We start from the raw sequence: 112,322 nt of genomic DNA on the forward strand, positions 1-112,322 counted from the left end.
TACCGTCGCGGCCCTGCTTGCTCATCGTGATCGCGCGTGTGCGGGCCCGTTCGGTGTCGTCGGGTTCGGGACCGTCCTGATCGAGCAGGAACAACCGCAACTCGGCGGTGTCTTTGAGTTCTTTGGGACCGACCCCGACCGCGACCCGGACCAGGTCGGCTTCGAACTGCTCACGAGTCGAGACGTCGACGAAGCCCGGTAGTCGGTGCACCGCATCGCGCAGCACCTTGATGTGATCCCCGTTGATCAACCCCGCGCCTTGGGCGGCAGCGACCACGGGCAGCTCCGCAGGCAACGGGTCCCCGGTCAACGAACGCCGTGGCCCCAACTCGGCGGCCTCACCGAGGCGGCGGCTGGCTTCGGTGGTCGAGAGCCGCCAGCGGATGCGCAGCACCTCGTTCCAGGTTTTGGCGCCCAACTCCTGCGCAGTGGATCCGGCTTGCAGGTGAGCCAGCAGCCGATGCGCCACCGAAGGCAGCTGGCACGTCAGGGTTTCGTACTCGTCGAGCACCGCGACCAGCTCAGCGCGGGTCAACGAACCGAAATCACACCCGGCGAACGCGTCGTACGCGGCGCGTAACCCCGCTACCGCCTGGACCGCACCCGCCACCATGAATCGAACATACATTCGACCACCGACAAGTTTCTGCGGCGCTGTGTCAGGGCGTATCGCGGTTGGGTAGCAGCGTCTCGTGTGCCGAGGACGTCGCGGCCCGGAACAGCACCGCGATCAGGGCCAACGCCCCGATTGCGGCGATTGGGATGGTCCACAGCCTGCGGGTCAGCACCGCCGACCCGCATTTGTCCACGTAGTCCTGGCCGGCGGCGTTGGCCTGCACGAGGTGGCTCGAATACCCGGAGCCGCAGGGGATCTGCATTCCGAACTGATCGAAGTCGTCGAGGTAGACCGGCAGGCTCAGTAGATACAGGCCGATGCCCAACACCACGGCCCCGGCGATGCCGATGTAGACGGCGCGAAAACTCACTACTCTTCCCCCTTCAGGTCATGCAGACGTCGGTGAACAACAACACCGGCCACGAGACGATCGACCCGAGAAAAGACACCACGGCGTCGAGGCCGCCCATCGACGGCAGGTGATCGGTGTGCGTGCCGGACCAGACCGTGCCGATCAACAGATACGGCACTCCCAGCACGACAGCGACGACGATGAGTTCGCCGAGTGCGACGCGGTAGGCCAGCAACCTCCGCAACTTGGCAAACACGCGACCCCCATCCGGCCTCAACCCGGTCTATGTTAACGCCTATTCTCTGCCGGATTACCATTTTGACCCGGCACTTCGGTCCGTTATGGTGACGGAATGGCGCGCATCTCGCCCCGGTCGATCGACAGTGGTGCCAGTGTTGTGCGGCGTCGACCCAAAGACCGAAAGGCGCAGATAGCGCGGGCCTCGGCGGAGTCTTTCAGCGCGCTGGGCTATCACGGCGTCAGCATGGAGGCCATTGCTTCGCGGGTCGGGATCTCCGCGGCCGCGTTGTACCGGCACTATTCCAGCAAGTACGAATTGTTCCGCGATGCCGTGCTCAACCTCAGCCAGCAACTGGTCGACGGTACGGCGTTCGCGGACGAGGCCGACGGGGACCCGCGGGAGCGGTTGCGTCTCATCGTCGCTGCGCTCAGTGACACCGCGTTGGTTAATCGCGAATCCGGCGGGTTGTACCGCTGGGAGGCGCGTTATCTGCGCGGCGACGACCAGAGCACCCTGGACGCCCAGGTGCGCACCGTGCACCGACGGATTCACCGGCCGCTGATGGAATTGCGACCCGAACTGAGTTCGCACGCCCGCTGGACCCTGTCGACTGCGGTGCTCGGCGTGATCGGCAGCGTCGTCGACCACCGGTCCAAGCTGCCCGCCGGTCAGATCCGCACGCTGCTCGCCGATATCTGCGACACCGTGCTGGCCGCCGAGTTGCCGGAGTTCCCCAACGCGACGGGTCCGGCGGTGACGCCGACACCCGTCGTGAGCACGACGAAATACGAAGCGCTGCTGACCGAATCGATGCGGCTGTTCAATCAGAACGGCTACCGCGACACCACCATGGAGGACATCGCCGCCGCGGTCGGCATGCCCGCCTCGGGGATCTACCGGTACTTCTCCGGCAAGTCCGACATCCTGGCGGCCGGGTTCCGACGCGCCGCCGACCGGTTGTCTTCCGACATGGCCGAGGTGCTCGGCGCGGCAACGGATCCCGAGCAGGCTCTGGGCGCGCTCATCGACGACTATGTGGCCCGCTCGTTCGACCACCCCGAACTCGACTACGTCTACTACACCGAACGCCTCAACATGACGCCCGCCGACCAGAAGATCCTGCGCGACCTTCAGCGGGCGGCGGTGGAATCGTGGGTCGAAGTGGTCATGCCGGTGCGCCCGCGGTGGAGTGCCGGTCAGGCGCGCTTCGCCGTTCATGCGGCGATGGCGTTGGTGATCGACTTGGGCCGGCTCATGAATTATCAGAATTCGGAGCAGGCCCGAGCCGTCGTCGCGGTCATGGTCGATATGACGCTGCTGGGCCGTTACCGGTTACGCACGGCGTTGCCGGCCAGGTAGGCCACGTAGCCGAGCGTGCCGATGGTGGCCAGCTTGCGCGTCTTGGGGAGCAGGAGGCCCAGGCCGATCGCGGTCTCGATACCACCGTTGGTGTAGATGTGCTTCTGCGTGTCCTTGGGGAACGCCGGCTTGGTGATCGACTCGAACAGCTGCGGCTTCACAAAATGTGAGACGCCGGCGCCGGCCACGCTGAGGCCGACGAGCTTGACCAGCTTGGAGTTCTTGCCCTCTGCCATGTGTGATCCTCTCTGATCAGGCAAATGTGTAGTCGCTCAACGGGAATCGTGAAGCTTCCGTGACGGCCCGGCGGGTCGTCATCGGTCGGAGCAGCGTTGCCTCGCCGCTCGGATTGAAATAGTACGACCGTGCCGATGCGCAGTTACCGAGGGTGAACAATGAGTCACCCAGCAACTCCGTCATCCGGTCCAGATAGCGGGCGTTGGCCTGTTCGGTGACCTCGAACGTCGTCGCCTTCCGGCGCGAGAGTTCACCGAACAACCGGTCCATCAGATGCATCTGGTACTCCATGGTGTTGAAGAAGTTCAGCCCCAGGAACGCGTACGGACTGGCCAGGCTCAGATAGTTCGGGAAGTACGGCATCGAGACACCCTGGTAGGCCTGGAACCGGGTCTCCCGCCACCACTTGCCGAGGTTGCGGCCATCACGCCCGATCACCTCGATCGCCGGGAAGTTGGCCTCCCACAGATCGAACCCCGTCGCCAGCACCAGGGTGTCGATATCGGTCCTGCTGCCGTCGGCGTTGACGATGCCCTGGGCATCGATGCGTTCGATGCCGTCGGCCTGCAGGTGCACATTCGGCTTGGTGAAAGCGCGGTAGTAGCCGTTGGAGAACGTCGGGCGCTTGCAACCGAAGTCGTAGTCAGGGGTCAGCTTGCGGCGCAGTTCGGGGTCGCGGATCGAGGCGAACCGGTGCAGCTTGGCCAGGTCGGCCGCGGCGATGTTGAACCGGCGGAAGTACCGGTGCTTGAGCACGGCGGTGTCGACCATGAACGCGTAGATGGCGTCGGTGACGGCGCGCACGGCCCGCTGGGTCAGCGGGACCTTGGCGAACAGGGCCTTGACCCCGGCGGAGAACTTCAGGTCGATCTTGGGCACGACCCAGATCGGGGTGCGCTGGTACACCGTCAGGTCAGCGGCCTTGCGAGCCAGCTCCGGAATGAGCTGAACGGCAGTGGCGCCGGTGCCGATGATCGCGATACGACGGCCGTCGGGCCGGTAGTCGTCGTCCCAGTCGGTGGTGTGGATGACCTTGCCGGTGAAGTCGGCGATGCCGGGGATGTCAGGTGTGTGAGGTTGCGACAGGAAGCCGGTGGCGGTGAGCAGGAAGCGCGCGCTCAAGGTCTCGCCACCGGCGACGGTTACTCGCCAGAGCGAAGCCTCGTCATCCCAGTGGGCGCCGTCGACGGTCGTGTTGAACCGGATGTGGCGGCGCACGTCGTACTTGTCGGCGACGTCGTCGGCGTACCGCTTGATCTCGGTGCCGGTGGAGAACAGCCTCGACCAGTTCGGGTTCGGTTCGAAGAAGTACGAGTAGGTCGTGGTCGGCACATCGACGGCCAGGCCGGGGTAGTGGTTGACGTACCAGGTGCCGCCGAGATCGTCCTCGCGATCCAGGATCACGAAGTTCTCGATGTCCAGCCGTTTGAGCTGGATGGCGGCGCCGATGCCGGCGAACCCCGCGCCGACGATCACTGCCTCGAATTCCCCCGGGCTCATGCTGCAAACAGTACCGCAGGTACCGGGTACTTTGTCGAGGGCTCAGTTGTCGTCGATGCGCGTCGGCGGGTCGGCGAACGGGGTGTCCCACGGAGCGATCTCGTGGCCGGGCCCCATCACGTCGCAGCGCTTGACCGGAACCAGGTGGGAGCTGAAGCCGCTCGGCACATAGCCCCAGGTCCCCATGCACCGCTCCCAGGTGCCGTCGGGTTGGACGGGCCCGTCGCACTTACTGATCACCGGCCCGCCGTACTGGCAGCCGGCGGCAGCCGGTGGCGCTGAGGTGATCAACCCGCCGGCTATCAGCGCAACAGCCACGCTGCCGACGATGCAGAGCTTCATGGGGTTCTCCGTCTCCGTGTGGGTGTCACCAGCGCTGTGGATCGCATTCCAGACCTGCCCGGTCCCAGCCGGCCAGATCGGCTGCGGCGGAGTAGGTCGATTGCAGGAAATCTAGCAGGGCACGGTCGGGATCGGAGGCAGTCCGCACCGCTTCGTACGGCAGAAGGAACTGCCGAAAGTCCGCGCTGTAGAACGCTGCGTCCGGGCCGACGCGATAGTCGGCGAAGCCTTCCGGTTCCGGATAGGCGTAGGCGTAGAACGCGCCCTCCTCGCCACCGCCCGGCCAGAAACCGCAACTGCTCAACTCGTGCGAATACCCTTCCACCATCACCCAATCCGCGCAGTTGGGTGCCCCGCCGGGGTGCTCGGGCGCGGGTCGACCGGAGAATCTGGTGCAGGCCATGTCGAACGAGCCCCAGAAGAAGTGCACGGGGCTGACCTTGCCGATGAAATGCGAACGGAAATCGTTGATCACCCGGTGCGACTGGACCAGTTGACGCCAGAACAAGTTGGCGGCTTCGGGGTCATACGAGGCGTGCTGGTGATCTTCGGCAAAGGGTATGGCCGGATCGACCTCATTGGGGCTTGCCGAGATTCGCGTTTGAATGTCCAGTTGCTGCAGAGCGGTCAAGGTTTCGTCGTAGAACTCGGCGACCGATTTCGGCTTCAACGCAACGGTGCGGGATCCGCCGTCGCTGGTACGGATCGTCAGCACATGGTCGATGAAGTCGAACTCCATGTCGAACAACCGGTTTCGATACGGGATCGACGACGTGGTCAGACCGCGCGGGCTCACGTAGAAGGTCACCTGCCACCAATGGTTGATCAGTGGTGAGTGTGTCAGCCGGATCTTCCCGACGATCTGAGTCCACATGTGCAGGGTGTCGCGGGTGGGTTCCCAATCGGACACCCGCAACGCGGGCCAAGGGTTGCCTGGACCAGCGTTCATGAGACTGATGCCACCTTCCGCCGTCGACGACTCGTGGTGACGCCAGCCTAGCTTTGCGTCACCGAGGTTAGAGGCGGAACGACGGCACCGCGTCGGGGATCAGAACAGCTTTGCGATCACCTCCCCTGCCTCGGCGTCTTCCACACAGGGCGTGATGTCGAAGGTGAGGAACTCGCTCCACTCCGCGACCGACTCGAACATGGTCTTGGCGTCGTCCATTTCGACGATGGCGAAGCCCTGGCCGTTCATGCCCCACCAACGGTGAAGCATCGTCGCGCCTTCCGGGACGGCGCCGGCGGTCTGCTTGAACTTCTCCACCGCATCCCGGTAGTTCGCCTGTGACTGAGTCCAGTGCACGATGAATTTCATGGCGTACTCCTTCTGGTGATCCGGGCCGGGATCGGCTCGGCGGCGATGACGGTGAAGGGGGTGTCCACCGGGAAGTCGTCGCGCAGGGACGTCACCGCGACCGCGCGCACGATGGTCGCCAGCGCCAGGGTGGCCTCCAGCATGGCGAAGTGATCGCCGACGCAGGACCGCGGTCCGCCGCCGAAAGGCAGATACTGCCAACGGTTTCTACCTGCTGAACGTTCCGGGCTGAAGCGGTCGGGGTCGAAGGTCAGCGGGTCGTCCCACAGTGCCGGGTCGCGGTGCATGACGTAGAAATTGACCATCGCCATCGTGCCGGCCTCGGCGCGGTAGCCGTCGACGATCACCTCCTCGTTGAGCGTCCGTGGGGTGCCGGCACCGGGTGGGCAGAGCCGCAGAGCTTCGTGCAGCACCCGGACCGTGTGTTCGAGGTGCGGCACATCCTCGGGCGTCAGAGTGCGATCGCCCAGCGCCGCGACTTCGTCGTACAGGCGGGACTGCAGCTCGGGATCGCGGCCCAGCGCCCACAGCGAATAACACAGCGTCGTCGAGGTGGTGTCATGCCCGGCGAGCATGAAAAGCACCAATTCATCGCAGATCTCGTCGTCGGCCAGCTCCCGTCCGGTGTCGGGGTCACGGGCCTCGATGAGCGCGCGCACCAGCGGTGCATCGCGGTCGGGATCAGCCCGCACCGCGGCGAGGATCTCGGCGGCCAGTTCATGCAGGCGGGCGTTGGCCGCCCTGGCCCGGCGTTGGCCGCCGGTGGGCACCCACTGCGGGAAGTTGACCGGACGGACCGCCCGGTCGGAAATCCAGGACAACGCGGTACGCAGTGCGGGGCCCACGTCGTCGGCGTTCTCGTCGAGATCCACGCCGAATACCGAGCGGCCCAGCGCCCGCAGCGTGAGCGTCCGGCACGCGACATCGAGATCGACCGTCGTACCGTCGCGCCAGCCGCCGGCGATCGAATCCGCCGCGGCGGCCATGTGCCCCGCATACCGTGGCACGTTCTGCTTGGTGAACATCGGCTGCAGCGTTCGCCGTCGCGGCAGCCAGCGCTCGTGTGGCAGGTTCAACAGGTTGCCGCCCATCAGCCGGCGCAGCTCGACCATGTTGAGGGCGGTGCCGCGATCGGCGATCGAATCGCGGCGGCCCAGGACATCCCGCGCGCCCTGCGGCGACGTGACCAACAGGACCGGGGGGACCAGCCATCGTGGGCCCAGCACCATCCGGCTGACCGGGCCTCCGGCGTCGCGCAGCCGCTGATGCCCCTCGATGAAGGACCGCATCGCCTTGATCGTCTGTCGGTAGGACAGCGGATTGCGTGGTGCGAGCGGCAGGGTGGCTGCGGCCCGGGTATCGATCTCGACCATGGATCGAGTGTCTGACCACGCGGTCCGGGCGGCCTAGAGTAGCGCGTTACCCTATTTTGCCGGTGCGGGAGTTTTTGCTGGTGGCGATGCACGTCACGCTACGGTCCCCGCGTTGCCAGGAGTCGGCCGTCGGGTACAGGACGAACAGCTGGACCCCGGATTCCGAGTTGGCCTCGGGGGCGTATTCGGCCAGTGCCGGGGCGCACTTGTCGGCGTACTTCACGACTGCGGCGTCGCCCGGGAAATCTCCGTCGGGCAGCGGCAGCACCGCGAACACCTCGCCCTTGTGCGGCTGATCGCATCCCACCGACTTGACGTACAACACCCGGCTGCTGTCGGGGATGTCGGCCAGACAATCGCCCGACCGAACCTGGCTGGCCTCGGTGGCGCCCCGGTCCCGAGCCAGATAGAACACCGCGCCGGCCGCCACCACGAGCGCGACCAGCACCACGACACCCAGCAGCACCCATTTGAGCGCAGGGGATTTCTTCGGCGTCGCCGAGAACTGGTCGGGGCCGGTGGAATACGGCTGCGGCGGCGGTGGCGGGTAGTTGTGGCCCTGCGGTCCGGGGCGACCAGTGGGGCCGGGCGGGTAGGTCATGGCTCGACGATATCGAGTGCCCGCAGCGCCGCATCCACCGCGAGGGCGGGCACGTCCAGGCGCTTGGATCCGAGGTCGTGGCGGGCGCCCTCGATGACTACGAGCTCGGTCGGTCCGCTTACGAGGCCCGCGGCGGCGGTGAGCTCCTCGATGGTGCCGAACGGATCGGACGTGCCGTGGGTGAACACCGTGGGCACCGTGATGTCGGGCAGATGCTCGGTGCGCGCGCGTTCCGGCTTACCCGGCGGATGCAGCGGGTAGGAAAAGAGCGTCAGCACGTCCGGACCTGCCCCGTTCGCCGCGACCATCGACGTCATCCGCCCGCCGTAGGAATGCCCGCCGGCGATCACCGGGCCATCGGTCAGACTGCGGGCCAGTGCGATCGCCTCCGCGATGCCCTCCTGATCGCCTGCCGCCGATCCCGACGGCGGTCCCTTGGGCCTGCGGCGGCGGTAGGGCAGGTTGTAGCGCACGGCCAGCCAGCCCCGCGACGCCCATTCGTCGCAGACCTTGACCAGCATCGCCGAATCCCGGTTGCCCCCGGCACCATGCGTGAGCACCACGACGCCCGTCGGGGTTGCCTCGGGTTCGTGAGCGACGCCGGCGATCGCGTCGAGGTTCACGGCTGCAACCGGAACAAGGCATTCACCGGGCCGTGGCCGTGGCCCAGCGGATAGTTGGCCCGAATACATTCGGTCACCCAGGCCTTGCCGAACTCCACTGCCTGCGGAACCGAATAGCCATGTGCCAGAGCGCAAGCCGTCGCCGCAGCCAAGGTGTCGCCGGCCCCGTGATCGTTGCCGGTATCGATCCGCGGCGCCGCGAATTCGTGGAATTCCGTGCCGTCGAACAGCAGATCCGGGCTGGCCGACGACGAGCGCAGGTGCCCGCCCTTGACCAGTGCCCACCGCGGACCGAGCGCGTGTAGTGCGCGAGCCGCGTCACGCTGCGAGGCCTCGTCGACGACCTCGATGTCGACGAGCAACCGGACCTCGTCGAGGTTCGGGGTGACCAGCGTGGCCAGCGGGAACAGCTCGGTGCGCAGTGCGTCGAGGGCGCTGTGGTGCAACAGCGGATCACCGTGCATCGAGGCGCACACCGGGTCGACGACCAGGGGCACTGCTCCCAGCCCCTCTGCCCGCCAGGTCTCGGCGATGGTGGTGATGATCTCCGACGACGCCAACATGCCGGTCTTGGCGGCCTGGATCCCGATATCAGTGACGACCGCCCGCATCTGGTCCGAAACTATGTCGAGCGGCACCTCGTGAAAACCTTTGACGCCCACCGAGTTCTGCACCGTCACAGCCGTCAGCGCGACACAGCCATGCAGGCCGAGCATGGCGAAGGTCCGCATGTCGGCCTGGATCCCGGCACCACCGCCGGAATCGGACCCGGCGATGGTCATCACCCGCAGCGGGGTCTCACCCGCAGGGGTCAACGGCAAGAAGTTCACTTGAGCCTCACGTGGTCAAGGGTAGATAGACGCGGTTGCCGTGGTCGGCGAACTCCTGCGATTTCTCCGCCATGCCGCGCTCGATATCCTCCGGGGCCACCCCGTCCGGGTAGGCATCGCGGATGTCCTGCGTGATGCGCATCGAGCAGAACTTGGGGCCACACATCGAGCAGAAGTGCGCGGTCTTGGCCGGTTCGGCGGGCAGTGTCTCGTCGTGGAACTCGCGCGCGGTGTCGGGATCCAACGACAATGCGAACTGGTCGTGCCAGCGGAACTCGAAGCGCGCCTTGGAGAGTGCGTCGTCGCGCTGCTGGGCGCGGGGGTGTCCCTTGGCGAGGTCGCCGGCGTGCGCGGCGATCTTGTAGGCGATGACGCCGTCCTTGACGTCCTTGCGGTCCGGGAGGCCCAGGTGCTCCTTGGGCGTGACGTAACACAGCATCGCGGTGCCGGCCTGGGCGATGATGGCCGCGCCGATCGCCGAGGTGATGTGGTCATAGGCCGGAGCGATATCGGTGGCCAGCGGGCCGAGTGTGTAGAACGGCGCTTCCTCGCACCACTCCTCTTCGAGTCGCACGTTCTCGACGATCTTGTGCATGGGAACGTGGCCCGGCCCCTCGATCATCACCTGCACGCCATGGGATTTCGCGATCTTGGTGAGCTCGCCCAGCGTGCGCAGCTCGGCGAACTGGGCCTCGTCGTTGGCGTCGGCGATCGACCCGGGTCGCAGCCCGTCGCCCAGGGAGAACGTCACGTCGTAGCGGGCCAGGATCTCGCACAGTTCCTCGAAGTGGGTGTACAGGAACGACTCGGTGTGGTGCGCCAGGCACCAGGCCGCCATGATCGACCCGCCCCTCGACACGATGCCGGTGACGCGCTTGACCGTCAGCGGGATGTAGCGCAACAGCACGCCGGCATGGACGGTCATGTAGTCGACACCCTGCTCGCACTGCTCGATCACGGTGTCGCGGTACATCTCCCACGTCAACTTGGTCGGGTCCCCGTTGACCTTCTCCAGCGCCTGGTAGATCGGCACGGTGCCGACCGGAACGGGGGAGTTACGCAGAATCCACTCCCGCGTCTGGTGGATGTCCTTGCCGGTCGACAGGTCCATGATCGTGTCGGCACCCCACCGGGTGGCCCACACCATCTTGTCGACCTCCTCGCCGATCGAGGACGTGACGGCCGAATTACCGATATTGGCATTGACTTTCACACCGAACGCCTTGCCGATGATCATCGGCTCGGCCTCGGGGTGGTTGTGGTTGGCCGGGATGACCGCCCGGCCCCGAGCTACCTCGTCACGCACCAGCTCTGGTGAAACGCCTTCGCGTTCAGCGATATACGCCATCTCGGCAGTGATCTCGCCGGCGCGGGCCCGCTGCAACTGGGTGCCGCGGTCTTTGTGTATCCCGGGCCGTGACGGCAGGCCGGAGTTCAGGTCGATCACCGCGCCGTCGTCGGTGTACGGGCCCGAGGTGTCGTACAGGTCCAGATGGTCCCCGTTGGTCAGGTTCACCCGGCGAAACGGCACACGCATCGTCGTGTCGTCATGATTGATCTCGCGATAGACCTTGGTGCTTCCGGTGATCGGACCGGTGGTCACTGATGCGTCGACAGTGCCGTCAACAAAAACGCTACTACTCATTTTCATCTCCCTACGCCGGCATTACCCGGTCAGGTTCTTACGGTCGACGGGCGTACCCGTCCTCTCAGTGCGCTCGTGCGCACTCCCGCGTGTGTGGTTTGCAGGGCCCAACCTAGCGCAGATGTACTCCGCTGGGTAGTAACGGTCATGTTTGGTGTGGGCAGGCCTTCGCGGCACTTACGCCGCGGATTGCAGTCACCAGGTGGCTGCAACCCGACACTTAGAGCATGTCTAATGAATGTGAATAGTGTTGCGGCACAAAGGGAGCCCTGACTTGGAGCGGAGAATCTACCGGGTCTCGGAACTGTCTAGGCCAGGGCTGCTATTTGCGGGCGTACAGCTGCGCCCGTGTCGAGTCGCGCAAATAGGGCCTGTCGGGCGTTCACGGAGCCATCGCCGGCCCACGGTTTCTGTGGGGTTCGAGCTGCGTTGGGAAATGCCGCCGTTTTCGACTCCAGGGTTGGCCGATCGCGTGGTTTGGCGACCCTCGGGTCGAAAACGGCGAGATTCGAGGCCCGCTCAGATTGCCCACACATGATTTGTATAGCTAATATATGTGTTTTACACGTATTGGGCCCAGCGCCCCTCGATTGCCACTAGAGCGAAGACGGAATGACGACTGAGATGACGAACGCGGCCGGAGGCGTCGACGCCGCCGAGGCCGAGACCGCCGACCGGCGCAAACGGATGGATCACGACCACCCCTTCTACAAGTGGGTGGTGCTGTCCAACACGACGTTGGGCATCTTGCTGGCCTCCATCAACGCCTCGATCGTGTTGATCTCGCTGCCGGCGATCTTCCGCGGCATCGGGTTGAACCCGCTCGCCCCCGGCAACGTCAGCTACCTGCTGTGGATGCTGATGGGCTACCTGGTGGTGACCGCGGTGCTCGTCGTGCCGTTCGGGCGTCTCGGCGACATGTACGGCCGGGTGCGCATCTACAACCTCGGTTTCGTGGTCTTCACCGTGGCCGCGATCGCGCTGTCCTTCGACCCCTTCCAGCTCGGTGGCGGTGCGGTGTGGCTGATCGCTTGGCGCGTAGTGCAGGGTGTCGGCGGCGCCATGCTGATGGCGTCGTCGTCGGCCATCCTCACGGATGCCTTCCCCGCCAACCAGCGCGGCATGGCACTGGGCACCAACATGGTGGCCGCCGTCGCCGGGTCATTCCTCGGACTGCTGATCGGTGGCTTCCTGTCCGAATGGCACTGGAAGGCCGTGTTCTGGGTGGGTGTGCCGATCGGGATCCTCGGCACGATCTGGAGTTACCGCTCGCTCAAGGAACTCGGTGTCCGCACCGCCGGGCGGCTCGACTGGGCCGGCACGCTGACCTTCGGGCTGGGCCTGACGGTCCTGTTGATCGGCATCACCTACGGCATCCAGCCCTACGGCGACTCGACCACCGGTTGGACCAGCCCGTGGGTGCTGGGCTCCATCGCGATCGGCCTGCTGCTGCTCGTGGCGTTCTGCACCGTCGAGTTGAAGGTGTCGTCACCGATGGTCGACATCCGACTGTTCAAATCGGCGGCGTTCGGTATGGGCAACCTCGCCGGGCTGATGTCCTCGGTCGGACGCGGCGGGCTGCAGTTCATGCTCATCATCTGGCTGCAGGGCATCTGGTTGCCGCTGCACGGCTACAGCTTCGAATCCACCCCGCTGTGGGCCGGCATCTACCTGCTGCCGGTCACCGTCGGGTTCCTGGTCGCCGCGCCGATCGCCGGGTCGCTCTCCGACCGCATCGGTGCGCGGCCGCTGACCGTCGGCGGCATGCTGCTGATGGCGGCCACCTTCGTGGCGCTCCTGATGATCCCGGTCAACTTCGACTACTGGGTGTTCGCGATCCTGGTGTTCCTCAACGGCCTCGGCGGCGGCATCTTCACGGCCCCCAACACCGCGGCCATCATGTCGAGCGTGCCGGCCGGTCAGCGTGGGGCGGCCTCCGGCGTGCGGTCCACGTTCTTCAACGCGGGCAACTCGCTGTCGATCGGCATCTTCTTCTCCCTGATGATCGTCGGGCTGGCCAACACGCTGCCGGCGGCGTTGACCAGCGGACTGACCCAGCAGGGTGTCTCGGCCTCGGTGGCCAACGACGTGGCGAACCTGCCCCCGGTCGGCAGCCTCTTCGCGGCCTTCCTCGGCTACAACCCGATGGCCGAGTTGCTCGCGCCGTACGACGCGCTGCACCAGCCGGGAGTGAACGCGGACGTCATCACGGGCCAGACGTTCTTCCCGCAGCTGATCACCGAGCCCTTCCACTCCGGTCTGACGGTGGTGTTCACCGCCGCGGCCGTGATGATGGTGATCGGTGCGGTGGCGTCGATGTTCAGCGCGGGCCGCTATGGGACGGAGGCGGGAGCCGACAACGAGGCCTGAGCGGCCGGCGACGGGGCACTGAGCAGCCGGTCAGCAAACCGATTTCCGGTCGCCTCGTGGGATACTCGCCGCCATGGTCGTTCAGACACTGGCCGCCGCCGGAAGCGCTGCAGAATCCGCGGGCTACGTCATCGGCACGCTGTTCATACCGGGGTTGGGGCTGCTCCTGCTCATCCTCGGCCTGGTTCGGCGTTCGTCGTCTAAGTCGAAGCCGAGCGGCCAGCCCGGATACCCGCCGAGCTATCCGCAGCCCGGGTACCCCCAGAGTTACTCGCAGGGTTACCAGCAGCCGGGTTATCCGCCGACCTATCCGCAGCAGGGGTACCCGCAGGAGGGTTACCAGCCCGGCTATCCGCAGCAGCCCGGGTATCCGCCGGTCCCGCCACAGCCATACGGCGCGCCACCGAGGAAGTCGGGCACGGCGATGATCGTGATCGGTGCAATTCTGCTCGTGCTCGGCCTGTTGGGGTTGGCCGGGCGGATGGCGTCACGCGCGGCGGAGTCGAGCTCGAGCTCAGGTTCCGGGGCCTCGAGCTCGGGCGGCTCTGGTGGCCTGGCGGTGGGAGATTGCATCACCGGCGACCAGTACGACAAGGCAGATATGAACCTCACCGCGGTCAGCTGCAGCGGCGCGGAGGCGATCTACGAGTTGGCGTCGAAAGGTGGCGGATCCGCGCCATGCCCGGACGGCAAACGGGACGACTCGAACTACGCCGTGCTCGTCAACGAGTCCATCACCTACTGCTTCATCTTGAACGTCGAGGAGGGTGATTGCTTCGACGTCAGCGAGGCGAGCAAGCGCGTCACTCCAGTGGAATGTTCCGACCCAGACGCAGTCACAAAAGTCGTAAAGCGGGTCGACGGATCAACAGACACCGCCGTATGTGGTTCTGGCGCGACGACGGTGACCTTCCCCAGGCCGGCAAGGGTCTACTGCGTGGAGGCGCCGTAGTAGCCCACCTACACTCGGGCTCGTGACCACCACACAGCGCCGCGGATTCAACGACGCCATCACGCGCTTCTGGAGTTTTGCCGCACCGGCCTACGACCAGGGCTGCCTCCAGCGGTGGGTGTACCGGCCCGCCCAGGACGAGGTGATCGCCCAACTGCAGGAGCGCGGGGCCCGTGCGATTGCCGACATCGCCTGCGGTACCGGCATCCTGGCCGACCGCATCCAGCGTGAACTACTCCCCGACGAGGTCTACGGCCTGGACATGTCCGACGGCATGCTCGCCCAGGCGCGCAAGCGGTCCGATCAGGTGCGGTGGAAGTCGGCCCCGGCCGAGGAACTGCCGTTCCAGGACGGCTTCCTGGACGCGGTGGTGACCACCTCGGCTTTTCATTTCTTCGACCAGCCCGCCGCGCTCGCGGAGTTCTACCGGGTGCTGGCGCTGGGGGGAATGGTGGCGGTGACGACGATGAGCCCGCGCCGCACCTTCCTGCCGTTGCATGCGCTGTCGGCTGACTTGGGTGCACCCGCGCACAGTCCCACCGAGCCGGAGATGCGCGCGCTGTTCGAGGCGGCCGGATTCACCGTCGCCGAACAACATCGGGTACGCCGGCCGGTATGGACGCCGATCTCCGACGCCATCACTGTGGGCGTGAAGCCCGCATGACCGAGAACGACGACAGCCAGCCTCAGATCAGCGGTTCGGTGCAACTGCGCCGCGACCGCTGTGCCACCACGACCGCCGATCAGCGGCTGCTGGACCGGCGCGGCCCCACCGACTGGGTGCACACCGATCCGTGGCGGGTGATGCGCATTCAGGGCGAGTTCATCGACGGTTTCGATGCTCTCGCCGAAATGCCGAGGGCTGTCACCGTTTTCGGGTCGGCCCGCACGGAACCGCACTCACCCGAGTACCGGTTGGGCGAGGAACTGGGTATCGCGCTGGTGCAGGCGGGCTACGCGGTGATCACCGGCGGCGGTCCTGGCTCGATGGAGGCGGCCAACCGCGGCGCCAGCGAGTCCGGCGGCTACTCCGTCGGACTCGGTATCGAACTGCCCTTCGAGCAGCGCCTCAACCACTGGGTGGACCTCGGCATCAACTTCCGCTACTTCTTCGTCCGCAAGACCATGTTCGTCAAATATGCCCAGGCCTTCGTGTGCCTGCCGGGCGGATTCGGCACGCTCGACGAACTGTTCGAGGCGTTGACCCTGGTGCAGACCCACAAGGTCACCCAGTTTCCGATCATCCTGCTGGGTGTCGACTACTGGTCGGGTCTGATCGACTGGATCCGGAACACCGTTCTGCCCGGCGGAAAGATCTCAGAATCCGATCTGGCCCTGCTTCATTGCACCGACAGCGTGGCCGAAGCCGTCGAACTCATCACTGCGTCGGCGCGCTAGCCGAGGAATAGCGGCGCGGCTTGCCGGGCCCCAGCTCGGCCAGCGTCGCCACGTGGGTCACCTCGATGGGCTGTCCCAGCAGCAGAACCAGCGCCTCGGCCACCCGGTGCCTGTCACCGGACGCGATCACCGCCGAGACGCGACCCTGCGCATCCTGGTCGACGCGCCACCCGCGGGCACCCGCGGCCTGCAGCTGCTGGGTGAGGTCGACGCACGGCACCGCGATTCCCGAGGCCGACACGAAAACCGTTGCCTCCCTGCCCTCCAGATCGGCAAGAGCGGGCCGGCCACGATGGGTGACCAGCCGCGCATGGTCACCGGTGCGGTAGCGCACCAGCGGCAGAAACTGGTTCTCGCCGCACGTCACCACGACCTCACCGCCCAGCACCTCGACATGCACGCGGCGCTCAGCCAGCACGAATGGTCCGCCGTCGTCGCTCACCGCGATGGGTCGGGTCTCGTGCAGGCCGTAGACGTCGAGGACCGGGCAGTCGTAGGCCGCCTCGAGTGCCCGGCGCAACGGCGCCGTCAGTGTCATCGCCCCGGAGATCAGGGCCAGCGGCCGCAATACGGCGGCGAGACCGGGCTCGAGCAGTGCCTCCAACGACGTGGGAGTGCCGCTGATCACCTGCGGATCGGTGTCCCGCAGATACGCATCGCGCTGTGTGGACCCACCTGCCCAGGCGGCCGGATGCAGGTTAAGCCGGGCCATCAACGCCTCATCGAAGCCCGGGATCACCGAGGTATAGGTGAAGGCCTGCCGCTGAAACACCGTCTGCACCAAGGCCACCCGATGGTCCGTCGGCTCCCACTCGGCTCCCACCAGCCCGCGCAGCCAGTGAAATCCGCGAGCCAACTCGTCCGGGTCGTCGGGCATCACCAGGGCGGCGCCGGTACTGCCCGAGCTCGTGCCGTGCAGCATCCGGCTGAGGTCGGCGCCGGGCGGGACGAACGCGGCGATGTCGTCGACCAGGTCTTCACGCCCGATCAGCGGAAAGTCGGTGAGACTGTCCAGCGGACCCGCGTGGCGGCGATAGGCGGGCAAGGTGCGGGCCAGTGTGAGATGTTGCGGCAGCCAATCATCAAGGGGCAGTTGCCGGGTGGCGGCTTGTTGTTCGGCGGGGGTGAGCCGGTGCCCGACCCGGTGGCGCCAGGCCGGTGCGTGCGGGTGCTGTTCCAGGGCTGCCAGCCGCTTCCGCCCGGCCACCGACAGACCGGGCCAGCGCTGCTCATCGGTCAGCGCTACCTGGCCGAACGGAACATAATCCTCCAGCCCCAGCGGATCGTCACTCACTGTTGTACCGTGCCGCAGCTTCTTTCGCCTTGGCGTCGGCCAGGCGGCGTTGTACGGCCATGCGATGTTCGTGATCGGCCAATGCCTGCGCCAATGCGCCTTCGCGTCGCACCGAATCGCGCATCTCGAACAGCGAACGGGCCTGCTGAACGTCCTCTCCGTACGGCAGCAGGCCGTTCCACAGCAGGAAGGTGCGCACCGCCTCGTCGCGGCGGTCCGCATCGCTGAGCCACCGGCCCGGATCGACCAGCGGTGCCACCCGAAATGCCAACGCCAACAACGCCGTCGCAGCCTTACGGTCGTCGAGTGGTGCGGTGAACGGACCGATCATCTCCGCGCTGGCGAACAACCACAACCCGATGGCGGCGCCCCGCCGGGACGCCGGAGAGCCCCTCTCGGCGATGCGCTGGGCGGCCGCGGCGCAACCGGTGTGGTTGAACACATCGCACGCCAGCGCCACCACATCGACGGTGTCGGCGAGAAACGGCTGCGGCGTGCTCGCCATCCGCGCCGCAACCTCGTCGACTCCTGCGCCGGGCTTCAGTGTCGACCACACCGCCTGCTCGTCCAATTCCTCGGCGAACCAGTTCGCCAATTGTTCAGCCACGCAGCACCTCCCGCCGGTACCCGGCGATGTGCGCGGCCAGCCTCGCGCACACGGCCGGCGCATCGGACATGTTGTGCAGGTAATCGACGTCGTACCCCGCCTCGGCGGCCGGCCCGGCCACGGAACGGGACCGGTTCTGTACCAGCAGCGTGGCGGTGTCGAGTTGCCGCCGCACCGCCGCCGCCACCCCGGCGTACTCCTCCTGGCCGGCGCCGAACAGCGACATCAAACCGTCGTCGGACAGCACCACCAAGTGGCGCAGTTCATGAGGATCGTGGTCACCGGGTGGATACCGGTGCGCCAGCAGATCGAGGGGAAACACGGTGCCGCCGCTGAAGAACGTCGTCAGCTGGCGCATGATCTCCGACCGGTCCCGGGTGTACACGCTGTCCCCGGCGACCTGGCCCCGGCCCGACCATGACGTGACCCGAACCCGCCCACCGCCTTTGAGTACCGACAGCACCAGGATCATCCCGGCCAGCACGGCAGAGGAACCACGCTGGGGGCTCGGCATCGAGCCGGACGAGTCGATATAGAGATCCAGCGTCACCGCCTCGGTGGCGGGGGCAGGATCGTCGGGAAGTTGGGTGCGACGACGCGTCGTCACCCCGGGCACCACCACCGGGTTCACCGCGAGGGTCGCCGGCCAGTCCAGCTCTGTGGCATCGTCGCCGAGCTCCCACGTCTCCAACGGCCCGGGGATCCCTTCGTCGGCGACGCCGCGCCCGGATTGCAGCAGCGGGCGGATCCAAGGCCGGGCCTGCGCCTCGTACCAGGCCAGCATCACGGCGTTGGGATCGGACCCATCGAACAAGGCCAAGGTCTCTGCGACACCGTAACTTTGGCCCGGAGACTGGACCGTCGGAGGGGCGCCGACCGCGGCCGCCGCGGGGTGAACCGGCGGCTCGTCGAGTCGTGGGTCGGCCAGCACCTGCGCGAGTTCGGCTGCCGTCGCAGGTGCTCCGCCCTGTTCGGCGCATCCGCCGGCGGGCAGAGCGGCACCGTCGGCGATCATGGACTCCAGCACCAGGTAGGGCACCAGGACCATGCCGAAGGTAAGCGCACCGCCCACCGGGTCCGCCCCGAAGGTCCGGATCGCCTGTGCCACGTACTCGGCGTCGGCGACCGGTTGTACTGGCTGGCTCAGCAATAGTTCGTCCTGGATGGCGCGCACCCGCATGGCGGCTACCCGGTGGGCACGTTCCTTCTCCTGAAGGTCCTCGCGGACCATCGACACGTCGAGCGTGGCCGGGTCGACGTGCTGGCGGGCCCGCACGTCTTCTCGAACTGCCTTCGGTACAGAAGGGGGATCGTTGGGGCACAGCGTGTTCGACGGCAGCGACCACAGCAACTCGTAGGCGCGCATGAGTACCCACCAGGCTGCATTCGACACCGGCTCGCGGGCGGTCAGCGTGCGCCACAACGTGATCATGTCCGGCTCGGTGCCTGGATGCTGCCTGCGCTGCATGCGGACCACCCGGTCGTTGATGAGCAGATCCGACCACAGATTGGACAGATGCCGGGCCGTGCGGGTGACGGGGATGGCGCGCCGCGGGTCGCTCGCCACGATCGCCCGGGCCATCTGTTGCATGAGCTTGAACGACACGATGCGGGTGCTCGGAGACAGCACGTGATGGCCGATCTCATGGGCGAAGACGCTGACCAGGTGATCTTCGGCGCCGTGACGGGCCAGCTCGTCGACGTCGATCGAGATCGACGGCGGAAACGAGAACCAGGCGAATGTCCCGGTCGCGCTGTCGCGCACCATGTTCGGCGGATGGAGTTGCACGCCCCACAGGTCGAGTGCGGCCCGCCAGGCCACCAGTTCGGGATCGGTCGGCGCCCGTCCGGTCATGCCGGCCAGATCTCGGCCAGGTACGAGGTCGGGCGCACCACCAGCTGCGCCGTGGCGGGTCCGTCGGTCGGCGGGCCGGGTGCGGCTGCGTCGGAAATGAGGTGGCCGAACACGTCGGCATCGATCTGCCGCTGCTGCGCGCCGACATTCACCGTCCACCTGCCGGGCCCACGCGGGGAGGGATCGGTCGGCGGCTGGTCCCACCTGCCGCCGAGGCCGGTGAAACCGCCGATCCGCGCGATCAATTGACCGGGTGGGCGCAACGGCCAGTAGAACCGGTCGACTGCCTGCCCATCGGTGAACGGGACGACCGCGTCGACCGGAAGGCCCAGGACCGACGCCGCGAGGTTGACGGGGAGCAGCTGCAGACGGGACAATGCATCGTCGCGGATCCCCAGCACCCCGGCCCGCCAGGCGGCCACCGCGGCGACGTTGAACATCACGTCCCGCGCGGCCGAAATGCCGCGCAGGGCATGGCGGTACCGCTGCGGATCACCGCCGAAGCGGGCCACGTTGTCGGCCGAGATGGCCAGATCGAGACCGGGCACCGCGGGCAGCTCGGCGGGCGTGGGCAGGTCCAGGTTGACCTGGTGGTACGCCCGGGCAATCACCGGCCGCTCTCCAGCCAGTGCAGATAGTTCGAATACCGTTGGTAGAGATACTTCAACGCGACCAGATCGTCGAAATCCCGGCCGTAGATCTTGCCGACGCCGGAGACCGCCAGGATGCGAGCCTCGATCGTGGTGAGGCGCCGCGACACCTCGAGAGCGTCCAAACCGTCGAGGCCGCGGCCGAACTCGTCGAGCAGCTCGGCCACCGGATCATCGCCGTCGCGCTCCAGTGCGACGAACTCCCGGCATGAGGTGTCGAACAGATCGGTCAGCCAACTCGCCGGATCCGATGCCAGTTCCCGGTCCGCGCCGGTGTCGAAGCGGGGATGGGCCGTGTTCGGTAACAGCTTGCCGCGCAGGGCGAACGGAACCATCGCCCGCACGTCCTCGAGGGTGACGGTGTCGTTGCCCCGGAACCAGGCCAGCGCCTTGGCGTAGAGCACCAGGTTCTGCAGGGAGCGCACCGACACCCCGTTGACGGTCTGCGCGCCGAGATCGATCTGCAGATCGGCGCCCGAGTTGGCGTCGATGATCTGCTCGACCTCGAGACCGGCGGTGGCCACCACATCCTTGGTCCGGTACTCGAAGCGGCGGCCACCGTGCTGGACGAACTCGAAGTGGCTCACGAAGAACTCCAACCGGCGGCGTACGTCGGTGGGCACCGGAATCGCCCGGATCGCCCGGACCATCTCCGCCTGCTCGGCTGCACCGAACACCAGCTCGGCGGGCACGTTGTCCTCCGGCCGGTCCCCGGCCTCCACCCGGCTCACCAGCTCGTCGAGGAACCGGCTGTTGAAACCGAACGCCTGCACGGTCACGTCGATACGGTCGCGCAGCGCCTGGATCACGGGGAAGGTGCCGCCACCGCCGTCGTCGTTGGCGGTGAAAAACCAGCTCTCCACCCCGTGTTCCGGTGCGGTGACGTGCATCTGGTCGTGGCTTTCCACATAACCCTCGGCGACCATGGTCAGCAGCGCCGACTGGGTCTTGGTCGGAATCCGGTTGTACTCGTCGAGGATCTTGACCGGCGCGGTCAACCAGCTCTTCCAGGCGATGGTGATCTCGTCCAGGCTGCCGGCCTGCACCAGATCACGGGGCAACGGGATCCCGACCAGATCACCCACCGTCAGCTGCGGCTGGCCCTGCTGGACGTGGCGGCGCACGTCGGCGGGGGTGGACCCCGCCAGCACTCCCATCAGGACCGCCAGGGTGGTCTTGCCGCGGCCCGGTCCGCCGATCAGCAGGCAGCGTCCGCCGACCGCGAAAGTCAGCAGCGGGACAAGGACATTGGAGGAGTAGGCAGGTTGCCTGGGCAGGCTCAGGGACGCACCCGCGTCACCGAGCGGGTAGTTGACGGTCGTGTCCGAGCCGAATTCGACGTCGTAGAACGGGGAGATGACGGCCTTGTTGATCAGCCAGAAGTAGGCGCGGCGCAGCTTCTCGTCGAGAGTGACCGTCGGCTCCGTCGGTGGCGTGAACAGATCGGCGGCGGTGAGGCCGGCGGCCGGCGCGTGGCCCACGGGCAGGGTCGGCGATTTGGATACCGCGCTCCACCTAGTCGTCATCCGGCCCCCTCCCGTCGCGCCAATGCTAACCGTCCCGCCCTGGCAGAGAGGGTCAGCCGAGCTCGACCACGACCGGGGCATGGTCGCTGGGCGCTGTGGTGCCCTTCTTGGGGCGGCGTTCGTCCTTCACGATCTCGGCGCCGGTGACCCGCGAGGCCAGACCGGGGGAGCCGAGGATGAAGTCGATGCGCATGCCGCGGCGCTTCTGGAACGCCAGCTGGGTGTAGTCCCAGTAGGTGTAGATCCCCGGCCCTTCGGTGAAAGGTCGCACCACGTCGGTGAATTGGGCGTCGTGCATGGCCTGGAAGGCGGCCCGCTCGGGCTCGGACACATGGGTGCGGCCGTCAAAGACAGCCATGTCCCAGACGTCCTCATCCTTGGGGGCGATGTTCCAGTCGCCGACCAGCGCGATGGGCTTCTCCGGATCGTCCTTCAACCAGCCGGCAGCAGTATCCCGCAGGGCGGCAAGCCAATCCAGCTTGTACGCGTAGTGCGGATCGGCCAGGGTGCGGCCGTTCGGCACATAGAGGCTCCACACCCGCACCCCACCGCAGGTCGCGCCCAACGCGCGGGCCTCAGCGGTGGCCTCCACTGGTTCTTTTCCGGGGCTACCGCCCCATACCGGCTGACCCGAGAACCCGATCTCCACGTCATCCAGGCCGACCCGAGACGCGATGGCCACGCCGTTCCACTGGTTGAGCCCGACGTGGGCCACCTCGTAGCCCAAGGCCGCGAACGGCATCATCGGGAACTGCGCGTCGGTGCACTTGGTTTCCTGCATGGCCAGTACGTCGACGTCAGCGCGCTCCAGCCAGTCGACCACGCGGTCCACTCGGGTTCGGATCGAATTGACGTTCCAGGTGGCCAGGCGCATGAAGTAAGAGGGTAGAGGGTTCGGGTCGGCGTCAGCCGAGGACGTCGTCGGCCGCGACGTACCGGGTCTGGTGGTGCAGCCGGAAACCCAGCGAGGTGTACAGCACGATCGCCGCGTGGTTGTCGACCTCCACCTGGACGTAGGCCCGCCGGGCACCTGCCTCGGCACCCCAGGTCGCCAGCGCCGCGCACACCGACCGGGCGTGGCCCTGCCCGCGTTGGGCGGGGGAGACCCGGACCGACGAGATACCCAGCCAGGGCGTCCCGTCCGGAGCCGTCGTCACCGCACCCCGGCCCACCGCGCAACCGGGGACCGTCGCGAAGGTCAGCTGCCCGTCGACCACGGCCGTCAGGACATCGACGGGGACCTCGCGTTCGTAGATCTCGAGCCACTGTGCGTCCGGTTGCTGCGCCAGCGTGACACTCGACGGCGAGGGTTGCGCCGGCGTGACATTCGGGGAGGAAGAGGGAGGGGCCGGCAGCTCACGCACCATGACCCGGGCCGGCTTGATGCCAGGGGTGCGAAGCGGCAGGAGCCGCTCGGGCAGGGCCAGCCAGGCCGGCAGGCCACGTTCGCGGTACCAGTCGCGCACCGCGGCGAGATCGGCGATCTGGGCCGACATGTCCAACGGGATCGCCGAATTGGCGCGGCTGGTGACTCCGTGTCCAGCACGCAGCAGCCAACCGCCCAACCATTGCTGCTCGACGCCCGGCCAGGCCAGCGCCGCAGCATGTTCGAGCGCGCGGATCTCCGATGCCCGCACCGGGGCGTGCGACAGCTCGCGCACGCTGACGATGTCGGCCGGCGCGACGTCGACGAGCTCGCCGTCCTTGGTCCGGATCAGCACCGTCGGCTCGAGCTGCTCCAGGTGCCCGATGACGTCGGTGAGCGGCTTGGCCGACCCGGCGGGCAGCTGGTACCGAAGGCTGACCCGCGACCCGAGCGCGGGTAATGCCGGCATCAGTGCCCGAACGGGTCCGGGACCTCGCCGGGCATCCAGGACAGGCCGGGTACACCCCAGCCGTTGCGCTTGACGGTCTTCTTGGCAGCCCGCGCGTAGCGGCCCACGAGGCGGTCGATGTAGAGGAATCCGTCGAGATGCCCGGTCTCGTGCTGCAGCATCCGGGCAAACAAGTCGGTGCCCTCGAGAGTGACCGGCGAGCCGTCGGCGTCCAGGCCCGTGACCCGTGCCCAGTCGGCCCGGCCGGTCGGGAAATTCTCGCCCGGCACGGACAGGCAGCCTTCCTCGTCATCGTCGGGGTCGGGCATCGTCTCGGGAACCTCGGAGGTTTCCAGCACCGGGTTGATGACGACCCCGCGGCGGCGTGTGACCTGTCCACGGGTCGGGGCGCAGTCGTAGACGAACAACCGCTTGGCCACACCGATCTGGTTGGCGGCCAAGCCAACCCCGTTCGCGGCGTCCATGGTGTCGAACATGGTCTGGATGAGTTCGGGTAGATCCGCGGGCAGCGAGCCGTCCGGGCCGACAGGCACCGGCTCGGTCGGTGTGTGCAGAACGGGATCCCCGACGATGCAAATCGGTGCGACGGCCATGGGGGAAGCTTAAGGTGGCAATCCTTCTCACCCGACTCGCGGGTTTATGTGTCAGCTCAAGCCAGCAAGCCGTGGTTGAATAATCGCCGAACCACAGCGATGTTATTTCTCACGTGTCGGAAGGGTCCAGGGAGCAATATGGACGGCGCCATGGCGCGGGCTGAGCAATCCGGGGACGACTCTGACCTGAGCGATGGGCTCACCCGGCGCGAGCACGATATTTTGGCCTTCGAACGCCAATGGTGGAAGTACGCCGGCAGCAAGGAAGACGCGATCAAAGAGCTCTTCTCGATGTCGGCTACCCGGTATTACCAGGTGCTCAACGCACTGGTGGACCGCCCCGAAGCGCTGGCCGCCGACCCGATGCTGGTCAAGCGGCTACGGCGGCTGCGGGCAAGCCGTCAGAAGGCGCGCGCCGCGCGGCGGCTCGGCTTCGATATCACTACCTAAAGGTCACGCAATGAGGGATCGGGCGGTTCGCTCGATACAGTGGTGGCGATGAATCAGCGAGACTCCTCCGGGCTGCCCCTGCGCGCCATGGTGATGGTGCTGTTGTTCCTCGGGGTCGTGTTCCTGCTGGTCGGTTTCCAGGCGCTCGGCTCCGACGACGACTCAGCGGATCAATCGTCGTCCGTGGCCACCACGACGGCGACGACCACCACAAAGACATCGGCAAAGGCTGCGCCCGCACCCGACGTCAAGGCCGACGTGCGCGTGTACAACATCTCCGACGTTCCTGGTGCGGCCGAAACCGCGGCCAACCAGTTGCGTGAGGCGCACTGGAATGTCACCGAGACCGGCAACCTGACACTGGAAGGTGTTGCCGGCACCACGGTGTTCTTCGGTGAGACCCCCGATGAGAAGGAAGCCGCCGAAAATGCGGGCAAGGTGTTGCATGCGCCCGTCGAACCCCGACGCCCCGAACTTCTCGAGCAACCACCGGGCGTGATCGTGGTCGTCACCGGCTAGGCTTTGGACCATGCTTAAGTCCGTCGGTGTTGCCGTCCTGTTCGCCGCCCCTGTCGTCGCACTGAGCGCCTGCAGCCCTCCCGGTCAGGTCCCGTCCGACACGCCCGGGACCACCCCGGCGATCTGGACCGGATCGCCGTCGCCCTCGGCCGCTCCCGGTGAGCACGGTGCACCGGCCACCAGCGGCGGCGAGACCCTGACCGCGGAACTCAAGACCGCCGACGGCACGTCCGTGGCAACCGCCGACTTCCAGTTCGCCGACGGCTTCGCCACCGTGACCGTCGAGACGACCGCCCCGGGCAAGCTGGCTCCGGGATTCCACGGCCTGCACATCCACTCCGTCGGCAAGTGCGAGGCCAACTCGGTGGCCCCCACCGGCGGTGCACCCGGCGACTTCAACTCGGCCGGCGGCCACTTCCAGGTGTCCGGGCACAGCGGTCACCCCTCCAGCGGTGACCTGAGCTCGCTGCAGGTCCGCGCCGACGGCTCGGGCAAGCTGGTGACCACCACCGACGCATTCACCGCACAGGATCTGCTGGGCGGCGCCAAGACCGCGATCATCATCCACGAGAAGGCGGACAACTTCGCCAACATCCCGCCGGAGAAGTACCAGCAGGTTGTCGGCGGCGCGCCGGGTCCCGATCAGGCGACCATGGCCACCGGCGACGCCGGTAGTCGGGTGGCGTGCGGTGTCATCGGCGCAGGCTGACAGCCGCATCGACTTCGCCGGGTCGCCCCGGCCTACTGTCGGCGTCGAATGGGAGTTCGCTCTCGTCGACGCCGACAGTCGTGATTTGAGCAACGGTGCCGCCGAGGTGATCGCCGAGGTCGGCGAGAGCCCGCACGTGCACAAGGAATTGCTGCGCAACACCATCGAGATCGTCACCGGAATCTGCGAGAACACCGGTGAGGCGATGGACGACCTGCGCGGCACGCTCGGCTCGGTGCGCAAGATCGTGCACGACCGCGGCATGGAGCTGTTCTGCGCAGGCACTCACCCGTTCGCGAAATGGTCGGCGCAACAGCTCACCGACGCGCCGCGATACGCCGAGCTGATCAAACGCACCCAGTGGTGGGGCCGGCAGATGACGATCTGGGGCGTGCACGTGCACGTCGGGATCTCCTCGGCGCACAAGGTGATGCCCATCATCTCCTCACTGCTCAACCAGTACCCGCACCTGCTGGCGCTCTCGGCGTCGTCCCCGTTCTGGGAAGGCGAGGACACCGGATACGCGAGCAACCGCGCGATGATGTTCCAGCAGTTGCCCACCGCCGGCCTGCCGTTCCAGTTCCAGACCTGGTCGGAATTCGAGGGCTTCGTCCACGACCAGAAGAAGACCGGCATCATCGACCACCTCAACGAGATCCGTTGGGACATCAGGCCGTCACCGCATCTCGGCACGATCGAGGTGCGGGTCTTCGACGGAGTGTCCAATGTCCGGGAACTCGGTGCGCTGGTCGCACTGACCCACTGCCTGATCGTCGATCTCGACCGCAGGCTCGACGCGGGCGAGCAGTTGCCGACCATGCCGCCGTGGCATGTGCAGGAGAACAAGTGGCGCGCCGCCCGCTACGGGCTGGACGCGGTGATCATCCTGGATGCCGACAGCAATGAGCGGCTGGTCACCGAAGACCTCGACGAACTGCTGAATCACCTTGAGCCGGTCGCCAAGTCACTGGGGTGCGCTGACGAGCTGGCCTCGGTCACCGACATCTACCACGGCGGCGGCTCGTATCAACGACAGCGTCGCGTGGCCGAGGAGAACGACGGCGACCTGCGCGAAGTCGTCGACGCGCTGGTCGGTGAACTCCAACTGTGAGGATGAGGGCTATGCGGCTGCGGATCTTGGCGGGGATTGTGGTGGCGGGCTTTGCCCTCTCGGGCTGCAGCACAGTCACAGTCGGCACACCGATGGCCGATCCCGATCAGACCGGAATCTCCACCCCGACCACCACCAAACGCCGCCCCAGTAGTACGGCGTCGCCGTCGACTCCCGTTTTCCCGTCCCCCGGGACCAGCGGAAAGGCCAGCACCCCACCACCCAACGGCATGTCGACCACCTGCCGGGAGTACTCCACGATGGATGAGGCGACCCAACTCGGCATGGTCGAGCTGCTGGCGAAGAACGGCTATACCGGGATGAAGAGAAATCCGTACATCTGGACCTCGTTCATCGGAGCCATGTGCGTGCTGGCCGACCGGGATGCGACGGTCGTCGACGCGATCAACAAAAAGGTGCCTGGCTGAGTTCGCCGGCATCCCTGGGGTGAATTGCCTTGTAATGCACTGAGATATACGGCCAGGCCTGCATCGCGGTGACCCCGTCCAGTCCGCGGATGCTCTCGTCGAGCACGTCGAGCAGATCCTCGCCGCGGGTGGTCAGCACCTCCGCCAGGACATCCCAGCGGCCGGCCGTCAGCGCGACGTAGGAGACCGCGTCCACCCGCGTCAGCGCCTCGGCCACCTTCTGCGCGCCGGCCCGGCCGTCGGTGCGGATCGCGACCCAGCTGCTGTGGCGGTAACCGAGGCGCAGCGGGTTGGCGATGCACATCACCCGAGCCGCGCCGGTCTCCACGATCCGGCTGTAGCGGGACCGGATGGTGGTCTCGGACAAGCCGAGGGCCGAAGCGAAGTCGCGGAAAGCGGCCCGGCCGTCGACGGCGAGCCGGGTGAGGATCGCCCGGTCGATGTCGTCGAGTGGGCGTGGCCGCACCGCGCCGTCAGCCAGCGCACCCGACAGCCGGGCCTGCTGATAGTGCAGCCGCAGATAGGGGAGCAGCTCCACCGAGCCCACGCCCGGCAGTGTCGCGATCCGGCCGAACGCCACATCGTGAAGTTCGCGGGCGTCGGTGCAGACCAACTCGAGCACCACCCCGTACGGTCCCGTCGTCGCCGTCACGTAATCGGCCTCGGGCAGGTGGGCGATCTCCGCGGCGAGCTCCACCGGGGTGCGCGAGCCGTCGACGGTCAGCAGGGCCAGACCCAGCGCGCGGAACCCGAGGACGGCCGGATCGGTAACGGCGGCGATGGATATATACCCCTCGCTCAACAACCGCGAAACACGGCGGCGCGCAGTCTTTTCCGTGATGTCCGCACGACGGCCCAGCTCGGCGTAGGGAATGCGGCCGTCAGCCTGCAGCAGTTCGATGAGCTGGCGATCGACCGCGTCGAGGTCGGTGTAGCCCGGATCGGACAGCAGCGTGCGGGCTGTCGCAAGCTCCGCTGACGGTGGCATCACCCGAGGTTACCGGCTCGTGCGCATTGACCAAACCGGAGGCGAAGACGATCCTGGCCCCATGACGGTCTCACCGATGTTTCCTCTCGAAGTGGCGATGCTGCCCGGCCAGGAACTGCCGCTGCGGATCTTCGAACCGCGCTACGTGGCGATGGTGGGCGACTGTATGGCCATGTCGGAGCCGTCTTTCGGGGTGGTGCTGATCTCGGCCGGCCGCGAGGTGGGAGGCGGTGACCGCCGGTGTGAGGTGGGGGCGCGGGCCTTGATCGTGGACTGCCAGGAGTTCGGTGTCGGCAAGTACCGGCTGCTGTGCGTGATGGGTGAGCGAATTCGCGTGCAGCGCTGGCTCGACGACGATCCGTACCCGCGTGCCGAGATCGAACTGTGGCCCGACGAACCGGACGACCCGGCCGATGCCGCCCGAATCGGAGACGTCGAAGATCGGATGGTGGCGCTGCTCGACCGGATCGGGGAGGCCCGCGGCACGCCGATCCGCAGCCGCGAGATCGTCGAATCCGCCGGCGTCGACCCGGAGAACCATTTGTACGCCTTGGCGTCTCGGCTGCCGATGGGACAGGCCGACCGCTATTCCATGCTGGCCGCGCCGTCGGAGGCGGCACGCGTCGAGGTGCTCAGCGAGGCCGTGGATTCGGTCGCCGCGATGGTGGAGTTCCAGCTTTCGGAGTAGCAGAGGAATGCTCGGATCATGGCATCTGTCCTGACAACCTCGGACGGCACCGACCTCGCGTTGGAGATGACGGGAACCGGCCCGCCGGTGATCTTCGTGCACGGCTCCAACGGCGGTCTCGACTCCTGGGTCGATGTCGCTCGACGCCTCGGCGCATTCCAGATCGTGCGTTATGCGCGCCGGAACCACCCACCGAGTGCAGTTGGTATGTCTCCCAACAGTTTTGCCGTGGAGGCCGCGGATCTGGCGTGCGTGCTGAGGTCGGTGACGGACTCGTCAGGAACGGACGCGCACGTCGTCGGCGGTTCCTACGGGGCGACCGTTGCGCTTCACGCCGCGCTCGTCGACCCGGACCGCATTGCCTCGCTGGCGCTGTTCGAGCCGCCCTTGCTGTTGTCCGGTGGACACCTCCTGCCGGTCCTGGACCGCTACCGGCGATTGTGCGCCGATGCCCGCTACGGCGACGCGGTGGAGCTTTTCGCCCGCGAGGTGGCCTGCGTTCCTTCCGAACTGGTGGAGGCGGCGTCGTTCGAGGTGGAAAGCGAAGAAATCGGCCGGGCCACCACGTTGTCTGCCGGTGCCGACCTCGAAGCGATGGCCCATGACGGGCGTGACGTCGACCGGTGGGCGGCCATCGCCGTGCCGGTGTTGCTCATGCAGGGCGGACTGAGTTGGCCGCCGCTGCCCGAGGGGATGGACCGCCTGGCGGAGGTGCTCCCACACGCTCGGCGAGTCGTCTGGCCCGACCAATCCCACTTCGCCACCGCGACGGTGCCCGAACGTGTTGCCGAGGAGCTTCAGCGCTTCTTCGCCACAGTGTGATGCGTCCCGTTCGTGACGCCACGGCGGCGTGAAGCCGAATCCCGGTCACCCAGAGTATTTGTCGGTCAGAACACCTTCGACGAATTCGGTGGCCATGGTGCCCTCGGTGGTGTCGGCGGGCAGGGACCGGTGGTACCGCGCCATCACATCGTCGGCACGCAACGTCGACACATCCCAGCAGTGTTCACCGAGCCACTCGGGAACATAGGGGCGGTCCTCGATGAACCACAGCTGCGCGGGATCGGGCATGTCCTCGGTATCCTCGCCCGCTTCAGCGGCCTCGGTGCGCATCTTCTCGATGAGCTCGCGGCGACGCGCCAGGTGGTCCTCGGAGAAGAAGTCGGCACTGAACGACTCGACCCCGATCCGGCTGTCCCGTGCAGACAGTTCGGTGATGCGCTCGAAGAGCAGGTCCTGCGCCTCGGCGGGCAGGTACGGCAGCAGCCCCTCGACCGACCAGGCCGTGGGTTGGGTGGCGTCGAAACCCGCGTCCCGCAAGGCTTTCGGCCAATCCTGACGCAGATCGATGGGCACCGCGACATGCCGGGCCTTCGGTACCGCCCCACGGGCCGCCAGGACTTCCTCCTTGAACTGCAGTACCTGCGGTTGGTCGATCTCGAACACCACGCTCTCGTGGATCCAAGGCAACCGCCAGGCCCGGGCATCCAGACCGGCTGCCAGGATCACCGACTGACGGATACCCGCCGCACCTGCGGCGACGAAGAACTCGTCGAACCACTTGGTCCGGGAAGCGGCGTAATTGCCGATGGCGCGGATTCGTTGAGCCATCACCCCGGTGGGCGGCCGCCAGCCCCGCGCGGCCGCGCCGTCGAGAAACATCTGTGCATACGGGTCGGTGAACAACGGAGAGTCTGCGGTGGTCTCGTGGGCACGAGCCATCGCCACCCCGAGCGCGGTGGCACCCACGCTCTCGGTGATATCCCAGCTGTCGTCGTCAGTTCTGGCCATCGCTCCCAGTCTCCCCGAATTCGGCCATCTCGTCGCGGGTCAGGAGGTCATCGCGGATGTTCTGCTCGCGGTAGGCCAACTGACCGACGCGGTTGGCCACCACAGGCGCAGTGATCAAGGTGAACAACCCGGTGAGGATCACCATGCCGATATCGGCGTGCCCACGCAGGCGGATGGCCGCACCCGCCAGCACCAGCAGCAGGCCGAGCACCTGCGGCTTGGTGGCGGCGTGCATGCGCGACAGCGTGTCGGGAAACCGGACGACGCCGATGGCCGCCGTCAACGCCAGCGTCGACCCACTCAGGATCAGGAACGCGGTCAGGATGTCGAGAACATTCATCGCTGCCCCCGCCGTGGTCGGAGTCGCCGTCGATCGTCGGTGTCGGGCACGCGGAACCGGGCCACACTCACCGAGCCGACAAAGCTGATCAACGCCAGCGCCGTCAGGCTGTAGGTGACTGTGGTGTCGAGGCTGAACGCCGCCCACGTGCCGATTCCGCACATCGTCACCGCGATCAGGGTGTCCAGGGAAACCAGCCGGTCCAGGGTGCTCGGCCCGGCCAGCACCCGGAACATGGTGATCGTGGCGGCCGCGGTCAGCATGACTGCCGAGATGATCCAGACGATCGTCATGCGCGCCCCGCCTCCCGCTCAGCTGACGGCTGCCAGTCGCTCTCCCGCTCGAAGGCCGCCACCAGCATCCGCTGAACCTGCTCGACCTGGCGGTAGAACCGCTGCACCGTGGCCTCCGAGCCGACGTCGATCAGGTGGACGTAGAGAATGCGGCGGGCCTGGTCGATCTCCAGCACGATCGATCCGGGGATCAGGTTGAAGATGTTGACCGCCAGGGCGAGCACCAGATCTGATTTCAGCGCGGGCAGATTGGCGCGCAGCACGGCCACCAGCGGCGGCGGGCCCGGCCGGATCGCCATCCAGGCCACCTGGACCGACGACAACACCAGGTAATAGCCCACCAGCAGAACAAGTTTCAGCAGCGACAGCGGATGCAGCCTGCCCTCGACGGGCACCGACGGCAACGGCAGCAGCACTGTGATGACGGCCGCGACGATCAGCCCGCTCGCCACGTTGGCCATCGTGAAGTGACCCCACAGCAGAACCCAGACCAGCATCAGAAAGCACAGCAGCCAGATCCGCAGCGCGAGGTGTCGCATCTGCAGTCTCTTCTTCGCGCGGGCGCTCATCGCGGCCCTCCCAGCACCGCCGAGATGTACTGCCCACGGTCGAGCACCTCGGTGGCCGAGCGTTCGGTGTAGGCGAAGATCGGTGTGGCCGCCACGGTCAACGCCAGTCCCACGGCGATCAGCGCAGCCGTCGGCACCAGCATGCCCGCAGGCATCCGTCCCACGCTGTCGCGGTCGGCGAACTCGATGTCCTCGATGTCGTCGAGCAGTACCGCAGGCGCCGCCCCGGCCAGATGTCCTTCAGGGGCGTCGGCCCGGGCCCGCCAGAACGCCTTCGTCCACACCCGCGCCACCACGTACAGGGTGAGCAGACTGGTGACGACGCCACCGCCGACCAGTATCCAGGCCAGCGCCGACCCGTTCGCCGCCCCGGCCTCCATCAGCGCCACCTTCCCGATGAAGCCCGAGAACGGCGGGATGCCACCCAGATTCAATGCGGGGACGACGAACACGAACGCCAGCACCGGACTGGCCGTGGCCAGTCCACCGAGCCGGTTCAGGGTGGATGCCCCGGCCTGCCGCTCGATCAGCCCGACCACCAGGAACAGCGTGGTCTGCACGACGATGTGGTGGGCGACGTAGTAGATGGCACCGGACATGCCGAGCTGGTTGCCCAGCGCGACGCCGAACACCATGTAGCCGATATGGCTGACCAGGGTGAAGGACAGCAACCGCTTGATGTCGCTCTGCGCGATCGCACCGAGGATGCCGATGACCATCGTGAGCAGTCCGGCCACCAGCAGCACCGAATCGAGGCTGCCGCCGGGGAACAGCAAGGCGTGGGCCCGGATGATCGCGTACACACCGACTTTCGTCAGCAACCCGGCGAACACCGCGGTCACCGGTGCCGGCGCGGTCGGGTAGGAGTCGGGCAGCCATGTCGACAGCGGGAACACCGCGGCCTTGATGCCGAAGGCGACCAGCAGGACGGAGAACAGTGCGTTGCGGGTACCGGCGGGCACATCGTCGAGGCGCACGGCCAGCTCGGCCAGGTTCAGCGTGCCGGTGGCGGCGTACACCAGGGCGATGCCGATCAGGAAGATCAGCGACGACACCATCGACACCATCACGTACGAGATGCCGGCCCGGACCCGTTCCTCACTGGCGCCGATGGTCAGCAGCACGAAGCTCGCGGACAACAGCACCTCGAAACCCACGAACAGGTTGAACAGGTCGCCCGCCAGGAACGCCGTGCAGACCCCGGCCGAGAGCACCAGATACGTGGGCATGAAGATCGACACCGGCTGGCGTTCGTCGCCGTCGCGGATACCCTGCCCGATGGCGTAGGCGACCACCGCCAGCAGGACGATGGCCGAGACCAGCAGCATCAGGGCCGAGAGCCGGTCGACCACGAGGGTGATGCCCAGCGGGCCCATGCCGGGCACGCTCTGTCCCCAACCGCCGACGTGCAGCACCAGGGTGCCGTCGCGGTCGGCCAGGTAGACCAGCGCCGCGCACACCGCGACCACCGCCACCAATGCGATCTGGGTGATGAGACGCTGCAACTGCGGACGCCGCCCTGCGACGAGCGTGAGCGCCGCGGCCAGTGCCGGGATGAGCACGGGCAGCGGGATCAGGGCCTGGGGCGTCATTTCGATCCCTCGAATCCGGGCAGTGCGTCGAGTTCGTCGGGTGCATCGGTGTCGCGGGCAGTGTCGGGTTGGGGAATCTCCTCGTCGGTGCCGATTTCATCGAGCCCGGAGGTGGACTTCTGCGAGACGCGGGTGTCCTCGGGGTCGTTGCTGACCTCTTCGACGGTGGTCAGGCGGTAGGACCGGTAGGCCAGGGCCAGGACGAACGCTGCGATGCCCATGCTGATGACGATCGCGGTCAGGATCATGCCCTGCGCCAACGGATCCGCCGTGGTGGTGGAACCGTTGCTGGTGCGCCCGCGGATCGGGGGATTGCCGCCCGCTCCACCGACCGTCAGGATCAGCAGGTTGACGGCGTTGCCGATCAGCAGCAGGCCCAACAGCATTCGGGTCAGGTTGCGCTCGAGCAGTAGGTACACCCCGGCGCTGGTCAGGCCGCCGATGAGGATCAACGGAATCAGGAAGGTCGTCATCGCGCCACCGCCTTCGAGGTTGCGGGAGCTCCGACCGTTTCCACGTCCACCCGCGCACCGAGGCTGCGCAGCACGTCGAGCACCAGGCCGACAACGATGAGATACACACCGAGGTCGAAGAACAGCGCGGTCACGAGCTTGACGTGACCGAACACCGGAATGTCGAACTGCAGCACCGCCGAGGACAGGGCGGGCGCGCCCAGCAGGATCGAGGCGACGGCCGTCCCGGCGGAGAACCCCAGCCCGGTGCCCAGGATCTTGCCCGCATCCAACGGCAGCGTCTCGCCGAGTTCGTAACGGCCCCCGGCGAGGTACCGCAGCACCAGGGCCAGCCCCGCGGTGAGCCCGCCGGCGAAGCCGCCGCCGGGGGTGTTGTGCCCGGCGAAGAAGAAGTAGGCCGACAGCACCATGATGAGCGGGAAGATGATCCTGGTCGCCACTTCCAGGACCAGCGAGCGGTGCCGCGGGTCACGCGCTTCCGAGCCGCGCAGCCACGTGACGTCGCCGATGGCCGGGGTATAGGCGCCGACGGGCCCGATGTCGGGTTGCCCGGCCGCCGTACTGAGCCGCGGCGCCGCGCCGAACCGGCGGTGCCGGAACACCAGCGAGGCAACCCCGGTCGCGGCCACCAGCAGCACCATGATCTCGCCCATGGTGTCCCAGGCGCGGATGTCGACCAGCAGCACGTTGACGGTGTTGGCGCCCTGCCCGCGGTAGTAGGCGGCATCCGGCAACAACTCGGCGATACCGGCGCCGGTGCGGGCTGCCATCGCGTACACCGCCAGGGAGGTGACGGCCGCGCCGACGGCCAGGGCCAGCAGGATCCGCGGAATGCGGTGGCTCTTGATGTTGGTGGCGTCGGCCTCGGCCGGCAGCGTCCGCAGCACCAGCACGAAGATCACCAGAACCAGTGTCTCGACCAGGAATTGGGTCAACGCCAGATCCGGTGCGCCGTTGAAGGCGAAGATCGCGCCACACCCGTATCCGGTCACGCCGACCAGCAGCACCGCGGCCAGGCGGTTGCGCATCATCGTCGCCCCGACCGCGGCAGCCAGCATCAGCAACCCGACCACCACGACCAGCGGCGAGTCCCACAGTGCGAACGCCGGTTGGTCGCGGGGCCCGAGGACCAGCGTCGCGACGGGCAACGCGACGAGCGTGCACAAGATCACCGACTGGGTGGCCGGCAGCGAACCGCGCTGGGTGGAACCCGTCAGTCGCAGGGACAGGACATCCAGGCCACGGATGGTGGCGTCGTACATGCGGTCGGCGTTGCCCAGCGGCAGGTAGGCGAACCGGGTGCGGGGCAGACGCCGGCGGACCAGGAACGCCGCGATACCGACCGCGAGCACCAGCGCCGAGAGGTACAGCGGAAGGCCCAGGCCATGCCACAGCGCCAAGTGGTAGCCCGACCCGCCGGGAATGGTGTTGGCGTATTCGTCGAGCACCGCGTCCATTCCGGCGGGCCACAACCCGAAGGCCAGGCCGGCGGTGGCCAGAATCGCCGGTGCCGCCAGGAAAGTCACTGAGGGACGGTGCATTTCGGCCACGCGAGCGCTGGGCTCCGACTCTCCCTTGCCGCCGAACGCGCCCCAGAGGAAGCGCAGGCTGTAGATCGTGGTGAACACCGAGCCGATCACGATGCACGCCAGCACGTAGGGTGCGGCGGTGCCGAGGGCCGGGCTGTGCAGCACCGTCTCCAGGTCGGCTTCCTTGGCGACGAACCCGAAGAACGGCGGTAGCGCCGCCATGCTCGCGGTGGCACCGACGGCGATGAGGAACAGGGGTCGGTGGTGACGGCCCAACCCGGCCAGTCGCCGGATGTCGCGGGTGCCGGTGGCGTGGTCGATCACGCCGACGACCATGAACAGCGCCGCCTTGAACATCGCGTGCGCGCACAACATGGCCAGCCCGGCCAGCATCATGTCGCTGCCGCCTGCGCCGACCATCACGGTGATCAGACCCAACTGGCTCACGGTGCCGAACGCCAGGATCAGTTTCAGGTCGTATTCACGCACCGCACGCCAGCCGGCCAGCAACATGGTCACCAGCCCCAGGCCGACCACCATGGGACGCCAGAACGACGTGTCGGCAAACCCGGGCGTCATCCGGGCCACCAGGTAGACACCGGCCTTCACCATGGCCGCGGCGTGCAGGTAGGCGCTCACCGGGGTGGGAGCGGCCATCGCGCCGGGCAACCAGAAGTGCAGGGGCACGATGGCCGATTTGGACAGGGCGCCGACGAGGATCAACGCCACCCCGACCGCGGCGGCCGTGCCGGTGGGCGGCGCGGCAATCAGCTCGGACAGCAGGTAGGTGCCGGCCATGTTGCCCAGCACCACGATGCCGACCAGCATGGCCAGGCCGCCGAACGTGGTCACCAACAGGGCCTGGGTGGCCGCCCGGCGGCTGGTGGCCCGCTCGGCGTAATGGCCCACCAGCAGGAATGACAGGACTGTGGTGGTTTCCCAGAAGATGTAGAGGATCAGCATGTTGTCGCTGACCACCAGGCCGAACATGGCGCCCGAGAAGGCGACCAACTCGGCGGCGAAGCTGGGCAGCCGTTTCTCGATGCGGCCGTCGTGGTGGTGGAAGTACTCGCCGCAGTAGAAGAGGACGAGCGCCCCGATGGCCAGCACCAGCACGCTCATGATCGCCGCGAGGGAGTCGAAGCGCAGCGTGATGTCCATCGACAGCTCGTGGACCCACGGAATGTTCAGGGTGGGAACGTGGTCATCGGTGGGCCAGTTGAGCGCGACCCAGACCAGGGAGCCCAGCGGAACCAGGGCAAGGGGATAGAACGCCATCCGACCCCATTTGGCCACCAGAAGCGGCGCCAGCGCGGTAGCGACCGCGTGGGCGAGTAGAACGGCGAGCATGGCACTCCGATCGGGTTGGGGTCGGGGTGTCGGCTACCGATGCGCACGCGCGCGCAAAGCATCGGCATGAGTGGTTATGGCTTTTCACCCATTCTACGTGGGCCGTTGTGGCCACCTTCAGCCTGCAGAGGCTCGTGCGCACAGCGAGGCCTGGATGCCGACGGCCGGGTAGGTGTTTCAGAAATACCGCAACCAGACGTACACCCAGGCCAACGCCGTACTGAGCGCGGTGACCACGATTCCGTAGCGGGTGAACCGCCAGAAGCTGATCGGATGGCCGGCCCGCTTGGCGATGCCGATGGCCACCACGTTGGCGCTCGCCGCGATGGCGGTGCCGTTGCCGCTGAAACAGGCGCCCAGGGCGAACGCCCACCACAACGCCTGACCGGTCTCCGCGTCGGGGGCCTGGGCGACCATGTCCTCCACGACCGGCGTCATCGTCGCGGTGTACGGGATGTTGTCGACGAACGCACCGACCACCGACGAGCCGAACAGCAGCGCGGTGGCCGCTCCGAACCAGTTGTCGCCGAAAGCCGATTCCGCGACCGACCCGAGCGCACCGATCACGCCGGTGTGGACCAGCCCCGCGACCATCACGAACAGCCCCATGAAGAACACCAGCGTCGGCCACTCCACCTCGGGCAGCACCTCGGCCACGTCGATGTCGGTGACCAGCAGCATCGCCCCGGCGCCCAGCAGGGCCACGATCGACGGCGCCACATGCAGCACCGAGTGCAGCGCGAACCCGACTATCACCACGTTGAGCACCAGCAGGGACCGGATCAGCAGGCGGGTGTCCTTGATGGCACGGCGTTCCTGCAGGGCCATCACCTCGTCGATGTGTACCCGGTCGGCCCGCAGGTCCGAGCGGAACAGCACCCGGGTGAACAGCACGAACAGCGCGAAGATGATGATCACGATCGGTGCCATGTGAACCAGGAAGTCGTTGAAGGTCAGGCCGGCGCGGCTGCCGATGATGATGTTCGGCGGGTCTCCGATCAGGGTGGCGGCGCCGCCGATGTTGGAGGCCAGTACCTCGGCGATCAGATAGGGCTGCGGTGCGATACGCAACCGGTCGCAGATCACCAGGGTCACCGGGGCGATCAGCAGGATGATGGTCACGTTGTCGAGCACCGGTGACGCGAAGGCGGTGATCGCCATCAGCATGACCATCAGCCGGAACGGGTTGCCGCGCGAACGCTTGGCGGCCCAGATCGCCAGGAAGTCGAAGAGCCCGGTCTGTTTGATGACGCCGACGATCACCATCATCCCGAGCAGCAGGAAGATGACGTTCCAGTCGATGCCCTGGTGCTCGGAGTGGAACACCTCGGCGCCGGGGATCAGCCCCAGCAGGGCCATCAGGCCCGCGGCGACCAGGACGGTCTTGACCTTGTCGGCTCGCTCGGTGGCGATGAACCAGAAGGCGACGACGAAGATCGTCAGCGCCAGAACCGGAGCCAGCACGAGCTGAGGGGGTCAGTCGCCCGGCCCGGCGACGGCGAGGCTGGTGAGCAGGCGCTCGAGCGTCACGGCCCCGGTGAGTCGTCCACTGCGGTCGACGACGGCGATCAGCGGGCTGCGCTTGTTGGCCATCACCGTCGCGATCTCCAAAAGGGTGGCATCGGGCGTGACGGTCGCCGGCTTGGTGGCGGGGCCGGGCAGGCAGTCACCGACGGTGAGTTTTCCCGGGCCGTGCCAGAACAGGTCCGCGTGGATCTCGTCGACGGTGCGGACCAGTGCCGGATCATCTTGGTAGGACTCGGGAATCGCCAGACGCAGCACCTGGGTTCCGGGCAGCACCGCCACCGGGCGATCGTCGTCGTCGACCACCACCAGGCCGGGTAGCCGGTTGACCACCATGAGCTGGACGGCCTTCGAAACCGGGTCGTCGATCCGCACGGTCGGCAGGTGGGCTGCGATTTCATGTGCCTGCATGAGCTCGTTCCAATGCGTCGCTAGTGTCATCGTCCTCGTTCTCCGATCACTTCGGGACGGCTCGGCTTCGGCGGTGGCTGTCAGTGTGTGCGATCCGGTGGCCGGGGACCATCGGGGCTGACACCCATTCAGCGGGGGGAATTGCCTGTATGGACAACAGTGCTGGTCTCGGGTCACGCTGGTGGGGTGAAACCGGCGCGCACCCCCGCGGCCGCGTTGTTCCGGCGGGTGTTCCTGATCAACGGGTTGATCTTCACGCTGGGCACACTGATCCTGGCGGTGTCGCCGGCCTCGGTGTCAGCGCGCATCAAGGTCACCGAGATCCCGGTCCTGGCCGTGGGTTTGGTGATCATCCTGGCCGCCAACGCCGTGTTGTTGCGGTCCAGTCTTGCCCCACTGGATCGGCTCGCCGCGTCAATGCGGCGGGTCGATCCGCCCAAGCGCAGCGATCGGGTGGACGGCCGTGGCAGCGGCGATCTGCAGCACCTGATCGAGTCGTTCAACGCGATGCTGGACCGGCTGGAGACCGAACGGACCACCGCGAGCGCGTCGGCACTGGCGGCCCAGGAGAACGAGCGGCAACGCATCGCACGGGAACTGCACGACGAGATCGGCCAGACCCTGACGGTTGCACTGCTGCGGCTCAAGCGGGTTGTCGACCGGGCGCCCGAGTCGATCCGGGACGAACTGGCCGACGCTCAGGAGATCGTGCGGTCCAGCCTCGACGAGGTACGGGAGATCGCCCGGCGGCTGCGTCCCGATGCGCTGGAGGACCTCGGGCTGCACAGCGCGCTCAATGCGCTGTGCACCGACTTCGGTCAGGCTTCCGGGATCGCGGTGGTCAAACATATTGCGCCGCAATCAGGTCGGTTGAAACCGGATGTCGAGCTTGTGTGCTATCGAATCGCTCAGGAGAGCCTGACGAATGTGGCGCGGCATGCCGAGGCCGGCAAGGTATGGCTTGATCTGCACACCGGCGTAACCGATCTGACGCTGCGGATCGCCGACGACGGCCGTGGTGGCGTGGATGACGAGGGGGCCGGTATCAACGGCATGCGCGAGCGTGCCCTGCTGGTGAACGCCGAGCTCTCCATCACCTCACCGCCAGACGGCGGCACCGAGGTGCGGCTGGTGATCCCGCTCTGATGTCCGCACGCATCCTGCTCGCCGACGACCATGCACTGGTCCGCAGCGGCCTGCGCATGATCATCGACGCCGAACCGGATCTGCAGGTGGTGGCCGAGGCCGCCGACGGACATGAGGCGGTGACCGCGCTCGGGACGACGCCGGTGGACCTGGCGATCCTCGACATCGCGATGCCGCGGATGACGGGCCTGCAGGCCGCTCGGGAGATCAACCGGACGCATCCGAACGTGCGGATCCTGATCCTGTCGATGTACGACAACGAGCAGTACTTCTTCGAGGCGCTCAAGGCCGGAGCATCGGGCTACGTGTTGAAGTCCGTGGCCGACCGCGACCTGCTTGAGGCCTGCCGGGCGACGATGAGAGGGGAGCCGTTCCTGTATGCGGGCGCGGTGACGGCGTTGATCCGCGACTATTTGCACCGGTCACGCCAGGGCGGTGAACTGCCGGACACGATCCTCACCCCGCGTGAGGAGGAAGTGCTCAAACTGATCGCCGAGGGCTACTCGACCCGTGAGATCGCCGCGACGCTGACGATCAGCGCGAAGACAGTTGACCGGCACCGGACCAACATCCTGGCCAAACTCGGGCTGCGGGACCGGCTGGCGCTGACGCGTTACGCGATCCGCGCCGGACTGATCGAACCGTGAGCCCATACCGGAATGGCATGTGACGCAACGCCGATGCCCCAGCCCATGATGGGCCAGACCGGCCAGAAGTACCAGCCGCCACCGCCGAGCCCGACGGCAAGCCAGATGCCGAGCATCAACAGGGCACCGGCGAGGTAGGCGGCCAAGTGGATCCGGACGCTCATCCGGGCGGCCCGCTGCTGAGCGGCGTGACGCCGGGGATCGTGACGTCGTAGTCGGCCGACGGGGAGGTCCCCGACGAGCCGACGCAGTTGGTCGGCGGTCTGCGCCTGGAACGTCGACTGCAGTCGATCCTCGTACTCGGGCATCGTCAGATAGCCCTGGGTGAGTGCCTGGCCGAGGTCGTTCGCGGTCCGTGAACGTTCCCGGTCGCCGGCGCGGGCGGTTTCAACGGTGTGTAAGGCGGTGTCGGCCATTTCAACTCCCGTGAATCTAGTCAGTGACAAGTTGGACTATGCCACTCCAACTAGCCACCGTCAAGATATGGTTTTGGCCGCTTCCCCTTCGGCCAACTCGCGCAGGGTGAGCAGCTGTTTACGCATCATCACCACGTCACCCAGTGCCAGCGCCCAGCCGAGGATCCGGTTCGTGCCGAAACGCACCCGCACGTGCAATCGAGTGCCGCCGGCGTCGGCCTGGGTGGCATACGTGACCGCGACCGTTCCGGATCGCAGCGTGATGTGCTCGTCGTCGACGAACGAGTCCAGCGTGAAGATCTGCATGAAGCGTTGGCCGACCGTGAGGTGGGCGAGCTCCGGGTCCCGGGTGCGCGGACTGCGCCTGCCGAAATTGTCGAGCAGGTCGTAGCTGTAGGGCGCGACGCGCAGTTGGCACAGCCACCCGAACACGATCGACGGTGGTGCATCGATGCCGATCGCCCGGTCCGCGCACACCGCGGCGTCGGGAGCGAGGGCATCGCACGGTAGCGGTGTGGCACGTTCATGCGTCGTGGCGCCCCAGTTCGCGATCATGCCGGAACGTTCGGACGCGGACGGAGTTGGCCGGCAATGCGTTTGAGTGCGTAGCGCACCGCCACCTTGTGGCCGCCCGAACCGATTACCAGCGCGCGATAGGCCTTTCCGTGGATGCCAGGAAAGGCGGCCCAGGTCTGTGAGCGCACCCTGGTGCGATGCGGGCCCAGGTCGTCCAGTTCGAACACCCACTCGTAGATCGAGAAGGGATGACGGCCCTTGAGTACCAGGCGCCGGCGCGGCGTGCACTCGCCGATCGCGAACCCGATCGGAGCCCGCGGCTCGGTCGGGTCACCGCACATTGCTCGGAGGACGGCGGCCCATGTCGTGGCAGCGTCGGCGTCGACTGCTGTGGCATGCTCATCGATATAGGGTAAACGTTCCATATAGAAGGACTGTACTAGAAGATGGCGCCTCCTCGGAAGCATGAAACCGACGCAATTTTGGATGCGACGCGGGCCCTGGTGCTCTCTGAAGGGCCCAGGGCGGCAAGTGTTGCGGCGATTGCCAAGGTCAGCGGCGCCCCGGCGGGCACGCTGTACCACCGGTTCGGCAATCGCAACGGTGTACTGACCGCGGCCTGGTTGCGGGCGCTGGAGCGGTTTCAATCGCGGGCGATGGCGGCGACGGGCGACGATCCGGTCGAGGCGGCGGTCGCGATGGGCGTGGCCGCTGTCGGTTTCTCCCGCGAAACCCCCGAGGACGCGCGGTTGCTGCTGACCATCCGGCCCAGTGATCTGCTCGACGGCGCGCCCGATGCAGAATTCACCGCGACGCTGGCGGCGATGAATGCGCCACTCATCGCGCGGCTACGCGATCTGGCCCGAGGTATCTACGGAAACGACGACGCGCGCACGATGGACGCCATGTCGCGCGCGGTCGTCGACCTTCCCTATGCCGTCGTGCGCCGCCACGCCAACGACGCCGAGCTGCCGGCTTGGATGGAGGAAGACCTGGCCGATTCGGTGCGGAAGTTGTTGGCCGCGCGTTGAATCCGGTTTGGGTATGGTCGGGCGTATGGATTCTGAGTCGGAAGCATCACGGGTCGTCTCGGCAAGTCGGGAGATCGCCGCGCCTGCGGAGATCCTTTTCGAGATGATCGCCGACCCGGCCCAACAGCCCCGCTGGGACGGCAACGAGAACCTGGCGAAGGCTCCGTCCGGGCAGCGGGTACGTGCGGTCGGAGATGTGTTCGTCATGGCGATCAAGCAGGGCGGCGACCGCGAGAACCGTGTCGTGGAGTTCGAGGAGGGCCGGCGGATAGCGTGGCGGCCGTCGGAAGTGGGGAAGGAACCGCCCGGTCACCTGTGGCGCTGGGAGCTGGAACCGTTGGGCGACAACCGAACCCTGGTGACCCACACCTATGACTGGTCACAGTTGACGGACGTGAAGCGTCTGGTCCGCGCCCGCGCGACCACCGCTGACAAGCTGCAGGGATCGGTCGAACGGCTCGCTGCGATCGCCGAGGGGTGAGCAGTCACATCACTCTCAGCAGTCACGGCTCGGCGCGCGGGTGTCGTTGTGCCCGCCTGTCAGCGACAATCGAGCGACAATCGCCACATGCATATCGTGAGCACCGTTCGTCACTGACGCGATGTTAACTTGCGTCACTCCATCTTCAAACAGTCTCGTGTGCAACAGATTTCGGATTGCCCACCTGCAAGCGACAGTGTCGCTGACAGTCGGGCACTGGACGGATGGGGCTGCCGAGGTCTCAGATACGCAGGAGTCGAATGTGACGGGCCACCGTGGGGGCGGAGTTACGCAGGTGGTTCAGGAGGCGATTGTCGCTCGATTGTCGCGCGCAGCTGGGCAACTCGAGTAGTGCCCTCGGGGCGGTGGCGGATGGGACAGGTGTGACTCGCGGACGGGATGCTGACCCGGGCGCAATACTCACCGCCCGGCCACACGACTCACCGTCCGGCCGCGAACTCCCGCAACGACGCCACCTGCGTCGCGTCCAGTGAGGGCCGCACGGTCTCGCGGGCTTTGGCGACATCGGCTGCGGTGACGTCGGCCGCATCGATCGACCGGCGCATCGCGGTCAACGCCGCCTCCCGCAGCAGCGCGACACAGTCGGCCGCGCTGTAACCGTCCAGCTCGGAGGCCAGCGCGTCGAGATCGACGTCAGGGGCCAGCGGGATAGATTTGCCTGCGGTACGCAGGATTTCACGACGGGCATCGGCATCCGGCGGCTCGACGAACACGAGCCGCTCCAGCCGGCCCGGGCGCAGCAGTGCCGGATCGATGAGGTCGGGGCGGTTGGTCGCACCCAGCACCACCACGTCGCGCATCGGTTCGATGCCGTCGAGTTCGGTGAGCAGGGCGGCGACCACGCGGTCGGTCACCCCGGAATCGAAACTCTGTCCGCGGCGCGGAGCCAGGGCGTCGATCTCGTCGAGGAACACCAGTGACGGTGCCGAATCCCGCGCCCGGGCGAACAGTTCGCGCACGGCCTTCTCCGACGAGCCGACCCATTTGTCCATCAGCTCGGCACCTTTGACCGCGTGCACGGACAGTTTCCCGGAGCTGGCCAGCGCCCGGACGACGAAGGTCTTGCCGCAACCGGGCGGCCCGTACAGCAGCACTCCGCGTGGTGGTTCCACACCGAGGCGCTGGAAGGTATCGGGATGCTGCAGCGGCCACAGCACCGCCTCGGTGAGCGCCTGCTTGGTCTCCACCATGTCGCCGACGTCGTCGAGGGTCACCGAGCCGACCGACACCTCCTCGGCCGCCGACCTCGACAGCGGTCGGATCACCGTCAGTGCCCCGGTCAGGTCTTCCTGCCACAGCACCGGCTCGTTGCCGTCGGCGCTGGCTCGCGAGGCTGCCCGCAATGCGCCCTCGCGGACCAGGGCGGCCAGATCGGCGACGACGAACCCCGGTGTACGGTCGGCAATTTCGCCGAGGTTCAGTTCGGCCGCCGGTACGCCGCGCAGCAGCACCTCGAGCAGAGCCTTGCGGGTGGTGGCATCGGGCAGGGTCAGCGCCAGCTCGCGGTCGCACAGATCCGGCGCCCGCAGCCGGGTATCCACCCCGACGGGCATCGCCGACGTCGCGACGAAAGCCACGCCGCGGGTGGCGACGGCGTCACGCAGCTCACTGATGATCAGGGCGGCGACCGGCTCGGGGGCCCGGTCGCCGGTGGCGGCCGGCAGCAGCGCGTCGACGTCGGAGATCAGCAGCACCCCGCCGCCGTCGCGCACGGTGGCGACCGCATCGGAAACCCGGCTGAACCGGTCGTCGGCGGCCAGCGCCCCCACCTCCGGACCGTCGAGCTCCACCAACCGCCGCTCGGCACATACGGTCCGCACCATGGTGGCCTTGCCGACACCGGCGGGGCCGGTCACCAGCACACCGAGATTGGGTGTGGCGCCCAGAGTTTCGAGAAGCTGTGGCTCGTCGAGTGACAGCTTGAGCCATTCGGTGAGCTTGCCGGCCTGGGTATGGGAGCCCTTGAGATCATCGAAGCTGACCGCAGGTTCGGCGCGTGCGGGGCTGATCGTGTGGGCACCGGTGGAATCCGACGGCGCCGACCCGACGCCTTCGAGGCCGGGTCCCCACGACACCACCGAATTCGGTTGGATGCTCACGGGTCCGGACGGATCGACCCCGGTCACCGTCAACAGCTCCGAGGTCCAGGTGATGCCCACCGACGAGCCCAGCGCCGCGGTGGCCGCCGACGTCGAGGTGCCCGGCCCCAGATCGCGGGGGAGCAGCGACACCGTGTCGCCGACAGTCATCACCTTGCCCAGCAGCGCCTGGCGCAGCGTCGCCGACGAGATCGAATCGGTCGCCAGTTTGGATCCGGTCACCGTGACCGCCCGGGCGCCGTACACCGTCACCGGCGCCACGATCACGGTGGCGTTCTCCCGCACCCCGGCGTTGGACAGCGTCACATCGTCGAGCAGGGCGGTCCCGGTGGGGGTGCCGCCGGGGGCGAGGCCGACGACGGCGGCGGTGGTACGGGATCCGGTCAACGACACCGCGTCCCACTCGCGGAGCCCGAGGGCGGCGATGGCCTCGGGATGCAGCCGGACCACACCACGGCGCGAGTCGAGCGCCGAGGTATTCAGTCGTGCCGTCAGGCGCAGATGCCCGAGCGGTTGATCCTCTTCGGCCTCGAGCTGCGACATGTCAGCGACCCGGCTTCCGCAGCCCCAGGCGCGCCATCGACCGCCGGTGCGGCTGGGCCCGGCGAATCGCGCGCCGCGTGGCGCGGCGCTGCTGCGGCTTGTCGTCCCACGATTCGGGGTGGCTGGCCACCCACTTCTTGGTGCGTATCGCAAAGGGGATGTGAATGACGTAGGCCACGATGATCACCATGATCACGATGTAGCCGTAGAACACCGACGCCGCCACACCGATGGCGACCAATGCCAGCAACGGCGCCACCATGTTCGGCGGCACCGAGAAGGTGTGGATCTTGCGCATCGGGATCCGGCTGACCACCAGGAGCGAGACACCGATCACCCAGATCGACACGGCCCACTCGCTGGTCCACCACCCCTCGCCGAACTGCATCTTGGCGGCCAGCAGACCGATCACGCCGATGGCACCCGCCGGGGCGGGCATGCCGACGAAGTACTCCTTCTCGTACGCAGGCTGATCCACGTCGAGCAGCGCGTTGAACCGCGCCAGCCGCAACACGATGCACACCGCATACAGCAGCACCACGATCCACCCGATCCGCGAGTGCGACAGCATGGTGCCGTAGATGATGAACGCCGGTGCCACACCGAAATTGACCGCATCGGCGAGGGAATCGATCTCCTCGCCCATCTTGGAGGTGGCGTTGAGCATCCGCGCCACCCGGCCGTCCAGCGCGTCGAGGATCGCCGCGACCGCCAAGAACGCCATCGACTCGGTGGGCCGGTCGTCGAGCGCCATCTTCACCGCCGACAGGCCCAGGCAGATCGCGGCCACCGTCATCGCACTCGGCAGCATTCGCACGGAGAACGGCGGCGGCTTCATGCGGCCCTTGATCAACGACGGGGGCCTCATGCGCGGCTTGATCATGGCAACTCCGCCAGGACGGTTTCTCCGGCCAGCGTCCGCTGACCGGGGGTAACGAGCAGTTTCGAACCGGCAGGAAGGTAGGTGTCCAGCCGGGAGCCGTAGCGGATCAGGCCGTACGTCTCGCCGATGGCCAGTTTGTCGCCGACCCGTGCGTTGCACACGATGCGCCGGGCGATCAGACCGGCGATCTGCACGGCGATCACCTCGGTGCCGTCCGGAGTGCGGATCACGACGCTGTTGCGCTCGTTGTCCTCGCTGGCGGCTTCGAGTTCGGCCGAGTGGAACCGTCCGGGGCGGTGCTGCACAGCGACGACGTCTCCGCCGATCGGGGCTCGCTGCACGTGCGCGTCGAGCACCGACAGGAAGATGCTGATCCGCGGCAGCGGGGTGTCGGGCAATCCCAGTTCGGCCGGCGGGACGGCGTCCCCGATCAGGCACACCAACCCGTCGGCGGGCGCGACCACCACTCCGGGGCGGGTGGGCGCCACCCGAGCCGGGTGCCGGAAGAACGCGGCGTTGGCGCCGGCGGCCACCAGGCCTGCCCGGCGCACCCACCGGTGCTTGCGGCCCAGGGCCGCAACGGCGAGGCTGGCGCCGACGAAGGGCAATCCCGCCGAATGCATCGGCGGAACACTGGATCGCACCAGCGCCACGAGGCGTTCTGGTCCGGACTGCTGGAGGTCGGGGCGTCTGGCCATCGGGAGGATTCTACGTGCGCCCGGTGGCGGAATTGCTAGCTCAGGTCCCAGACGGGAACCGTCGACCCGGCCGAAAGTTCGGTGACGTCCTCGGCGATCTCCAACAGACAGTTCGCCGAGGCGAGCCAACGCAGATGATGCGACGCCGGGGGACCGTAACTGCTGACCGTATCCCCGGTCAGCACACCCCGCCGGAACTGCCGTTTTCCGCGTGGTGAGGTCAGGTCCTCGGTCAGCTGCGCGGTGCGCCGGGGCCGGTCCGGTTCGGCCTGGCCCATCGCCGCCCGCAGCGGCGCACGGACGAACACCTCGAAGGACACCAGCGCGCTGACCGGGTTGCCTGGCAACGTGATGATCGGAACACCGTCGACCGTCCCCGCCCCCTGCGGCATCCCGGGCTGCATCGCCACCTTGACGAACTCCACCTGATCCGACAGTGAGTCCTTGACGACCTCGTAGGCGCCCGCGCTGACCCCGCCGGTGGTGATGATCAGATCGGCATCGCGCGCATGCGCGGCCAAGGCGGTGCGGAAGGCGTCGACGTCGTCGGCGGACATCGGGGCGATGGTGGCCTGCGCGCCGGCGTCGCGGACCGCCGCGGCCAGCATCACCGCATTCGACTCGTAGATCTGCCCTGGCTTCAGCGCGGTGCCGGGGGCCACCAGCTCGGTGCCCGTGGACATCACCATGACGCGCTGCGGTGGCAGCACGGGCAGCGTGGCCAGCCCGAGCGCGGCGGCCAACCCGAGCGCGGCCGGCGTGATCACCTGACCGGCGCGCAGGACGGCGGTGCCCGCGGTGACGTCCTCGCCGGCGCGGCGGATGTGCTGGTTCTCCCGGGCCGCAGCGCGGATCGTCACCGTGCCCGTCGCGCCGTCGGTGGCCTCGACGGGAACCACCGCGGTGGCACCCGACGGGAGCGCCGCGCCCGTCATGATGCGGTGCGCGGTCCCGGGTTGCAGGGTCAGCAGGTCGGTGCGGCCGGCCGGGATGTCCTCGGCGACCGGCAGCCGCACCGGGGAGTCCTCGGTGGCGGCGGCCACATCGTCGGCCACGACGGCGTAACCATCCATCGCCGAGTTGTCGAAACCGGGCAGCGACAGCGGGGCAACCACGTCGGCGGCCAGCACCAGACCGAGGGTGTCGTTCAACGGAAGATCTTGTGGTGCACGGGGTTTGATCAGCCCCGCGACCACCTGCTGGTGCTCTTCGACGGTCCGCATCATCACACCGGGAAGCTGACGCCGGTGAGCTCTTCCGACACGGTCCACAGCCGGCGTTGCAGGTCCTCGTCGTGGGACTGCTTGCTGGAGGTCACGAGCTCGGGGTAGCCGCGCACTTCCCGGAATCCGTCCGGTCCGTAGTACTGGCCGCCGCGAACATCGGGATCGGTGGCCGCGCGCAGAGTGGCCAGGGCGCCCTTCAGCGCACTGTTGACGAGCAGGGCAGTGAGTTGGTCGACACCCGGTAGACCGGCGCCGGGGATGTGGCGAGTGAGCTCGGTGGCCGAGACTCCCGGATGGGCGGCCACCGCGATGGTCGGCTCGTTCTTGGCAGCCAGCCTGCGTTGGAGCTCGTAGGTGAACAGGAGGTTCGACAGCTTGGACTGCCCGTAGGCGGCCACCCGGTTGTAGCTGCGTTCCCACTGCAGATCGTCGAAGTGGATGGCGGCCTGGATGCGGTGCGCGACGCTGGCGACCGCGACGACGCGCGACCCGTCGACCGGCAGCAGATGATCGAGCAGCAGCCCGGTCAGCGCGAATGCGCCGAGGTGGTTGGTGCCGAACTGCAACTCGAAGCCGTCGACAGTGGTCTGCTTCGGCGGGTACATCACCCCGGCGTTGTTGATCAGCAGGTCGATCCGCGGGTAGGCGCCCCTGAGTTCGTCGGCCGCGCTACGGACCGAGTCCAGCGAGCCCACGTCGAGGTGCTGCAGCTTGAGGTCGGCCTTCGGCGCGGCCGCGGTGATCCGGTCGACGGCCTCGCGGCCCTTGTCCAGGTTGCGCACGGCGACGACGACGTGCGCGCCCTTGGCGGCGAGCACGCGGGCGGTCTCATAGCCCAGCCCGGTATTGGAGCCGGTGACGATCGCGATCCGTCCGGACTGATCGGGGACATCGGCCTCGGTCCACTTGGAATTGGCGCTCATGGGTTGAACATACGGAACGCGGGTGCTGGACGGCACCTCGGCGCCATAGCAGTGTGGGAACCATGCGCACTCTGACCGCGGTCCTGCTGACCGTGCTGTTGTGCTTGACCGGCTGTTCGTCGAACGAAAGTCCCGCAGATCCGTTGTCCGCGTGGAACGACACCTCGGCGAAGAATTCCATCACCGAGTTCGTCAAGCGGACAACCACGCAGGGCACGCCCGAATTCGTCGCGCCGGAAGACCGCATCGCGGTGTTCGACAACGACGGGACGCTGTGGGCAGAAGCGCCGCTGCCGTTCCAGGCGGCGTTCGTCTTCGACGAGCTCAAACGGCGGGCACCGCACGAGCCGACACTGGCCGCCGACCCGATGGTGCAGGCGGCGCTCAAAGGGGACGTGGCCACCCTGCTCGCGGGTGACCGGCACGAGGGACTGTTGCACGTGCTGGCGCTCACCCATTCCGGGATGACCACCGACGAGTTCAACCACCGGGTGACCGACTGGATGGCAACCGCCCGACATCCTCGATTCGACAAGCCCTACGACCAGCTCACCTACGAACCGCAACAGCAGTTGTTGTCCTACCTGCGCGCCAACGGGTTCCGTACCTTCATCGTCTCCGGCGGCGGTGCGGATTTCATGCGCGTGTTCTCGCAGCGGGTGTACGGCATCCCACCCGAGCAGGTGGTGGGTTCCACCGGCACCACCAGATACGAGCTGCGCGATGGCAAGCCGGTACTCGTCAAGACCCTCGACTACGTCTTCGTCGACGACAAGGCCGGCAAGCCGTCGGGCATTCACGAGTTCGTCGGGCGCAGGCCGATTCTGGCTGTCGGCAACAGCGATGGTGACCAGGCCATGCTGGAATACACCACGATCGACAACCCGCGGCCCAGCCTCGGCGTCCTGATCCACCACACCGATGCCGAGCGCGAGTATGCCTACGACGCCGATCCGCCGTCCTCCGGGAAACTGGTCACCGCACTGCAGCAGGCCGGGCCGAACGGCTGGACCGTCGTCGACATGAAGAACGACTGGAAGACGGTGTTCGCCCAGTGAATCTGATCGATCCCGCCCAGCGGCCCAGCCGCAAGGCGCCGCTGGTGTGGGCATTGGGCGCGGCCATCCCCTGGGTGGTTCTGGCACTGGCGCAGTTGATCTGGTTCGCGATCGACCAGCGGATGCTGTGGCTGCACGGCGCCGCCGCGGTCGTCACGGTCCTGGGCGCGGCGCTCTTCATCGTGGTGGTCCCGATGTGGCGTTACCGGGTGCACCGGTGGGACATCAACGTCGGGTCCGGGACCCCTGCGGTGTACACCCGCACCGGGTGGCTGGTCCAGGAGCGGCGGATCGCGCCGATCTCCCGGGTGCAGACCGTGGACACCTACCGGGGCCCGCTGGACCGCATGTTCGGCCTGGCCAACGTGACGGTGACGACGGCATCGTCGGCGGGCGCGGTGCGGATCGTGGCGCTCGACGACGACGTGGCCGAGCGGGTGGTGGCGCAGTTGACCGACATCGCAGCGATCGGCGAACAGGACGCCACATGAGCGTGCCGGCCGTCCAACTCCAGTGGCAGCGGCTGAGCCCGCGCATGCTGCTTGTCCATCCGGTACATGAAGTCCTGCAACAGATTCCGCTGTTGATCGGTGCGGTGGTGCTCGGTTCGGCCACCGGCAACTCTTGGTGGACGATCGCGGCGATCGCCCTGACCATCGCGGTCGGTCTGGCGCGATGGTTCACCACCAGCTACCGCATCGAACCCGACGAGGTGCAACTGCGTACCGGGCTGCTGCACCGCAAGGTGTTGTCGGTGCCACGCAACCGGATCCGGTCGGTATCCACCGAAGCCCGGCTGCTGCACCGGCTGTTCGGACTAACGGTGCTGAGGATCAGCACCGGACGGGAGGCCAAGGGCGACACCGAGTTTGCTCTCGACGCGGTTGAGTCACAGCAGGTGCCGCGGCTGCGCGCGATCCTGCTGGCCGATGCTGTCCCGGCCGCCGATGCACCGGCAGGCCGGGAGCTGGCCCGCTGGCAGCCTTCCTGGTTGCGCTACAGCCCGCTGAGTTTCACCGGGCTGCTGATGATCTCGGGCGCGTACGGGGTGATCGCGCAAACCGGAATGCTTGACAAACTGCAGGATTCGCCACTGGCCCAGTCCGGTATCGCCACCGCTGAGCGGCTGGGCCTGGTCGTCGGCGTGGGCCTCGGTGTACTCGTCATCCTCGTCCTGTCGGTGCTTCTCTCGGTGTTGAGGTCGTTGCTGACCTACGGAAACCTGGTGCTGACCCGCAGGGACATTCCCGGAAAGGGCGGAGCGCTCCACCTGCAGCACGGCCTGCTGCGGCTGCGCGAGCACACCTACGACATGCGGCGGCTGCGCGGCGGCACCCTGCGTGAACCACTGCCGGTGCGGGCACTGGGCGGCGCGCGCCTCGACGCGGTGATGACCGGTGTCGGTGGGGCGGGGGAGGCGTCGCTCCTGCTGCCGCCCTGCCCGGCCGACACCGCCAGGACCGTGCTGGCGGAGCTGATCGACAACCCCGGCATTGTGGACGCACCACTTGTTGCCCACGGTCCGGCCGCGGTGCGACGGCGATGGACTCGTGCCCTGACGCTGCCGATGGCGGCCGGCGCGGCGATGGCGGTGGTCGGGGTGCCGGTATGGGCGTGGGTGCTCTGGGTGCTGCTCCTGGTGTGTGCCTGCCTGGTGGCCGCGGACCGGGCACGTTCGCTGGGCCACCTGGTGCGCGACGGCTGGCTCGTCGCCCGCACCGGAAGCCTCGAGCGCCGCCGCGACCACCTCGATACCGCCGGGATCATCGGGTGGACGGTGCGGCAGACGTATTTTCAGCGTCGCGTCGGGGTGGCCACGCTGATCGCCGCGACGGCCGCGGGGCAGAAGCGCTACGCCGTGCTCGACATCCCCGCCGAACAAGCCTGGCCGGTCGCGGCGGCCGCCTCGCCCTGGGTGGCCGACAATGGGTGGGCCGTCGGACCGGCAGGCCCCGAGTTGCGCTGAGTTCGCGGACGTTTACTGTCGCTGCATGGCTATCGGTGGAGTGCTGTTCGACATCGATGGTGTGCTCGTGACCTCCTGGCAGCCCATTGACGGCGCGGCGGAAACTTTGCGGATGCTGGCCGGGCGGCAGATCGCCCGCTCCTATCTGACGAACACCACCACCCGTACCCGCGCGCAGATCGCCGACCTGCTGACCGCCGCCGGAATGGACGTCGCGGCCGACGAGGTGATCACCGCGGCCGCCCTGACCGCCGAATACGTCCGCGACCGCTATCCCGGCGCCCGATGTTTCCTGGTCAACAGCGGGCAAATCGGTGAGGACATGCCCGGCGTCGACGTGGTGTATTCGAGCGAGTTCACCGGACCTGCCGCACCCGACACCCCCGACGTGGTGCTGCTCGGCGGCGCCGGGCCGGAGTACAACCACCTCACGCTCAGTTGGGTCTACGACTGGATGGCCCAGGGCGTGCCCGTCGTGGCCATGCACCGCAGCACCGCGTGGAACACCACCGACGGACTGCGGGTCGACACCGGCATGTATCTGGCAGGGATGGAAGAGACCTCGGGCCGCAAGGCCACCGCCGTCGGCAAGCCCGCCCCGGAAGGGTTTCTGGCTGCGGCCAACCGCCTCGGCGTCGACCCCGAGGAGATGTACATGATCGGCGACGACCTGAACAACGACGTGCTGGCCGCCCAGGTGGTGGGCATGGCCGGCGTGCTGGTACGCACCGGCAAGTTCCGCCAGGCCACGTTGGACCGTTGGGCCGCAGACGAATTCGCGATGCAACCCAACCACGTCATCGACTCGGTGGCCGATCTGCCGGAGCTGCTGGGCTTGTAGGCCGCGGTGTTTTGGCTGCGCCGTTTTGGCCGCTCGGGCGGCTCCGGCCGCGCCGTTTTCCACACCAGGGTCGCGATTCTTCGGCGGGACGACCCCTGCGTAGAAATCGGCGCGCAGGGGCCCGAGGGGAAGCGCCCTCCTACACCGTGTAGCGGCGGTCGTACCCGGCCTGGCGGTCGGCGATCTGCTGCGCGCGGTCGTAGTCGAGCTGGTCCGGGTTGTAGTTGGGATCGTTCGGGTCGTTCACGATGTCCGGGACTTCCGACGCCTTCACCACTCGCGTCGTCACCTTCGGCATGTTCGTGGCATCCGGGTCCACACCCTGGAAACGCATCGAGATGGTGCCCTGGTTCAGTCCGCCGGTGGACACCCAGTTCGCCACGCCGGGATCGCTTTTCGACACGACGATGGTGTACGTGCCGTCCGCGTTCTTGATGGCCTGGCTGTTGTTCAGGCTGGTCTGCTGGTTGCGGGTGTCGTTGGTGATGGTCCAGTCGTTGGTCACCGGCACCACGAAGTACTCGGCATCACCGGGATCGACGGTGATGACCATCGCCTCGTCGTCCTTGAGCTGGAAGTAGCCGGCGCTCTGCAACTGCGTTGAGAGGAACTGTGCGTTGTGCTGCGGCTGGGACAGCGTGTTGGGCTGGCCGGTGGCGGTCGCCACGGACATGTAGGTGTTCTCGCCGTTGATGCCGGTCACCAGCATCAGCAGGGCGGTCTCGGTGGACGACAGCAGCAGCGGGGCCTTGTCGAACGCCGGGACGATCGACACCAGCGACATCAGTAGCGGGTTCTTCACCACCGCCTCGCCGATGACCGGAATGGCGAATCCGCCGATCTGGCTGAACAAGCTGCTGGGCGGCCCAGCCGTCTTCTCGATGGTCAGCGTCATGGGAGTCTCGGTGTTCCAGTCGCCCAAGGTGTTTCGGGTGGCGAGGATGGTCGAGTTGGCCGGGGCCTGGATGTAGTTCATCCCTTTCTCGGGGTTGGCCGGTGCCCCATCGGGACTCACCACGATGGTGAACGTGCCGTCGTCCCGGATACTCAGTTCCTCGCCGTTGAGATTGGCGGCGGTGACCCCGTTGATTCCGGTGAGCACACTGAAATTGGTGTTCGCAGAAGTAGGGTGGGTACTCGGGTCGGCCGGGTCATACCCCGCGACCTTGCCCTCGATCATGTAGGTCGAGGCGCCGTTGATACCCGTGAAGCGGTAGACGGTATCGGGGTTGTCGTACCAGATCCGGGTGCCGCCGGCGTCCTGCCCGTTCCAGCTGTGCGGCGGGTTGACCTGCAGCAGCAGCTTCGGATCGTTGGAATTCAGCAGCAGGAACTCTGTCGCCGACTGGTTGGCGAACTCGGTGGCGGCCGCGTTGAGCTGCGAGAAATTGGTGAAGTCGGGGCCGCCGACGGTCGCGAAGTTCTTGGCCGCCTCGACGTACCAGGCCGCCATCAGGACCACCTTGGCCAGCTGAACGATTGGCGTATTGACGATCTGGCCGACCTGCTGTTCGGCTGCGAGCTGGTCCTCGGTGGCCAATATGCTCGTCGCCTGCGTGGTCACCTGGGAGGTCACCTCCGGAGTCACCTGCGAGGTCGCTTCGGGTGTGGTGACGCGCCCGATGGGGACGAGGCCCTGGGTGCCGTCGCGGCGCGACCAGCCCAGCAGCGCCGCCAACCCGAGGTCCTGCAGCGGGCTCACCGGCGTCTCCGGGAGACGCGGTTTGAGCCGCTCCGTGGCCGCCGCCACGATCTCCGGTATGGACTGCGCCGCAGGAGCCTGCGTGCGTGCTGACACCGGAATCAGGCGATCTACAACATCTTTCGCCACCGTCTTGGTGACGACCGTCAGTGTTTCCAGCGGCGCGGCAGCCTCGGCCGCGGCGGCCTGCGGCCGGTTGTCCAGTGCGGCCGACAGCTTACGGGGCGTGTCGGTGGCCTTGGTGAATGCCCGCGACACCGACTGTCGCACATTGTCGGCCGCGTTCTCGACGGCGTCGGCCGCCGTGGACTTTGTGGTGGCTCTGCTGGACTTACGGTCCTTGCCCTCCGTCTTGCGGTCGGTCGATGCTGCCGACGAACGACGCTCGCCGATCTTCGAACTACCGAGAGCGGACTCCACCTTGGCGGCTGCGTCGCTGACCCGTTTCGCCAGCTTCTGCGGGTCGGAGAAGGACGGTTTGCGGGGGCCTTTCTTCGGCGCCGAGCTGTCCGTCTTGGTGCTGCCGGTCGCCTTTGAATGTGTTCCCGACGAGTCCGAACCACCGGTTTCGGCGGACGCGATCGCGGTGCCGTTGGCCATCGCCACGCCTATTCCCAGTGCGACCGCGAGCGTGCCCACTCGCCCGATGAAGCGGGCCCCTCCAGTGGTAGCGGATGTCGTCGGCATAGCCTCTCCCCCAACTGTTCTGGCTGCAACAGAACGCAATTGGCCGACTGTAACAAGTTCCAGTTGAGTCTCGGGGGAGTTTGAGGGACTCAGATTTTATTGCGATCGAACGCCGCGTCCGGCCTGTGTCAGGCCTTCAGCGTGCGCACGGCCTCGATGCGGGCCTTGAGATGATCGGTGGTCGCGGCGGCCACCGGCGGACCGCCGCAGATGCGGCGCAGCTCGTTGTGGATCCAACCGTGCGGCTTGCCGGTGCGGTGATGCGCGATGGTCACCAACGCGTTGAGTTCACGACGCAACTCGCGCAACTGGCCGTGCGTGGTGCGCGACGGCGGCGGACCACCCGACACCGCGGCCTCGGCCGTGCGTTTGGTGAGTTGCTCATCCTGCCTGCGCCGCAACAGGTCCCGCATCTGCTCGGCATCGAGCAGGCCGGGGATGCCCAGATAGTCGGCCTCCTCGTCGCTGCCGGCCGGCGTCGCGGTGCCGAAGGAGGAGCCGTCGAAGATGACCTGATCCAGCTCGGCGTCGGCGCCCAGCGACTCGAAGCCGTTCTCGAGCTCGCCCTTCTCGTCCTTGCGCTTCTCGGCAGCTTCGAGCGCCTCGTCATCCAGCCCGTCGGATTCGCGGTGCGGCTTGCCCAGGACGTGGTTGCGCTGGGCCTCCATCTCGCTGGCCAGCAGCAGCAGGTTGGGCACCGACGGTAGGAAGATGCTCGCGGTCTCACCGGGGCGGCGCGAGCGCACGAACCGGCCGATGGCCTGTGCAAAGAACAACGGAGTCGAGGCGCTCGTGGCGTACACGCCGACCGACAACCGCGGCACGTCGACGCCCTCGGACACCATGCGGACCGCGACCAGCCATCGGCTGGTGCTCGCCGAGTACTGACTGATCCGGTCGGACGCGCTCGGGTCGTCGGAGAGCACCACGGTGGGCACCTCGCCGGTGATCTTCGTGAGCAGATCGGCGTAGGCACGGGCGGTGGTCTGGTTGGTGGCGATGATCATGCCGCCGGCATCGGGCACATGCTGACGCTTCTGCTGCAACCGTTTGTCGGCGGCGGCGATGACCGCGGGCATCCACTCGCCCGTCGGGTTCAGCGCGGTGCGCCAGGCCCGCGCGGTGTGCTCGGCGGTCAACGGCTCGCCCAGGCGCGCCGCGTGCTCCTCGCCGGCACTGTCACGCCAGCGGGCCTCACCCGAGTAGGCCAGGAACACCACGGGCCGGACCACACCGTCGGCCAGCGCGTCGGAATAGCCGTACACGTGGTCGGCCTGCGAGCGCTGGAACCCGGCCTCGTCGGGCTCGTAGTTGACGAACGGGATCGGGCTGTCGTCACTGCGGAACGGGGTACCGGTCAGGGAGAGGCGCCGCGTCGCGTCGTCGAAGGCCTCGCGCATCGCGTCGCCCCAACTCTTCGCGTCGCCGCCGTGGTGGATCTCGTCGAAGATGACGAGTGTCCGACGGTTCTCGGTGCGCACCCGGTGCCGGGTGGGGTGGCTGGCCACCTGGGCATAGGTGACGACGACGCCGTGGTACTCGGCCGAGGTCTGCGAGTCGGAGTTGCTGAACCGCGGATCCAGTGCGATGCCGTTGCGTGCCGCCGACTCGGCCCACTGGATCTTGAGGTGTTCGGTGGGCACCACCACGGTGATCGCGTCGACCGTGCGGTCGTTGAGCAGTTCGGCCGCGATCCGCAGCGCAAACGTCGTCTTCCCTGCGCCAGGGGTGGCGACCGCGAGGTAGTCCCGCGGTTTTGCCGTCAGATATTTCACCAGCGCTTTGCGCTGCCAGCCCCGAAGTGCCTGGGTGCTGGGCGCTGCATCAGCCCGCACCCTAGGACTCCTCTCCGTCGGAATGCAGTCTAGGCCAGCGCGTTACGTCGGCGCATATCTGCAGGAGCTCGCCGGGCGTGTCGCTCGCCGAGCTGGTTGTCTGCCGCCGGCCCGGCTCGTTCGCTCACCCGTCGCGTGCCGTATTCACTCCGCGCTCCCGCCGCGATGGAGCAAACGCTCAGCATCGTTCGTACTCGCGGGCCAGCTCGGTCTCGAGGACGGACGCCACGTGTGCCTTGTCGTGCCGGAAACAGCCGCCGACGGTGATCTCCACCCATTGGTGGCCGCCTTTGACGATCAGGTCGACGGGTCGGTCGAGCTCGGCCAGAGCGGCTGCGACAGCGTTGGCGATCTCGTCGTCCCGAGGCTTGGTGTTGGGCTTCATGCTGATCGCGAGACTTGAGACCGGACGGTCTGTGGTCGGGTCGGTGCCGAATTCGCCCATCACCAGATGCGGCCCGGCGATCCGGACGATCTCGGTCCAGGCCTGTTGCGTGGCAGCGTCGGGGATCACGCCGTACGAGGTGTAGGTGCTGGTCACCTCGAGCGACCTCGTCTTGGGCACCTGCAGCAGCCACTGCGCATCACCGAGGTCCGGGTGCCGACGCAGCAACTCCTCTGCCGCGCCGGTGTCGACGGGTTGGCGCAGCGTCACGATCGCGGGGTGGTCGGCGCCCATCGCGACGCGTTCGACCACGGGGGAGGACATCACGTCGAACCACTGCGCCACCACATCGGTGCCCGTGCCGGACAGCGGACGCAGCGTCACGCTGCCCTTGTCGTTGCCGATCTCCAGCACGGTGTAGTAAGTGTCGAACTCGACGCCGTGCGCGGCCGACACGAACGTGGGGACCACATCCTGGGCCTGTTCGGTGGTGGCTGCGGGGGTCAGCCCGACGTCGAGGTTGAAGAACTCGCCGTTGGTGAAGTCGTTCTTGTAGTCGACCTCGACGGTGTCGATGCCGGGTAGCTCGCGGATCTTTGCGCCGACCGACTGGGCTTCACTGCCTCGATCGTCCACGCATCCAGCGAGCACCGTGGACGCCAGCGCGGCGCAGGCGAGAGCCAGCCAGCGGTTCACGGTCAGAGGAAGTAGTTGTCGTTGTTGACGAACCACTCGGCGCGTTCCTCGTCGGTGAGGTCGGCCAACTGAGCGAACCCTTCGAAATAGGCCTCCCGCGGGGCGCCGGGAGCAAACAACATCAACAGGGACGTCGGCGCGTCGGCCTCATTGCGGAAGCCGTGGATTCCGCCCGGCGGGACATACAGGAAATCGCCCTGGTTGCCGTCGCGCCAGTCGTTCCCGTCGAACAGCTTTACGGTGCCGGACAGGACGAAGAAGGCCTCCGACATGGCCCGGTGAAAATGCGGGCCGGGGCCGCCGCCCTGCGGGCTGATGTCGACGCGGTACAGCCCATAGTCGCCGTTGGTCTGCTGTTGGTTGGCCAGATAGTGGTACTTGACGAGGCCCAATGAGTCGTAGTCGGGCGGCTCGTCGCCGCGCTTCAGCCAGGCGCTGACTTCGGGCTCGTCCTTCGTGTAACGAGCCGGGGGATAGGGCGGCACATTCCTGGGATCCCAGAACGACACGAGCGCCAGCCTAGACGCGGTGTGGTCGTTTGCGTCGAGATCGACACCAGGGTTGTTCGAAGCGTGCCGGAACTGCCCTGGTGTCGAAATCGGCGAAGAGAATGACGGGCCTTCAGGCGCGCGCGTCCTGCAACACCGGGAAGGTGACGCCCGTCAGCTCTTCGGACACCGCCCACAGGCGGCGCTGCAGCTCGAGGTCGTAGGAACGCTCGTTGGAGGTCACCAGCTTCGGGTAACCCTTCTGCTCGCCGAGCCCGTCGGGGCCGTAGTACTGCCCGCCGAGGGCGGCCGGATCCGTCGCCGCGCGCAGCGTCGGCAGTGCGCCCATCGCGGCCTCCTGGAAGAGCGGACGCAGCAGCGGGACGGCGCGCTGCACCGGGCCGGGTAGATGGCGCGCCAGTTCGGTGTCGGATCCGCCGGGGTGCGCGGCGAGAGCCGTGGTGTGCTGCCCGATCAGGCGGCGCTGCAGTTCATAGGTGAACAGCAGATTGGCGAGCTTGGACTGGCCGTAGGCCTGGAGACGGTTGTAGCTGCGTTCCCACTGCAGATCCTCGAACCGGATGCCGCGCGAGAAGCGGTGGCCGATGCTGCTGACCGTCACGATCCGTGAGCCGACAACCGGCAGAAGGCGGTCGAGCAGGAGGCCGGTCAGGGCGAAGTGTCCGAGATGGTTGGTGCCGAACTGCAGTTCGAAGCCGTCGGCGGTGGTCTCCTTGGGCGGCGTCATCACGCCGGCGTTGTTGATCAGCAGGTCGATGCGTTCGTGCTTGGTTCTGATCTCGTCGGCGGCTTCGTGCACCGAGGCCAGCGATCCCAGGTCGAGGCGCTGCAGTTCCAGGTCGGCGTCGGGCACCGACCGCGAGATCCACTCGGCGGCGGCCTCGCCCTTGGTCACGTTGCGTACAGCCAGGACGACGTGTGCGCCCCTGGCGGCCAGCGCCTTGGCGGTTTCGAGCCCGAGGCCGGTATTGGCGCCGGTCACGACGGCCGTGCGGCCCGATTGGTCCGGAATCTTGGCGGTGGTCCACTTGGTCATGAGAGACTCCTAGAGGGCTAAACGGAGTGAGTACTCCGGTTGCGTTCGAATATACGGAACGTACGCCCCGCTTTGTCAATGGTTCGACGCTGGCAGGTTTGTGAGGTGATGGCGAATGCGTGCGGATGCGGCGCGCAACCGCGCCCGGGTACTGGAGGTCGCCTACGAGACTTTCGCGGCCGACGGACTGGCCGTGCCCATCGACGAGATCGCCCGCCGGGCCGGGGTGGGTGCGGGCACCGTCTATCGCCACTTCCCGACGAAAGAGGCGCTGTTCCAGGCCGTGATCGCCGAACGGATCCGCGGCGTCGTCGAGGAGGGGCGGACCTTGCTCGCCGAGGCCGACCCGGCCGACGCCTTGTTCGCATTCCTGCGGTCGATGGTGCTGCAGTGGGGTGCGGCGGACCGCGGACTGGTCGACGCTCTCGCCGGATCGGGCATCGACGTCAACACCGTGGTGCCCGAGGCCGAAGGCGAGTACCTGTCGGTCCTCGGCGACCTGCTGGCCGCGGCGCAGCGCGCGGGCACGGCGCGAGGCGACGTGACGGTCGCGGACGTGAAGGCACTCCTGGTCGGCTGCCAGGCGATGCAGATTTACAACGCCGACGTGGCCGAGCGGGTCACGTCGGTGGTGTTCGACGGATTGCGGGCGGAAGGACAACGGTGACGGCGCTTCATTTCATCTCAGGTCTACCGCGATCGGGGTCAACATTGTTGGCCGCGCTGCTGCGACAGAATCCGCGCTTTCAGGCCGGGATGTCGGGTCCATTGGCCGGGCTGTTCGACGCGCTGGTCGCCCAGATGAGCGCCCGCAACGAGTTCTCGGTGTTCCTCGACGACGCCAAGCGGGAGCGCATCCTGCGCGGGTTGTTCGACAGCTACTACTCCGACTGCGCCGCCCAGGTCGTCTTCGACACCAACCGTGGCTGGTGCGCGCGGATGCCCGCGATCGCGCAGCTGTTCCCGGAGGCGAAAGTCATTGCCTGCGTTCGTGAATTGCCCTGGGTGATCGACAGCATCGAGCGCCTCGTCCAGCGCAACGTCTTCAGTCCGTCGTCGATCTTCAACTACAGCACCGGCGGCACGGTCTACACCAGGGCCAACGACGTCGCTTCGCAGGACGGCATGGTCGGCGGTCCCTACGACGCCCTCAAACAGGCGTGTTACGGCGCTCAACGCGACCGATTGCTGGTGGTGCAGTACGACACCTTGACCGCCGAGCCGGCCAAGGTCATGCACACCATCTACGAATTCATCGGGGAGCCGGTCTTCGAGCACGACTTCGGCCATATCGATTACGACGTCAGCGAATTCGACGAACGCGCCGGGACGCCCGGGCTGCACACCGTGCGTGGCCAGGTGAAAGCCGAACCACGCGACACCATCCTGCCGCCGGATCTGTTCAATCGCTTTGTCCACGACGCATTCTGGCGAGACCCGGGCAAGATTCCAGGCGATCTGCGCGTCGTATAGGTGCCGACAGGCAGAGGCCCCGCACACCAGGGGAGGGTGTGCGGGGCCTCTGCTTTCGTGCTGGTGACTACGGGCTGTCCGTTCCGGCGGTCGTGGTGACCGTCTTGCCGGTGACGGGGCTTCCTGGAGTGGCCGTAGCCGGGACGCCCGCGAACGACCCCGACTGCGTCAAGTTGGTGCCGTTGCCACCGGTGAACCCGACGCCGGTGCCATCACCACCGCCGCCGGTCGTGACCGTGTTGTTGGTGTAGGTGGCACCGTTGATATCAGTGAAGCTGTAGGCGCCGATCTGGAAGTAGCCGCCCTTGCCACCCGTGCCGCCGTTGTTCCCGTCGCCGCCGCTCCCGCTGGTTGCGGTGACACCGGTGACTGTGGCGTTCGGCCCCAGCGCGCTGATCGACGAGATGCCTGAATCTCCACCGCCGGTACCGCCGTTGGTGGCGTTACCACCCTTGCCGCCGGTGATGCTGATGGTGCCGTCGACCTTGGCATTCTGGCCGGCGGCATTGATGGCCACCCGGCTTCCGTTGCCGCCCTTGGAACCCGTTGTGCCGCTGGCGGACCCACCGTCGCCGCCCACCGCGGTCCCGTGGGCCAGGGAATTGTTCCCGGGCGCGATGGTCAGGTTGCCGCTGGGGCCGGACACGACCAGGTTGTCCCGGCCGGCACTCATGTAACCGAACCCGCCTTCGCCGCCCGTGTTCCCGACACCGTCAGCGTCACCGCCACGCCCACCATGGACCTCGCCGTAGACGGTGCCGCCATTTCGGGCCAAGAATTCCGTCTGACCGGCGCCGGCGCCGTTGGTTCCGCCGGCGCCACCGGTGCCGCCGTTGGTTCCGTTGCCGCCGTTGCCACCGGTGGCGATCGCCGCATGGTCTGCCGTTCCGATGTGACCACCGGTGTCGGCGGTCATCTTGACGTCGCCACCCCTGCCGCCGGTACCACCGAGTGCGTCACCGGTTCCGGCGTTGCCGCCGGTGGCCGTGGCGTTGGTGACGGTGGTGCCGGTGCCTGAAGCGGAGACGGTGACGTTGCCGCCGACTGCACTGTCAGACCCCTTGCCGCCGGTCACGGAGGTATCGGTGACCTTGGCGCCACCGGTGACCGTCACCGACGCAATGCCACCAGTCTTACCGCTGCCCGCATCGCCGCCGGCGACGTGGGTGTTGGTGACTTCACCGTTCACACCACCGGTGACATCGATGCTCGCACCGCCGCCGACGGCCCCGTCGGTGCTGTCGCCCGCAGTAGCGGAGCTGTCGGTGATCTTGCCCAGGCTGGTGTTGAGCGAGGCGTTGTTGCCGTTGGTCCCGGTGATGCCGTCGCCGCCGGTCGCGGTGCTGCCGGTGATGGAGTCGTTCAGGCCCCTGGCCGTGATGGTGCCGCCGCCGCCGGCGCCGCCATTGACACCGTTCTGACCAGTGCCACCGTCACCGCCGGTGGCGGTGCCCTCGGCGACGCTGTTGGCGCCGCCGGTGCCGGACGACTGTCCCGCGCTGATGATGGCCTGACCGCCGTTGCCGCCCGCGATGCCGGCACCGATGCCGTTCCCGCCGTCACCGGCGGTGGCGGTGCCGCCGGCCTTGGACGAGTTGCCCTTGGCTACGACCTGAGCGCGCGCTCCGCCGCCGCCGGTACCGCTCGTGGAGCCGTCGCCGCCGGCACCGCCATACGCGGAACCGCTTGCGGTAGAGGCATTTCCGGTGGTAAGCACGGTGGCGAACCCGCCGGCGCCGCCGTGGCCGCCGGTCGTCGCATCGCCACCGGCACCGCCCCGGGCGTACCCGCTGGCCTTGCTGTTGTCGCCGAGGCCGGCGTAGAGCCCGGTCTGAACCCAGCCGCCGCCACCGTTGCCGCCGGTGCTGCCGATGCCGTCGGCGGTTCCGCCGCCACCGCCGATACCCGTGCCGTCGGCCGTGCTGCTGGTCCGCTGCGCGACGACTCCGCCCTGGGCGCCGGCACCGCCGGTGCCGCCATTGCTGCCGTCGCCGCCCGCGCCGCCGGTGCCCGCGCCGCTGGCGGTGCTCCCGGCGGAGGTGGCCGAAACGATGCCCTCACCGCCGGCACCACCGTGCCCGCCAACAGTGCCGTTGCCGCCCTTGCCGCCGGTGGCGGTGGCGGTGGTGACACCGCCACCGTTGCTCGCGGTGACGGTGGCCGCACCACCGTTGCCACCGATACCGCCATTGGCATCACCGATCCCGGCATTACCGCCGGTGGCGTCGGTGTCGGCCACGGTGCTGCCCGTCCCGGTCGCGGTGATGGTGGCGTTCCCGCCGACAGCGGTATCGCTGTTGGTGCCGCCGGTCGCGTGGCTGTCGGAGATGCTGCCGCCGTTGGTGGCGCTCACCGTGGCGTAACCGCCCAGACCGCCGGAATTCCCGTCGGCGCCGGTGGCGCTGCTGTCGGCGATGGTGCCGTTGATCGCCTCGACCATGCCGATGCCGCCCTGCCCGTTGACAGCGTCGCCGCCGACGGCGGTGCTGCCGGTGATGTCCCCGCCGCTGTTGGGATCACTGAGGGTGCCGGCGAAGACATAGGCCTGTCCGCCGAGGGCACCGGTGCTGCCGTTGGTGGTGGCGTTACCGCCGTCGCCGCCGGTCGCGGTGCTGTCCGTGGCCTTGCTGCCGGTGGCATTGGCGACGATGCGGCCCTGACCGCCGGTGCCGCCATGGCCACCGTTGGTGGCCGTACCGCCGTCACCGCCGGTGGCGTTGCCGCTGGCGGCGCTGTCCTTGCCGAAGGCCTGGATGTTGCCGATGGTGCCGTTGCCGCCGACGCTGCCGGTACCGGTGGCGTCACCGCCGTCGCCGCTGCGAGCGGTGCCGCCGGCATACGCACCCTCGGCGAAGGCGCCGACCTGTCCGCTGCTGCCGTTGCCGCCGGTACCACCGGCCAAGCCGTCGCCGCCGTCACCGCCGAACCCGTTGCCCTCGGCCTCCGCGCCGGTGCCGCCCGCGACCACGCTGCCGATTCCGCCCGTGCCGCCATGGCCGCCGCCGGTGGCGTTCCCGCCGTCACCGCCGGTCGCGGTGCCATCAGCTGTGCCGTCGTTTCCGCCGATGCCCGTTCGGACGAAGCCGGCCTGAATGTTGCCGGACCCGCCGTTGCCGCCGAGGCTGCCCGCACCCGTCGCGTCGCCGCCTGCGCCGCCGGTCGCGGTTCCCGACGCGGTGCCGCCGGTGCCGCCCTCGAAACCTGCGGTGATGTTGGCCGCACCGCCCGTGCCGCCCTTGCCACCATCGGTGCCGGAGCCGCCGTTGCCACCCCGGGCGTTCGCGTCGGTCACCTTTCCGCCCAGCTTTGCGCCCACGAGTGCTGTACCACCCATGCCGCCGGTGCCGGTACCGGTTGAGCTGCCGCCGTCGCCGCCCCGGGCGGTGGCGACGGCGCTGCTGGTCGCGCCGTCGGCCGAAACGGTGCCGATGCCGCCGGTTCCGCCGTCGCCGCCGGCCGCGGTCACCGAGCCGTTGCCGCCGCGTCCACCCTGTCCACCGGTGGCGGTGCCATCGACGGTTCCGCCATTGGTGACACTGAGGACGGCGCCACCGCCGCCGCCACCGCCGCCACCGCCATGTCCGGCTCCGGCAGTGGTCGACTGCGCGCCGGATCCGCCGGCGCCACCGGACCCGCCGGTCGCCGTACCGGAGGCGCCACCGGTGATGAGCCCGAATCCCATGCCGCCGGCCCCGCCGTCGCCACCGCTGCCCTGGTTTCCGGTACTGCCCGCCACGCCGCTGTGGCCGAGGAGTCCGAAGAATCCGCCGCCGCCGGCTCCGGCCGCACCGCCGATGCCACCGGTACCACCGCCGGTGCCGCCCGTTCCGCCGGTGCCGCCGCTGAGATGAGCGGCGTCGCCGTTGGCGCCGGCTCCACCGACACCGCCGGTACCGCCGTCACCGCCATCTCCACCGTTGCCGCCACTGGCGAACAGGAACCCGTTGGCGTCACCGCCGTCGCCGCCGTTGCCGCCGTTGCCGCCGCCGACACCGCCGTCCTGGCCGTTGCCATATCCGTTGCCGTAGTCGACATTCCAGTCGCCGGCCGCTCCACTGGCGCCGGTGATGCCGTTGCCGCCGCGACCACCATCGCCGGCGATGCCGAAGAACCAGCCGTTGGCGTCGCCACCGCGGCCGCCGTTGCCCGCGGGCTGGAGGTCAAAGGACGCGCCGCCGTCGCCGCCGTCGCCGCCGATGCCCATGATGCTGCCGCCGTCGCCACCGTCACCGCCGTTCATGCCGGCCCAGCCGTTGCCGCCCTCGCCGCCGTCGCCGAACCAGCCGGCATCGCCGCCGTCGCCGCCGGCCTGACCGGTGGCGACACCGTCGTAACCGTCACCGCCGTCGCCGATCCACGCGCCGCCGTCGCCACCATCGGGGTTCGCCTCGGTCCCGTCGGCTCCGTTGCCGATCAGGTACTGGCCCGATATCTGGTTGATCGTGTTGCCGACGGCAGACCCGAGCGGGCTGGTGATCCACAGCTGCGCCCCGTAGTGCACCGGTTGGTAGATCCACCGGTTGACGATCTCGGTCGGGTCGAGCACGGCGGAATTCAGCGTGGGGGCAACCAATGTGTTGCGCGCAGCAGCCGTGTTGGTATCCACGGTGTACGCCGATTGCCGGCGCGCCCAGGCCATCACGGCCCAGACGCCGGGCATGTCGGCGGGCTCCGTCGGCGCGTTGGGGGTCATGATCGTGCCCAGCGTGACCGCGGACAGCAGCCCGGTGATCGGGCTGATCGGCGCGGGTGCCGGGGCAGGCGTCGGGGCGACGAATGCCTGTGGCGCGGCCGGCGAGGGATCTGCCGATCGAGCGCCGAGCCAACCGGTCGTGACGCCGGAGTCCAGCTGCTTGTCGTTGGGGGTGGGATCCGGCAGGGCGGCCGCCACCCGTTCGGTCAGGTCGCTGACGCGGTGGGAAATCGGGTTGTCCGGCAGCACATTCACCGGGGTGCGCTTCCACTGCTGCTTGGGCTCACTGGCAGTGGTGGGGTCCACGCCGTCGTTCGAGTCGGCCTTCGACTCGGTCGAGTCAGCCGTCGAGGACGCGGGCAACTTCGGCCGCCACAGTGGGCCCCGGGTCTCGTTGTCATCGGTGGCGTTGCCGCGCTTGAGGCCGACGCCGTCGGCGATGTCGTCGACAGCCTTCTTGGCCTCGGCGGCACGGTCATTGAAGGCCTTCGTGGCTTCGGTGGCGCGCTCGCGCAGACGTTCCTGGACCTGCTTGACGGAGGGGTGACCTGGTTTCTTGGCTTTGGAGTTGGTTCCGGTCGTGCCGGTGTTGCCGGCGGTCCCGGTGTTGCCGGTGGCGCCCGAAGGCTTGTCCGCACCGGAGTTGTCGCCACTGCTCGGGCCCTCGGTGTTGACCAGCCTGACATCTGCGGAGACCGACCTCATCGTCGGTGAATCCGGTCCCAACAGAAGCATGACGCCGGCACCTGCCAACGCCACACTTGCCAGTCCTGCCGTCGCGATCGGACCTACCGCGGCCCGCCGGCCACGACTCTGCGCAATGCTGTGTTTCCCCACGATTCTCCCTGGTCTCCCGGTGCCAAAATGACGTCAGCGTCAATAAAGCTGACGACGCTGACTCGAGTCACTTCCGACGACTTTTTCCCCTAGCTGGCGGAGAAACTAACGCACCGGTAATCAAGATCTCAGCTTTTTCTCAGGCGGATTTTCGCGATCGTTGCACACGCAATCAATCGGGCGGCAGTTTTGCGTGACGCAAGGGATCTGGAGGGGTTAATCCCGCAGTTCGGACATGGTTTGGACATTTGCCAAACTTTTGACCGTGTGCTCAAAATCGGGTCGGGCCAGTTGGTGAGTTGCCATGTCATACCGAACGCAGCCCTGGCGCCGGAGCGCTACGGGACCGCCCCGGCCATCCTTGCTGGTATTGCGCCGAGCAATGCTGAGCTCCGAGCCGGCCACGCGCTGCCAGGGCCCGCGTCCTCGCCCGGAGTAACGTCGGCCAGATGAAGTTCGGCATTGCCACCTTCGTCGACGACGACAGCATCGACCCCGTATCGCTGGCCCGGGCGATCGAGGAGCGCGGATTCGCCTCACTCATCGTTGCCGAACACAGCCACATCCCGGTCAGCCGCGAATCGGCCTATCCGGATGGTGGCGACCTGCCGCCGTGGTACTACAACACGCTCGACCCGTTCGTCACCCTCGCGGCCGCGGCGGCAGTGACCTCCACGATCGAACTCGTCACGGGCGTCGCACTGCTGATCCAGCGCGACCCCATCCACACCGCCAAGGAAGCCGCCAGCATCGACCTCATCTCCGGCGGCCGGTTCGTACTCGGCGTCGGCGCCGGGTGGAACCTCGAAGAGATGCGCGACCACGGCACCGATCCGAAAACCCGTGGGGCACTGCTCGATGAGAGCATCGAGGCGGTCACGGCGCTGTGGACCGACGAGCCCGCCGAATACCACGGCAAGTACGTCGACTTCCCGTCCTCCTACTGCAGGCCCAAGCCCGTCCAGAAGCCACACCCGCCGATCTACATCGGCGGCAACTCCGATGCGACGGTCAAACGGGTGATTCGCCATGGGGCAGGCTGGATCTCGAATCCGCTGCCCAGAGATGTGCTGGCCAAACGCATCGGGCAGATGCATGACGGCGGGGCGCGCGACGTGCCGTTGATGATGTTCGGTGCACCCGTCAAGGCCGACTATTGGCGTGCCGCTGAGGATCTCGGCTTCGGCCAGCTCGGGCTGTTCCTGCCGTCCGTGGGCAAGGACGAGTCACTGCGCCGGCTCGACGAGTTCGCCGCGGCGGTGCAGAAGTATCAGTCGGGAAGCTGAGCTGTCTCGGGTCCCGGCTTTCGCTGCCTTCTCTGCGCGGTTTTCTACGTGGGGGTCGCTCGTCGGCGCTGAGAGCAGCTCGGCGGTGGAAATCGGCGAGGCAGGCGTCCGCAGTCAACCCACAGCCGATCGCGGGCTGACCTACAACATCCGGGCCTACCGTCCGGCATGTGATCACCAGGCGCTCATTCCTGACGGCGACCGCCGTCGGTTCGATCACCGCCGGATATGCGCTGCGTGCCGGGCTGCCGACCGCGCACGCCGACCCGAACGCCGTCGACCCGCCTTCGGTTGCGGTGCTCAACAAGAGGCGGCCACCCACGCAGTGGGGAATGGCGCTGCCCGGCATCACCACGTCGTTCGCCGCCGCCGGCCGCCAGATCGCCTTGACGTTCGACGCGTGTGACGGTGCCTGCGACGACGCCCTGCTCGATACCTTGCAGCGCAACGGTGTTCCGGCGGTGCTCATGCTGAACTCGCGATGGATCGACCGGAATCCGGACCGGGCCCGGCAGTTGGCCGGCAATCCGTTGTTCGAGATCGGCAACCACGGCACCCGTCACGTGCCCCTGTCCGTGACGGGTCGGGCTGCCTACGGGATCGCCGGGACCCGGTCGGCCGACGAGGTGGTCGGTGAGGTGTGGGGCAACCACCAAAAGTTGACCGCGCTGACCGGCCGGGCTCCGACCTGGTTCCGTCCCGGTACCGCGCACTATGACGACGTGGCCGTCGAGATCGTGCACGAACTGGGCGAGCAGCCGTTGGGATTCACCGTCAACGCCGACAACGGTGCGACGGCGTCCGCGGCCGCCGTGCGATCCAACGTCATGAACGCCGCCCCGGGCTCCATCGTGATCGCCCACATGAACCACCCCCAGTCCGGCACGCATGCCGGTTTCGCCGAGGCGATCCCCGCGATGCAGGCGGCAGGCTGGCAGTTCGTATTACCCCGCTGACGGGGAGGGCCGCAGGGTAATTGCCGGGGGAGTTCGGTCGAGCCGCGGCGTCAACATCTGCCGTGGGCCGCCCCGCCTACGGGTTAGGTTTGGCGAATGACCGCGGGGGAGCAGGACGCAAACGATGACGACAGCGCGCCGGGCACGTCTTACCGGCAACCCGCCGTACTGCTCGGGCTCCTGGCGGGGCTGCTGCTCGCCGCCGTCGCATGCCTGAGTCTCGGCTGGATGCGACGAACACCGGAACTGCCGTTGGGCGAAGACTTTTCGTCGCTGACGACGGTGCTGTGGCGCACCACTTTCGTCGTTGCCGGCGTCGCGCTATTGGTCGCCGTATACGTCGTGGTGGGGCGCGTGTACCGGCAGTCGCCGGGCTGGCGGGCCAGGTTCGTGGCCTACTCCAGCCCGGCACTGTTCGTGCTCGTCGTGGCGGCGTTGATGGCGCAGAGCCGGGGCACCATCGCCAAGGCTTTTCGCCAGGCCAGCGATGATCAACTCGCGCTGCGTCCATTCGCCGTCACTACGGTCGCCCACGCCGCCTGGTGGTTCGCGTGCCTGGCTCTGGCGGCACTGGCAGTGCTCTGTGCGGCGGCCCACCGGACCCAACGGCCTCACCGCGCGCCTCGCCGCCTTGCTGTGAGCCGATGGGTCGCGGCTGCAGTGGCCGTCGTCCTGGCTGCGGCACTTGTGGTGCCTGCCGTGGCTATTGCCAAGAAGTCTCCGTTCCACAACGAGACCGCCGAGAGCATCGATCCGCCGACGTTGACGACGCTGAGCGGGACGGTTGCCTACCGGGCCGAGGTGTCGTCTCTGGCCACCTACTCCCGGCCTGGTGGCGCGGGTTGGGTGCACGTCCAGAACGGCCCCGAGTACCGGCAGGAAACCGTGGTGGGTTTCGACGGTGCGACGGGGGAGCAGCGTTGGACATTCAGCGTGCCCCGATTCAACGCCAGCGAATTGCGGACGACGGGCATCGGGCCCGACAGTGTGGTGTTGGTGAAGGCCTACATCCCCACCGACGCGATGATCGCCCTCGACGCCACCACCGGAGCGCTGCTGTGGACGCGCGTCGATCATGACGTGTTTGACGAGGACTATCCCCTGTCGTCGAGTGTGCTGTTGGCCAGCAGCCGAGACCCGGCCGGTGGCATGACCTGGACCGCTTTGGCGGCGCGGACCGGAAATGAGTTGTGGACCAAGACATTTGATCGTGACTGCAAGACATCGATGCGTGCCACCGAGAACTTCATCCTGATGAGCACCTGCGACGAGGGCCCCGACGTGCTGACGCAGGTGCTCGACCCGCAGACCGGGCGGCAACACGGCGTCATCACCGCATCGTCGCTGGGCATCCAACCGGGAGCGCCGAACTCCCATCCCGCGATCGATGCCACCTCAGGTGACCGCGCACTGGTCTCCGGTGCCGGAGCGCCGCTGGTCATCGATGTCGCGGCAGGTCGGGTGATCGTGCGCCTGCCTGATCACCAAGACGCGGAGTTCATCGACCCGGACTCGCTCATGCTCAGCCCTGCGAGTAAGAATAATGAAGACCTGCAACCGGTTTCAATCCACGATCTGCGTGACGGCGTCACCATTGACACCGGGTTGCTCTTGGCATGGCGCGGTCGCGAGGAGACCTGGGGAGCTATTGCGCGGGTGGGGGACCAGTGGCTGACGCTGCTACCCGATGCCCCGCTCGCGCCCGTAGCGCAACGCGATCCCGTCCCGATGCGGATCATCGGCAAGTCGGGCCCGACGCAGACGCTGCCCAACCCGTGCGAAGGCCGCATGCAAGTGGCTCCGGCGGTGTCTCGCGTGCCCGGAGCGGTACTCGTCGAATGCGGCATGGCAGATGCCGTCGCCGCCGTGCGGTAACGCCTCAGCGCAAGCCGACGATGTCGTAGCTGGTGACACTGCCGTTGTCGGAATGGTTGGCGCACAGCGCCAGAACCGCGCCGGGGACCGGCAACAGGCCGCCCGGCCCTTCGTCGCAGGGCCCTGTTCTGAGAGTGGCGGGACCACCGGTGAGCGGCACCGAGGCCAGTCGTTCCTCGTAATGGCCTTGGTGGGCGGCAGCCGTGACGAACTCATTGCCCACCCGGGCCCACCGCCGCGCGTCGGGATCGGCGTGCATCTCCAGGTCTGTCACCGTCACGGCACGTCGCTCTGCGGGGAGATACAGGGTGACGGTCCGTGCCCGGCTGTCCTTGCCGAGTTGCACCACCGGGCCTGGAAGTGATTTCTCAAGATCCGGGGTCCGAACGAAAGGTACTGGCGTGACCTGTACCGCCTTGGTCCCGACGTCGACGGCCAGCAGCACGCCGTCCACGCTGCTGAGTCCACTGGCGTAGAGGGCGGCGATGTCTCCGTCTACCGCCAGCAGTTCCGTCGTCACGTCACCCGACGGGAAGCCGGGCTGCTTGGTGAAGTCGATCGTGGACTCCGATTCCGCGTCGTACACGCGGAGCGCATCGCCGCACGCGTCGACGAAGATGAGCCTTGAGCCGACGGCGTCGTAGCGGCCTCGATTGCACTCATCATCGGGAGTGTCCTTCGCCCACAACGGTTTACCGGTCCGCGGATCAAGCGCGCCGACCTTGTCGGGGCCGATCGCCGCCAAGATCTCACCGTCGCCGTTCGCTCGGCCGCGGAGGTGCCAGTCCGCGTCGTTGATCCACAGCTGTTCGCCCGTCATGGCGTCGAGCCCGACCAGGAACGCGACGTCGGGGTCGTGGTCGGATGAGTACTTGTCGGGGTCTTGGGTATTGGGCGGGCGAGTGCACTGCACGGCCACCACCGCATCGTCGCGGACTCCGGTGGACCACAGCGACACGTCGCCGCAGCGCGCGGGCAGGTCGGCCGTCGGGAAGCGCCAACGCTGCGCGCCGGTCGACCCGTCGAAACCGATGACCGCGCCGTCCGTGATGCCGACGAATCCGGGGCCGGCCGCACGAACGCCCCCTGCGTCGACCTTCACGGTGTAGGCCGTATCGGTGCCGACGGACGTCGGCAGCGCCGGGACCGCCACCCGCTCCGCCGTGGTCGCCGAAGAGACACCGACCGAGCTGAGCGACGTGACAGCGATGCCGGCCACCACGGCCAGGGCGAGGCCGGAGGCAGCCAAGACGGCGACCGCAGGCCGGCCCGGTCGGCGCGCAGCGGCGGGTGAAGCGGAGGTCGCGCCGGCAAGCACCATTGCCGCGGCGCAGGCGACGAAGACCCAGGACACCTGTGCGATCACGATGACGGGACGCGCACCCGGCCCCGAGATCAACAGCGCGTGCTGTGCGGATTTGGCGGTGAGGAGCCCGTAGGCCGCGACGGCGACGATGCCCGCGAGGAGTAGCGAGGCATGCCCAGCAGTGTCGAGACCGGAGATGGCTCGCACACCGAGCCAGATGGCGGCCGCCCCGGCGACGCACACGCCGATCAGCGAGATGAGGAGAAGGTGGCCCGCCGGAGCCAGGTACGTCGCGGTCTGCCCGGTCGGAACCCGTGCCGCGTACGCATAGATGGCGAGGCTCACTGCTCCCAACGCCAGACCGAAGCCCAGTGAGATGGTCAACCGGCCCCCGCGCGTCACCGTGGATCTGCGCTCGTCGTCGCCGCTACTCGTCTCGTCGCTCACTCGGCTACCCCCTCGGGTCAGAACTCTGCCACAGCATCGGGCCACCTCAGGGCGGGAAAACACCGCAGACCCGTCACCTTCGGGGCGGACTTCCGCCGTTTTCTTCGCAGGGGTCGCCGCATCGCGCCGGGAACCGCCCTGAAGTAGAAACCGACGAGGGGTAGGCCGACCGCCGGCTTCGTTTCGCCACGGGCGAAGGCGAGAAGCCGCAGCAGCCCCTGCGCAACCTTGCACTCACCATGGTCGAGTGCTAAGAATGCAGTTGGCACTCTCGATCAGTGAGTGCCAGGTCGGGCCGGTGAGGCAGGGACCGCACCTGCGGGAGCACACCCACGCCGTCCGTCGCGGGCACTGAACCTGACCACACAACGTGCGATCCCCTATCCGGAGGAATCACTTCGCAATGGCTAAGACAATTGCGTATGACGAAGAGGCCCGTCGCGGCCTCGAGCGGGGCCTGAACAGCCTCGCCGACGCGGTAAAGGTGACGCTGGGCCCCAAGGGTCGCAACGTCGTCCTGGAGAAGAAGTGGGGCGCCCCCACGATCACCAACGATGGTGTGTCCATCGCCAAGGAGATCGAGCTGGAGGACCCGTACGAGAAGATCGGCGCCGAGCTGGTCAAAGAGGTCGCCAAGAAGACCGACGACGTCGCGGGTGACGGCACCACCACCGCCACCGTTCTGGCCCAGGCCCTGGTTCGCGAAGGTCTGCGCAACGTCGCTGCCGGCGCCAACCCGCTCGGCCTGAAGCGCGGCATCGAGAAGGCTGTCGAGAAGGTCACCGAGACCCTCCTGAAGTCCGCCAAGGAGGTGGAGACCAAGGAGCAGATCGCTGCCACCGCCGGTATCTCCGCCGGAGACCAGTCCATCGGCGACCTGATCGCCGAGGCCATGGACAAGGTCGGCAACGAGGGTGTCATCACCGTCGAGGAGAGCAACACCTTCGGGCTGCAGCTGGAGCTCACCGAGGGCATGCGCTTCGACAAGGGCTACATCTCGGGCTACTTCGTCACCGACGCCGAGCGTCAGGAAGCCGTCCTGGAGGATCCCTACATCCTGCTGGTCAGCTCGAAGATCTCGACCGTCAAGGACCTGCTGCCGCTGCTGGAGAAGGTCATCCAGTCCGGCAAGCCGCTGCTGATCATCGCCGAGGACGTCGAGGGCGAAGCCCTGTCGACCCTGGTGGTCAACAAGATCCGTGGCACCTTCAAGTCCGTCGCCGTCAAGGCCCCGGGCTTCGGTGACCGCCGCAAGGCCATGCTGCAGGACATCGCCATCCTCACCGGTGGCCAGGTCATCAGCGAAGAGGTAGGCCTCTCGCTCGAGACCGCCGATGTCGCGCTGCTGGGCACCGCCCGCAAGATCGTGGTCACCAAGGACGAGACCACCGTCATCGAGGGTGCCGGCGATGCCGACGCGATCCAGGGCCGTGTCGCCCAGATCCGCGCCGAGATCGAGAACAGCGACTCCGACTACGACCGCGAGAAGCTGCAGGAGCGCCTGGCCAAGCTGGCCGGCGGTGTTGCGGTGATCAAGGCCGGCGCTGCCACCGAGGTGGAGCTCAAGGAGCGCAAGCACCGCATCGAGGACGCCGTGCGTAACGCCAAGGCTGCCGTCGAAGAGGGCATCGTCGCCGGTGGCGGCGTGGCTCTGCTGCAGTCGGCTCCGTCGCTGGAGGAGCTGTCGCTCACCGGTGATGAGGCCACCGGCGCCAACATCGTGCGCGTCTCGCTGTCGGCCCCGCTGAAGCAGATCGCCTTCAACGGTGGTCTGGAGCCGGGCGTCGTCGCCGAGAAGGTGTCGAACCTGCCTGCGGGTCACGGCCTGAACGCCGCGACCGGTGAGTACGAGGACCTGCTGGCCGCCGGCGTTGCCGACCCGGTCAAGGTCACCCGCTCGGCGCTGCAGAACGCGGCGTCCATCGCGGCGCTGTTCCTCACCACCGAGGCCGTCGTCGCCGACAAGCCGGAGAAGGCGGCCCCCGCGGCCGACCCGACCGGTGGCATGGGCGGCATGGACTTCTAAGAAGTCGCCTGAAGGAGGCCCGGCTCGCTTGGCGAGCCGGGCCTTTTCCATGTCGAGCGGCCAGTTGCCGCACGCGGGGAAGCCAGACGCGTGACATAACTGGCCACTCGGCGACGAAGTAACGTCGACCCATGCCGCTACCACCGCCATCACCGACCACCACCGCCGTCGTGACCGGTGCCTCCTCGGGCATCGGGGCCGCCATCGCCCGCGAACTGGCGCGCCGCGGCTACGGTGTCACATTGGTAGCCCGCCGGGAGGACAAGCTGCGTGAGCTGGCCGCCGAACTCACCACCACGGCAGAGACGATCGCTTGCGACGTCGCCGACCCCGACGCCCGCGCAACACTTTTCGACACGATCGCCAAGCGCGGGTTGACCGTCGACATCCTGGTCAACAACGCCGGTATCGGCACCATCGGCTCGGTGGTGAAAGCGCCGGTCGCCGACGAGATCGCCCAGGTGCGGGTAAACGTCGAAGCGGTCATCGACCTGACCACCCGGGCGGTGCAGCAGATGGTGCCCCGCCGGCGGGGCGCGATCCTCAACGTCGGCTCCACGGCCGGCTTCTACCCGTTCCCGGGACAATCCGGCTACGCCGCCACCAAGGCGTTCGTCCACACCTACACCGAGGGCGTGCGCGCCGAGCTGGCCGGTACCGGCGTCACCGTCGCCACGCTGTGCCCCGGCCCGGTGCGCACCGAGTTCCTCAAGACCGCGGGCATGGACGAGCGAAAATTCGCCGCGGCGTTCCCGAAGGTGTTGTGGATGCCGGCCGAGGACGTCGCCAGAGCCGGTGTCGACGCACTCGCTGACGACCGCGACATGGTGATCCCCGGTCTGCCCAGCAGGCTGACGACCCGTGTGGCCCAACTGATTCCGCGACGGATCCTGTTGCCGATACTGGCCCGCCAGCACCCGGGGTTGCGCCGAGACGGGGCAGCTAGTTAGCCGGCCACCGTCGCATCCACCCTTCGACGGGTAGGTCCAGCCCGTTGCACAACGTGCAGATGGTGCGGTACCAGCCGAGCGCGACGAGCAGCTCCATCCGTTGTTCGTCGTCGAGCTTGTGCCCCAACGCATCCCAGATCTCTGGTGTCCAGGACCCGGTGCGTTCGAGTTCGTCGACAGCAGCGATCAGCACGCGCTCGAACTCGCTCCACCCTGCGTCGACCCCGGTGACCACCGCATCGCATTCCTCGTCAGTGACCCGCGCGATGGGCCCCCAGAACGCTGCCTGTCCACCCCATTCGTACTCACAGCCCACCAGTGCGCACATCCGCAGGATCGCGATGGTGCGTAACCGCGCTGGAAGTCTCGCATCGACGTAAAGTGACTCACCCAATTTCCTCAGCCGTGCCGCCAGATTCGGGTGGCGCTGCAGGCACCGGACCAGCAGCAGCGGTTCATACGTGCGATCGGGGTGACCCCAACTGTTGATGCCTGCGGCGTCCTCGTCGCTCCAGGGCTGGGCCAGCGGCTCGGCGCGAGTCATCCGACCGACTCGTGAGTCGGGCAGCCGAGCACCAGGTCATAGCTCACCCGACAAACGTACGACGCCCGCGCGGCCGACGCCAAGACGGTCCGTCAGTTCTCCGACAACACGATGCAATCGCTGTCGCACTGGCCCGGCGGGCCGGGTGCGGCCGCCTTGCGATGCAGGACCGCGCGACTGGGCACGATCTGATGCGCCTCGTCCTCGGTCGCACCGGCTCGGCCCCGCCCGTCGACGATCAGCGAATACCCACCGGACTGACGCGGCGGACAGACCAGCGTCGCGTGCTCGTGGGACGCGAGGTTTCTCCGAGTGTGCCCGCCGACCGGGCCGACGTGGATGACGCCGTCGACCAGGTGTGGCTCCACTGCGACGGTGTGCGCGTGGTAGTTGTCGTCGACCGTGACGAGGTAGGCGAACGCGTAGTCCGCCAGCTTGTCGGCCAGCTGGTTGAGGTCCACTTTCACGCTCATGACGTGAGAATAGGCCGGTTGACGGCCCGGGGTGCCCGACCTGTCAGACCGGCTCAGATTGGCGTCCGCGCACGAGCCGGCCGGGTCGCGCGTCGGTCGGCACCCCGTTCTCGGCGATGACCTCACCGGAGACGACGGTCGCGACGTAGCCGTCGGCGGTCTGGTCGAGGCGACGTCCACCACCGGGGAGGTCGTAGGCGACGACGGGGCGGTGCAGCCGTAGTGCCGCATGGTCGATGACGTTCAGATCGGCCTTGTAGCCCAATGCAATTCGACCGCGGTCGGCCAGCCCGGCGACCCTGGCGGGCACCGAGGTCAGTTCCCGGACGGCATCGGCGACGCTCAACGTGCCTGTGCCCCGGTCGCGGACCCAGTGCGTCAGCAGGTAGGTGGGGAAGCTGGCGTCGCAGATCATCCCGTAATGCGCGCCGCCGTCACCGAGCCCCAGCACCACGTCGTCGCGGCGGAGCAGCTCGGCGACGGTGTCGAGTGAGTTGTCACGGAAATTGGCCAGCGTGACCAGCAGCATGGCGTGCCCCTCGTCGTCGAGCAGGCGGTCATAGGCCTCTTCGAGCGGGTCGACGCCGCGGGCCCGGGCCCGCGCACCGATGGAGTTCGACGGGTCGGGCTCGTAGTCGGGCTGTTCACCCAGCGGGTACATATAGTCCCAAGCCTGTACGGCGAACATCAGCGGATGCCCGTCACTGGCCGAGGTGTCATTCAGAATCCGTTGGCGCACTTCGGGTTTACGCATCTCGGCGACCCGCTCGGCCAGTGGGAGGTGGGCGATCTCGCGGTAGCTCGGATAGAGGACGAACGGGTTGCCCGACAGTTCGAGGCCCAGCACCAGGCCGATGGGGCGTGGGAAGATCTGGGCGGTGATACTGCCGCCGTTGGAATTTGCCTTCTCCACCATCCGCAGGGCGTCCTCGAAGAACGCCGGCCCGGCGTTGCCGATCGCCAGAGTGAACGTCACCGGCAACCCGACGTCGGCGGCCACGTCGAACACCGTCTGTAGCGCCGGCTCGTAGTCACCCGCGACCAGGTCCGGCACGAACTGGATCAGGCCGCCGCCTGCGTCGTCGACGCCACGGGCGATCGCCTCGATCTCGGCGTAGCCGGCTTCGTAACTGGGAATCGGCCGGCCGCTCTCGGTCTTGTGGATGGTCAGCCGTGATGAGGCGAACCCCAGCGCGCCGCAGTTGACCGCCTCGGCGGCGAGCTTGCGCATCAGCGCCAGATCCTCGGCGTTCGCGGGCTCTCGGTCGATGCCGCGTTGGCCCATCACGTAGACGCGAAGGGGGGAGTGCGGCAGGAACGCCGCCACATCAATATCGAGCTGTCGCGACGACAGGGCGTCCAGGAATTCGGGGAACGTCTCCCACGTCCACGGCAGACCGTCGACCATGACCACCCCGGGGATGTCCTCCACGCCGGCCATCACATCGACGAGCACGTCGTGATCGTCGGGGCGGCACGGCGCGAACCCGACACCGCAGTTGCCCATGACGGCCGTGGTGACACCGTGCGCCGAGGACGGGTTGAGCCGCTCCGACCAGATGGCCTGCCCGTCGTAATGCGTGTGCAGGTCGACGAAACCGGGCGTGACCAACAATCCGGTGGCATCGATCTCGCGTTCGGCCGTCCCGGTCACGGAACCAATTTCGACGATGACGCCGTCGCGCACCGCGACGTCTTCCACGTACGGTTCGCCGCCCAGGCCGTCGACGATGGTTCCGCCACGGATGCACAAGTCGTAGGTCACCTAACTAACGTACGACGCCACGGCCGATCGCGGAACAGGCGCCGACGTGTCGGTGCCGGATGCAAGGATCGACCGGTGATCGATCACTTTGGAATCAACTGCACCGACTGGGCCAAATCGAAAGAGTTCTACGACTCTGTGCTGGGCGTACTCGGGTACAGCCGCCAGCTGGACTACCAGGTAGCGATCGGCTACGGCAGTGATGGCAAGCCCGACTTCTGGATTGCCGATGCCAGTGCCGGCGATGCCGGTGGGCCCAACCGGGAGATCCATGTGGCGTTTCACGCGGCCGACGCCGATGCCGTGCAGGCGTTCTACGACGCGGCCCTGGGTCTGGGTGCCGAGTCGCTGCACGCACCACGCTTGTGGCCCGAATACCACCCGGGCTACTTCGGTGCATTCGTCCGCGATCCCGACGGAAACAACGTCGAGGCGGTGTTCCACGGGGCTGCGCCGCAGTAACCCCTAGAGCTGTTCCAGTTCCGAGATCCGCCAGTCGCCGTCGACGCGGGTCAGGCTGACCCGGTAGGCCACCGCGTCCTTGGTCGACGGACCGCCGGCGGTCTCGGAACTCTGGTCGACGAACGCCACCACCTTGGCCTCGTCGGCGGTTAGCGATTCCACTCCGGTGTTGCGGACAATCGCCGTCTGGGTGACATTGTCCGCCTTCGCGCGGATCGTTTTCCGGTACTCGTCGACGGCGGCGCCGGTCAGCGTTTCGGTGACCGCATCGATCTCGGCCCGGCTGGTCGTCGGGGTGAAGCTCAGCGCCTTGACCACATTGGTCTTCACGAAATCAGTGACCTGCTCGCGCGCCTGGTCGTCTTCGGCGATCGGGGCGGGCGCCGGTGTGCTCTTGACGGACAATTGCCAGAACCCCAGGCCGCCCGCGATGACGATCCCCACGATCAGCGCGATGACCGACAGCGTCCAGCCCCGTGTGCGTGTGCCCATCAGTTCACGAACTCCAGCTTCGAGGCCTTGTAGCTGCCGTCGACGTGCTCGACGGTGACCCTGACCCGTTGCAGCGAAACCACACCGACCCGATTGACCGTCACGGTCACCTTGGTGTCGACGGTGACGAGCACGACCGCCTCGTTGGAGAACAACGATTCGATGCCGGCCCCGGTGACCGTTCCGTCGGTCTTGACGCCCAGGTCCGTGGCCTTCTTCTTGATCTGCGGGGCCTGGTTCTGCAGGTCGGCGCGGAACTCGTCGGTGGCGCCGTCCATGATCGTCGCGAGATCGGTATCGACGGTGTCTGCGCTCACCGTGACGGTGTGCAACGCGAAAGTCTGGGCGGCGTCCACGTACGGCTGCCACGACGGCGTCGTCCGTGCCACCGGGGCCTCGCGGACGAACTGGCTGATCGCGAAGCCGATGGCGCACACCAGGAGCACCGCGAGCACGGTAGGCACCACAATCCTTGTCGCGCTGCTCTTCTCGGGGCGGCGCGGCTGCGGGATCGGGCTCGGTCCCGACCAGTGGGGGGAGTGGTGCGACGGGCCGGCCACCGAGTGAGTGGGTGCTGTGAAGCTCGGGGCCGTGATGACCCGTGGGGGCTCGGAGGAGAACTGTTGGGGCGGCGATACCGGCGACGGCCGCTGCGGTTGCGGTTGTGGCGTGGGGGGCCGCTGCGTGAGGGGAGCCGCCGGAGTGGCCGTCGGCTGGGCATCGGCGAGCGCTTTGGCGAAATCGCTGCACCGCGGGTAGCGGCCGGCCCGGTCCTTGGCCATCCCCTTGAGCATGACCTCGTCCAGGTACGCCAGTTCGGGACGTTCGGCCCTCAAGCTAGGTGGGGGCTCGTTGAGTTGCTTGCTGATCACCACCGCGGGGTTGGAGTGGTGGAACGGCGAGTGCCCGGCCAGAAGCTGAAATGCACTGGCCGCCAATGCGTATTGATCGGCCCGCCCGTCCATCGACTGCCCCAGGAGCTGCTCGGGAGCCGAGTAGGCCATGGAGCCGACGGCCATGTTGGTGGCGGTGATCCCGCTGATGTCATCGATTCGGCGGGCAACGCCGAAGTCGGCCAACAGAATTCGACGACGAGCCGCTTCAGGGCCGGTCAGCAGGATGTTGGCCGGCTTCACGTCGCGGTGCAGCAGGTTGCGGTCGTGGGCGTAGTCGAGCGCCTCGGCGATGGCGGTGACGATCTCGACCGCTTCACGCAGCGGCACACCGCGGGGGTGACGCTCACGCACGTGTCGTGAGGCGTCGGTGCCGTCGACGTAGTCCATCGCGATCCACAGCTGCCCCTCGTATTCACCGCGATCGTGCAAGCCGACGATGTGGGGATGCCAGAGCGAGGCGGCGATGTCGGCCTCGCGATTGAACCGTTCGCGGTACTGGGCGTCACTGGTCAGCGAGGCCGGCATGATCTTCAGCGCATCCTGGCGGGGGAGCCGCGGATGTTGGGCCAGATATACCTCGCCCATGCCGCCTGAACCGAGCAGACGTTGAATCGTGTACCCGGCGAACACGTCACCGGTATTCAACGGCATGCAGTGATGGTAGTCGGACCGGCAGTCGGCTGTTTCGCGAGTAGCGTCGATGCCATGACTGCCGCTGCTTCCGGCGCCGATTCCGACGCCGTCCGCGAATTGCTGCGTGACGCATTCACCCGGCTCATCGAGCATGTCGACGATCTCACCGACGGGCTGACCGAAGAGGTGTCGAGTTACCGGCCCACGCCGCAGGCCAACAGCATCGCCTGGCTGATCTGGCACAGTGCGCGCTGCCAGGACCTGCAGTTGTGCGACATCGCCGGGATCGAGCAGGTGTGGACCCGCGACGGCTGGAAGGACCGGTTCGGGCTCGACCTGCCCGGCAACGACATCGGCTATGGCCACAGCCCCGAGGACGTTGCGAAGGTGCACGCCTCAGCCGAACTGCTGGCGGGCTACTACCTGGATGTGCACAAGGTGACGCTGGCCTACATTGCCGGGGTGACCGCCGAGGACCTCGGCCGCGTCGTCGACGACCGGTGGGATCCGCCGGTGACGGCGAGTGCGCGGCTGGTCAGCATCATCGATGATTGCGCCCAGCATCTGGGCCAGGCCGCATATCTGCGCGGCATCGTCCCTTGATCGCCCGGTGGTGGCCCCTCGTCGGCCTCACCGCCATGGTCCTGCTCGGCTGGGCGGTCCGCGCGGGACCGGTGCCGATCGACGACTGGTTCCAGCAGATCGGGGCCGAGCTCGGTTCATATCGGGACGCCTTTCTGGTGTTCAGCAAGCCGCTGCTGGTGACGGCCGCGTTGCTGGTCGGCATCGTGGTGGCGCTGCGGCAACACCGGAAACGGTTGGCGCTCGCCATGGTGGTGAGCCCGCTGGTTGCGATCACCGTCGTGCGCGTCATCAAGCCGATCTTCGGCAGGGAGAAAGGCGGTGCGCTGGCCTATCCCAGCGGCCACACCACCTTTGTCGTCGCGGTGACGAGCCTGCTCGTGTTGTTGGCAGGCATGAGGCTGTGGGCCCTGGTGGTGGCGGTCTGCGTCGTCCTGCTCGCCATGTTCGGCCTGTCGATGACCTTTCACTACTTCACCGACACGATCGGCGGGGTACTGCTGGGCACCTCGGTGGTGGGGGTGGCCGCGATTTTCGCCCGAGATGGGCGATATGACCAGGTGGACGACGCCTCGCCTGATCTTCGCTGAGCGATCATCTGTCGGTTCCGGACTTGTTGACCGGTGGCTACCCGCGATCCAGAGCCGTCTGGTGTGAAACGGTGCGGGGTCCCGTCGGGGCATTTTCAAGATCGCTTAACCATCAAGCACCAGTTGACAGTTCAGGTCGGCCGGTCATCGATCGGTGTTGCATGCCGCAATGCTTTTAGAACTGGCGTGGCTACACAGCAAACTCTTCGTGAGGGTGCGAGCTGCGCAGATGGCTACATTTCGATTTTTGCGGCAACGGCGCCGACCGCGAAGGTAGTTGCATATGCAACAACTGCAAAATTCCCACCTGAGAAAAACCTGAGATCTTGATTAGTGGCAGGTAAATTTCGGCGCGTACCGAGTCATCGGTCAGCCCAAATAGCAAGTCATCGAGGGGATTTCATCAATGAACAGTCGTGTCAACAGTCGTGCCTCGAGCGGTCTGGCCGCATGCGTCGCCGTCGCCACCGCCGGTGTCGTCGCGATCACTCCGGTCGCGGTGTCGGCACCCACACCGCCGCGCGTCCTCGACGCGTCGACGGCCTTGATGGCCAGCTTCGAGGGGATGAATCAAGCGGGGCTGGTGTTCATGGCCGGTCAGCGGCTCGCCGACCAGTTCGTCCAGGCACCGCTCACTCCCTTCGTCCTCGCGGCCCAGCTCGTGGCCGGCGACAACGAGCGGCTGTTCTCCCAGATTCGCCAGATTGTCGATTCACCGGTCTATGTCGCCGATCCGCTCATCGAAGCGATTGCCATCACGCTGCCCGACGAGTTCGGTGGCGGCTCGGACCACGTAACCAACACCTCGGCCGGTGACGGCGCCTTCATGCAGTTCCGCAACAACGAACTCCTGGGCCTCCGGGATGACATCAACGCGCAGTTCGCGCAGGTGCTCGACGTCGACACCCCGTGGCCCAACGACAACTACACCGCGGCGCTCGCTCAGGGACTGCAGGAATCGGCGCTGCGCAGCGTCAACGGCGCCGTGCTCGGGGCGGTCGGCCTGGTGTCCGTCGCGCAGGCGGTGGCATCCGGCGACCAGCTTGCGGTCTACAAGGCGGTGAAGGAATACATCGATGCGCCGATGTGGGTCGCGGACCCGGCTATCGAGGGGCTTGCCGAAGCACTCCCGGCCGGGCTCGGTGGCGGCACCAATCACGACCCGACCGACCCCACCGGTGACGGCACCCTCATGCAGTTCCGCAACAACCAGCTGATCGGTGCGCGCGATTCCGTGCGGATCGCGGCAGCCAACGTGCTCGGCGTGCGCGACAAGGTGGACAGCACCGGCAACGTGATCGCCAACAACAGCCTCAATCGGAGCCAGTTGCTGTCGGCCACCGACGACAAGTCCGACCAGAAGCCGAAGGTGAACAACCTCAAGCCCCACATCACCAACCTCAACGCCGCGCTCGACGGCGCCAAGGACAAGGCCGAGAAGCGGAGGGAAAAGGCCAAGGCGAATGTGGACAAGGTCGTCAAGAAGGTGCGCGAAGCGACCGACAAGACGGCCAAGAAACTCGGTTCCAAGAAGGGTTCTGAGGACTGAGGAGCTGCCGGCGTAGAGCGCGGTGGTGAGGGGTCACCGCGCTCTCGGAAACTTCCCCTCGAATTCGACGAGATGGCCGCTCACGCAACCCGCGGGGCGGCCATTTCGTCGATCTGGGCGCCCAGTCGCGGCCAGCAACTTGACAGGTGTCAACCCCGGTGCGACGTGGGTCACACACGGTGATTAACATAGGCCTCATGACAGCGACGCCAGATGTAGCTCGGACCGCGGATTTCACGGGTTCCGGCACTATTCACAACCCCGCCACCGGGGCCGTCGCCGGCCAGGTGACCTGGACCGACGCCGCCGACGTGCCGCGTATCGCAGCCGGTCTGCGGGAAGCTCAGAAGGAGTGGGAGGCCCGCGGCGCCAAAGGCCGCGCCAAGGTCCTCTCCCGCTACGCGGTGTGGTTGGGCGACCACCGCGACGAGATCGAGAAACTCCTGATCGCCGAGACCGGCAAGTCGGCCATGGACGCCGCGCAAGAGGTCCCGCTGCTGATCATGATCCTCTCCTACTACATCAAGGTGGTGGAGGAGGCGATGGCGCCGGATACCCGTCCGGCCGCGCTGCCGATCATGTCGATCAAGAAGATCGCCGTGCATTACCGGCCGCGTCCCGTCATCGGGATCATCGCGCCGTGGAACTACCCCGTGGCCAACGCAATGATGGACGCCATCGGCGCCCTGGCCGCCGGGTGCGCAGTGCTGCTCAAGCCGTCTGAGCGCACCCCGCTGACCGCCGAGGTGCTGCTGCGCGGCTGGCTGGATTCCGGCGCCCCCGAGGTGTTCGCTCTCGCGCAAGGTGCGCGTGCGGTGTCCGAGGCCGTCATCGACAACTCCGACTACGTCCAGTTCACCGGTTCCTGCGCCACCGGAGCCAAGGTGATGGAGCGGGCGGCCCGTCGTCTGACCCCGGTGAGCCTGGAGCTCGGCGGCAAGGACCCGATGATCGTGCTCGAGGACGCCGACGTCGAGCTGGCCGCCAACGCCGCGGTGTGGGGCGGGATGTTCAACGCCGGCCAGACCTGCGTGTCCGTCGAGCGGGTCTATGTGCTCGATCCGGTCTACGACCAGTTCGTCGCCGCGACCGTAAAGGCCGTCGAGAACCTCAAGATGGGTACCGGCGAGGGCTACCACTTCGGCTCCCAGATCGACGACAGTCAGGTGGCGATCACCGAACGCCACGTCAACGAGGCCGTCGCGGCCGGCGCCAAGGCGCTGACCGGTGGCAAGCGCCCCGAGGGCGGGGGCAGCTTCTTCGAGCCGACCGTGCTGGTCGACGTCGACCACTCGATGGCCTGCATGACCGAGGAGACCTTCGGTCCGACCCTGCCGATCATGAAGGTGTCCTCGGTCGAGGAAGCCATTCGGCTGGCCAACGACAGCCCCTACGGGCTGAGCGCCTCGGTGTTCTCCAAAGATGTCGACCGGGCCAAGGCCATTGCGCTGCAGCTTGATTGCGGTGCGGTCAACGTCAACGACGTCATCTCCAACCTGATGTGCACCACCGCGCCCATGGGCGGGTGGAAGACCTCGGGCATCGGTGCCCGCTTCGGCGGCGTCGACGGGGTGCGCAAGTTCTGCAAGCAGGAGACCGTGGTGGTGCCGCGCACCAGTGTGGGCGCCGGCGGCAGCTACTACAACAACTCCGAGAAGGCGATCGTTCGGATGAACAAGCTGCTGACCAAGCTGGCGCTGGCGCGTCCGCGCCGTAAGGCCAAGTAGCTCCGAGTAACGCACTACCAGGCGTTCACCCCGGCGACACCTCGGTGTTCGCCGGGGTGGATACCGTCGGCCGGTGACTCTCGACATCACCGGGTACACGGTCCGCGACGACGACGATGACGACCCCGAACTGCTGCTGGAACCCAGCGGCGAGGTCGTCGACACCTGGCGGGAGAACTACCCGTACGACGACCGCATGTCGCGTCAGGAGTACGAGGAACAGAAGCGCCTGCTGCAGATCGAACTGCTGAAGCTGCAGAAGTGGAGCCAGGGCAACGGACTCCGCCACGTCATCGTGTTCGAGGGGCGTGACGCCGCAGGCAAGGGCGGCACTATCAAGCGGTTCATGGAACACCTGAACCCCCGCGGCGCCCGCGTGGTCGCGCTGGAGAAGCCGACCGAAAAAGAACGCACCCAGTGGTACTTCCAGCGCTACGTGCAGCACCTGCCCGCTGCCGGTGAAATCGTCCTGTTCGACCGCTCCTGGTACAACCGCGCCGGGGTGGAACGCGTGATGGGCTACTGCTCGCCCAAGCAGCACGCCGAATTCATCCGGCAGGCCCCGCTGTTCGAGCAGATGCTGGTCAACGATGGCATCAGTCTCACCAAGCTGTGGTTCTCGGTCACGCAATCCGAACAGCGCACCCGGTTCACCATCCGTCAGGTCGACCCGGTGCGGCAGTGGAAACTCTCACCCACCGACCTCGCATCGCTGGACAAGTGGGACGACTACACCGCCGCCAAGGAAGACATGTTCGCCTGGACTGACACCGAAATGGCGCCCTGGACCGTGGTCAAGAGCAACGACAAGAAACGCGCCCGCATCAACGCCATGCGCCACGTGCTCGGTAAGTTCGATTACGACAACAAGGATTTTGAGGTGGTCGGCCACGCCGATCCGCTGATCGTGGGGCGAGCCCTGTCGGACTGAACAGTCTGGCCGCCGCCCGGAAACTAGGAGGACGGCGTGCGCTTCGTCATGACGCTGTTCCTGTGGGTGTTGACGACGATCCTGCTGGCCGCGGCGCTGCCGTCGGCGTGGGTGCAGAAGAACATCATCGACCAGCAGGGGTACTCGTCCTTCGCCGCAGGTGCCGCCGGCGACCCGCAGTTACAGCAGGCCGTCGCCGGGGAACTCACCACCCAGGTGCAATCCCTGGCGGCACAGAATGGGGCACAGGTGGATTCACGGCAGATCCGTGCCGTGGCAGGTGCCTACACCGCCGGACCCGACTTTCCCGGACAGTTCGCCCTGGCCAACCAGCTTGCGCACACCTGGATGTTCACCGACCGGCTGTCGCGGGACGAGAACGGCAGTTGGGTGATCGATGTGGCCCCGATGCTCAGGGACACCTCGTTCCGCGAAACCCTGTCCAACTTCGGTGTCGAAGTGCCGCAAACCCTTACGGTCCCCATCGCCTCGTCGGCGCCGGACAGCCTGCGGCCGGGGATCCTGCGGCCCCTGGCGGTGTGGGGCCCGTGGGTGAGCGTCGGGGTGACGGTGCTGGCCGGCGTCTTCGCCCTGCTGACTCTGGCGGCTGCGCGCGCCCGGGGTAAAACCCTTGCTGCACTGGGTATCTCCGCCTTGTTGGTGGGTGCCGCCGGTTGGGCCGGGCTGGAGGCGGGCCGGCGTTATCTCAACGAGGCGCTCAACCACACCAGCGGGGACATCCGCCAGATCGCCGACGCCATGGTCGGACATGCCATCGACAGCCTGCACCAATGGCTCAACCTGGCCCTGGCGGCCGGCGGTGCGCTGGTGGTGTTCGGGATCGTGGTGGCGCTGCTCGGTGGGTTGCTGCGCCGACCAGCTTGAGTTGGGGTTGCGCCCAGTAGGTTTCGCCGCTACGACACGTCGCTGGCAGGCGAGAGCCAGGTGTTGCATTCGCCGATCTTGTTCAGCCGGTAGCCCTGGTCCCACCAGGATCCGTAGTGCTCGGGTGATCCGTGGTCGCGTGGCGTAACGGAATTCCAATTGCCGTTTGCAACCACCTGGTAATCGGAAACGGTGAACCGGCCTCCGGTGTCGACGATGGAGCCGACGAACATGCCGGAGAAACACTGCGCCTGAAGCTCCATGCGGCGCGACAGTTCCAGCCCTGGTTCGGTCTGCTCGCCGACGGCTCGCGCCTGTTTGTACATTTCACTTAAGGTCCCGATGAGGTGTTGGACGTGATGGCCATATTCGTGGGCGAGCACTGCCACGTTGAAGATCACCTCGGCGCTGTCTTTTTTCGGGGACAAGCTGGACAGCGGTACGGACAGAGATTCCGTCTTACTGCAGTACATGCCTGCATAGCCGCGCATCCCGTCGCTATTGCATCCTTCGGCCAAGGACACCTTGGGACTACGGAATTCCATTCCCGCCGCAGTGATCAGGGGCTTCCACGCCGTGTCCATGCACGACACCACTGTCTCGTAGAAGATCTGGGCCGCCGCTGCGTCGCTCGGCCAACCGACGGGATTGCATGGTTGTTTGGCCAGCCCGGCGTCGAAGTTGGCGGCGATCCGGTTTTGTCCCAGGGCCGCCTCGCCGGTGGGCAGGGGCTGCGCACTGGTGGTGGTCGGGTGCGGCGTCGTGGTGGCGGTGTACGACGGTGTGGACGTGAGTTCGCTGGTCGGGACTGCGCCTGCCGGGCTGACCGGCTCGCTGGCGCTGGCGGTGCGCTGCTTATTGAGCACTAAGACCCCCGCGGCCACGAGTCCCAGCACCACGACGACGGCGGCGGCCGACCCGATCAGGATGGCGGGGCGCCGAGAGCTTTTCGGCAACGGCACAGGTGTCGGATAGGCGGGGGACGGAGCGCCCCAGGGGTCGACGAAGTGCTGCTGCTGCGGCGGCGGTCCTGATGGTGCGGTAGCCCAGGGATCGACGGCTGAAGTCCACGGGTCCGCCGGCTTGGCGGTGCTCTTTTCGGCCGGTGTGAACGGGTCGGCGCCCGCGGCGAAGGGATTGTTGTTATCCCAGGACTTGGGCGGCGGACCGAACGGACCCCACGACTGCATTTCGAGAACGATACTGGCCCGACCAGGCGCGGCTGCGCACCAATTCCCGGCGGGGCCCCGCTGGCCGCTCAGCGTCTTGCCAGAGGAACTCGTACGTCAGCGCGGACCTGAACGCCGCCTCCAGCGTCAGCGCCGTTTCACGCCCACCGGTGTACGCCCTGTATGCCGCCCGTCGACGCGGAAAACAGCCCATTGCCAAGCCATTCCGCGCCGTTCATGTCGTTGTTCTGCTTCTGCCAGACTTCCTGCGCGCTCGTTACCTCCACGCACGTCACCCCGTGCACACTCATGCCTGAGTCGACCAGTACGCGTTGACCGTCATAGCCCTGCGCCCAGGTGATCTGTTCCGGGTAGTGCGTGGATATCGACAAGTACACGTTGTTGTTGAAGGTGCCGCAATCGTGCGTGCTCAGCTGGACCGAGCGCTCGTCGCGGTCATCGAGTAGGCCGAGAAAACATGTTTTGTCGCTGCCGAATCCGACGACTTTGGCCGTTTGGCTCGGCGTTACCATGCCCACCGACCACAGGATGGCGCCGGTAGCAGGATCATACGCGCGCAAACCGCCCCTGGATGGGTTGAAAGCCACCGGATAGTAAGTCCCGGACGAGGCGGTGAAGTGCCTGTCGTTGTCGATCAGCCGGAATCCGTCGGCAGCTGTCGACGCCGTTTTCACACCGGTGAAGTCGTAAAAGTCGATCGCCGAGGAATTCGACAACGCAAAGCCGCTCGCGAAAGCCATACCGCTGTCGACTGCGGGGGCCTCGACGAGCGTGCGACCGGAATTTGCGTCGACCACCCGCCCCGGGCCGCCCGTGACGGCGATGATGATGACCGCCTGATCGCCGTAAACGTCCACACCTGCGTTTGTGCGATTGTCGATGCGCCACATTTCGGTGCCGTCGGGCCGGTATCCGGCCAGCTCCCCAGAGGTTGTGACCACGAACCCGTCACCAGCGGAGTAAAGGTCTGCACCCAATTTGCCGGCCGCGATCTCGTGGTGTTTCTCGGCACCGGTCTCGGTGTCGAAGAAGATCAACACTTCCTCCAGGCCGTTGCCGGTGGACAGGGCGCAGCCGATGGTTGTGGACGCGCGATCGACTACGCAGTCGTCTTGGACGAATTTCTTGAGGTCTACATTGGCCGGCGATACCGACTCAGGCCAGCGCGGGGCACCGTTTGCCGCGTCCAGAGCCATGAGGCCCTGGTCTTCCAGGCCGACCGCAACGGTGTGGCCATCGCCCCCGAGCAGGTGTGGCCATCTGTCTGTCCGGAAACTCCACTTCGGATTCACAGTCGGCTGTTGGAGCGACGCCATCTGGATGTCGCGGGGCGGACGTAGTGCGCCCAACGGCGCCGGAGGATCGGGCAGGGGTCCGGCCTGCGGCCCTGAAGCGGTACTCGTAGCAGGGCCTTCGCTGTCCCCGGAGTTCAAGCGCCACAGCAGTGTCCCTACTCCGGCCGCGGCGACCACGACCACGGCAACCACTGCGAACGCCAGCCACTTCTTGCTCTTGCGTGGTGGCGGTTGCTGCGGCGGGGCCTGACCTATGACCGGCGGTCCACCCATGGGGAAGGTATGCGGCGGCGAACCGGCAAATTGAAAGGGGCCGGGCCCTCCGGACGGATACTGGCCGCCGCCAAAAGGATCCCCCGGGATTGGGCCGCCCGTAGGCGGATAGCCGTAAGGCGGCTGGTTCATCGACTCCATCCCCCATGGTTCGAGTCGTCAGGGCGTGGGCCTGACGAGTTTTCTGGACCATACCGGAGGGCAGTGACCCTTCCGCGGAAGGACAGACAGAAAGGCCCCGGCTGCATCCACTCCATCCCTCAGCGGGCCAACGCCTTTGGCCAAGTGGCGAACTTGTTGAGAAACGATCATGCCCAGCACCGCGGCGAGGGTGAGTGGCGGGGTAGCGCCGCAAGCCCTATGGCCTCAGCGTTTGCCAGAGGAACTCGTACGTCAGCGCGGACCTGAATGCCGCCTGTTTGTTGTCGGCCGCGCCGCCGTGGCCACCTTCGATGTTCTCGTAGTACAGCACCCGGTGCCCGGCCGCCTCCAGTGCCGCCGTCATCTTCCTGGCATGGCCGGGATGCACCCGGTCATCGCGGGTCGAGGTGGTGATCAGGATCGGCGGGTACTTCGCGTCCTTCGAAATATTCTGGTACGGCGAATATTTCGACATGAACTCCCAGTCCGCCGGATCGTCGGGGTTGCCGTACTCGGCCACCCACGACGCACCCGCCAGCAGCAGGTGGAAGCGCTTCATGTCCAGCAGTGGCACGCTGCACACCAGCGCCCCGAACAGCTCCGGGTAGTGGGTCAGCATGACCCCCATCAGCAGCCCGCCGTTGCTGCCGCCGGAGGCGCCGAGCTGCTCGACAGTGGTGATGCCGCGGCTCACCAGATCCGCTGCCACCGCGGCGAAATCCTCGTACACCAGATGGCGGTTCTCGCGCATCGCCTGCTTGTGCCAGCCCGGGCCGTACTCGCCGCCGCCGCGGATATTGGCCTGCACGAAGGTGCCGCCGCGGGCCAGCCAGGCTCGGCCCGCGCCGCCGAGGTAGCTCGGCGTCAACGAATTCTGGAACCCGCCGTAGCCGTAGAGGTGGGTGAGGCTCGGTTCGTCGCGGCGTCCGACCACGAAGTACGGAACCTGCGTGCCGTCCTTGGAGGTCGCGAAGAACTGCTCGACGTCGATGCCCGTGGCGTCGTAGAACGCCGGCGCCGACTTGACCTCGACCAGCGGGCCGCCGGCGGTGCCGTACAGCAGTTTTGACGGCGTGGTGAATCCGCTTGAGTTGTAGAAGACTTCGTCACCGAGGTGATCGCAGTCGACGACGATGGTGTCGGTCGCGGGTGGAATGTCCGGCGCGTCCCTGTGCTCCCAGGTGCCGGGAGTGACGATCTCGACGTGGCTGGCGACATCGCGCAGCGTGACGAGGATCAGCTTCTCTTTTGTCCACTGCACACCGGCCAGGCTGCTGTGCTCATCCGGCTCGTAGATCATCGCAAGATCGGCTGTGCCGGAAAGAAAGTCGTCGAACGTGGTGCCGAGGAGCGCGCCGGCGGGGTAGGTGACGTCACCCACCTGCCAGTCGGTCCGCAGGGAGATCAGCAGCCATTCGCGGTGCAGCGACAATGACGAGTCGGTCGGGACCTTGAGCTCGATCAGCTCACCGTCGCGCAGCTCGTAGCGGATGCGGTGGTAGAAGTCGGTGTAGCGGCCCAGTCGGGTGTGCTCGAAGCCTGGGCTCCGGTCGACCGATGCGATCACCCGGACATCGGTCGGCTCCGCCTCGTAGACCGTCTCGGCCTCGGCCAACGGCTGGCCACGCCGCCACCGCTTGGCGATCCGCGGATAACCGGACTCGGTCATCGAGCCCTCGCCGAAGTCGGTGCACACCAACAGGGTGTCCTCGTCCTCCCAGGACACCGACGACTTGGCTTCGGGCAACTCGAACCCGCGCGATACGAATTCTTTTGTCCGCATGTCGAACTCGCGTACCACGGTGGCGTCGGCGCCACCGCGGGACAGGCTGATCATGGCCAGCGTGTGGTCCGGCTCGATCACCTCGGGCCCGGACCACACCCAGTTCTCGTCCTCGGCGCGGGCCAGCTCGTCCAGGTCCAGGATCACGTCCCAGTCCGGATCGTCGGTGCGGTAGCTCTCCAGCGTGGTGCGCCGCCACAGGCCGCGCGGATTCGCCTCGTCGCGCCAGAAGTTGTACAGGAACTCACCACGCCGGCCCGGGTAGGGGATCCGCGCATCGGTGTCGAGGATCTCCAATATCTCGGAGCGCATCGTCTCGAAACGTTCACCGCTCAGCTGGGCGAGCGTCGGCTCGTTGTGGGCACGCACCCACGCCAAGGCGTCGTCGCCGGTGATGTCCTCAAGCCACAGATAAGGGTCCTCAGCCACCTGTCCATTGTGACTGCGCGAGTACTGTGAGCTGAACAACACCACTGGCCCGTGGAAGTGAGGACGTGATGAGTCGAGCACCGGCGCGGGCCCTGATCACCGTGGCCGCCGCCGATCTGCTGGCGCGGTTGCAGGAGCGTCACGGGGCGTTGATGTTCCACCAGTCCGGCGGATGCTGCGACGGCTCGTCGCCGATGTGTTACCCCGACGGCGAGTTCATCGTCGGTGACCGCGACATCGTGCTGGCGGTACTCGACGTGGGCACAGGTGTGCCCGTGTGGATCTCCGGCCCGCAGTTCGAGGCGTGGAAGCACACCCAGTTGGTGATCGACGTCGTCCCCGGCCGCGGTGGCGGGTTCAGCCTGGAAGCACCCGAGGGCATGCGCTTCCTGTCACGTGGCCGGGCGTTCACCGACGAGGAGAATGCGCTGCTGGCCGAGCAATCCCCGGTAACGGGCGCGCAGTACAGCGCCGGCGCCCGTCCGCCCGATACCGGCAGCCACCTGGTCGACGAAGCCGCCGACGCCTGCCCGGTCCCCGCGGGACGCGCCGTACAGATGTAACGGGTCGTCACGGGTCGCGGCGTTATCGTCGAAGAGTGATTCCGCTGCCACGGGCGTGGCTGCTGACCGGCGCAATGTCGGTCGGCGTAGCGGTCGGGCTGCTGGCAGGGATCGCCACGACACTGCTGGTGACGGTCTCCGTTCGGCCCGATGCGGTGATCGCCCTCGTCCTCGGAGTTCCCGGCGTCCTCGGGACGCTCCTGGTCCTGGTCGCGGGGCGGCGCTGGGTCACCACACTCGGGGCTTTCGCACTGGCCATCGCACCCGGCTGGTTCGGTGCGCTGGCGATCATCGAGGTGGCATCCCATGGCTGAGGACGTCGACACCTCCACCGCGGACTTCGCCCCGCTGTTCGACACCGGGGAAAACGAGATCGTCGCCGACGAATGGTCGGCCGCCGCTACCCCTGCGGAAGACATGTCGCCGGACCAGACGGAAACCGACGACGCACCCTCGGCGCCGCTGCCCGCCCCGGCCCCGTCTGTCGTGGTCGAGGGGTCCTATCTGTCGGTGAAGTGGTGGACGTTCGTGGGCGTGCTGGCCGGGGTGTGGTTCGTCTCCGCCGCTGCCGGCGCGGGCCTGTACTACTACTGGTATCAGTCAGCCGACAAGACCTGGCCGGTGTTCGCGGCGCTGGCCTATGTCGTCGTCACCACGGTCGGTGCGCTGCTGGCATCGACGGCGCAGCGCAAACCGGTGGTATCGGCCCTGGCTATCGCCCTGATGTCGGCGCCGGTGGCGGCAATGGCCGCAGCAGCAGTTTTCTACGGCGCCTACGTGTTCGGCTGGATCGCCCGGTAGCACCATTGCGCCGCCCACTAGGGTGGGGTCGTGACCCACTTTGACGTTGTCGTTCTCGGAGCTGGTCCCGGTGGATACGTCGCGGCCATTCGTGCCGCCCAACTGGGGCTGAGCACCGCAATTGTCGAGCCCAAGTACTGGGGCGGTGTGTGCCTCAATGTCGGGTGTATCCCGTCCAAGGCGTTGCTGCGCAATGCGGAACTCGCACACATCTTCAACAAGGAAGCCAAGACCTTCGGTATCAGCGGTGAGGCCACCTTCGATTACGGTGTCGCCTTCGACCGCAGCCGCAAGGTCGCCGACGGCCGTGTGGCCGGCGTGCACTTCTTGATGAAGAAGAACAAGATCACCGAGGTTCACGGCTACGGCACCTTCACCGGGCCCAAGTCGATGTCGGTGAAGCTCAACGAGGGTGGCACTGAAGAGCTCACCTTCGACAACGCAATCATCGCCACCGGTTCGTCGACCCGTCTGGTGCCGGGCACCTCGCTGTCCGAGAACGTGGTCACCTACGAAACCCAGATCCTCTCGCGCGAGCTGCCGGGCTCGATCATCATCGCCGGCGCCGGCGCGATCGGCATGGAATTCGCCTACGTGCTGAAGAACTACGCCGTCGACGTCACCATCGTCGAGTTCCTGCCGCGCGCCCTGCCCAACGAGGACGCCGAGGTCTCCAAGGAGATCGAGAAGCAGTACAAGAAGCTGGGCGTCAAGATCCTCACCGGCACCAAGGTCGAGGGCATCTCAGACGACGGATCGACAGTCAAGGTCACCGTCAGCAAGGACGGCAAGACCGAGGAGCTCAAAGCCGACAAGGTGCTGCAGGCCATCGGTTTCGGCCCCAACGTCGAGGGCTTCGGCCTGGAGGCCGCCGGCGTCGCGCTGACCGACCGCGGCGCCATCGCGATCGACGATTACATGCGCACCAACGTGCCCGGCATCTACTCCATCGGCGATGTCACCGGCAAGCTGCAGCTGGCCCACGTGGCCGAGGCGCAGGGCGTCGTCGCCGCTGAAACCATCGCCGGCGCAGAGACTCTCGCGCTGGGCGACTACCGGATGATGCCGCGGGCCACGTTCTGCCAGCCGCAGGTCGCCAGCTTCGGGCTCACCGAAGAGCAGGCCAAGGCCGAGGGCTACGACGTCGTCGTCGCCAAATTCCCGTTCACCGCCAACGGCAAGGCGCACGGCCTGGCGGACCCGACCGGTTTCGTGAAGCTGATCGCCGACAAGAAGCACCTCGAACTGATCGGCGGGCACCTGATCGGGCCGGACGTCTCCGAGCTGCTGCCGGAGCTGACCCTGGCACAGAAGTGGGACCTGACCGCCAACGAGTTGGCCCGCAACGTGCATACCCACCCGACCCTGTCGGAGGCGCTGCAGGAGTGCTTCCACGGGCTGACCGGCCACATGATCAACTTTTGAGAAACGAAATCGTCGCCGGCATAGCCGGATTGGTGGTCGGCCACATTGTGTGGCTGGCCGCCATCACATTGGCGACCGAGGGCTCCCGCGTCAACATCTGGGTGCTGTTGGTCGCGGCCCTGTCGTTCATCGGCGGGGCCGCGGGGGCCTACTTCGGCCGGCGTAAGTACCAGCAGAAATCCCACACCTGGGCGGCATTCCTGTGGACGCTGCCGGTGTCCCCGGTGTTGTTCTCACTGGTTCTGCTGGGCGTCACGTACCTCTAGCGATTTGGGTGCACTCAGCGGCGGTGAGCGCCGCCAATTGCACCCAAATCGGCTAGTCGGGGAAGTCGAGCGGGATTCGCAGCGTCGTCATCGTGGCGGCCAAACCGTCGTATTGGGCTGCCAGCAAGCAGAATTCGATGAGCTGCTGCTTGGTCAACAGCTTCGACAGGGCAGCCCAGGTCTCGGGGGAGACCGACCGGGTGACGACGAACTCGTCGGTCGCAGTGACCAAGACCCGCTGCCGATCGGTCAAGCCTTCGGCATCAGGCCCCTCGAAGATGCGGGCCTGGGTCTCGGCGTCGACACCGCGGCTACGGGCCAGCCGGCGATGCTGCTGCAGCTCGTATTCGCAATCCCGCAGGTGGCCCACCCGCAGGATGACCAGCTCGGCATCCTGACGCGACAACTTGCCCAGCGGGCCGAGCAGCAGGCCCGAATACGGCAGCCAGGCCAGGAACAGCAGCTTGTGCTGGCCGAGCACGTTCATCAAGGTGAACCTCGGTGCCCGGATGGCCCTGGCGCCCAGCTTGGCGATGGCCCAGTTGACCGGGCCCAGCTCGCGGAATCCGCCCGGCGCGATGCGGGCCGGCTCGAGTGCACTCACCCCGCCGAGTCTGGCACAGGTGGCGCGGGGCTGGACTCGTCGCACCGCTTTCCACCGGAGGGCTGTTGATCGGCAGTCGTCACGACCCAGAGGTAGAAAACGGCGAGCGAGCGTTCCCGCCGCGAGCTAGGGCTCCCGCACCAGATACGGCGACACCGTCGAGCGGTGCTCGTTGAGATCCAGGGCCTTGCCGAGCGCCGGGAATGCACGTTGCGGACAGTTGTCGCGCTCGCACACCCGGCAGCCCGAGCCGATCGGGGTGGCCACCTCGCCAGAGAGGTCCAGCCCTTCGGAGTACACCAGCCGATGGGCATGGCGCAGTTCGCATCCCAGCCCGATCGCGAAGGTCTTGCCGGGCTGCCCATAACGCGACGCGCGTCGCTCCACGGTGCGGGCCACCCACAAGTAGTTGCGGCCGTCGGGCATCTGCGCGATCTGCACCTGGATCTTGCCCGGGTTGGTGAAGGTTTCGTACACATTCCACAGCGGGCATGTGCCGCCCGAGGAGGAGAAGTGAAAGCCGGTGGCGGACTGACGTTTTGACATGTTTCCGGCGCGGTCCACCCGGACGAACGAGAACGGCACACCGCGCATCGACGGACGCTGCAGCGTGGAAAGCCGGTGCGCGATGGTCTCGTAGCTCACCGAGTAGAACGCCGACAGCCGCTCCACGTCGTAGCGGAAATTCTCAGCCACATCGTGGAATTGGCGGTACGGGAGCACGGTCGCCGCGGCGAAGTAGTTGGCCAGCCCGAGCCGGGCCAGGGTGCGCGATTCGTCGCTGGTGAACATGCCTTCGTCGACCATCTTGTCGATGAGTTGGCCGAACTCGAGGAAGGCCAGTTCGGCCGCCATCTTGAACACCTGCTGGCCGCGGGAGAGGTGATTGCCCATTTCCAGGGTCTTGGTGGCCGGGTCGTAGCGGTGCAGCACGGTGTCGCCGAGATCGATCCGTCGCACGATCCGCACCCCGTGCACCGTGGTCATCCGGTTGGCCAGCTCGCCGGCCAGATCACCGCGGTGCATCCGGATTTTGGCGGTCAGATCCTCGGCGGCGGTATCGAGCTCGTGCAGATAGTTCTGCCGTTGGTAGAAGTAGTCGCGCACTTCCTCGTGCGGCATGGTGATCGACCCGCTCCCGCTGCCGTCGGAGTACCGGTCTTCGGTGGCGGCGGCCAACTGGGTGGTGGTGAGCCGGTACCGACGGTGCAGGTTCACCATGGCGCGGGCGAAATTCGGATAGGCCGCCACCATGTCGGCGACTTCGGCGACATCCATGTCGGCGCCGAGGTCGCGGTCCATCGCCACCTCGCGCATCTCGGCGACCAGCCGGGTGTCGTCGTGCGAGGCGAAGAACGTCGCGTCCACCCCGAACACCTCGGTGATGCGGAGCAGCACCGCCACGGTCAGCGGCCGGACGTCGTGCTCGATCTGGTTGAGGTAGCTGGGGGAGATCTCCAGCATCTGAGCCAGCGCGGCCTGGCTGAATCCACGCTCGCTCCGCAGTTGTCGCACCCGTGACCCGACGAACGTTTTTGCCACGTCAAATAGCCTAACAAGTTGCGAAGGTCACCTTTGCATTCTTGGCAGTTCAGGCTCTACTGGCAGTATCGGGCTGCCTGGCATGATCGGCTGAGGCGACAGCGACTGGGAGATGACCATGACGGGAACCGCGCAAACTTCGACCACCGGGCTGAACAAGGTGATGATGCCGGTGCCCGATCCCCATCCCGACGTCTTTGACCGGGAATGGCCGCTGCGGGTCGGCGATATCGACCGGACCGGACGGTTGCGGTTCGACGCCGCCGCCCGGCACATCCAGGACATCGGCTCCGACCATCTGCGCGAACTCGGCTTCGAGGAAACCCATCCGCTGTGGATCGTCCGTCGCACGATGATCGATCTGGTCGGCCCGATCGAGTTTCAGGACATGCTGCGGATGCGCCGGTGGTGTTCGGGAACGTCGAACCGGTGGTGTGAGATGCGGGTACGTATCGACGGCCGCAAGGGCGGGCTCATGGAGTCCGAGGCGTTCTGGATCAACATCAACCGTGAGACGCAGGGCCCTGCCCGTATCTCCGACGACTTCCTCTCGGGCCTGCGCCGCACCACCGACGAGGCCCGGCTGCGCTGGAAGTCCTACCTGAAGGCCGGCAGTCGTGAGGATGCCGCCGAGATTCGCGAGTACCCGGTGCGGGTGTCGGACATCGACCTGTTCGATCACATGAACAACTCGGTCTACTGGACGGTGATCGAGGACTACCTGTACTCCCATCCCGAGCTGATGGAGAAGCCGCTGCGGGTGACCATCGAGCACGACGCCGCAGTGGCGCTCGGCGAGAAACTCGAGATCCTGTCGCACGTTCACCCGGCCGGATCGACCGACAAATTCGGTGAAGAGCTCTCCGACCGCACTGTTAGAACGCTCACATATGCCGTCGGCGACGAGACAAAAGCGATCGCATCACTGTTCTCGCTCTGACCCCTCCCGGTTTAACAGTACGAGCGTACTGACCTGCGCCTTTGGGCTACCCGTCGGTAGCTTCTGAACCGGTACAGCCATCATATTTCTTCGCAACCTTCGCAAGTTAACTAAGCGCTTTGGCGAAAGTTGGCAACTGAAACGGGTGGACCTGCGGATATGGGTTATGACATCTTCGGATTAGCACACCAGTGAAGCTGCTGCGGCGTTAGCAAGAAACCGCGGCGGTCGAACCAAAACCGAAGGAGCAGTCCTATGTCGACCGTGGGCACCCCCAAGTCACCGGAGCAGATCCAGCACGACTGGGATCACAACCCCCGCTGGAAGGGCATCACCCGTACCTACACCCCGGCCGACGTGGTTGCCCTGCAGGGAACCGTCGTCGAGGAGAACACCCTCGCCCGCCGCGGCGCCGAGGTGCTGTGGGAGCAGCTCCACGACATGGACTTCGTCAACGCGCTCGGCGCGCTGACCGGCAACCAGGCCGTGCAGCAGGTCCGCGCCGGCCTCAAGGCCATCTACCTGTCCGGGTGGCAGGTCGCCGGTGACGCCAACCTGTCCGGCCACACCTACCCCGACCAGAGCCTCTACCCGGCCAACTCGGTGCCGCAGGTCGTCCGCCGCATCAACAACGCTCTGATGCGTGCCGACCAGATCGCCAAGGTCGAGGGCGACACCTCGGTCGAGAACTGGCTCGCCCCGATCGTCGCCGACGGTGAGGCCGGCTTCGGTGGTGCGCTCAACGTCTACGAGCTCCAGAAGGCCATGATCGCCGCCGGTGTCGCCGGTTCGCACTGGGAAGACCAGCTGGCCTCGGAGAAGAAGTGCGGCCACCTCGGTGGCAAGGTGCTGATCCCCACGCAGCAGCACATCCGCACCCTGACCTCGGCCCGCCTGGCTGCCGACGTCGCCGACGTGCCCACCCTGGTCATCGCGCGCACCGACGCCGAGGCCGCCACCCTGATCACTTCCGACGTGGACGAGCGCGACCGCCCGTTCATCACCGGTGAGCGCACCAACGAGGGCTTCTACCGGGTGCAGAACGGCCTGGAGCCGTGCATCGCCCGCGCCAAGGCCTACGCGCCGTACGCCGACCTGATCTGGATGGAGACCGGCACCCCGGACCTGGAGCTGGCCAAGAAGTTCGCCGAGGGCGTCAAGAGCGAGTTCCCGGACCAGATGCTGTCCTACAACTGCTCGCCTTCGTTCAACTGGAAGCAGCACCTGGACGACGACACCATCGCCAAGTTCCAGCGCGAGCTGGGCGCGATGGGTTTCAAGTTCCAGTTCATCACGCTGGCCGGCTTCCACGCCCTCAACTACTCGATGTTCGACCTGGCTCACGGCTACGCCCGCGAGCAGATGAAGGCCTACGTCGAGCTGCAGGAGCGCGAGTTCGCCGCCGAGGAGCGCGGTTACACCGCCACCAAGCACCAGCGTGAGGTCGGCGCCGGCTACTTCGACCGCATCGCCACCACGGTTGACCCGACCAGCTCGACCACCGCGCTGGCCGGTTCCACCGAAGAGGGCCAGTTCCACTAAGTCTGGGACCTCTGGACCCGCAGGCTTGACAGCAGCAGGCCCCGCTCAGAATTCTTGGGCGGGGCCTGTCGCATGTCCACGTATTGAGAAAGTGAAGTCGTGAGCAATCAAATTGAACGTGTAGGTGTGATCGGTGCCGGCCAGATGGGCGCGGGTATCGCGGAGGTGTCCGCCCGGGCCGGTGTGGACGTGTTGGTCTTCGAGACCACCGACGCACTGGTCACCGCCGGCCGCAACCGCATCACCAAATCGCTGGAGCGCGCGGTGAGCGCGGGCAAGGTCACGGAGCGGGAGAAGGACGCCGCGCTGGGCAAGCTGAACTTCACCACCACCATCGACGACCTGGCCGACCGGCAACTGGTCATCGAGGCCGTGATCGAAGACGAGAACGTCAAGGCAAAGATCTTCGCCGACCTGGATCGCGTGATCACCGACCCCGACGCGGTGCTCGCCTCCAACACCTCGAGCATTCCGATCATGAAACTCGCAGCAGCTACCCAGAATCCTGCCAGGGTCTTGGGCCTGCACTTTTTCAACCCGGTTCCGGTGTTGCCGCTGGTCGAATTGGTGAGCACTCTGGTGACCGCGGATGCCGCCGCCGCGCGCGTCGAAGACTTCGCCAGCACGGTTCTCGGAAAACAGGTTGTCCGTTGTTCGGACCGGTCCGGTTTCGTCGTCAACGCGTTGCTGGTGCCGTACCTCCTGGCGGCGGTCCGGATGGTCGAGGGTGGCTTTGCCACAATTGACGATGTCGACAAGGCAGTGGTGGCCGGGTTGTCCCACCCGATGGGGCCGCTGCGGCTGTCAGATCTGGTCGGATTGGACACCCTGAAGCTGATCGCCGACAAGATGTTTGACGAGTTCAAAGAGCCTTTGTACGCCGCGCCGCCGCTGCTGTTGCGCATGGTGGAGGCGGGACAGCTTGGCAAAAAATCGGGCAAGGGCTTCTACAAGTACTGAAAAAGGCCGCGCTGGCACTATGGCCGAGGCTTAGCTAGTCTACCCATGGTAGGGCCTGCTGGCTCGCTCTATAGAGTCTGCATGTAAAACATGTGTCGGCCCCTAAAACCATTGGTCGTCAGCAGCAGAAACGCAAAGAGGTAATTTTTCGCATGTCTAACGTCGAGTCCGATCTTGCTCCGTACTACGAGGAGTCGCAGTCGATCTACGACATCTCGAATGAGTTCTACGCACTCTTCCTCGGGCCGACCATGGGCTACACCTGCGGTTACTACGAGCGCGAGGACATGAACCTCGAGGAATCGCAGAACGCCAAGTTCGATCTCGCGCTGGGGAAGCTCGACCTCAAGCCGGGCATGACGCTGCTGGACATCGGCTGCGGCTGGGGTGGATGCCTGGAGCGTGCGCTGATCAACCACGACGTCAACGTCATCGGGATCACGCTCAGCAAGGAGCAGTCGGACTACGCCCGCAAGCGGTTGGCCAAGGTCGACACCAACCGCAACGTCGAGATCCGGTTGCAGGGCTGGGAAGAGTTCAACGAGCCTGTCGACCGCATCGTGTCGATCGGCGCATTCGAGGCCTTCAAGCAGGAGCGCTACCCGATCTTCTTCGAGCGGGCCTACAGCATCCTGCCGGACAACGGCGGCCGCATGCTGCTGCACACGATCCTGGCGCACACCCAGCAGTTCTTCCGTGAGAACAACATCAAGCTGACGATCAGCGACCTGAAGTTCATGAAGTTCATCGGTGAGGAGATCTTCCCCGGTGGGCAGCTGCCTGCGGTCGAGGACATCGAGAAGCTCGCCGACGACTCGGGCTTCAAGCTGGAGCGCATCCACCTGCTGCGTCCGCACTACGCGCGCACGCTGGACATGTGGGCGGCCAACCTGGAGGCGGCCAAGGATGAGGCCATCGCCCTGCAGGGCCAGGAAGTGTACGACCGGTTCATGAAGTACCTGACCGGTTGCGCCGACTTCTTCCGTCGCGGCATCACGAACATCGGCCAGTTCACGCTGGTCAAGTAGGTTCTTTCAAGAACTGCCCCCGACAACTCGTCGGGGGCAGTTCTTTTTGCGTGTTCGACACCGAAACTGAACTGAGGGACAGAATCCACGCGGATCTTGTCCCTCAGTTCAGTCTCGGGCGCAATGCGAGGTAGTTAGGCCTCAGCCAACCGCTTCTTCTCCGTCTCGACGTCGAAGTCCGCAGGCGGCCACGACATGTTGAGGCCCTTGAGCGCCTCGATGAGCAGTTCGGTGATGGCGAGCCGGCTGTACCACTTCTTGTCGCACGGCACGATGTGCCAGGGCGCGTAGTCGGTGGACGTCTTCTCCAACATGGCCTGATAGGCCTCCTGGTATTTGGGCCACAGCAGCCGCTCGTCGATGTCGGCCGGGTTGTACTTCCAGTACTTGTCGGGCCGTTCGAGCCGCTCGGCCAGCCGTTCCTTCTGCTCGGCGAGTGAGACGAACATGGCCACCTTCACCAGGGTGGTGCCGGCATCGACCAATTCGCGTTCGAAGGCGTTGATCTCGTCGTAGCGGGTGCCCCAGACGTCCGGCGGCACCAGGTTGTGCACGCGGACGATCAGCACGTCCTCGTAGTGCGAGCGGTCGAACACCCCGATGTGCCCGGCAGGTGGGAGCGCGTTGCGGATCCGCCACAGGTAGTGGTGGGCGCGCTCCTCCTCGGTGGGCTTGCCGAAACTGGTGTAGCGGATGCCCTGGGGATTTGCCGCTCCCACAACGTGTTTGACGATCCCGCCCTTACCGGCGGTGTCCATGCCCTGCAGGATCAGCAGCACCGAGCGGTTGTCGTCACCACTCTTGCTGCGGGCGTAGAGCATTTCCTGCAGCGAGGCGAAGCGCATGTTGCGTTCGGTCTGCAGGGTGGGCGCATCGCTCTTGCTCCCGCGGAATCCCGGCGTGCTGTTGGCGTCGATGCGGGCGACCTCGTCGCCCGGGCGGAAAGCCAGCTGGTCATGTGGTTCGTGGGTCCACAGGGCAGGCAGATCTCTGTCGCTCACCCGTTCAGTCAAGCAGTTGTGGCGGCAAAACCGGTGATGGGTGTGGCAGTGAGTTGAACTTCTCCAGCGAGCCGCCGACTTCGACGATGCCGCACAGCGCGTTCCACGACAGCATGGTCAGGTAGTCGATCAGCTCATCGGCGGTCATCCGCGGGTTCGACATCCAGGAGTGGGTGGCCAGCTGGACCCCGCCGACGGTGTGGAACGCCCACGCCTCGGCGCCACGGGTGTCCATGCCGACCGAGGCCATGCGGCGGCGCAGCATCACGGCCAGCATGCGGGCGATGATCTGCTCGGAATCGGCGACGGCCTTGCTCTTGCTGGCAGAGTTGTTCGCCATCACGAACGGATAGATCTCGGGCTCGGCGGCAACGGTTTCCACGTAGACCTTGATGATCTCGCGGGTCAGATCGAATCCGTCGAGGTTCGAGGACAGGGCGGCGGCCATGTTGGGGATCAGGGTGGTCTGGGCGAACCGCATCATCACGGCGGTGGTGAGGTCGTTCTTGTCGACGAAGTAGCGGTACAGCACCGTCTTGGAAACGCCGATCTCCGCGGCGATCTCGTCCATGCTGACGTTGCTGCCCTGGCGCCGGATCGCTTCGAGGGTGCCGTCTACCAGCTCGTTGCGCCGCTCCACCTTGTGCTGGTGCCAGCGCCGTTTGCGTCCATCGGTCTTCACCGTCACCGGCGGAGTCTGCTGTGCCACTGTCGCAGTAGTCCCATTCCCTAGTTCCACTTGATACTACGGCGAATCTGCGGATACCGGCTTGAGGGTCAGGCCGTCAGTCGCGGCGATAGCGCAAGATGGAAAGGTGGCACATCGAACCGACGCCGGAGTCCGCGCGCATGCGGGCCCGCGGCAAAGTTTTGCCGAAACGCTGGCCGGCGCGGACAGCGCTGCCGACGCCGAACGCCAACGGGGTTTGCGGCGGATGAAGCTGGTGGCGCTGAGCTTCCTGGTCGGCGCCACAGTGATCTTCCTTCTGTGCACCTGGGCTCAGTCGCGGGGCGCGGCCGGGTGGGTCGGGTACGTGCGTGCGGCGGCCGAGGCCGGCATGGTCGGCGCGCTTGCCGACTGGTTCGCGGTGACCGCGCTGTTCAAGCATCCGTTGGGCCTGCCGATCCCGCACACGGCCATCATCAAGCGCAAGAAGGACCAGCTGGGCGAGGGTCTGGGCACGTTCGTCCGGGAGAACTTCATGTCTCCCGAGGTGATCGCCACCAAACTGCACGACGCCCAGGTCGCGGGCCGGCTAGGCAAGTGGCTGTGCGACCGTCCGCATGCCGAGCGGGTGGCCGCCGAGGCGTCGACCGTGCTGCGGGTCGGGGTCGAGATGCTGCGCGACGAGGACGTCCAGCACGTGTTGGACCGGATGATCGTCAAGCGCATCGCCGAGCCCAAATGGGGACCGCCGATCGGCCGCGTGCTCTCCACTCTGCTGCAGGAGGGCCGGCAGGAAGCGCTGATCCAGCTGTTGTGCGACCGGGCGTTCCAATGGTCGCTGAACTCCGGCGAGGTGATCGAGCGGGTGATCGAGCGGGATTCGCCGACCTGGTCGCCGCGCTGGGTGGACCACCTGGTCGGAGAGCGGATCCATCGGGAGCTGATGGACTTCACCGACAAGGTGCGGCGCAACCCCGACCACGAGCTGCGCCGCTCGGCCACCCGGTTCCTGTTCGAGTTCGCCGACGACCTGCAGAACGACGAGGCGACGATTCAGCGCGCCGAGAACGTCAAGGACCAGATCATGGGCCGCGACGAGGTGACGCGGGCGGCCGAGACCGCGTGGGCGGCGGCCAAGCGGATCATCCTGGAATCGGTCGACGACCCGTCCTCGGCGCTGCGCACCCGGATCGCCGACTCGGTGATGCGCATCGGGGAGTCCCTGCGTGACGATGCCGAGCTGCGCGACAAGGTCGACAGCTGGATCATCCGAGGGGCGAAACACCTGGTCGCGGAGTATGGGACCGAGATCACAGCAATCATCACCGAGACCATCGAACGCTGGGATGCCGACGAGGCGAGCCGCCGGATCGAGCTCCATGTGGGCCGTGACCTGCAATTTATCCGGATCAACGGCACGGTGGTGGGATCGCTGGCGGGCCTGATCATCTATTCGGTAGCCCAACTACTCTTCTGACCTGCGCTAACTAGTGCTTGCAAAAGTTAGCACCCCGTCGTAGCGTGAATTTCGTCGTTAACGGATACACGGCCTACGAGGGGAATGACATGGCGCAAGACGAAAATCTCGCCGCTGTCGTCTCCAACGCTGCGCAGGACATCGGAAGCTTCATCCGGGCCCAGCGCGAGGCGGCGCAGGTATCGGTTCGGCAGTTGGCCGAGAAGGCCGGCGTCAGCAATCCCTACCTGAGCCAGATCGAACGGGGATTGCGGAAACCCTCCGCCGACGTGCTCAACCAGATCGCGAAGGCACTTCGGGTGTCCGCGGAAGTCCTCTATGTGCGCGCCGGGATCTTGGAGCCCAGCGAGCCCAGCGAGGTCCGCGACGCCATCGTCAACGACGTGGGGATCACCGAGCGGCAGAAGCAGGTGCTGCTCGATATCTACACATCGTTCCGGCAGCAGAACGAAGCCGAAGCAGGTGAGGAGCAGACATCTGATCCGACTGACTGACACCTCACCAACTGACCGATAACCCATTCGCACGAAAAGCCATCCTGAGAAAGGAATTCGCATGACCGAGAAGACTCAGCCCACCATCGAAGACCTCAAGGCCCCGCTGCTGGCCGCCGTCGGCGCTGCCGACCTGGCCCTGGCCACGGTCAACGAGATCGTCGCCAGCCTGCGTGAGCGTGCCGAGGGCGCGCGCACCGACGCCGAGGCCCGCGTCGAGGAGAGCCGCGCCCGCCTGAACAAGCTGCAGGAAGAGCTGCCGGCCCAGTTCGGTGAGCTGCGCGAGAAGCTGAACTCCGACGAGCTGCGCAAGGCCGCCGAGGGCTACGCCGATCAGGCCACCGCGACCTACAACAAGCTGGTCGAGCGCGGCGAGGCCGCGTTGGAGCGCCTGCGCAACCAGCCGGCCATCGAAGAGGCCGCCAGCCGGGTCGAGGGCTACACCGACCAGGTTTCCGAGCTGACCCAGGAGGCCCTGGGCACCGTGGCGACCCAGACCCGCGCGGTCGGCGAGCGCGCCGCCAAGCTGGTCGGCGTCGAGCTGCCGAAGAAGGCCGAGAAGGCCGAGGCCCCCGCTGCTGCCCCCGCCAAGAAGGCCGCCCCGGCCAAGAAGGCCCCGGCTGCTCCGGCCAAGAAGGCTGCCACCCCGGCCGCCAAGAAGACCACGGCCGCTCCGGCCAAGAAGGTCACCCAGAAGTAATACGGTGTCGATCGGCGGGGCGTGAGCCCCGTCGGTCGACGCTGACGATGAGGCCCGCATAGGCTGGTGAGGTGCAACTTGCCAACCTTGCGGGCCTCATTATTTCCGTGCTCGGTTACGTGGTCGTTCTCGTGACCGTGTACGCCTTCGTACATGCGGCTATGCAGCGCCCGGACGCCTATACGGCCACCGGCAAACTCACCAAGCCGGTATGGCTGGCCATCCTGGGTGTGAGCGCGGTGCTGACGCTGCTGGTGGGTGGTGTATTCATCCCTGTCATCGCGGCCTGCGCCACCGGTGTGTACCTCGTCGACGTGCGGCCCAAGCTGCTCGAAATCCAGGGAAAGTCGCACTGACCTGATGCGCTCGTCACTGGCCGCGCTCGGCGCGGCTTGTCTCGCGCTGGGCGCGGCATTGGCCTCGGTCCCCGTTGCTGCCGCCGACCCGGCTGCCGACCACATCTACGTCGACCACGTCGAATGGGCCAAATGGGGTGACCTGTCGAGCCTGCGCGTCTATCCGACTGACGCTGCCCGGGAGCTGGCCCGTCAGCCGGGCAACGTCGCGCAGGGCGACCAGGCCTGGGCCGAGGTACTGGCCCTGTCGCCGGATGCCGACCTGCCCGGGATGCGTGAGCAGTTCGTGTGTCACTGGACGTTCGCCGAACTCACCGAACCCGGCAAGTCCAGCTGGAACCTTGAGCCGTGGCGGCCCGAGGTCGCCCCCGAGGTGATGCTGGCCAGCGGATGCAATCCCGGCGGCAGTGAGGAACCGTTCTGATGGGCACGCTGCACCCGCGCCGAGGCGGCTGAGCGCGGGAAAACTCAGAGCTTGTCGAAGCAGGGATCGTCGGCCGGTTTCGGCATCGACGCGTCCTTCGTCGAGAACTTCGCCACCACGCCGCTGTCGGTGACCTGCACGCTGTCGGCGTGGATCCCCATCGGATAGTTCTCGGTCAGCTGGGAAGTGAACTTGTCCAGGATCGGCTGCAGCGTCTCCCGCGGCCACGACAGTCCGATCGCGCTCAGGTCGACGATCTGCATCGAGATGCCCTTGTTGACCACGGTGGGCTTGGCGGTGATGGTGCCGAGCAGGCCCTTGAGCTCGATCGTCCCGTTCGACGGGTTGGTCTTCACATCCGAGATGGCCGAGCCGATGAACGGCAGCTGGACCATGTCGGCCACCGTCTGGCGGATGCCGTCGGTGCCCCAGGTGATGTCGGCGACCAGCGAGCCCACGGTGCCGCTGGAATCGGCGGTCTCCTGGATGCGCACGTCCTCGATGCCGAGCTTCACCTGCATGCCCTTGGCTTCGCGGATCTGGTTGCCCGCGGTCTCGATGTTGATGTTGGTGTAGTGCCCGCTCACGTGCTGCATCAGGAATGGCGGCAGCGGGTCGAACGAGGCCTTCGCGCCGTCCTGCACGATGCATTCGACGATCGAGGCGACGATCTTGTCGGCCCGGCTGCGGGCGTACAGCTCACCGCCGAGCACACCGGCGGCCACCAGGGCCACCACGATCACGAAGACCAGCACCACCGACAACGGATCCGACAGCAGCTTCTTGACCTTCGCCAGTGCCGACGTGCCCTCCGGGCCCTGCGGCTGGGGAGCTGCGGGCGCCGGTTCATTGACCTGACCCGGCTGAGCCGTCGGGGGCTGCGGAGGCAGCTCCTGGGTAGGCGATGGCGGGGACTGGTCGGTTGGGCGAGCCCAGGGATCGGTCACCCCAGCGATTGTGCCTTACCGAACTGAGCGAACTGTGAGCGGTTCTGCAGTACTGCGATGGTGTCCCGGACCTGGTTGGCGGCATCGAGGTCGACGTCGAAGACCAGCAACTCCGGCTCGGCGCCGGCCGCGGCGAGAACCTCACCGGTGGGGGAGGCGATCACACTGCCACCGACGCCGGTCGGCCCGACTTTGGCGATCTCGTCGCCCGGATACGCCTGGTCCACCGCGGCGATGAACCCGGTGGTGTCCAGCGCCCGGGCCCGGGCCAACAGGGTCCACTGCTCCAGCTTGCCTGGCCCGGACCCCCACGAGGCATGCACGGTGATCAGCTGGGCGCCGCGGCGGGCGAGCTCCACGTAGAGCTCGGGGAACCGGATGTCGTAGCAGGTGCTCAGGCCGACCGTGACCCCGTCGACCGTGATGGTCACCGGATCGAAACCCGGTGCCACAGTGCGTGATTCGGCGAATCCGAACGCGTCGTACAGGTGGATCTTGTGGTAGTGCGCATCGACGCCGGGGCCGGTCGCGATCAGGGTGTTGGTGACCCGCCCGTCGTCACTGGGGACGAACATCCCGGCCACCACGACCACCCCGGCCCGCGCGGCGATCTCGCGCACCGCCGTCGCCCACGGCCCGTCGAGGTTCTCGGCGACGGGACCCAGCGGCACCCCGAAGCGGCACATCGTGGCCTCGGGGAACAACACCAACCGGGCGCCGTCCGCGGCGGCGCGCCGGGTGTACTCGTCGACCAGTGCGAGATTCGACGACGGGTCCGTGTCGGTGGCGATCTGCGCCAGGGCAATTCGCATGCGGCTCAGCTTAGTGGCGCGATGGTCGACCAGGGCACCGTCAACACCCCGTCACGCAGGCGTCGGCGTGGCGCGGCGACCGGCCACCCCTCGGTGCGCAACAACTCCACCATGGCTCGCCAGCGCACCCGCGGTCCGAATACGCCGTGGCCGGCCGCGCTGGCCCACGCCCGGTCGGCGGCGCCGAGCAGCGCGTGGATCGGCTGACCTTCGACGTTGTTGTGGATCAGCACCTTGGGCAGCCGTTCCGCCAGATCCGACGGGCGCTCGATGCTGAACGGGTCACACGCCAGGGTCAGGGTCACCGGCCCGTCCGCGTCCAACAGCACCCAGCAGCATCGGCGGCCCAGCTCGTCGCAGGTTCCGTCGACGATCAGCCCGCCGGGCGCGAGCCGGCGTGACATCGTCGCCCAGGCATCCGGCACCGCCTCGACCGGATACTGACGCAGCACGTTGAACGCCCGCACCAGCACGGGGCGCAGCCCGGCCAACTCGAACCCGCCGAGGGCGAAGTGCACGTCGCTGACACCGGACATCGCGCGGGCGGTGGCCACGCGTTCCGGGTGGATCTCCAGGCCGACGACCCGCACGTCGGCACGCACCGACTGCAGCCGCGCGGCCAGTTCGAGCGTGGTCACCGGCAGCGCGCCGTACCCGAGGTCGACCACCAGCGGGTCGGTCGCGGCCCGCAACACACTGCGCACCCGCGGCGAGTGCACCAGCCAACGGTCACTGCGGCGCAGCCGGTTGTACCCGGTGGTGCCCCGGGTGACCGCGCCGACGGGTCTAGACGTGCTCGGCGATCCACTCAGCGGTGAACGCCCCCTCGATGGTGAAAACCTCGTTGACGGACTGCAGGACCATGTCTTCGAGCTTGCCCCCGACCAGGGGCATCGGCACCTTGCACGTGCTGTCGACCTCGAGCCGGCTGCCCGCGGACGCCCCGGTGAGCACGTAGCGGCCGTCGAGCCGGCCCGGGACGTGCGAAACCGACGCGGTGTAATGGCCTTTCGCGCCCTGCGGGTCGAAGGGGCCGAAAATCTGCCTGCGGGTGATCGCCATGTCGAGCGGTATCACCGAACGCAGGAGGGCGGGCAACTCCTCGCGCGGCAGCACCTGCCGGAACTCGACCTCGATCCCGCTCCCGTCGGAGCTGAACGCCGTGATGTCGGATTTCCCGGGCGTGAGGTCGTCGTATCGGTCCATCAGGGCCTGCCAGTAATCGCCGTTCGCGAACACGGCATACATCGTCTCGGCGGGTGCGTCGTACTTCAACGTCGACTGCCGGCTTCGGCTCATGGCTACCGACCGTACCGCCGGATTCAGCTGTGATCGGTGATCCACCCCGAGGTGAATCGTTGTTCGGCGGTCAACAGGTCGACCAGCTGCGAGCCGATGAAGCTCTCGATCTTGCCGCCGACCAGCGGCACCCTCACCTCGACCGTGATGTGCACCGACAAGCGGCATCCGGCGTCGGTCCCGGTCAGTGTCGCGGACCCGGACAGCGACACCGGTGCCCCTGAGATGGAGCCCTGGACGGTGCCGCGGGATGCGTCGTCACGGATCGGCTGCCAGTGCTCCTCGCGGCGGATCTTCAGATCGCCGCGGTGGAACTGTGACACCAGCCCGGGCAGCCGGTTTGCGTGCAGGATCTGCGTGGTGACCGCTTTGATCTCGCCGTCGCCGGACACGGTCAGGGCGTCGAGAGTGGCTTCGTCGGCCCCTGAATCGGCCAGCCGGGCCAACCAATACTGTTCGTCAGCGAATGCCCGGTGGACCTGTTCGACGCCGGCTTCGTAATCGGTGGCCATGTCGAATGATCGCGGCATAGCTGGTCACGCTACCGTTACGGGCCGTGGTCAGTTCGTATGTTGCCGGGGTCGCGGTCGCCGAGTCGGTTGCGCTGGCCCCGCTGACCACGCTGCGCGTCGGTCCGGTGGCTCGGAGGGTGCTGACCTGCACCAGTACCGATCAGCTCATCGATGTGCTGCGCGCGGTCGCCGATCCGATCCTGGTGCTGGCCGGCGGATCCAACGTGGTGCTGGCCGACGATCTCTCCGAGACGATGCCCGACCTGACCGTGGTGCGCGTGGCCAACACCGCGATCACGGTCGAGGGCAACCTGCTGCGCGCCGAGGCCGGTGCGGTGTTCGACGACGTCGTCGTCGAGTCCCTCAATCATGGGCTGGGCGGGCTCGAATGTCTGTCCGGGATACCGGGATCGGCCGGGGCCACCCCGGTGCAGAACGTGGGTGCCTACGGCGCCGAGGTCGCCGACACCATCAGCCGGGTGCGCTTGCTCGACCGGGGCACGGGTGAAGTCCGTTGGGCCGCACCGGAAGAACTCAAGTTCGGCTACCGCACCAGCATCCTCAAACACTCCGATGCCGTCATCGTGCTCGAAGTCGAGTTCGCCCTGGAAGCGGATGGGGCCCCGGGCCGCAGAAGCGCACCGCTGCGGTACCGCGAACTGGCCACCGCGCTGGGAGTGGAACCCGGGGAGCGGGCCGACCCGATGCGTGTTCGCCAGACCGTGCTGCAGTTGCGTTCCGGCAAAGGGATGGTGCTCGACGCCGATGACCACGACACCTGGAGCGTCGGGTCGTTCTTCACCAATCCCGTGGTGTCGCAGGCCGAGTTCGAGCGGGTGCAGGCCACGTTCGAGGCGGGCCGGGACGGAGCGGCGGGAGCGGTGCCGCATTACCCGGCACCCGACGGGGTCAAGCTCGCGGCAGGCTGGCTCGTCGAGCACGCCGGCTTCGGTAAGGGCTACCCCGGTGAGGGGGCTCCGGCGCGGCTTTCCACCAAGCATGCGCTGGCTCTGACCAATCGTGGCGAGGCGAACACTGCCGATGTGATTGCCCTGGCCAGAGCGGTGCAGGCGGGGGTTTTGGACCGCTTCGGGATCATGCTGCACCCAGAACCGATTCTGATTGGGTGCGATCTATCAGTACCCTAGATCCACGTGAGCCCTGGCGGTGATATAGAGGCGGATGCGCCGTTGTTCAATCGGCGGCGTGCCCTGACGGTGTTGACCGTCGGAATGGGAGCCGGACT

Annotated in this window: 113 protein-coding genes and 1 riboswitch (1 of these 114 running past the window's edge); of the genes, 50 read left to right on the forward strand and 63 right to left on the reverse strand. The window is 67.0% G+C overall.

The window, feature by feature from the left end; genetic code table 11:
• From AC4LGL_RS19955 to AC4LGL_RS19965, 3 genes are all read right to left on the reverse strand, one after another.
• Positions 1-628, reverse strand: a 628-nt coding sequence (locus tag AC4LGL_RS19955) for a DUF222 domain-containing protein (RefSeq protein WP_491840282.1), incomplete at its 3' end; no start/stop codon positions are given.
• A 31-nt stretch (positions 629-659) separates the two neighbouring features.
• Entirely contained in the window at positions 660-986 is a 327-nt protein-coding gene (locus AC4LGL_RS19960; RefSeq protein WP_491840283.1) for a hypothetical protein, read from the reverse strand.
• Between the two features lie 13 nt (positions 987-999).
• The gene (locus AC4LGL_RS19965) at positions 1,000-1,224 is read right to left on the reverse strand and encodes a hypothetical protein (protein WP_064880536.1); all 225 of its coding nucleotides are present in this window, start codon (positions 1,222-1,224) and stop codon (positions 1,000-1,002) included.
• 96 nt (positions 1,225-1,320) lie between these two features.
• Between AC4LGL_RS19965 and AC4LGL_RS19970 the strand changes: the two genes are divergently transcribed.
• Positions 1,321-2,568, forward strand: a complete 1,248-nt coding sequence (locus AC4LGL_RS19970) for a TetR/AcrR family transcriptional regulator (RefSeq protein ID WP_491840284.1) — start codon at positions 1,321-1,323, stop codon at positions 2,566-2,568.
• On the opposite strand, the gene AC4LGL_RS19975 is transcribed toward AC4LGL_RS19970, so the two are convergent.
• The 10 genes from AC4LGL_RS19975 to thiC all read right to left on the reverse strand — a co-directional run bounded on the left by AC4LGL_RS19975 (position 2,535) and on the right by thiC (position 11,037).
• Positions 2,535-2,804 carry a DoxX-related protein gene (locus tag AC4LGL_RS19975; RefSeq protein ID WP_004571515.1) on the reverse strand — a complete coding sequence of 90 codons (270 nt, stop codon included), beginning with the start codon at positions 2,802-2,804 and terminating at the stop codon, positions 2,535-2,537. The two genes, AC4LGL_RS19970 and AC4LGL_RS19975, sit on opposite strands and share 34 nt — an antisense overlap.
• A 16-nt stretch (positions 2,805-2,820) precedes the next feature.
• Positions 2,821-4,305, reverse strand: coding sequence for a flavin-containing monooxygenase (locus AC4LGL_RS19980; RefSeq protein ID WP_491840285.1), 1,485 nt, complete (start codon positions 4,303-4,305; stop codon positions 2,821-2,823).
• 42 nt (positions 4,306-4,347) lie between these two features.
• Complete coding sequence (locus AC4LGL_RS19985) at positions 4,348-4,647, reverse strand: CDGP domain-containing protein (protein ID WP_491840286.1); 300 nt, start codon at positions 4,645-4,647, stop codon at positions 4,348-4,350.
• Between the two features lie 25 nt (positions 4,648-4,672).
• Positions 4,673-5,596, reverse strand: a complete 924-nt coding sequence (locus AC4LGL_RS19990) for a DUF5996 family protein (RefSeq protein WP_491840287.1) — start codon at positions 5,594-5,596, stop codon at positions 4,673-4,675.
• A gap of 99 nt (positions 5,597-5,695) precedes the next feature.
• Positions 5,696-5,965 carry a DUF3303 domain-containing protein gene (locus AC4LGL_RS19995; protein WP_491840288.1) on the reverse strand — a complete coding sequence of 90 codons (270 nt, stop codon included), beginning with the start codon at positions 5,963-5,965 and terminating at the stop codon, positions 5,696-5,698.
• Complete coding sequence (locus tag AC4LGL_RS20000) at positions 5,962-7,338, reverse strand: cytochrome P450 (RefSeq protein WP_491840289.1); 1,377 nt, start codon at positions 7,336-7,338, stop codon at positions 5,962-5,964. The genes AC4LGL_RS19995 and AC4LGL_RS20000 overlap by 4 nt, the downstream gene beginning before the upstream one ends.
• 46 nt (positions 7,339-7,384) lie before the next feature.
• Positions 7,385-7,939 (reverse strand): septum formation family protein, encoded by a 555-nt coding sequence (locus AC4LGL_RS20005; protein WP_491840290.1) that lies wholly within the window; start codon positions 7,937-7,939, stop codon positions 7,385-7,387.
• Entirely contained in the window at positions 7,936-8,562 is a 627-nt protein-coding gene (locus AC4LGL_RS20010) for an alpha/beta hydrolase family protein (protein ID WP_491840291.1), read from the reverse strand. The genes AC4LGL_RS20005 and AC4LGL_RS20010 overlap by 4 nt, the downstream gene beginning before the upstream one ends.
• Positions 8,559-9,392, reverse strand: a complete 834-nt coding sequence (gene thiD / locus AC4LGL_RS20015) for a bifunctional hydroxymethylpyrimidine kinase/phosphomethylpyrimidine kinase (RefSeq protein WP_491840292.1) — start codon at positions 9,390-9,392, stop codon at positions 8,559-8,561. Before thiD ends, AC4LGL_RS20010 begins: the two co-directional genes overlap by 4 nt.
• Before the next feature lie 7 nt (positions 9,393-9,399).
• Complete coding sequence (gene thiC, locus AC4LGL_RS20020; protein ID WP_491840293.1) at positions 9,400-11,037, reverse strand: phosphomethylpyrimidine synthase ThiC; 1,638 nt, start codon at positions 11,035-11,037, stop codon at positions 9,400-9,402.
• Positions 11,027-11,136: riboswitch (TPP riboswitch) on the reverse strand. It overlaps the preceding gene by 11 nt.
• A gap of 513 nt (positions 11,137-11,649) precedes the next feature.
• Here thiC and AC4LGL_RS20025 point away from each other — a divergent pair.
• The 4 genes from AC4LGL_RS20025 (at position 11,650) to AC4LGL_RS20040 (ending at position 15,757) form a co-directional block, all read left to right on the forward strand.
• Positions 11,650-13,407, forward strand: coding sequence for an MFS transporter (locus AC4LGL_RS20025; RefSeq protein WP_491840294.1), 1,758 nt, complete (start codon positions 11,650-11,652; stop codon positions 13,405-13,407).
• Between the two features lie 73 nt (positions 13,408-13,480).
• Positions 13,481-14,359 (forward strand): LppU/SCO3897 family protein, encoded by an 879-nt coding sequence (locus tag AC4LGL_RS20030; protein WP_491840295.1) that lies wholly within the window; start codon positions 13,481-13,483, stop codon positions 14,357-14,359.
• 22 nt (positions 14,360-14,381) lie between these two features.
• A complete protein-coding gene (locus AC4LGL_RS20035) occupies positions 14,382-15,023 on the forward strand; it encodes a class I SAM-dependent methyltransferase (protein ID WP_491840296.1) in 642 nt (213 codons plus the stop codon).
• Entirely contained in the window at positions 15,020-15,757 is a 738-nt protein-coding gene (locus AC4LGL_RS20040; protein ID WP_491840297.1) for an LOG family protein, read from the forward strand. Before AC4LGL_RS20035 ends, AC4LGL_RS20040 begins: the two co-directional genes overlap by 4 nt.
• Here AC4LGL_RS20040 and AC4LGL_RS20045 read toward each other — a convergent pair.
• The 8 genes from AC4LGL_RS20045 to AC4LGL_RS20080 are packed head-to-tail and all read right to left on the reverse strand — an operon-like array spanning position 15,738 to position 24,117.
• Positions 15,738-17,051: a phenylacetate--CoA ligase family protein gene (locus tag AC4LGL_RS20045; RefSeq protein ID WP_491840298.1), complete on the reverse strand. Its 1,314-nt coding sequence runs from the start codon at positions 17,049-17,051 to the stop codon at positions 15,738-15,740. The two genes, AC4LGL_RS20040 and AC4LGL_RS20045, sit on opposite strands and share 20 nt — an antisense overlap.
• Positions 17,044-17,658: a hypothetical protein gene (locus tag AC4LGL_RS20050; RefSeq protein ID WP_491840299.1), complete on the reverse strand. Its 615-nt coding sequence runs from the start codon at positions 17,656-17,658 to the stop codon at positions 17,044-17,046. Before AC4LGL_RS20050 ends, AC4LGL_RS20045 begins: the two co-directional genes overlap by 8 nt.
• Entirely contained in the window at positions 17,651-19,513 is a 1,863-nt protein-coding gene (locus tag AC4LGL_RS20055) for a vWA domain-containing protein (RefSeq protein ID WP_491840300.1), read from the reverse strand. The genes AC4LGL_RS20050 and AC4LGL_RS20055 overlap by 8 nt, the downstream gene beginning before the upstream one ends.
• Complete coding sequence (locus AC4LGL_RS20060) at positions 19,510-20,124, reverse strand: hypothetical protein (RefSeq protein WP_491840301.1); 615 nt, start codon at positions 20,122-20,124, stop codon at positions 19,510-19,512. The genes AC4LGL_RS20055 and AC4LGL_RS20060 overlap by 4 nt, the downstream gene beginning before the upstream one ends.
• On the reverse strand, positions 20,121-21,689 hold the full coding sequence (locus tag AC4LGL_RS20065; protein WP_491840302.1) for an AAA family ATPase: 1,569 nt from the start codon (positions 21,687-21,689) through the stop codon (positions 20,121-20,123). The genes AC4LGL_RS20060 and AC4LGL_RS20065 overlap by 4 nt, the downstream gene beginning before the upstream one ends.
• Before the next feature lie 52 nt (positions 21,690-21,741).
• Positions 21,742-22,563 (reverse strand): exodeoxyribonuclease III, encoded by an 822-nt coding sequence (locus AC4LGL_RS20070; RefSeq protein ID WP_491840303.1) that lies wholly within the window; start codon positions 22,561-22,563, stop codon positions 21,742-21,744.
• A 31-nt stretch (positions 22,564-22,594) separates the two neighbouring features.
• A complete protein-coding gene (locus AC4LGL_RS20075) occupies positions 22,595-23,524 on the reverse strand; it encodes an N-acetylglutamate synthase, CG3035 family (RefSeq protein WP_491840304.1) in 930 nt (309 codons plus the stop codon).
• Positions 23,524-24,117: a peptide deformylase gene (locus AC4LGL_RS20080; protein WP_491840305.1), complete on the reverse strand. Its 594-nt coding sequence runs from the start codon at positions 24,115-24,117 to the stop codon at positions 23,524-23,526. Before AC4LGL_RS20080 ends, AC4LGL_RS20075 begins: the two co-directional genes overlap by 1 nt.
• A gap of 138 nt (positions 24,118-24,255) precedes the next feature.
• Between AC4LGL_RS20080 and napA the strand changes: the two genes are divergently transcribed.
• Genes napA through AC4LGL_RS20105 form a run of 5 tightly spaced genes read left to right on the forward strand, consistent with a single transcriptional unit; the run spans position 24,256 to position 27,334 of the window.
• On the forward strand, positions 24,256-24,567 hold the full coding sequence (gene napA / locus AC4LGL_RS20085; protein WP_054601151.1) for a nucleoid-associated protein NapA: 312 nt from the start codon (positions 24,256-24,258) through the stop codon (positions 24,565-24,567).
• Between the two features lie 48 nt (positions 24,568-24,615).
• Positions 24,616-25,086, forward strand: a complete 471-nt coding sequence (locus AC4LGL_RS20090) for a LytR C-terminal domain-containing protein (RefSeq protein WP_491840306.1) — start codon at positions 24,616-24,618, stop codon at positions 25,084-25,086.
• A gap of 10 nt (positions 25,087-25,096) precedes the next feature.
• The gene (sodC, locus tag AC4LGL_RS20095) at positions 25,097-25,795 is read left to right on the forward strand and encodes a superoxide dismutase[Cu-Zn] (RefSeq protein ID WP_491840307.1); all 699 of its coding nucleotides are present in this window, start codon (positions 25,097-25,099) and stop codon (positions 25,793-25,795) included.
• Positions 25,776-26,906 carry a glutamate--cysteine ligase gene (locus tag AC4LGL_RS20100; RefSeq protein ID WP_491840308.1) on the forward strand — a complete coding sequence of 377 codons (1,131 nt, stop codon included), beginning with the start codon at positions 25,776-25,778 and terminating at the stop codon, positions 26,904-26,906. Before sodC ends, AC4LGL_RS20100 begins: the two co-directional genes overlap by 20 nt.
• An 11-nt stretch (positions 26,907-26,917) precedes the next feature.
• Positions 26,918-27,334, forward strand: a complete 417-nt coding sequence (locus AC4LGL_RS20105) for a hypothetical protein (RefSeq protein WP_491840309.1) — start codon at positions 26,918-26,920, stop codon at positions 27,332-27,334.
• Here AC4LGL_RS20105 and AC4LGL_RS20110 read toward each other — a convergent pair.
• On the reverse strand, positions 27,312-28,322 hold the full coding sequence (locus AC4LGL_RS20110) for an Lrp/AsnC family transcriptional regulator (protein WP_491840310.1): 1,011 nt from the start codon (positions 28,320-28,322) through the stop codon (positions 27,312-27,314). The genes AC4LGL_RS20105 and AC4LGL_RS20110 overlap by 23 nt on opposite strands.
• Positions 28,323-28,383: 61 nt before the next feature.
• On the opposite strand from AC4LGL_RS20110, the gene AC4LGL_RS20115 reads away from it, so the two are divergent.
• Both AC4LGL_RS20115 and AC4LGL_RS20120 read left to right on the forward strand, forming a co-directional pair.
• Positions 28,384-29,010, forward strand: coding sequence for an LON peptidase substrate-binding domain-containing protein (locus AC4LGL_RS20115; protein WP_491840311.1), 627 nt, complete (start codon positions 28,384-28,386; stop codon positions 29,008-29,010).
• 18 nt (positions 29,011-29,028) lie between these two features.
• Entirely contained in the window at positions 29,029-29,832 is an 804-nt protein-coding gene (locus tag AC4LGL_RS20120; RefSeq protein WP_491840312.1) for an alpha/beta fold hydrolase, read from the forward strand.
• A 45-nt stretch (positions 29,833-29,877) separates the two neighbouring features.
• On the opposite strand, the gene AC4LGL_RS20125 is transcribed toward AC4LGL_RS20120, so the two are convergent.
• The 9 genes from AC4LGL_RS20125 to AC4LGL_RS20165 form a co-directional block, all read right to left on the reverse strand.
• Positions 29,878-30,801, reverse strand: coding sequence for an SAM-dependent methyltransferase (locus tag AC4LGL_RS20125; protein WP_491840313.1), 924 nt, complete (start codon positions 30,799-30,801; stop codon positions 29,878-29,880).
• A complete protein-coding gene (mnhG, locus tag AC4LGL_RS20130) occupies positions 30,788-31,141 on the reverse strand; it encodes a monovalent cation/H(+) antiporter subunit G (RefSeq protein WP_491840314.1) in 354 nt (117 codons plus the stop codon). The genes AC4LGL_RS20125 and mnhG overlap by 14 nt, the downstream gene beginning before the upstream one ends.
• Complete coding sequence (locus tag AC4LGL_RS20135; RefSeq protein ID WP_491840315.1) at positions 31,138-31,434, reverse strand: monovalent cation/H+ antiporter complex subunit F; 297 nt, start codon at positions 31,432-31,434, stop codon at positions 31,138-31,140. Before AC4LGL_RS20135 ends, mnhG begins: the two co-directional genes overlap by 4 nt.
• On the reverse strand, positions 31,431-32,003 hold the full coding sequence (locus AC4LGL_RS20140; RefSeq protein ID WP_491840316.1) for a Na+/H+ antiporter subunit E: 573 nt from the start codon (positions 32,001-32,003) through the stop codon (positions 31,431-31,433). The genes AC4LGL_RS20135 and AC4LGL_RS20140 overlap by 4 nt, the downstream gene beginning before the upstream one ends.
• Positions 32,000-33,595 carry a Na+/H+ antiporter subunit D gene (locus AC4LGL_RS20145; RefSeq protein WP_491840317.1) on the reverse strand — a complete coding sequence of 532 codons (1,596 nt, stop codon included), beginning with the start codon at positions 33,593-33,595 and terminating at the stop codon, positions 32,000-32,002. The genes AC4LGL_RS20140 and AC4LGL_RS20145 overlap by 4 nt, the downstream gene beginning before the upstream one ends.
• Entirely contained in the window at positions 33,592-34,068 is a 477-nt protein-coding gene (locus tag AC4LGL_RS20150) for a Na(+)/H(+) antiporter subunit C (protein ID WP_491840318.1), read from the reverse strand. Before AC4LGL_RS20150 ends, AC4LGL_RS20145 begins: the two co-directional genes overlap by 4 nt.
• A complete protein-coding gene (locus AC4LGL_RS20155) occupies positions 34,065-36,947 on the reverse strand; it encodes a Na+/H+ antiporter subunit A (protein ID WP_491840319.1) in 2,883 nt (960 codons plus the stop codon). The genes AC4LGL_RS20150 and AC4LGL_RS20155 overlap by 4 nt, the downstream gene beginning before the upstream one ends.
• Before the next feature lie 177 nt (positions 36,948-37,124).
• Positions 37,125-38,411, reverse strand: a complete 1,287-nt coding sequence (locus AC4LGL_RS20160; protein ID WP_491840320.1) for an ArsB/NhaD family transporter — start codon at positions 38,409-38,411, stop codon at positions 37,125-37,127.
• Between the two features lie 12 nt (positions 38,412-38,423).
• Complete coding sequence (locus AC4LGL_RS20165) at positions 38,424-38,912, reverse strand: CBS domain-containing protein (protein ID WP_235849386.1); 489 nt, start codon at positions 38,910-38,912, stop codon at positions 38,424-38,426.
• 156 nt (positions 38,913-39,068) lie between these two features.
• Here AC4LGL_RS20165 and AC4LGL_RS20170 point away from each other — a divergent pair, with 156 nt between their 5' ends.
• Positions 39,069-40,028 carry a sensor histidine kinase gene (locus AC4LGL_RS20170; protein ID WP_491840321.1) on the forward strand — a complete coding sequence of 320 codons (960 nt, stop codon included), beginning with the start codon at positions 39,069-39,071 and terminating at the stop codon, positions 40,026-40,028.
• Positions 40,028-40,675: a response regulator gene (locus AC4LGL_RS20175; RefSeq protein WP_055110531.1), complete on the forward strand. Its 648-nt coding sequence runs from the start codon at positions 40,028-40,030 to the stop codon at positions 40,673-40,675. The genes AC4LGL_RS20170 and AC4LGL_RS20175 overlap by 1 nt, the downstream gene beginning before the upstream one ends.
• Here the strand turns inward: AC4LGL_RS20175 and AC4LGL_RS20180 are convergent.
• From AC4LGL_RS20180 to AC4LGL_RS20190, 3 genes are read right to left on the reverse strand one after another with little or no spacing between them, the layout of a single operon-like run.
• The gene (locus AC4LGL_RS20180) at positions 40,642-41,091 is read right to left on the reverse strand and encodes a DUF1707 domain-containing protein (protein ID WP_491840322.1); all 450 of its coding nucleotides are present in this window, start codon (positions 41,089-41,091) and stop codon (positions 40,642-40,644) included. The genes AC4LGL_RS20175 and AC4LGL_RS20180 overlap by 34 nt on opposite strands.
• Positions 41,092-41,151: 60 nt before the next feature.
• On the reverse strand, positions 41,152-41,646 hold the full coding sequence (locus AC4LGL_RS20185; RefSeq protein ID WP_491840323.1) for a hypothetical protein: 495 nt from the start codon (positions 41,644-41,646) through the stop codon (positions 41,152-41,154).
• Positions 41,643-42,032: a hypothetical protein gene (locus AC4LGL_RS20190; RefSeq protein ID WP_491840324.1), complete on the reverse strand. Its 390-nt coding sequence runs from the start codon at positions 42,030-42,032 to the stop codon at positions 41,643-41,645. Before AC4LGL_RS20190 ends, AC4LGL_RS20185 begins: the two co-directional genes overlap by 4 nt.
• A gap of 21 nt (positions 42,033-42,053) precedes the next feature.
• Here AC4LGL_RS20190 and AC4LGL_RS20195 point away from each other — a divergent pair, with 21 nt between their 5' ends.
• On the forward strand, positions 42,054-42,638 hold the full coding sequence (locus AC4LGL_RS20195; protein WP_491840325.1) for a TetR/AcrR family transcriptional regulator: 585 nt from the start codon (positions 42,054-42,056) through the stop codon (positions 42,636-42,638).
• A 25-nt stretch (positions 42,639-42,663) separates the two neighbouring features.
• Entirely contained in the window at positions 42,664-43,119 is a 456-nt protein-coding gene (locus AC4LGL_RS20200; RefSeq protein WP_491840326.1) for an SRPBCC family protein, read from the forward strand.
• 440 nt (positions 43,120-43,559) lie between these two features.
• Here AC4LGL_RS20200 and AC4LGL_RS20205 read toward each other — a convergent pair whose 3' ends face one another.
• The 5 genes from AC4LGL_RS20205 to AC4LGL_RS20225 are packed head-to-tail and all read right to left on the reverse strand — an operon-like array spanning position 43,560 to position 49,512.
• Entirely contained in the window at positions 43,560-45,782 is a 2,223-nt protein-coding gene (locus AC4LGL_RS20205; protein ID WP_491840327.1) for an AAA family ATPase, read from the reverse strand.
• Between the two features lies 1 nt (position 45,783).
• Positions 45,784-46,665, reverse strand: coding sequence for a CDP-diacylglycerol--serine O-phosphatidyltransferase (gene pssA, locus AC4LGL_RS20210; RefSeq protein ID WP_491840328.1), 882 nt, complete (start codon positions 46,663-46,665; stop codon positions 45,784-45,786).
• Positions 46,662-47,363, reverse strand: coding sequence for a phosphatidylserine decarboxylase (locus AC4LGL_RS20215; RefSeq protein ID WP_491840329.1), 702 nt, complete (start codon positions 47,361-47,363; stop codon positions 46,662-46,664). The genes pssA and AC4LGL_RS20215 overlap by 4 nt, the downstream gene beginning before the upstream one ends.
• Before the next feature lie 35 nt (positions 47,364-47,398).
• Complete coding sequence (gene moeA / locus AC4LGL_RS20220; RefSeq protein WP_491840330.1) at positions 47,399-48,586, reverse strand: molybdopterin molybdotransferase MoeA; 1,188 nt, start codon at positions 48,584-48,586, stop codon at positions 47,399-47,401.
• Between the two features lie 2 nt (positions 48,587-48,588).
• Positions 48,589-49,512, reverse strand: coding sequence for an SDR family NAD(P)-dependent oxidoreductase (locus AC4LGL_RS20225; protein WP_491840331.1), 924 nt, complete (start codon positions 49,510-49,512; stop codon positions 48,589-48,591).
• Positions 49,513-49,574: 62 nt separating this feature from the next.
• On the opposite strand from AC4LGL_RS20225, the gene AC4LGL_RS20230 reads away from it, so the two are divergent.
• Genes AC4LGL_RS20230 through AC4LGL_RS20245 form a run of 4 tightly spaced genes read left to right on the forward strand, consistent with a single transcriptional unit; the run spans position 49,575 to position 53,377 of the window.
• Positions 49,575-50,570: an HAD family hydrolase gene (locus AC4LGL_RS20230; protein WP_491840332.1), complete on the forward strand. Its 996-nt coding sequence runs from the start codon at positions 49,575-49,577 to the stop codon at positions 50,568-50,570.
• Positions 50,567-51,061: a PH domain-containing protein gene (locus AC4LGL_RS20235; protein ID WP_491840333.1), complete on the forward strand. Its 495-nt coding sequence runs from the start codon at positions 50,567-50,569 to the stop codon at positions 51,059-51,061. Before AC4LGL_RS20230 ends, AC4LGL_RS20235 begins: the two co-directional genes overlap by 4 nt.
• Positions 51,058-52,536 carry a PH domain-containing protein gene (locus AC4LGL_RS20240; RefSeq protein WP_491840334.1) on the forward strand — a complete coding sequence of 493 codons (1,479 nt, stop codon included), beginning with the start codon at positions 51,058-51,060 and terminating at the stop codon, positions 52,534-52,536. Before AC4LGL_RS20235 ends, AC4LGL_RS20240 begins: the two co-directional genes overlap by 4 nt.
• A gap of 25 nt (positions 52,537-52,561) precedes the next feature.
• Positions 52,562-53,377, forward strand: coding sequence for an HAD-IIA family hydrolase (locus tag AC4LGL_RS20245; RefSeq protein WP_491840335.1), 816 nt, complete (start codon positions 52,562-52,564; stop codon positions 53,375-53,377).
• A 139-nt stretch (positions 53,378-53,516) separates the two neighbouring features.
• On the opposite strand, the gene AC4LGL_RS20250 is transcribed toward AC4LGL_RS20245, so the two are convergent.
• The 5 genes from AC4LGL_RS20250 to AC4LGL_RS20270 form a co-directional block, all read right to left on the reverse strand.
• Complete coding sequence (locus AC4LGL_RS20250) at positions 53,517-55,766, reverse strand: DUF1214 domain-containing protein (protein ID WP_491840336.1); 2,250 nt, start codon at positions 55,764-55,766, stop codon at positions 53,517-53,519.
• A gap of 128 nt (positions 55,767-55,894) precedes the next feature.
• Complete coding sequence (locus AC4LGL_RS20255) at positions 55,895-57,601, reverse strand: DEAD/DEAH box helicase (protein WP_491840337.1); 1,707 nt, start codon at positions 57,599-57,601, stop codon at positions 55,895-55,897.
• Positions 57,602-57,779: 178 nt separating this feature from the next.
• On the reverse strand, positions 57,780-58,682 hold the full coding sequence (locus AC4LGL_RS20260; RefSeq protein ID WP_491840338.1) for a hypothetical protein: 903 nt from the start codon (positions 58,680-58,682) through the stop codon (positions 57,780-57,782).
• Between the two features lie 2 nt (positions 58,683-58,684).
• Positions 58,685-59,191: a cupin domain-containing protein gene (locus AC4LGL_RS20265; RefSeq protein WP_491840339.1), complete on the reverse strand. Its 507-nt coding sequence runs from the start codon at positions 59,189-59,191 to the stop codon at positions 58,685-58,687.
• A gap of 112 nt (positions 59,192-59,303) precedes the next feature.
• Positions 59,304-60,227: an SDR family NAD(P)-dependent oxidoreductase gene (locus tag AC4LGL_RS20270; protein WP_491840340.1), complete on the reverse strand. Its 924-nt coding sequence runs from the start codon at positions 60,225-60,227 to the stop codon at positions 59,304-59,306.
• Positions 60,228-60,342: 115 nt separating this feature from the next.
• Between AC4LGL_RS20270 and AC4LGL_RS20275 the strand changes: the two genes are divergently transcribed.
• Positions 60,343-60,894 (forward strand): TetR/AcrR family transcriptional regulator, encoded by a 552-nt coding sequence (locus AC4LGL_RS20275; protein WP_491840341.1) that lies wholly within the window; start codon positions 60,343-60,345, stop codon positions 60,892-60,894.
• The gene (locus AC4LGL_RS20280; protein WP_491840342.1) at positions 60,891-61,700 is read left to right on the forward strand and encodes a sulfotransferase family protein; all 810 of its coding nucleotides are present in this window, start codon (positions 60,891-60,893) and stop codon (positions 61,698-61,700) included. Before AC4LGL_RS20275 ends, AC4LGL_RS20280 begins: the two co-directional genes overlap by 4 nt.
• Before the next feature lie 67 nt (positions 61,701-61,767).
• Here the strand turns inward: AC4LGL_RS20280 and AC4LGL_RS20285 are convergent, their stop codons facing one another.
• Entirely contained in the window at positions 61,768-67,128 is a 5,361-nt protein-coding gene (locus AC4LGL_RS20285) for a beta strand repeat-containing protein (protein ID WP_491840343.1), read from the reverse strand.
• A gap of 551 nt (positions 67,129-67,679) precedes the next feature.
• Here AC4LGL_RS20285 and AC4LGL_RS20290 point away from each other — a divergent pair.
• From AC4LGL_RS20290 to AC4LGL_RS20300, 3 genes are all read left to right on the forward strand, one after another.
• Positions 67,680-68,516 carry an LLM class F420-dependent oxidoreductase gene (locus AC4LGL_RS20290; RefSeq protein ID WP_491840344.1) on the forward strand — a complete coding sequence of 279 codons (837 nt, stop codon included), beginning with the start codon at positions 67,680-67,682 and terminating at the stop codon, positions 68,514-68,516.
• A gap of 170 nt (positions 68,517-68,686) precedes the next feature.
• On the forward strand, positions 68,687-69,472 hold the full coding sequence (locus AC4LGL_RS20295) for a polysaccharide deacetylase family protein (RefSeq protein ID WP_491840345.1): 786 nt from the start codon (positions 68,687-68,689) through the stop codon (positions 69,470-69,472).
• 96 nt (positions 69,473-69,568) lie between these two features.
• Positions 69,569-71,347: a BamB-related PQQ repeat family beta-propellar protein gene (locus AC4LGL_RS20300; RefSeq protein ID WP_491840346.1), complete on the forward strand. Its 1,779-nt coding sequence runs from the start codon at positions 69,569-69,571 to the stop codon at positions 71,345-71,347.
• A 4-nt stretch (positions 71,348-71,351) separates the two neighbouring features.
• On the opposite strand, the gene AC4LGL_RS20305 is transcribed toward AC4LGL_RS20300, so the two are convergent.
• A complete protein-coding gene (locus AC4LGL_RS20305) occupies positions 71,352-73,100 on the reverse strand; it encodes a BamB-related PQQ repeat family beta-propellar protein (RefSeq protein WP_491840347.1) in 1,749 nt (582 codons plus the stop codon).
• Between the two features lie 403 nt (positions 73,101-73,503).
• Here AC4LGL_RS20305 and groL point away from each other — a divergent pair, with 403 nt between their 5' ends.
• Positions 73,504-75,126, forward strand: a complete 1,623-nt coding sequence (groL, locus tag AC4LGL_RS20310; RefSeq protein WP_055110509.1) for a chaperonin GroEL — start codon at positions 73,504-73,506, stop codon at positions 75,124-75,126.
• Between the two features lie 131 nt (positions 75,127-75,257).
• Positions 75,258-76,076 (forward strand): SDR family NAD(P)-dependent oxidoreductase, encoded by an 819-nt coding sequence (locus tag AC4LGL_RS20315; RefSeq protein WP_491840348.1) that lies wholly within the window; start codon positions 75,258-75,260, stop codon positions 76,074-76,076.
• Here AC4LGL_RS20315 and AC4LGL_RS20320 read toward each other — a convergent pair.
• The 3 genes from AC4LGL_RS20320 to AC4LGL_RS20330 form a co-directional block, all read right to left on the reverse strand.
• Positions 76,069-76,620 carry a carboxymuconolactone decarboxylase family protein gene (locus AC4LGL_RS20320; protein ID WP_491840349.1) on the reverse strand — a complete coding sequence of 184 codons (552 nt, stop codon included), beginning with the start codon at positions 76,618-76,620 and terminating at the stop codon, positions 76,069-76,071. The genes AC4LGL_RS20315 and AC4LGL_RS20320 overlap by 8 nt on opposite strands.
• 92 nt (positions 76,621-76,712) lie before the next feature.
• Positions 76,713-77,093, reverse strand: a complete 381-nt coding sequence (locus AC4LGL_RS20325) for a pyridoxamine 5'-phosphate oxidase family protein (protein WP_491840350.1) — start codon at positions 77,091-77,093, stop codon at positions 76,713-76,715.
• 43 nt (positions 77,094-77,136) lie between these two features.
• Positions 77,137-78,858: an N-acyl-D-amino-acid deacylase family protein gene (locus AC4LGL_RS20330; protein ID WP_491840351.1), complete on the reverse strand. Its 1,722-nt coding sequence runs from the start codon at positions 78,856-78,858 to the stop codon at positions 77,137-77,139.
• A 75-nt stretch (positions 78,859-78,933) separates the two neighbouring features.
• Here AC4LGL_RS20330 and AC4LGL_RS20335 point away from each other — a divergent pair, with 75 nt between their 5' ends.
• Complete coding sequence (locus AC4LGL_RS20335) at positions 78,934-79,320, forward strand: VOC family protein (protein ID WP_491840352.1); 387 nt, start codon at positions 78,934-78,936, stop codon at positions 79,318-79,320.
• Positions 79,321-79,323: 3 nt separating this feature from the next.
• On the opposite strand, the gene AC4LGL_RS20340 is transcribed toward AC4LGL_RS20335, so the two are convergent.
• Complete coding sequence (locus AC4LGL_RS20340) at positions 79,324-79,812, reverse strand: hypothetical protein (protein WP_491840353.1); 489 nt, start codon at positions 79,810-79,812, stop codon at positions 79,324-79,326.
• Positions 79,812-81,359 carry a serine/threonine-protein kinase gene (locus AC4LGL_RS20345; RefSeq protein ID WP_491840354.1) on the reverse strand — a complete coding sequence of 516 codons (1,548 nt, stop codon included), beginning with the start codon at positions 81,357-81,359 and terminating at the stop codon, positions 79,812-79,814. Before AC4LGL_RS20345 ends, AC4LGL_RS20340 begins: the two co-directional genes overlap by 1 nt.
• A gap of 54 nt (positions 81,360-81,413) precedes the next feature.
• Between AC4LGL_RS20345 and AC4LGL_RS20350 the strand changes: the two genes are divergently transcribed.
• From AC4LGL_RS20350 to AC4LGL_RS20375, 6 genes are all read left to right on the forward strand, one after another.
• On the forward strand, positions 81,414-81,944 hold the full coding sequence (locus AC4LGL_RS20350; RefSeq protein ID WP_491840355.1) for a mycothiol transferase: 531 nt from the start codon (positions 81,414-81,416) through the stop codon (positions 81,942-81,944).
• On the forward strand, positions 81,941-82,513 hold the full coding sequence (locus tag AC4LGL_RS20355; RefSeq protein ID WP_491840356.1) for a phosphatase PAP2 family protein: 573 nt from the start codon (positions 81,941-81,943) through the stop codon (positions 82,511-82,513). Before AC4LGL_RS20350 ends, AC4LGL_RS20355 begins: the two co-directional genes overlap by 4 nt.
• Positions 82,514-82,919: 406 nt before the next feature.
• On the forward strand, positions 82,920-84,062 hold the full coding sequence (locus AC4LGL_RS20360; protein ID WP_491840357.1) for a hypothetical protein: 1,143 nt from the start codon (positions 82,920-82,922) through the stop codon (positions 84,060-84,062).
• 197 nt (positions 84,063-84,259) lie between these two features.
• Positions 84,260-85,789, forward strand: a complete 1,530-nt coding sequence (locus tag AC4LGL_RS20365) for an aldehyde dehydrogenase family protein (protein ID WP_491840358.1) — start codon at positions 84,260-84,262, stop codon at positions 85,787-85,789.
• 73 nt (positions 85,790-85,862) lie between these two features.
• Positions 85,863-86,720: a polyphosphate kinase 2 gene (ppk2, locus tag AC4LGL_RS20370; protein WP_491840359.1), complete on the forward strand. Its 858-nt coding sequence runs from the start codon at positions 85,863-85,865 to the stop codon at positions 86,718-86,720.
• A 36-nt stretch (positions 86,721-86,756) separates the two neighbouring features.
• Positions 86,757-87,605, forward strand: a complete 849-nt coding sequence (locus AC4LGL_RS20375; RefSeq protein WP_491840360.1) for a hypothetical protein — start codon at positions 86,757-86,759, stop codon at positions 87,603-87,605.
• 29 nt (positions 87,606-87,634) lie between these two features.
• On the opposite strand, the gene AC4LGL_RS20380 is transcribed toward AC4LGL_RS20375, so the two are convergent.
• The 3 genes from AC4LGL_RS20380 to AC4LGL_RS20390 all read right to left on the reverse strand — a co-directional run bounded on the left by AC4LGL_RS20380 (position 87,635) and on the right by AC4LGL_RS20390 (position 92,758).
• Positions 87,635-88,795, reverse strand: a complete 1,161-nt coding sequence (locus AC4LGL_RS20380; protein WP_491840361.1) for a neutral zinc metallopeptidase — start codon at positions 88,793-88,795, stop codon at positions 87,635-87,637.
• A 137-nt stretch (positions 88,796-88,932) separates the two neighbouring features.
• Entirely contained in the window at positions 88,933-90,495 is a 1,563-nt protein-coding gene (locus AC4LGL_RS20385; protein WP_491840362.1) for a PQQ-binding-like beta-propeller repeat protein, read from the reverse strand.
• A gap of 226 nt (positions 90,496-90,721) precedes the next feature.
• Positions 90,722-92,758: a prolyl oligopeptidase family serine peptidase gene (locus tag AC4LGL_RS20390; protein WP_491840363.1), complete on the reverse strand. Its 2,037-nt coding sequence runs from the start codon at positions 92,756-92,758 to the stop codon at positions 90,722-90,724.
• Positions 92,759-92,784: 26 nt separating this feature from the next.
• Between AC4LGL_RS20390 and AC4LGL_RS20395 the strand changes: the two genes are divergently transcribed.
• From AC4LGL_RS20395 to AC4LGL_RS20415, 5 genes are read left to right on the forward strand one after another with little or no spacing between them, the layout of a single operon-like run.
• On the forward strand, positions 92,785-93,279 hold the full coding sequence (locus AC4LGL_RS20395) for a DUF779 domain-containing protein (protein WP_491840364.1): 495 nt from the start codon (positions 92,785-92,787) through the stop codon (positions 93,277-93,279).
• Between the two features lie 35 nt (positions 93,280-93,314).
• Positions 93,315-93,593, forward strand: coding sequence for a putative holin (locus AC4LGL_RS20400; RefSeq protein ID WP_491840365.1), 279 nt, complete (start codon positions 93,315-93,317; stop codon positions 93,591-93,593).
• Positions 93,586-94,080 (forward strand): hypothetical protein, encoded by a 495-nt coding sequence (locus tag AC4LGL_RS20405; RefSeq protein ID WP_491840366.1) that lies wholly within the window; start codon positions 93,586-93,588, stop codon positions 94,078-94,080. The genes AC4LGL_RS20400 and AC4LGL_RS20405 overlap by 8 nt, the downstream gene beginning before the upstream one ends.
• A 30-nt stretch (positions 94,081-94,110) precedes the next feature.
• Complete coding sequence (lpdA, locus tag AC4LGL_RS20410; protein WP_491840367.1) at positions 94,111-95,505, forward strand: dihydrolipoyl dehydrogenase; 1,395 nt, start codon at positions 94,111-94,113, stop codon at positions 95,503-95,505.
• Positions 95,502-95,771: a hypothetical protein gene (locus AC4LGL_RS20415; RefSeq protein ID WP_055110493.1), complete on the forward strand. Its 270-nt coding sequence runs from the start codon at positions 95,502-95,504 to the stop codon at positions 95,769-95,771. Before lpdA ends, AC4LGL_RS20415 begins: the two co-directional genes overlap by 4 nt.
• A 52-nt stretch (positions 95,772-95,823) precedes the next feature.
• On the opposite strand, the gene AC4LGL_RS20420 is transcribed toward AC4LGL_RS20415, so the two are convergent.
• Positions 95,824-96,375, reverse strand: a complete 552-nt coding sequence (locus AC4LGL_RS20420; RefSeq protein WP_491840368.1) for a carboxymuconolactone decarboxylase family protein — start codon at positions 96,373-96,375, stop codon at positions 95,824-95,826.
• A 126-nt stretch (positions 96,376-96,501) separates the two neighbouring features.
• Positions 96,502-97,917, reverse strand: coding sequence for an acetate metabolism transcriptional regulator RamB (gene ramB, locus AC4LGL_RS20425; protein ID WP_491840369.1), 1,416 nt, complete (start codon positions 97,915-97,917; stop codon positions 96,502-96,504).
• Between the two features lie 118 nt (positions 97,918-98,035).
• Here ramB and AC4LGL_RS20430 point away from each other — a divergent pair, with 118 nt between their 5' ends.
• The 4 genes from AC4LGL_RS20430 (at position 98,036) to AC4LGL_RS20445 (ending at position 102,387) form a co-directional block, all read left to right on the forward strand.
• On the forward strand, positions 98,036-98,857 hold the full coding sequence (locus AC4LGL_RS20430; RefSeq protein WP_491840370.1) for an acyl-ACP thioesterase domain-containing protein: 822 nt from the start codon (positions 98,036-98,038) through the stop codon (positions 98,855-98,857).
• Positions 98,858-99,112: 255 nt separating this feature from the next.
• Complete coding sequence (gene aceA, locus AC4LGL_RS20435; protein ID WP_491840371.1) at positions 99,113-100,399, forward strand: isocitrate lyase; 1,287 nt, start codon at positions 99,113-99,115, stop codon at positions 100,397-100,399.
• 99 nt (positions 100,400-100,498) lie between these two features.
• Positions 100,499-101,359: a 3-hydroxybutyryl-CoA dehydrogenase gene (locus AC4LGL_RS20440; RefSeq protein WP_491840372.1), complete on the forward strand. Its 861-nt coding sequence runs from the start codon at positions 100,499-100,501 to the stop codon at positions 101,357-101,359.
• A 152-nt stretch (positions 101,360-101,511) separates the two neighbouring features.
• Positions 101,512-102,387, forward strand: coding sequence for a cyclopropane mycolic acid synthase family methyltransferase (locus tag AC4LGL_RS20445; protein WP_491840373.1), 876 nt, complete (start codon positions 101,512-101,514; stop codon positions 102,385-102,387).
• Positions 102,388-102,521: 134 nt separating this feature from the next.
• On the opposite strand, the gene AC4LGL_RS20450 is transcribed toward AC4LGL_RS20445, so the two are convergent.
• A complete protein-coding gene (locus tag AC4LGL_RS20450; RefSeq protein WP_491840374.1) occupies positions 102,522-103,388 on the reverse strand; it encodes a polyphosphate kinase 2 family protein in 867 nt (288 codons plus the stop codon).
• Between the two features lie 4 nt (positions 103,389-103,392).
• The gene (locus tag AC4LGL_RS20455) at positions 103,393-104,097 is read right to left on the reverse strand and encodes a TetR/AcrR family transcriptional regulator (RefSeq protein ID WP_055110487.1); all 705 of its coding nucleotides are present in this window, start codon (positions 104,095-104,097) and stop codon (positions 103,393-103,395) included.
• 106 nt (positions 104,098-104,203) lie between these two features.
• Between AC4LGL_RS20455 and AC4LGL_RS20460 the strand changes: the two genes are divergently transcribed.
• From AC4LGL_RS20460 to AC4LGL_RS20480, 5 genes are all read left to right on the forward strand, one after another.
• Entirely contained in the window at positions 104,204-105,532 is a 1,329-nt protein-coding gene (locus tag AC4LGL_RS20460) for a DUF445 domain-containing protein (RefSeq protein ID WP_491840375.1), read from the forward strand.
• 89 nt (positions 105,533-105,621) lie between these two features.
• Positions 105,622-106,026: a helix-turn-helix domain-containing protein gene (locus tag AC4LGL_RS20465; protein ID WP_055110485.1), complete on the forward strand. Its 405-nt coding sequence runs from the start codon at positions 105,622-105,624 to the stop codon at positions 106,024-106,026.
• A gap of 61 nt (positions 106,027-106,087) precedes the next feature.
• A complete protein-coding gene (locus AC4LGL_RS20470) occupies positions 106,088-106,726 on the forward strand; it encodes a heparin-binding hemagglutinin (protein WP_491840376.1) in 639 nt (212 codons plus the stop codon).
• Positions 106,727-106,797: 71 nt separating this feature from the next.
• The gene (locus AC4LGL_RS20475; RefSeq protein ID WP_055110484.1) at positions 106,798-107,082 is read left to right on the forward strand and encodes a DUF2516 family protein; all 285 of its coding nucleotides are present in this window, start codon (positions 106,798-106,800) and stop codon (positions 107,080-107,082) included.
• 4 nt (positions 107,083-107,086) lie between these two features.
• On the forward strand, positions 107,087-107,506 hold the full coding sequence (locus AC4LGL_RS20480; protein ID WP_491840377.1) for a DUF2599 domain-containing protein: 420 nt from the start codon (positions 107,087-107,089) through the stop codon (positions 107,504-107,506).
• Positions 107,507-107,550: 44 nt separating this feature from the next.
• Here the strand turns inward: AC4LGL_RS20480 and AC4LGL_RS20485 are convergent, their stop codons facing one another.
• Genes AC4LGL_RS20485 through AC4LGL_RS20505 form a run of 5 tightly spaced genes read right to left on the reverse strand, consistent with a single transcriptional unit; the run spans position 107,551 to position 111,094 of the window.
• A complete protein-coding gene (locus AC4LGL_RS20485) occupies positions 107,551-108,453 on the reverse strand; it encodes an LmeA family phospholipid-binding protein (protein WP_491840378.1) in 903 nt (300 codons plus the stop codon).
• The gene (locus AC4LGL_RS20490) at positions 108,450-109,265 is read right to left on the reverse strand and encodes a carbon-nitrogen hydrolase family protein (RefSeq protein WP_491840379.1); all 816 of its coding nucleotides are present in this window, start codon (positions 109,263-109,265) and stop codon (positions 108,450-108,452) included. The genes AC4LGL_RS20485 and AC4LGL_RS20490 overlap by 4 nt, the downstream gene beginning before the upstream one ends.
• A gap of 5 nt (positions 109,266-109,270) precedes the next feature.
• The gene (locus tag AC4LGL_RS20495; RefSeq protein WP_491840426.1) at positions 109,271-110,077 is read right to left on the reverse strand and encodes a class I SAM-dependent methyltransferase; all 807 of its coding nucleotides are present in this window, start codon (positions 110,075-110,077) and stop codon (positions 109,271-109,273) included.
• A complete protein-coding gene (locus AC4LGL_RS20500) occupies positions 110,052-110,564 on the reverse strand; it encodes a DUF2505 domain-containing protein (protein ID WP_491840380.1) in 513 nt (170 codons plus the stop codon). The genes AC4LGL_RS20495 and AC4LGL_RS20500 overlap by 26 nt, the downstream gene beginning before the upstream one ends.
• Positions 110,565-110,587: 23 nt before the next feature.
• A complete protein-coding gene (locus AC4LGL_RS20505) occupies positions 110,588-111,094 on the reverse strand; it encodes a DUF2505 domain-containing protein (RefSeq protein WP_491840381.1) in 507 nt (168 codons plus the stop codon).
• Between the two features lie 26 nt (positions 111,095-111,120).
• On the opposite strand from AC4LGL_RS20505, the gene AC4LGL_RS20510 reads away from it, so the two are divergent.
• The gene (locus AC4LGL_RS20510; protein ID WP_491840382.1) at positions 111,121-112,224 is read left to right on the forward strand and encodes a UDP-N-acetylmuramate dehydrogenase; all 1,104 of its coding nucleotides are present in this window, start codon (positions 111,121-111,123) and stop codon (positions 112,222-112,224) included.
• Positions 112,225-112,230: 6 nt separating this feature from the next.
• Positions 112,231-112,322 carry the 5' portion of a L,D-transpeptidase gene (locus AC4LGL_RS20515; RefSeq protein ID WP_491840383.1) on the forward strand. The gene runs 1,237 nt beyond the window's last position, so the window shows 92 of its 1,329 coding nt (coding positions 1-92); the start codon lies at positions 112,231-112,233; its stop codon lies beyond the right edge, outside the window.

The sequence above is a fragment of the Mycolicibacterium arcueilense genome, assembly GCF_058536225.1.

What these genes read in the sequence shown, in the direction of transcription:
- AC4LGL_RS19970 (WP_491840284.1), top strand. Translation starts at nt 1,321, where the DNA reads ATGGCGCGCATCTCGCCCCGGTCGATCGACAGTGGTGCCAGTGTTGTG.
- AC4LGL_RS19975 (WP_004571515.1), bottom strand. Translation starts at nt 2,804, where the DNA reads ATGGCAGAGGGCAAGAACTCCAAGCTGGTCAAGCTCGTCGGCCTCAGC.
- AC4LGL_RS19980 (WP_491840285.1), bottom strand. Translation starts at nt 4,305, where the DNA reads ATGAGCCCGGGGGAATTCGAGGCAGTGATCGTCGGCGCGGGGTTCGCC.
- AC4LGL_RS19985 (WP_491840286.1), bottom strand. Translation starts at nt 4,647, where the DNA reads ATGAAGCTCTGCATCGTCGGCAGCGTGGCTGTTGCGCTGATAGCCGGC.
- AC4LGL_RS19990 (WP_491840287.1), bottom strand. Translation starts at nt 5,596, where the DNA reads ATGAACGCTGGTCCAGGCAACCCTTGGCCCGCGTTGCGGGTGTCCGAT.
- AC4LGL_RS19995 (WP_491840288.1), bottom strand. Translation starts at nt 5,965, where the DNA reads ATGAAATTCATCGTGCACTGGACTCAGTCACAGGCGAACTACCGGGAT.
- AC4LGL_RS20000 (WP_491840289.1), bottom strand. Translation starts at nt 7,338, where the DNA reads ATGGTCGAGATCGATACCCGGGCCGCAGCCACCCTGCCGCTCGCACCA.
- AC4LGL_RS20005 (WP_491840290.1), bottom strand. Translation starts at nt 7,939, where the DNA reads ATGACCTACCCGCCCGGCCCCACTGGTCGCCCCGGACCGCAGGGCCAC.
- thiC (WP_491840293.1), bottom strand. Translation starts at nt 11,037, where the DNA reads ATGAGTAGTAGCGTTTTTGTTGACGGCACTGTCGACGCATCAGTGACC.
- AC4LGL_RS20025 (WP_491840294.1), top strand. Translation starts at nt 11,650, where the DNA reads ATGACGACTGAGATGACGAACGCGGCCGGAGGCGTCGACGCCGCCGAG.
- AC4LGL_RS20030 (WP_491840295.1), top strand. Translation starts at nt 13,481, where the DNA reads ATGGTCGTTCAGACACTGGCCGCCGCCGGAAGCGCTGCAGAATCCGCG.
- AC4LGL_RS20040 (WP_491840297.1), top strand. Translation starts at nt 15,020, where the DNA reads ATGACCGAGAACGACGACAGCCAGCCTCAGATCAGCGGTTCGGTGCAA.
- AC4LGL_RS20055 (WP_491840300.1), bottom strand. Translation starts at nt 19,513, where the DNA reads ATGACCGGACGGGCGCCGACCGATCCCGAACTGGTGGCCTGGCGGGCC.
- AC4LGL_RS20065 (WP_491840302.1), bottom strand. Translation starts at nt 21,689, where the DNA reads ATGACGACTAGGTGGAGCGCGGTATCCAAATCGCCGACCCTGCCCGTG.
- AC4LGL_RS20070 (WP_491840303.1), bottom strand. Translation starts at nt 22,563, where the DNA reads ATGCGCCTGGCCACCTGGAACGTCAATTCGATCCGAACCCGAGTGGAC.
- AC4LGL_RS20075 (WP_491840304.1), bottom strand. Translation starts at nt 23,524, where the DNA reads ATGCCGGCATTACCCGCGCTCGGGTCGCGGGTCAGCCTTCGGTACCAG.
- AC4LGL_RS20080 (WP_491840305.1), bottom strand. Translation starts at nt 24,117, where the DNA reads ATGGCCGTCGCACCGATTTGCATCGTCGGGGATCCCGTTCTGCACACA.
- napA (WP_054601151.1), top strand. Translation starts at nt 24,256, where the DNA reads ATGGACGGCGCCATGGCGCGGGCTGAGCAATCCGGGGACGACTCTGAC.
- AC4LGL_RS20090 (WP_491840306.1), top strand. Translation starts at nt 24,616, where the DNA reads ATGAATCAGCGAGACTCCTCCGGGCTGCCCCTGCGCGCCATGGTGATG.
- sodC (WP_491840307.1), top strand. Translation starts at nt 25,097, where the DNA reads ATGCTTAAGTCCGTCGGTGTTGCCGTCCTGTTCGCCGCCCCTGTCGTC.
- AC4LGL_RS20105 (WP_491840309.1), top strand. Translation starts at nt 26,918, where the DNA reads ATGCGGCTGCGGATCTTGGCGGGGATTGTGGTGGCGGGCTTTGCCCTC.
- AC4LGL_RS20110 (WP_491840310.1), bottom strand. Translation starts at nt 28,322, where the DNA reads ATGCCACCGTCAGCGGAGCTTGCGACAGCCCGCACGCTGCTGTCCGAT.
- AC4LGL_RS20115 (WP_491840311.1), top strand. Translation starts at nt 28,384, where the DNA reads ATGACGGTCTCACCGATGTTTCCTCTCGAAGTGGCGATGCTGCCCGGC.
- AC4LGL_RS20120 (WP_491840312.1), top strand. Translation starts at nt 29,029, where the DNA reads ATGGCATCTGTCCTGACAACCTCGGACGGCACCGACCTCGCGTTGGAG.
- AC4LGL_RS20125 (WP_491840313.1), bottom strand. Translation starts at nt 30,801, where the DNA reads ATGGCCAGAACTGACGACGACAGCTGGGATATCACCGAGAGCGTGGGT.
- mnhG (WP_491840314.1), bottom strand. Translation starts at nt 31,141, where the DNA reads ATGAATGTTCTCGACATCCTGACCGCGTTCCTGATCCTGAGTGGGTCG.
- AC4LGL_RS20135 (WP_491840315.1), bottom strand. Translation starts at nt 31,434, where the DNA reads ATGACGATCGTCTGGATCATCTCGGCAGTCATGCTGACCGCGGCCGCC.
- AC4LGL_RS20140 (WP_491840316.1), bottom strand. Translation starts at nt 32,003, where the DNA reads ATGAGCGCCCGCGCGAAGAAGAGACTGCAGATGCGACACCTCGCGCTG.
- AC4LGL_RS20145 (WP_491840317.1), bottom strand. Translation starts at nt 33,595, where the DNA reads ATGACGCCCCAGGCCCTGATCCCGCTGCCCGTGCTCATCCCGGCACTG.
- AC4LGL_RS20150 (WP_491840318.1), bottom strand. Translation starts at nt 34,068, where the DNA reads ATGACGACCTTCCTGATTCCGTTGATCCTCATCGGCGGCCTGACCAGC.
- AC4LGL_RS20155 (WP_491840319.1), bottom strand. Translation starts at nt 36,947, where the DNA reads ATGCTCGCCGTTCTACTCGCCCACGCGGTCGCTACCGCGCTGGCGCCG.
- AC4LGL_RS20165 (WP_235849386.1), bottom strand. Translation starts at nt 38,912, where the DNA reads ATGACACTAGCGACGCATTGGAACGAGCTCATGCAGGCACATGAAATC.
- AC4LGL_RS20175 (WP_055110531.1), top strand. Translation starts at nt 40,028, where the DNA reads ATGTCCGCACGCATCCTGCTCGCCGACGACCATGCACTGGTCCGCAGC.
- AC4LGL_RS20180 (WP_491840322.1), bottom strand. Translation starts at nt 41,091, where the DNA reads ATGGCCGACACCGCCTTACACACCGTTGAAACCGCCCGCGCCGGCGAC.
- AC4LGL_RS20185 (WP_491840323.1), bottom strand. Translation starts at nt 41,646, where the DNA reads ATGATCGCGAACTGGGGCGCCACGACGCATGAACGTGCCACACCGCTA.
- AC4LGL_RS20190 (WP_491840324.1), bottom strand. Translation starts at nt 42,032, where the DNA reads ATGGAACGTTTACCCTATATCGATGAGCATGCCACAGCAGTCGACGCC.
- AC4LGL_RS20195 (WP_491840325.1), top strand. Translation starts at nt 42,054, where the DNA reads ATGGCGCCTCCTCGGAAGCATGAAACCGACGCAATTTTGGATGCGACG.
- AC4LGL_RS20200 (WP_491840326.1), top strand. Translation starts at nt 42,664, where the DNA reads ATGGATTCTGAGTCGGAAGCATCACGGGTCGTCTCGGCAAGTCGGGAG.
- AC4LGL_RS20205 (WP_491840327.1), bottom strand. Translation starts at nt 45,782, where the DNA reads ATGTCGCAGCTCGAGGCCGAAGAGGATCAACCGCTCGGGCATCTGCGC.
- pssA (WP_491840328.1), bottom strand. Translation starts at nt 46,665, where the DNA reads ATGATCAAGCCGCGCATGAGGCCCCCGTCGTTGATCAAGGGCCGCATG.
- AC4LGL_RS20215 (WP_491840329.1), bottom strand. Translation starts at nt 47,363, where the DNA reads ATGGCCAGACGCCCCGACCTCCAGCAGTCCGGACCAGAACGCCTCGTG.
- moeA (WP_491840330.1), bottom strand. Translation starts at nt 48,586, where the DNA reads ATGCGGACCGTCGAAGAGCACCAGCAGGTGGTCGCGGGGCTGATCAAA.
- AC4LGL_RS20225 (WP_491840331.1), bottom strand. Translation starts at nt 49,512, where the DNA reads ATGAGCGCCAATTCCAAGTGGACCGAGGCCGATGTCCCCGATCAGTCC.
- AC4LGL_RS20230 (WP_491840332.1), top strand. Translation starts at nt 49,575, where the DNA reads ATGCGCACTCTGACCGCGGTCCTGCTGACCGTGCTGTTGTGCTTGACC.
- AC4LGL_RS20240 (WP_491840334.1), top strand. Translation starts at nt 51,058, where the DNA reads ATGAGCGTGCCGGCCGTCCAACTCCAGTGGCAGCGGCTGAGCCCGCGC.
- AC4LGL_RS20245 (WP_491840335.1), top strand. Translation starts at nt 52,562, where the DNA reads ATGGCTATCGGTGGAGTGCTGTTCGACATCGATGGTGTGCTCGTGACC.
- AC4LGL_RS20250 (WP_491840336.1), bottom strand. Translation starts at nt 55,766, where the DNA reads ATGCCGACGACATCCGCTACCACTGGAGGGGCCCGCTTCATCGGGCGA.
- AC4LGL_RS20270 (WP_491840340.1), bottom strand. Translation starts at nt 60,227, where the DNA reads ATGACCAAGTGGACCACCGCCAAGATTCCGGACCAATCGGGCCGCACG.
- AC4LGL_RS20275 (WP_491840341.1), top strand. Translation starts at nt 60,343, where the DNA reads ATGCGTGCGGATGCGGCGCGCAACCGCGCCCGGGTACTGGAGGTCGCC.
- AC4LGL_RS20285 (WP_491840343.1), bottom strand. Translation starts at nt 67,128, where the DNA reads ATGCTTCTGTTGGGACCGGATTCACCGACGATGAGGTCGGTCTCCGCA.
- AC4LGL_RS20290 (WP_491840344.1), top strand. Translation starts at nt 67,680, where the DNA reads ATGAAGTTCGGCATTGCCACCTTCGTCGACGACGACAGCATCGACCCC.
- AC4LGL_RS20300 (WP_491840346.1), top strand. Translation starts at nt 69,569, where the DNA reads ATGACCGCGGGGGAGCAGGACGCAAACGATGACGACAGCGCGCCGGGC.
- groL (WP_055110509.1), top strand. Translation starts at nt 73,504, where the DNA reads ATGGCTAAGACAATTGCGTATGACGAAGAGGCCCGTCGCGGCCTCGAG.
- AC4LGL_RS20315 (WP_491840348.1), top strand. Translation starts at nt 75,258, where the DNA reads ATGCCGCTACCACCGCCATCACCGACCACCACCGCCGTCGTGACCGGT.
- AC4LGL_RS20320 (WP_491840349.1), bottom strand. Translation starts at nt 76,620, where the DNA reads ATGACTCGCGCCGAGCCGCTGGCCCAGCCCTGGAGCGACGAGGACGCC.
- AC4LGL_RS20325 (WP_491840350.1), bottom strand. Translation starts at nt 77,093, where the DNA reads ATGAGCGTGAAAGTGGACCTCAACCAGCTGGCCGACAAGCTGGCGGAC.
- AC4LGL_RS20340 (WP_491840353.1), bottom strand. Translation starts at nt 79,812, where the DNA reads ATGGGCACACGCACACGGGGCTGGACGCTGTCGGTCATCGCGCTGATC.
- AC4LGL_RS20345 (WP_491840354.1), bottom strand. Translation starts at nt 81,359, where the DNA reads ATGCCGTTGAATACCGGTGACGTGTTCGCCGGGTACACGATTCAACGT.
- AC4LGL_RS20350 (WP_491840355.1), top strand. Translation starts at nt 81,414, where the DNA reads ATGACTGCCGCTGCTTCCGGCGCCGATTCCGACGCCGTCCGCGAATTG.
- AC4LGL_RS20360 (WP_491840357.1), top strand. Translation starts at nt 82,920, where the DNA reads ATGAACAGTCGTGTCAACAGTCGTGCCTCGAGCGGTCTGGCCGCATGC.
- AC4LGL_RS20365 (WP_491840358.1), top strand. Translation starts at nt 84,260, where the DNA reads ATGACAGCGACGCCAGATGTAGCTCGGACCGCGGATTTCACGGGTTCC.
- AC4LGL_RS20380 (WP_491840361.1), bottom strand. Translation starts at nt 88,795, where the DNA reads ATGCAGTCGTGGGGTCCGTTCGGTCCGCCGCCCAAGTCCTGGGATAAC.
- AC4LGL_RS20385 (WP_491840362.1), bottom strand. Translation starts at nt 90,495, where the DNA reads ATGAACCAGCCGCCTTACGGCTATCCGCCTACGGGCGGCCCAATCCCG.
- AC4LGL_RS20395 (WP_491840364.1), top strand. Translation starts at nt 92,785, where the DNA reads ATGAGTCGAGCACCGGCGCGGGCCCTGATCACCGTGGCCGCCGCCGAT.
- AC4LGL_RS20405 (WP_491840366.1), top strand. Translation starts at nt 93,586, where the DNA reads ATGGCTGAGGACGTCGACACCTCCACCGCGGACTTCGCCCCGCTGTTC.
- AC4LGL_RS20430 (WP_491840370.1), top strand. Translation starts at nt 98,036, where the DNA reads ATGACGGGAACCGCGCAAACTTCGACCACCGGGCTGAACAAGGTGATG.
- aceA (WP_491840371.1), top strand. Translation starts at nt 99,113, where the DNA reads ATGTCGACCGTGGGCACCCCCAAGTCACCGGAGCAGATCCAGCACGAC.
- AC4LGL_RS20445 (WP_491840373.1), top strand. Translation starts at nt 101,512, where the DNA reads ATGTCTAACGTCGAGTCCGATCTTGCTCCGTACTACGAGGAGTCGCAG.
- AC4LGL_RS20465 (WP_055110485.1), top strand. Translation starts at nt 105,622, where the DNA reads ATGGCGCAAGACGAAAATCTCGCCGCTGTCGTCTCCAACGCTGCGCAG.
- AC4LGL_RS20470 (WP_491840376.1), top strand. Translation starts at nt 106,088, where the DNA reads ATGACCGAGAAGACTCAGCCCACCATCGAAGACCTCAAGGCCCCGCTG.
- AC4LGL_RS20480 (WP_491840377.1), top strand. Translation starts at nt 107,087, where the DNA reads ATGCGCTCGTCACTGGCCGCGCTCGGCGCGGCTTGTCTCGCGCTGGGC.
- AC4LGL_RS20490 (WP_491840379.1), bottom strand. Translation starts at nt 109,265, where the DNA reads ATGCGAATTGCCCTGGCGCAGATCGCCACCGACACGGACCCGTCGTCG.
- AC4LGL_RS20500 (WP_491840380.1), bottom strand. Translation starts at nt 110,564, where the DNA reads ATGAGCCGAAGCCGGCAGTCGACGTTGAAGTACGACGCACCCGCCGAG.
- AC4LGL_RS20505 (WP_491840381.1), bottom strand. Translation starts at nt 111,094, where the DNA reads ATGCCGCGATCATTCGACATGGCCACCGATTACGAAGCCGGCGTCGAA.